This is a genomic window from Bacillus cereus group sp. MYBK5-2, from assembly GCF_051915685.1.
In the GTDB taxonomy this organism is placed as follows: Bacteria; Bacillota; Bacilli; order Bacillales; family Bacillaceae_G; genus Bacillus_A; species Bacillus_A cereus.
Map to the genome: position 1 here is coordinate 1 of NZ_JBQAFE010000007.1, position 115,343 is coordinate 115,343.

Sequence of the window (115,343 nt, forward strand, 5' to 3'; positions counted from 1 at the left end):
TCTAACCCAGTTCCCTTGTATTCCTTGAACTCCTTGTACACAGGACCTGTTATAATTAACAGGTTCTTTAATTTTTGTCATTATACAATAACTATTTTGTTATATTCCTTGTACTTTTAAATGAAACTAGCATATGTTGTAGTGTAGTGTTTCATCACTTATTTACACTTCCTTTTTTCAAGAGTACATATTCGATATGTACTCTTTTTACATCACTATAAAATAACGCTTTTATAAAGTAATTGATAGCCCTGCAAAGCCTTTTCTCATATATAAAGAATTCCCTCCATACCTTATACAAAGATGTGATTTCTAGAATATGATGGGAGGCAACGTATGACTAACTCAAATATCTACGACTTTATTATGAAATACGCCCGAGGACCCCATTTTCATCAAGATTTCCCTATAATATTATTTTGGAGTCAAAAAAGCGGATGTACTTCACTTGCACATTGGTTTTTTTATCAAATCAACTTGTTTAAGGAAGCAATTAAATATAACCCATTCATCCATAATTATGAATTCGACATTTACAAAAATTCAGCATACTACTTTTTGGGGCTTGCTAATGCATTATCTACAAATGAAAAACAGACATATAAACTTGTAAGAAATCCCTATAAAAGAGCAGTAAGTTCATTTCTCTCACTAATCCCTCCACCAAATATCGAGCATCCCGAGTGGCAGCCTATTAGACAATTTTTATATCATGATAAGAACTGTAATAAAAAAATATCTTTTAAACTTTTCTTATATTACTTAAAAGCACATATGAAAAATTTAGATAATGTTAACCCTCACTATGTGCAACAATACATTCAAGGTGAGGAAGAATTTGTTACAAACTATATTTCCCTTGAAAATTTCTCGTCTGAAATTTCAAATTTAGAGAATATATATGGTCTAAAGAAGTCCCCTTTAGATATACTAACTAAGTCATGGCATCATCAAAGTAAGAACACTATTTTTAAAGGTAACTATGCAGATGCTGATATTACCGACCCTCTTTTCCCACGACTCCCAACATATGATAGTTTTTATGACCCCGAAACTATCCAATTAGTTGAAGAAATTTTCAACAAAGATTTCACTATATACAAATACCCTCTAAATCCACTTTAAAATACAGCATATTTCAAATTACAGCTTCATAATTATTACAGAGAAACTTAAGCCACCTACTTAAGTTTCCACATAATACTCCTGCAAATTGAATGTGGGCACTATTTTATAGTGCTCTTTTTCTATTTTATTTCTAACGAAGGCTTTTAAGGATAAGCAGCATACTATATTAGAGCAAGATGTATTTTATCCTTGTCTAAAAGGAGGGTTTTTTATTAATGCAACTTTAATTTCCCATTTCTATAATGAAGAGTATCTTCTCCCTTGGTGGTTAATGCACCACACAAAATTATTTGATCACGGCATTCTTATTAATCGTGGGTCTACTGATCGTTCAGTTGAAATATGCAAATTATTTGCACCTCATTGGGAAATCCGCGATTCAAAAGTATTAGAATTTGATGCCGTATTAGTTGATCAAGAGGTAATGAACATCGAAAAAGAAATTACGGGATGGAAAATAGTGTTAAATACCACTGAATTTCTTTGCTGTGTTGATAAGCATGCCTTTTTCTCATCTCTTGCTACTTTAGGGCAAAACATGTACGCTATTAGGACTATTCTGATGGTAGATGATCCTACTCACGGTTATACCAATCCGAGATACGGAATTCCCCTTGTCAAACAACGTTATCATGGGAGAATAATTCACCCTAAACTACCTGCTCCATACTATGGCGGTAGGTTAATCCACAATTACTTTCATGGTTGTTATTCCGCAGGACGACATTGGTCACCTCATCCATTTATGATTTACATGTATCCCGCTTTCGTTTTAAAATTCTTTTACAGCCCCTGGAATACAGCTATGAAAAATCGAAAATTACAAATTGGTCCCACTCTTTCTAAACATAGTATCCAGCGTGGATTAGGTACTCATCACCTGGCAACACTAGATAAATTAGAAAAAAATTATATACACTTTACAACCTCAACTACTGATCTTCGTTTAAACCCGGAATATCAAGTTTTATTTCCAGATTTATGTCTCCCTAACTATTAATACATCTAAAAAGAACATTTTGGAACTTCCTATGCAACCCTTACTTTCGAGTGAGAATCAACTCTTATTAAAATAGCGTTTTTGTTTAAATCCACTTTTTTAACTGTGGCTTTGCTAACACTTTTGTGCTAGAATCCACTAGGATATCATTTTAAAATTATTTTTGGAGGCTTTATGAATAATCAAAACAACAATGAAACAAACAACATCAATAGAGTATTGGCAATTTTTCTAATAGTATCACCACTATTAATGCCTATCGTGCTCCCTACAGCCATAATTGTAGGAATGAAACAATGGATGCCTGATGACGTTGAATACCCAAGTATAATGTCACTATTGACTTTATGTATTGGATTTTTCATAGTTGGAATCATCTTCTCTTTCTTATTACGCGTATTTAAATTATCTGAAGAAAAGTTAAAAGAATTAGGTTTCTTAGGATTTACAATTTCAATTGTTAGTACCTTCCTGACAATGTATGTCGGATATTTTTGGCTAGCAAAACTTAATTTCACAGCAGTGCAATTATCACCACATGCTGTATTAATCTTTGCGATTTTATCTACAATTCTTTTAGAAGCAATCTTTAAATTGACTGATAAATTTGATACACCTGATACAAAAGAAACAATTGAATAGATATAAAAATGATTAGCATAGAGTACATATCAACATGTGCTCTTTTTTCTTTTTAATCAAATAACGATTTTATTTTAAAACTACACCTATCTAAAAAACATACATATAATATCTTGGTTGTTCTTTTTCAACCTTATTTTTAGTCAGAGAGCACTTTTAAAGGTGCTCTTTTAATTTATTTAGATGTATCACGTTTTACATACAATAAACATAAAATGCAAAGAGCAGACAAGACATAGTTTTTATATAATCGTGTACATTTTTTGTACGCGATTTTTTAAATAAATAAGAATTTTATTTAAATTTTATAAAACCTCTCTTTATCCAGATAGGTTTAAAATTATCTATTTAGCATATATAATACTATTAAACAATTTAAATTCTATACATAAGTAATGGAGGCTTTAAAATGGGTAGTGTCCCAAATTTAACACCACAACAATCACTCTCAAAAAAACAAATTAACCCTAATAAGAATCAACAAACGAACAAAAAGCTAAGACGTCGTCTTTTATTAGCACTTGCTTTTATGCTGCCTATGGTTATTCCCATTCAATTTTGTATTTATAAGCAAGAACAAATGATTCAAGAAAAACAAATTACACTCAATAAAGAAAAGAAAAAATTGTCCGAATTAGAACTTATAGGACGTTATTTTGAAAACGATATTAAAACTTTAAGCGAGAGCGAAGAAGGTATTTTGAAATTCGCTAGGAAATTGTATGGATTTTCTAAGCCTAATGAAACTATATTTCAAATAGCTGAATAACCTTTTATTAAATAACCATTTTGTGCAAACGTACACACGGGATATATTAGTTAAGCATATATTTACATTGACAAGACATAGCTTTTACTATACATGCACAATTTTTGTGCATGTTTTTTATTTAACAAAATAACTATTTTGTTTAATTTATAAAATACAACCGCTTGTCCATTTCACTTTGCTCTATCATTGCATTTACTATTAGTAATACGAATTTTTCAGAGGTGATTTATATTGGACGAGTTTTTATCCTCCGCTGCATTAACTCCGGGTTCAATCGGACCTACACTTCCACCTATGCAACCTTTTCAATTCCCTACAGGGCCCACTGGTTCAACGGGTGCTACTGGGCCCACTGGAGCTACTGGGTCCACTGGGAATACAGGACTGACTGGCAGTACTGGATTCACTGGAGCTACTGGGTCCACTGGGAATACAGGATTGACTGGCAGTACTGGATTCACTGGGCCTACCGGAGCTACTGGGGTTACCGGTATTACTGGGCCCACTGGACCTACCGGAGCTACTGGGGTTACTGGGGTTACTGGGGTTACCGGTATTACTGGGCCCACTGGACCCACTGGACCTACTGGGTCAAGCTTATCTTTCACTCCTCTTGCCCCAAACCCCACCCCTATAGCTCTCCCTCCAAACACAAACAACATAACGATTATGGAGGTCTTTGTCCCTATAGAAAAAACAAGTGACCAAGTTTTATTAAACGCAACGATTGGTACAGATCTTCATGTTCAAACAGGAGCTACTGGAGCTTCATCCTTTAACGCAGATGCCATTAATTATCAGTTATTTCGTGATAATTTATTGCTGACAAATACACTTGTATCCGGAAACTACGAAGTCGGTAATGATATAAATACGCTATATCCATTCAACTCCACATTTACATGGATAGATTTACCAGGAGACCCGATATTACCGCCAAATCCGATTCGTTATCATATCGTTGCAAATATAGGTAACTTGAGCGAAACTATAACATCCGCTCAAGTCGGAAATCGTGGTTTTTCTGCAATAAAATATCCTGGCGATCCAGTTTAATTAAAAATATTAATCGCTTATCCCACTACGAAAATATAAATGTTAAAATTACTATGTTTAATATATCGAGCAGTTAGCTTTTGCTAGCTGCTCTTTTTCTATAAAATTCAAATTTGATTGTTTTTTTAATGTCCTCCTTCTAATATTGCTGTAAAATCTATTATTGGAAGGAGGTGGAATATATGATAATTATCAATATGCTTGATGGTGAAAAAATTGAAATCCATAAAGATACTATCTTAATCGGAATCAATAATGCTCCACGTACTGATAAACCCAATGAACGATTATTTTATGTTCAGCAAATGTACATAGGTAATTTGCAAGGTGATTTCGAAAAAGAAGGCTCTGCGCTTTCTACCTCAGACGAAAGATTAGGAATTGGCGGATTCCTTCTTTCTCATGATATGTTTTCAATTGGTGATGGCATTGATGCAACTTTATACCTTACATCAGCTGTTAAATCTATCAGCGTAGTCTAATATTGTGCCAGCGTGCTAGCTTATGGGCTAGTACGCTATTTTCTTTTTCTAATCCCTTTAATAAATCAATGCATTTATTATTAAATTCATTTCTTGCCTGTACCTCATGTTCTGGTACAAGTACAGATACAACAGATCCTTCAGACTCATTTTTATATTGAACATTGGAATATACGTTTCTATAGTAATCGTTCATTTGTGGAACTTGACCATCTAATGTTTTCGCTCGAAATACTTCAATCATTTTCGGTTTTTCCATTTTTTATCATCCTTTATTGAGTAATTTATATTTGGTCTTACTTTACATCTACAAGTGCTTGACTTGCTTCTCGACTAAAACCATCCGGATATCTTTTAGCTAATTTCTCAATATTCATTTGAGCGATATCTTCTAAGGTATATCCCATTTCGTGAGACATAATCGAAATGTAGTACAAGATGTCTCCCAGCTCTAAAGCGATTTTATGCGTATTCCCTTCTTCTTCTCCTGGACAATGAGCCGGATCAAATCCATGACCATGGAAAATAGCTTTTTTTACAATATCAGCAACCTCACCAGCTTCTCCCGAAAGTCCTAATGCTGCATTTAAAACACGTCCACCAAAATCTTGATTTGTATTCCATGTACGTAATGCCGCTTCTTGATATTGATCTAATTCACAAATTTGATTGTGGTTCATCAAGGCTTGTCCTTCCTTTGATTTACTGATTAATTTAGTTACTTCCATAACACTGTTTTTCATTGCTTTCATTTTGATTTCCCCTTCCTATTTAGCAAATCCCTAATCCTATGGAACGATTTTCAATTAAATACTTATCAGCTTGATCTATTACAAGAAGCGCAACTTCTGCTTGGTGTCTCCTTAACGCTTTGGCCATCTTCCGTAAGCTCATACCTTGACTCCACATTTCACGAAAACGTACTACATCTCTTTCATCCCAAATGAAGTTAGCTTCTTCTAAAGCGATGTATATTTTTAAACGCGATTCCTTCATCGCTTCATGATTTCTTGCTACACTCATAAGCGAACCTACTTTCTAAAAATGATTATTTTATCTTTTCAGTAAACTTAGTATCCACACGATCAACTTTACCGTTTACCCAAACCGCAACTTGCTCACCAAATCCGCTCATTGGTGGATTTACCGCTGTGACATTTCCATCCTTCACTATTAAAAGTTTGTTACTACTAACATCAATTTCTATTTTTTTCATATGTCCCTCTCCCTTTTACTACCGCATGTACTCGACAACATCAGGTTTAAAGCCGCTCCCTAAATAAACCCGTACCGGAATTATTTCTTTTTTATCCCTTGCTGCTTTACACAATTCTTCAGCTGTATCCCAATTGAAAAACTTATCTACAGCCCTTTGAAATCTCCATATTGCCATTACATATTGTTCAAAGATGTCATAGCGATCATCTTGTTTAGTTGTGCGTGGTAATTCATCCGTACACATTGCATTCTTAGGAACTTGGACACGTACATCTGCATATGTAACGCGTCCATTTCCTTTCTTAACATTGGCTTTCATTACATCGAACTCACAAATTGCTGGATCTACATCGAAAATGTTTAGTTGCTTAGGCATGTGCCAGCCCACTCTTCTGAATAAGATTCAGTAATTCAATTACCCCTTCCTTACTCAAAAACATTCGGCCACCTAGCAACTCTATGCTGGTTTCAGAAATTTCACCGGTTACAAAGCATGACTTTTCATGCTTTCTTAAAACAATGTTTTCACCATCGATATGAAAATCTAATGCCGTTCCTTTGGCAATCCCTAAAGTTCTGCGTAACTCTATCGGAATTACTACGCGACCTAGCTCATCGACTTTTCTTGCAACACCTGTGGTTTTCATACCTTACTCTCCTTTAGTATTTTTATATTTATTTAGAATCTCATCCAAACGTTTCTTATTATCTTCAAGATTATCGCTTTGAGTTTGCTGTGGCTGCTGTATTGGCTCTTGTTCTTCTTGTTTGCGTAACCAATCCGGTACAACTTCCGTTCGTTTGGAATAACCTTTACCAGTACGTTTGTTGTTTTTCTTACTCATTTCAAATCGAGTATCTAAAGCAACAACATCATTTAATGTTTTTACTTTTTCCTTTTCCCAACTACTTAAAATACTGCGAATATATCTCCACTTTGGTACATTTTCATCAATTGCTTTATTAACAGCGTGAATAACTAATTCATTTCCGAATCTATCGCAAAACTCACCTAATTCTTGAATTGCAATTTCACTTAACGGAATCCCCTTTTCAAGTAAAAAGTTGTAACTAGTTTTAAATTCTTGATCAATTAATTTCTGAGATGAAGTAGCATCATTATCATTTATATTTGTAGTAATATTTGTAGTAATCTCTGTATTTGTCTTACGTTCTAGTGTAAGAGACTCTTCCGTTTTATCGTAGGAGGGTATTGCTTTAGAATGTAAGACCCTCTTGCTTTCTAAAGTAATAGGGCTATTACTTTTCAGTGTAGGAGGGTTACCATTTCCCCAATATATAATAGATATTTTCTGAATCATTTCAGGTACAGGTTCAACATACATAACGTTATTACACCTAGTTCCGTTAACAAGAATCGTTCTAAATTCAATTTTTATAAGTCCACGTTCTTTCAGAAAGTCACATGCTTCTTTTACTTGTCTTTTTGTAAACCCAAATGAATCGGCTAATTGTTGATAACTCTTTTGAAGCGTGTCTGCCTTAAACTTTTGTTTATATTGAACTTGACTAGATTCTTCACTTCTTACTTCAGTAGGTTTATACCAATAAACAATTTCTCCTAAGATAGTAATTGCAACAATATTAGGTTTACCATTATCTAATGTAAGTGTTTTAAACCATCCATGATCTATAACATTGCCACGAAAATTTATTTGCCCTATTTGTAATACCTTGTTGTTCATAGCTTTCACTCCTTTTCATAAAACCAATGTGCTATTTCCCTACTTTCCGTGGTATACTTATAACAACTTATTTTTTGAAAAGGACCCACTGCCATGGGTCTTTTTATTTTGCTTCACATCACTCCAAGCCCATTGTTTTATCGGCTCATAAGTTATGTAAAACAACCATGAACCACATGCAATTAATACCGCTAATATTGCTAATGATGTTGTATCTTCCACTAAATCACTTCCTTTTGTGCTTCAAGCCAAGCTTCTAAATCCTTTTGCAAGAAAAGTAATTTACGACCTTCCCTAATCACTGGAAAATGTGGGTGATTTGCTAATTCATACATTCTACAAACTGCTATATTGAGGTAAGCAGCTGCTTCTTTCACCCTCATTACCTTGTTTGGTTGTGATTGTTGTTGGAATGAAGCTAAAGCTGCTTGAATTTCTTCGCGAACAACTTCACGGATTGACTCTTTAATGATTTGATCTAATCCCATTTTTTTGCTCCTTTCTAATTTACTTAACCAAACATAACTTAACTTATGGTTAAGTTACGGACAAAAAATTTTAATTGCATCTAACTTCACTTTAAAAAACTCAGCAATTTTCACAATTAAATCATAATAAGGTCGACGCTTCCCGTTTTCTATATACCAATAATAAACTTCAGTAATACCCACGGCTTCAGCTACTTCCCTACATGTATATCCCTGTTCTACACGTAGCTGCTTTAGAGTTTTCATAAACAACTCCTCTCTTCCGTTTTTGTTGTTAATTACATAATAACTTAACCTGAAGTTAAGTTCAAGTGTTTCCCAAAACTTTTTTCAAAAAAATTACCTTTCCACTTAACTGATAGTTAATATATAATGACAGTGTGACACCATAATAGTAATTAAGAAAAAATAATTTCATATAAAATAAACTTGGGGTGTTTTTTATTATGTTTAGTCATGAGAGATTGAAATCATTAATTGAAAAGAAGAGCATCACCCAACAACAGTTAGCTGATGCAATTGGTGTTAGTCATGTTTCTGTTTATAATTATGTTGAGGGGAAAAAAGCACCCGGTACACGTACACTTCAGAAGATAGCAAATTATTTAAAAGTAACAACAGATTATTTGTTAGGTTTATCTGATTCACCAGATTTAACAGCGGGCGAAGACTTACAGTTAACAAAAGAAGCACACGAAATTCTTCAGATCATTAATGACTTACCTGAAGAACAACGAAAAAAAGCGTTAGAGCAATTAGAGATGTTTGTGAACTACGAAAAATCTAAAGGAAATATGTAGTGTAAAAAAAACTATCAAAAAAAGTTAGATAGTCTTTTTTACATAACTTTTTCTTTTTTGGATTCACTCAAACAGATAGAAAATAATTTCTCTTTTGGATTATCCTCTTCTTGCAAAAGTAATAAAGCTTGTTTAATTAGATTAACTTCCCCTTCTTTGCTCTTCATCTTCTTCAATCTCCCTCTTTGTGTTTTTGTATTTTTTTTACAATAATTTCTTTTTTCTTCTTTCAGCAAAAAAAGAAATTTCTCCTAAAACTACAAATGACATCGTCAATTAAGACGATGTCATTTGTAGTATATATAAACCTTTATTATGTATTTTACCAGCCGCCACCAGGGTCGACCATCATGTGTTGAATTGTAGGTTTTAAATCATTTGTACTAGGTTTTTCTTTTATAGAATCAGTGTTAATGAATAATGTAGCAGCTATTAATAGCGCAGGAATGATTGTAATTATTTTTTTCATTATTTCACCTCTTTCCGAAGACAATTATACCAATTATTCAAATTAAACCCAAGTGTATTTTTGGTAAATTCGAATAAAATATATTCCCTGATTTTTGACACATCAAAAGAGAACGTTTCATTAACTCTTCTTTTTTATTACCTTCATATGTTAAACCTAAATATGCAGTCTGTATGTCTGTTAACCTTCCATTCTTCTCTTTTAATTGAATCAATAGTTTTCTCGCTTCAATCCTCTTACCTTGTTTAATCCTTAAATATGCTAGTTCACCTGGATGAACAACATCTATGCTACTAATTTCTTTATCATGATGAATCTTTAAAAATGATAATGTATGTTGCACCATTTTTCTTTTTCTCTCAATTCCATTAATCTTACTATCCCCTAGCACTTCAAGAGTCTTTTCCAAATAATATTTTGCCTTCTCATATTCATTCGCTGAAAAAATATACGATTCTCCTAGCTTTAAATATGCATTTACTTTTGGAAAAGAAAAAAAGTTATCCCATTCAAGATCATCTAATAGTTCCATACTAACATGCCTTGCTTCAATGACTTCACCACCCTGCAACGAAGTAACCGCAATGGCTTCTTTATATCGTAATTTATAACATTCTCGAATGTACCTATTACTTATTTTATTTAGTTTTATTTCAAGAGATTTTAATCGCTCATTTAAAGAAGTAAAATTACCCGATTGATATTGCGCTTGACATAATAAAATTTCAATTAACACTTCCATCTCTGAGGTTCTTATTGATTTACTTTCGAGGCTTAATGCCTTATGGTACTGTATAGCATCAATCTCACCTATATATCGTCTATATATAATTCGATACACATTAGCAAATTCTCTATTTTCTGCTACCTTTGATTGTGATTCACTATTTATAATATTAATTAATAGATTAAACTTTCCCCTTAAAGCTAAATCCTCCATTGCCTCACGTAAGTTTTCTGATTTTGGTTTCGTAATATTTATATAATCTGTTAATAAATTTTCTTGAACCTGTATGCCTTTGTTTAATAGGATGACTGTCTTAGAAAGAAAGCCAAAACTCATGTCTGTGTTACCTTTAAAAACTTTTGTAACAGTACTTGGCTTAACTCCCCAATAATTTGCTAGTTTATTTTTCCTTATTCCAGCTGCACATAACTCTTTTTCAATTTGATTTAGAGCTTTCCACATGTTTTGTCCCCCTTATTGGAACAAGACACACTTCCCTATCATGAAAACGCACCTTAATGATGAATTACATCTAAAAGTTGTGTTATACTAGCCGTATATGTTACGCATAATCGTAACTAAAAGGCTCATGGCAAATGTTTTCCCTACTAGAATTAGGGCAAACGGTGTAAAAGTGTTCCCAGCACAATTACACACGCTATGGGTCTTTTTCGTTCCGTCAAATTATATTATTAAGAATATTCTATCACAAATAAACCAAACATCTATTCTCTCATATTCTGAAAATACTTGAGAAAGTTAAAAATATTAATATATTCCTTGTTTTTTAGACTTTCTAAAAAAAATATGCAATATTACATTTAATAATCGGAGTAGGCATTTCACTATTGTTTAACAACAAATGAATCCCCCTACACTATAACTGAATTTATTTTTATATGGTAAAATATATCCATCGCTGATATGTCCAAACATGTAATTTTCATAGCAGCAAAATTACAACTAGACTTATACAACATGATTCAAAACAAATGAAGGAGTGTTTTAAGTGAAAGGACATATTCGAAAAAGAGGAAATAAATACTGTATCGTTATTGATATCGGTCCTGATCCAGAGACAGGAAAAAGAAGACAAAAGTGGTTTTCTGGATATAAGACAAAAAAAGAAGCACAGGCCGATGTAGCAAAGAAAATTACAGAGTTGAATGAAGGAACTTTTATAGAGCCATCTAAAGTTACGCTAAAAGATTACCTAAATCATTGGCTAGAAATTAAAAGTATGAGCATAGAAAAGAGTACCTTTGCTGGCTATAGGGCATTTATCAACCAACATGTTATACCTAGTATAGGAATGGTTGCGCTCCATAAATTAAATGTTATACACATTCAAAAATGTTATAAGACTGCGATAGATAAAGGGATTGCAAACAATTCTATTCTGCTTATGCATAGAATTTTAAAGAGCGCTTTAAACCTAGCTGTAAAACAAAATATTATTTCTCGAAATCCAGCAGATTTTGCTGAGATACCTAAAAAAGAAAAATCCCCTATCCAGACTTGGACAGAGGAAGAAGTAAAAAAGTTTTTAGCTCATTCACAAGAATCACGATATCACATTGGGTATCTACTTGCAATAACTACAGGTATGCGCCTAGGAGAAGTTCTAGGTTTAAGATGGCAGGACATTGATTTTGAAAAACATACTGTTACAATAAATCAAACATCTGGTCATGACAATAAAATCAAAAAAACTGCAAAAACAAATTCATCAAAACGCACAATTCCTGTACCTAATGAAACAATAGAAGCCTTAAAAAAACATAAAATTTTAATCAATAAAGAGAAATTAAGGTTTGGTTCTGCTTATCTAGATCAAGATTTAATAAATTGTAATGAGTTTGGAAGAATAATAAAAAGAGCACATTTCAGAAAAAGTTTCATTAGGATGACACACAAAGTAGGTATAAAAGAAATTAAATTCCATGATTTAAGACATACACACGCAACTTTACTATTGAAACAAGGAGTTAACCCTAAAATCATCAGTGAGCGATTAGGTCATACAGATATTTCAATGACATTAAGTGTCTATTCTCATGTTCTACCGAATATGCAAGAGGAAGCTGTAAAAAACTTCGGTAAAAGTATCTTTGGATAACTCATGTTTGCAAAATGTTTGCATTTCATCAAAAAAAGTCAAACAAACGTTGTCATATCAAGGTTTGTTTGACCTATCATCTTATATTCTTGATAAAATCTCCGAATCCCTATTGAAATATTTAATAATGGAGCGTTCTCACCACCGCGGGTTATGCACTCGAATCGATATACATAGGAGAAAAAATCTTGTGTTTTTTCATCTTTTATCGGCCCTGACATCGCCTCACAAATATTTTGTGATCTAAGAGGGGAAAAATAGATTTCTTCTTCATTTGTATTTTTTAAATATATAGGACGCTCACAAAAAATATGTGAGATTAAAGCGGGCACCCACTTAGAATACGTTTCATTATCATGTAGTACTGGCAAATTAGAAATCAAATCGGATTGCCATTCATATTTTGGTGGTTCTACTAATCTATTTGGTTTCCAATCATGAATAATCTCATACCAACTTTGAAAAATATAATCGAGCTGCTCTTGTCTAATAGGTTCTTTCGATACAATCCATGGTGTATTTTCATTTAATACGTACGGATTATGCTGAATAAACAATATATCCGAAAACATATCATACAATCTTTCATTCAAACGTTTCAACTTACTCGTTAATAAAAATGTCTTATAATGTATCTCTACGATGTCCAGCCATTCAATAGGAAAGTATATAAATGATACCTTTTCATTTAAAAGGGGGTTTACTATATTTTCAAATGTTAGCAGCCTTAATTTTTTCATAAAATGATTCCTTCCTTTCTTCAGTTGTCTTGATTATCAAAAAGCTAGAACAATAGTTAATTAATCTAATCCATTTAAATCAAGTATTTAAAAGAAAAGTAAAAACTATTTATCTGAATAAAACATTATCAAATCGACTCTTTTAACAATTAAAAGTAATTATCATATACAGCACCTCATATATTTATATTTTAATACATTAAAATTATACAATTTATATAATGTATTGTACTTATCATTTACAAAAAATTTACAAAAAACTAAAAAAGAACACCTTAAATCGGCGCTCTCTTTACAAATATTAAGCGTTATGTAATTGAACATATAGATAACAGTAATCCTCCAAATGAAATTGTTCCTAGTAAACCTACTACAAATCCTGTTAAACAAATACAATCAGCAAGACAAATAGAAGACTGCGATAATGGGACGAATGACCTACTTGTACCCGAACCATATTGTTTTATCTTCTCATAATTCATATCTAACATTAAATGTAGACATGTTACACCATCCTCAATAGTATGTACAGATTCTTTTTCTAATCGCTCCAATAATTTACTATCAAAAGCAACTGCTAGAGGGTACTGCTTATCCGATTTCATATTTTGATAAATTAGTTGCAAACGAGATAATATATTATTTTTCTTCTTTTCAGATGTTACTGTACATTTCATATTATTAAATTCATTTAATAACAGTGATAATTCATCTCTTTTTCCGTATAAATCTTTAGCTATTTTTCTCTTTAGTTTATACGAATGGAAAATAGATTTTAGTTCAACCATATTCATACACTTCCTAATTACATAGTATTTACCCTATTATTTTGTAGATAAACAGTACTTTTTAATCTTATTTAAAATACACTTAAGCAACTTATTTTACTATCGATTAACATTACATTAACCTTACACGGTTGTAATAAAATCATTAGCTAGAAGGAAGCAATGCCCAAACTAGACAGATATTTAATGATAAAACCATAAGAAAAAAACAATGATTAGATTTTAAATCTAGTCATTGCTTTATCCATCACATCTTGATTACATCTATATATCTTATTGTTACTCTTTCACTTGAATGATTGAATATATCCATTAATAATGGCTATATTCTTTTTCGGCACGTACATATAACTAATGTTTTTTAATTGCTAAAGTGAAACTTTAATCAGCTCTCACCAATCGGGCTTTTATGGGCAGTCCGCCACCTAACTTCTCTTTGCTCTCGCTGAATTTTTTTGGGGATGTTACTGCCCGCAACTAGCAAGATAGATGTTATCAATATTCATACGTTACAATAGTACCGGTAGTATCAGTAAAACCATCAAAACAGTTAGAGCAACCACCACAGCCGCCACAACCGCCACAGCCTCCGCAACCAAAACAACCGAAGCAACCAATACAACGGAAGCCACCACAACGGAAGCCGCCACAACGACCTCCACCACAACCGCCACAACGACCACAACCCCCACAGCGACGAGCAGCATCTTCAATATAGTAATATGGATATTGGTTTTGTTGGTCCCAATAGACAATATTTCCAGACCGGTAATCATTAAGGCTTAACGCTTGTAGTTCTTGTTGAAACTGATTCATTTTCATAACCTCCGTTTATAAAATACAACCTCATCGATACTTCCCTATATTCCTGTTCGTTACATCTAAGTAGAAATAGCGCTATAAACTAAGTTCAATACGTACACCAACAAAGTATGACTTATCACTAGATGATGCACCTTGTTCATATACCTATTTTTACTATGGGCTCATTTTTATAAAGTGAAACTTTAATCAGTGGGGTTTTGTTCATCCCCTACCTAACTTCTTTGCTTCCGCTGAATTTTGAGGTGGGGGGCTTACTGCCCGGCAAATAGCGGGATAAATAAAAATTAAAAAATATGAATTCTAGCGTCATATCTTCATACTTACTAAGTTCAATTAATTTCTCAATAATTATGATGCCATATCCTATATATTTCCGTCTGCTGCTTAGATTTTTCTGTACTGTAAATGGCTTTCGCTATAACACCTCCAAGTGACCGGTTTCTATGACGGATAAGAAATTCCAACAAAAAAAGCCCTAATTAGGGCTTTTCATTCTATTTCTCCAGTAAAACTCTCTATGAAATTCCTAATAGAAAAAAGACACACTTAGATTGATGCGTCTTTTTGTGATGCCTCTTTTGTGAAATCATATAAAGCAATTGCGCCTAAAAGAACAAGTATCCCTTGAGGAACATCTAGCAAAATGGTTTTCCAAATTTCTGGAATTACCCATTTAATATCTGCTGCTGTTTCAAGATATGTTTGGAAATAGCTGATTGTAAAATTAATTATCCCTAAAAATACAAATAACGATAAACCAAATCGAATTAATTTCTTATTTGTAAACATATAACACCTCTCAAAATTCATTGGATATTCCTGCTTTTGCTTCTTTATATTTCCATATCTTTATATCTGATTTTAACACATAAAGAGCTCAAAAAAAATACGATATGCATATTTGCATATCGTATTAACAACACTCCATGATAATTTAGAAATTCCTGCAAAGAAAAAACAACTCCATTACAGCTAACAGCTCGGGTTTCTTTTCTTATTTAACTTCATACCACCAACATTTACGTTCTTTGATTGTAAAATAAATGTGACAGAAGTTTATCCAGTTAATGCGTAGACAAGTAAATGAGCTAAATTATCGATATTCTATTTCGCCATATCCGTAGCACTAATGACTTTACGCAAATTTGACAAGAAAAAATATATAGATAGGTATGATCCATACCTATCTATAACATTACTTCTATTCTTTATCCAATTACGTCTTTTACTTCTGTATCCACTGGCCACTTTTCTAATGTATAAGCCATTTCCCAAAATGAATATTCATATTGACTGCTAATAATAAAATGCTGTTTCATACGTTTGCGGTCTGCCTCTGTTACTTTTTCAGCGATAGTATCTAAACGTGTAATTTGTTCTTCAACTAGCGTACGGAACCAATCAGATCCATAAGCAGAAATCCATTCGTTATAAATTGGCTCTTCCGGCTGGCACTCTTTTAAGCGTTCGCCAATTTCATAATACAACCAATAGCAAGGTAAAATTGCTGCAATGATATCTCCTAAATGCCCTTCATACGCAGCACGATACATATGTGAAGTATACGCATATGCAGTTGGCGCAGGAATAAAATTATCTTTTTCTTCTTTCGTTATCCCTAGTTTTTCAGCAAAATTCTCATGTAAAGATAACTCTGCTTCATATGTATTTTGAGCATGATGTGCCATACGAGCTGTCGTCTCTAATTCAAGAGCTTTTGCAGCTCCTAAAGTTTGTACTCTAGCAAAATGACTCAAATAATATGAATCTTGAAGCACATAATAACGAAAACTAGCTAAATCTAACGTTCCTTCACCAAGTTTTTTTACAAAAGGATGGTTAAAACTCGCTTCCCAAATTGAATCTACTTCTTTACGTAATGATTGTGAAAAATTCATTTAAATCCCTCCAATAATATATAAAATATAAGTATTTATCCACAATTATTAAAGCTGTAAAATAAAAAAACTTTCTTTACAGGCGTAAAGAAAGTGAAATTGACAGTATTTATTTACTCATTAAATAGCAACGTCTTTCCCACTTCCCTACGCTGGCATTAACCAGATCAGGTACTAAGAGTCTCAAAATCACATTTGATCTCAGCCTATAAAAGGCCCCCCTAGTGGATAAATATTTTGTTTTTATAATGTATTCATCATAGCATACTTCGTGAAACTGTCAAAAAAATTCGTTATATAATTCCCTTAAAACCCTTCTTCTTTTCTAACTTTTAATGATGTTTCAATAATCATATCTAATAGTTTGCTATAACTAATCCCCGCTGCTTCTGCACTTTTTGGCAATAAACTTGATTGTGTCATCCCTGGTAATGTATTAATTTCCATTACATATGGAATTCCGTCCTTCACCATCATATCAACTCTTGCATAAACACTACATTTTAATGCTTTATAACAAGCAAGTGACGCTTTATTTACACGTTCCTTAATTTCTGCTGGAAGTTCGATAACTTCCTCAACTGTACTAGTATCATCATATTTTGCATTGTAGTCAAAGAACTCGGCTGCATGTCGAATTGAAACTATAGGTAACTGTTTTCCATCCAGAATTGAACATGTAATTTCATCACCTTTTATATACTTTTCAATTACTACTTCAGAATCCCATTCGAATACAGTTTCTAGCATTGAGATCAATTCATTTTTATTATAAACGATTTTCACTCCGACACTCGATCCGCCAGAGTTTGGTTTTACTACTAATGGAAATCCTAACTTATCTAACTCATCAAGATTTAGATCCTCCATTTTTGTAAGTTCAATCCAATCTGGTGTCTCTACACCTTCATAACGTAAAATCTTTTTCGAAATATTTTTATCCATACATATACTGCTAGATAACATATTACTTCCGCTATAAGGAATCCCTAAACTCTCCAGTGTTCCTTGAACTGTCCCATCTTCTCCGTATTTTCCGTGTAATGCGAGCAACGCAAAGTCAATGTCTTTCGCTTTTTCAACTAAATCTATTTTTTCATTTAATGTAATTGGAACTATTTCATACTTATTTTTATCTAAATGAGCAATCATTTCATTCCCCGTCATAATTGAAACTTGTTTTTCAGACGATACCCCGCCCATAATAACACCGATTTTCATTTTCTCAACTCCAAATTTCATTTTTTAATGTATCACCAATTATTTTAATTCCCCGAACTATTTCTTCTTCTTTCAAGCGCGAAAAACCTAATCGGAAAGTGTTCGCTCCTTCTCCATCAGAGTAAAAAACATCTCCAGGTGAAAACGTAACGCCTTTCTCATAACACTTTTGTAAAAGTGTGCGGGCATTCATATGCTCTTCTAGTTCTATAAATAAATGAAGTCCACCATCTCCAGTCATTCTTTTGAAATGAATGTACTGGTCACATGCCCCGACAGCTAACTCATATTTTTTCTTATAAACAGATCTTGCCTTTTTTAAATATTTCTCAAAATATCCCTCATGTAAATATTGAAACAGAACAGCTTGATCTAACGTAGATGTGTGGATCGTTCTTGCTCTTTTTACGCTTTCTAAATAATGAATCAGCTCTTTATCTGCAATAATCCAGCCTACACGTAAACCAGGGAAAAGTACCTTTGAAAAGCTACTAATATAAATCACATTATTGCCAGCTCCAGCAAAAGTTAATAATGGGGCTAAATGTGAACCTGAATAACGTAATTCTTCATTAAATCCGTCCTCTATAATAGGAACCTTGTATTTTGAGAATAACCTCATCAATTCCGTTCTTTTCTCTGAACTCGTAACAATACCGGTTGGATTATGATAAGAAGGAATTAAATAAGCAAAATCAAAATCTTTTTCACGCAAACTTTTTTCAACTTCATTCGTATCAATACCATCCTCATGCATATCAATCCCATGAACTTCAAGTCCATGTAAACGGAAAAGCTTAAGTGCAGCGTGGTGAGTTGGATTCTCACAAATGACACGCCCGGATTTTTTTGATAAAGAAGAGAGTACAATATCCAATCCTTCTGTAAATCCATTTGTAATTAGAATATCTTTATTCGAAATGTCTACACCTTTCATTTCCATGTAATGAAGTAAATAATTCATTAACGGTCTATATCCCTTTGCATATCCGTAGTTCAATACGATGTCTCCTTCAATGGACATACGAGTAAGAAAAGCTCTTTTGAAATTTTCAACATCAAATAGCTTCTCATCCGGGGCTATACTATTAAAAACAATCATTCCCTTTTCCCAACGAACACCATGTTTCATTAAATCTAATTCATCCGCTAATGCGGTCACTGTATTAAGTTTCTTTTTCCAATCTATTTCAACAGACGAAGTGTTAGATATATCCACCTTCGCAACAAAGTTCCCTTTTCCTTTAACTGCATAAATGAGTCCTTCTTGCTCTAAATCTGCATAAGCAGCGAGTACAGTGTTTCTACTCACACTTAGTAATTCACTTAGTTCCCTTGTTGATGGGATTTTTTGATCCCCGAGCAAATGCCCTTTCATAATCATCTTCTTCAAATAATCTTTCAACTGAATATAAACGGGACGATCTTTAACAACTTTAAAATCCTTAAACAATTCCTTACCCCCTGCAATCATTTTTGCATATTTATTTCATTCTCAAAAGGTCCACGACATATGTATTTTTTATAAAGGGCGGTACGGTCTTACAAATCTTTTCGATATAAGTTAATTACATCTTTTAAAGCTGCAGCTGCAGCGCCTCGTGGATTAGAAGCCCCACCAATTGTAGTAACTTGTCCCATCGTATCTGTAAAGAACGTAATTCCTTTTTCGGTCCCATTTACTTTTGCTAACGGATGATCTTTTTCTATTTCGCACGGTTCAACATTTAAATTGACATTGCCACCCTCATCCTTATATGCTGATGCTATTAATTTAATAATTTTATGTTGTTCCTTAGCATTTCTAAATTGCTGTTTTGTAACGTGCTCGATTCCTTTTATATGTATATCAGTAAGTGTTTTCTCTGTTTCCATTAAGCTGTTTGTCAAAAGTAACAATTTACACGCACTATCTGAACCACTTATATCTAATATAGGGTTCGTCTCAGCAATTCCTTTATTTTGTGCTTCTTTCAGTGCTTCTTCAAATGTCATATCTTCCTCATACATTTTCGTAAGAATATAATTAGTTGTTCCATTTAATATTCCTTCTATTTTTTCAATACTGCAACCGGCTAAACTAAATTGTCCGATATCTAGTGTCGGTAGTGCAGCGGCTGTTGCACCGCTATATCGAATTCGTATATTTGCGCCTTTTGCTGCTTCATTTATTTCTCTCCAGTTTGTAACGAGCGCCCCTTTAGAAATTGCTACTATATCCATCTGTTTTTCAATCGCTTGTTTCATATATTGTTTCCCTGGATTTCCATCTTTAAGATTTGTAACTGTTGATTCTACCAATACAGTACCACTTATGCTAGTTGTTGCACGTTCCTTCGGATGATACTCTAAATATTTTTCAATTGCAGCGGTACCGCCACCATACATTAATAAATGATGAAGTGATAAGCCGTCTTCATTATGTATTGCAATATTTCTCCCTAATACGCCGCTTACAACTAATTGAATCCCATATGTTTCATATATATATGAATATTTTTCATTTAATAATTTTATAAACTCTCTGCCTACTGTTCCGTATCCTGATAATACAACTTGAATTTTCATAATATCCCCCCATATTTTTCTACCAAATCACTCTTTCAATATAATATAAAGCGCTCTCGAATTCCATCGAGAGCGCTTTATTATTACCTATTTCGGTAAACGTGATAGCTTTTCAGCAATTGTTCTATAAAACTCTTGAATGCTAGAAAAACCTAACGAGTCTGAAACACTTAACCCTACCATGTCGAGATGGTCCCAATTCGCTTTCGTTTCGATATGATTCCATTTTCCAATCTGTAATGACTCATTATTATTTACAGTAACATTAGAAGATGGTGCAATCATAGAATTTGTATTTACTACACCATCATTTTCCCACCAAGAAGTATCAACTAGTGGACGGTTTTCTTCATATCTCGCATAAGAACCTAAGAAAAATGCATTTCCCATTAACACTTTATTCATCGTTATATGAGGCAAATGTAAACCTGTTATAGGTGCTGCTTGTGATGCATGTCCACTATAGGATAAATAATACACATCTGGTTGCGTCTTTACCCAATTATTTAACTCCTTTGCACCATCTGTACTTAAATCCCATTGACTTATATCTTTTGTATTTTTCCAAAGTGAACTATTTAGAATACGATTACTATATTGGAAAAAGGACTCTCCAGCATTCTTCTTTATACCCCATTGATCCAATTTAAAATCATATAATGATAAATTATTGTTTCCTCCAAAGCTTGCAGCTGTAATGAGTAAATCTTTAACGAACGGCAGTAGAAGACTACCATCCGCAAGTGTTGTACCGTTGTGAGGGGTTGCTAATGTTGTAACACTATGAACGTATGATTTTCCGCCTTCAAATAGTGGTGATATTTTGGTGTCTGGGTGATTTTTTACATAATTCTTTTCTTCAAAACTACCTTCTTTTAATAGCTGTACTAATGTTCTAATCGTTTGTCCACCCATGCTATGTCCAACTAAATGAACTTTATTTGTTTCACTCCAATTCGGCGCAAAACCACTATAAGTTCTGCCAAAACGATTATGTCCATGTTTCTCAGCATGGACTGCACCATAGTCTACTGTCCCACCGCTAATTTGTGCATACAATTCACATGCACGATCCCAGTTACTAGAAACAGGTCCAACAGCTGCGGTATGTACCGTATAACCATTTCGTTTCAAATCTTCCTGTATATCATGAACACCACCCCAATATTTTACGCCAAGCATTTCTTCTCTACCCCATCCAGCAAATCCATTCACCAATATGATAGGATAATTATTCTGTTGCCTCTCTTCAGCGTATGATATTTTCGCTGCGAATGAACATACGGTCACTAATGCAAAAAAACATATTTTTAAAAATAACTTCCCCATACTTTCTCCCCCTAATAAAACGTTTACATTTTTCTTTTTAAAAAATTAACAGAATAATTTAACAACTTAAACATAATGTAAAGTATTTTATATACGTTGTATATATAGAAAACATATAAAAATGTTGATAAATATTAATTCAAGTGAGTATTTACTTTTTACAATATAACTTGTAAATCTATTTATTTAGATTTATAATTAGATATAGTTTCCTCATGTTAAAAAGATTTAAAAACCATAAGAAAACTAATCTCATTGCTTGAAAAGGAGGAAAAATCATGCAAATCGGATCAAATATTCATACATTGTCTCAACCTACTAAAATAACTCCATCTAATCTTGAGCATAATACTATCTCTTCTACTAAACTTGAAAGTAAGAAAATAAGTGATCCTATCAAGTTTGATATTCGTTTATCTGAAAAAGAAATGAAACAGCCTGAGCATAAATTTAATGAATTAGATTTATGGAAGATGTTAAAGGATAAAGGTGTTCCTTTATGGATTATACTTGAAATGCTACAAAAGGCTCATAAAGAAAAAGAAGCACAAAATAATTCAGTTCAAAATTCAAATGCGATTGAAGAAACGAGTGAGACTCGATTAAATGAAGTAATGTAAGTTATTTAAACGGTATTAAAAAGAGCTCGAGGTTGATAAAGTATCCATCAACCTCGAGCTCTTTTTTAAGATTTTTCTCCAATCGTTACAAACTGAATTGATACCTCATCTCTATAACCTTCAATTAACTTTCTTACTTTTACTTTTTCATTAATCAACGTATTATCTGTCGATATTTTAGGGTTTTCATCACCTAATGACTTTTTCAAGTGTAGAAGTTGCATATTCGTTTCATTTGCTTTTATTTCTTTATACACACTATTTTTCGCCACAACGATATACCATAGTGCTCCATAGTCACGTTTATTGCCAAGCCAAACATCACTACCATATGTAACAGGTATCTTGTTTCCTTCTATTTCAATACTTTTTATATTCTTTTCTTCTTCATTTATAAATAATAGGGAACTTTCTTTTGGAAAATTCGGCAACGTATCTAACGTTTTAGAAAGGGATGCTTGATCACGTTTACGAAAAAGCTTTGCATTCATCATCGCTTGTGCAGTAGATTCATTTATTATCAGAACCCTTTTTTGGTCAAATCTACCTGTTTTCACTGCAAAAGCTTCCTGTTCTTTCGTGTTTTCCTTATAACGATTCATAATTGCTCCAGTATGATTCTCATCTCCAATGATTAATACACCGTTAGCTGGAAATCTGTTTTCGTTTTTAGAGCATGTACTTACACTTAATAACAATAATATACTTAATATGAAAATAGATAATTGTTTTTTCATCACAGTTCCTTCCATAACTTCAAATTGTTTTTTTACATGCTTTTCTGCAATCTTACTTGCTGATTTTCTCTATTGTTCCATTGTCTTATGAAGCTTTTGTAAATAACGCCAACGAGTTATAAAGAAATATAAAACTTGTATACATATAAATGAAATTAAAATGACGATAGAGCTATTTAGAATAGAAAAATCGACTAATTGTTGTAATGCCATATAAGCGACTACAGTATGTATTACTGCAACGACAATTGGTAAGAAAAACATTAATAATAACTGTCTCGTTACAACTTTCTTTAGCTCCCGTTTACTTAACCCCATTTTCGAAATCATTTTATACTGCTGTTGATCACGATTCAAATCAGTATATAATCGGAAATAAATAAAACTAGCAGCAAATGTGAAGAAAACGATTCCGACTAAAACACTAGCCATAAGTAATAACCCATTCGTTTGTTTTGCACTTAACAACTCTATTGTTAGTGCTCTAAATTCAAAATGTATATCTCTAGGTTCTTGATCAAATATATTATTTAATTGGTTTGAAACCTCTTTCGTTTTTATCCAATCATCTACAACAAATCCGTAAGTACGATATTGAATAATATCTTCATTATCTGGACCACTATTAAGTGGAATTCCATCATATACATGATCTTGAATAGCAATATATATCCCTTTCGTATCATGTGGCAAAACTAAATTATCGACAGTTTTTTTCACATGAAATGTCTTTGTCCAATCACCTTGAATGACTTCAATATTCTTCTTATAATCACCATTTTTAAATTCTTGTTTTTGTGATACCATTCCAGGAATTAATAACATTTCATCTTCTTTTTCAATCATTTCTTGTTGATATCCAAGTGCTCTCGCAAGTTCGTTATACTCACTTAATTTCATTACATATACATTGCTTTCCGTATATATATATGAAGATGAAGCCATTCGATATGGAATATTAGCATCAGCCAGATGTTTTTTTATAATAGAGAGATGTTTATCCGCTATTTTGTTGTTTTCAGGAGCCATGTATAGTAACGTATACGGATTCGTCATTCTTACTAAATCTTTATTTCCAAGAGCAGCTGTCGTTCCAATTGCTGTAAAAGCGACTGCTGAAATAATAGATACTATAAAAAACATCGTTGCATTATCTTTCATACGGTAAATTAATTCAGAAAATGTTAATATATTTGTTCTCTTTAAAAAGAAAGATTCTCTCCTTTTAGCAAGGTGCAATATATAAACGCTACACTGTGTATATAAAAAGTACGTTCCTATAATTACTAGGAGCACACCTATTCCAAGCGTAATAAAATTGGTACTTGGTATGAAGCGAAATACTGAAAAATATCCATATCCTATACTAATTAAAGAAAGTAGCGATAATAAAACTGAAGATTTCGGTTCAGGTTTTGGCTTTTCCTCTGCTCGAATAAGTTCCACAAGTTCCGTTACTTTTATCATTTTAAATGTAAATAATGAAACAATTAAAAACAAGAAAAGAAATGTGATAATTGTTAATAATACAGCCCACACTGGTATATAAAAAGGTAAACCATTATTAATCATTAATACACTTGCACTTATCAATAAGACTAGTTTAGAAAATATGAGTCCAATGAAAATCCCTATACAAATTGAACCAAGTCCAATCAACATATTTTCAATTAATAATAATTTCTTAAGTTGTCTCATTGACATACCTTGCATCATTAAAACGCCAAATTCTTTCTTACGGGTTTTTAAAAACGAACTAACTGAATATAAAATGAAGAAAAATGAAAATACAAAAATCAATCCTTGCGAAACTGAAAATCCCAATGTACCAAATGCACTTATTGTTGCACTTGTCGATTTCAACTCACCTTGTAAATCAGGATGAAATAATAAAAGAGCATACGTAAAGAAAATCATAATAGAAAATGCACTACTTAAAAAATGGGCAGCATATGTACGCTTATTGCGAAAAATATTATTAAATGCGAACTGACGAAAAGTCATGCCTTTTCCCTCCTAACAAAGAAAGGACATCCATAATCTTTTGATAAAAAGTTTGCCTACTTTCACCACAATAAATTTCGTTATATAGTTGACCATCTTTAATAAAAATTACTCGGCTGCAAAAGCTCGCTGCATACGGATCATGTGTAACTAACATCATCGTTGCTTTTTCTTCTTTATTTAGAGTATCCAGCATCTCCATTACATCATTTGAAGATTTAGAGTCCAAGTTCCCTGTTGGTTCATCTGCAAGTAATAATTGCGGCTTATGAACGATCGCACGAGCGATTGCTGTTCTTTGAGCTTGTCCCCCTGATATTTCAAATGTTCTTTTATTCAAGATATCTGTAATATTTAACTTCTCTGCAATCTCTTCCAATCGCTTGTTCATTTCTTGCACGGAAACACCATCTAAAGTCATCGGCAATACGATGTTTTCTTTTACAGTAAGTGTGCTAAGAAGATTAAATGATTGAAAAACAAATCCTAATTGTTTTCTGCGGAATAACGCTAAATCTTCTGATGATAATTGGAAAGGATTTGTGCCATTTATTAAAATTTCTCCCGATGATGGAGAATCAATAGTAGATACCATATTTAATAACGTTGTTTTTCCACTACCAGATGGCCCCATAATCCCTACAAATTCACCTTCTTGAATTGATAAATCAATATCAACTAATGCTTTATAAGGTACTTTCCCTTTATATACTTTACTAATACTTTTTGCATGTAAAATTTCCATGTATATTCTCCCTTCATTTGCACGTCTCATAACAGAGTGTAAATGAATTGTCTTACAGCTCATATTGATTCGTCTTTCATTTATCTTACACGCTTGTAAGATTTCTAAAAAAACTGATAATAAAACTATTTTCAAACTGAAATTAACGCATAACTATCTTATAATAATTGTATAGTAGCAGGAAATACAAAGTATATGAAACCTTTATTATATAAATGAGAAAAGACCGATTGCTTTATCGGTCTTTTACTACCCAACGTTATATTTTTATCCACTCAGATCTTCTCAATATATAATGATTATATATTTGATTTTCTATCCTCTGTTGGCTCTTATAAATAAACCCACATTTTTCAATAACTTTATTTGATGCTACATTGTTAATTAAAGCAATTGCGTTAAGGTGATCTACATTCGTTTTTCCAAACAAATAGTTAATCATTCCTTTAGTTGCTTTCGTTGCATAACCATTATTATGATATTCACTTGAAACTGCATACATAATTTCTCTATTTGGTAAAGGAAGTTCATCTTTAATACCCGTACAGCACCATCCAATAAATTCATTTGTGTTTTTCTTAAATATTCCTAGTTTTAATATGTGATCATCTATGTTAGTCGTAGTTCTCACTGCATGAAGAAACGCTTTATTTTCTGGTATTTCATAATTTACAACCCAATTAACCCTTTGTTCTTTTGTTGATTTCCAGTCTGGTAAAAACTTTTCTATTTCTGGTTGATTGGATATGTTATAAATACTCTCTGCATCTTTGACCGTAAACTCTTGTAGGTATATATCTCCACAATCTATTTTAAATAACTTAGTGAATCTCTCTTCATCCATGTTAATCCCCCTTACTTACATTAAAGCTCCTTAATCTGCTTCGTAAGTTCCATAAACCGTTCATCCAGTGCTTTATATTCTTTGTCGTTAGAAGTTAAAAAGCTTAATTTCCCTAATACTTCTTGTCTCTCTGTTTCTAACGTTAAACGTAGCTCTTCAATATCATCTCTTGTTTTCGTAGGTTCTTCTAGCTGCTTTTGTATCGTATTGTTTGAAAACACGAGTTTTATGTTAGTTGTTTTCTCCAGAAAATATCGATCGTGAGATACAATTACTAATGTTCCGTTATACTCAGCTAATGTATTTTCAAGTTGTTCACGTGAAGGTAGATCCAAGTGATTCGTCGGTTCGTCTAAAATGAGTACATCTTTTTCATCTAAAATATAAGCCATTAGCTTACATTTTACTCTTTCTCCCATACTCATATGCTCAATCGGCTCTTTCCATTGAGAAGCTTGGAACCCTAAATGTTTCATTAAATTTTGGACTTTTCCTCTTTCTTCAAACGTCTCTTTAAAAAATAAATTTTCTGGTGTTTTATCAAGCGGTAAATCAAAAACTTCTTGTGTTAAATAGCCGATGTTCGCAGATGGTGAAATCCATATTTCTCCTTCAGCATTTTCCGTTCCCATAATCATCTTCAGTAATGTTGTTTTCCCACTACCGTTTGGTCCAACAATCGCAACTTTCTCACCGTGCTGAATTGTAAAATTAACGGTTTCAAATAATACTTTCCCATGAAAGTCTTTTTTTAATTGCTTCACTTCTAAAAAACGTTTTCCTACTTTTTTGTTCGCTTGAATAGAAAACTCAACTGAATACTCTTCTTTCACACGTTCTACTTTCGCTTTCTCCAGCTCTTTTTCAAGTCGTTTTCGTTTTGACTTCACTTGTGCATCCATTCGCTTCGCTTTTACACGATAGAATTCTTTCACACCTTCTTGTTTTGTAGACTGCGCGTGTGCCTTTTGTGACCATGAACTCAATTCTTTTATATGTGTTTCTACTTGTTCTATCTTTTTTTGCTGCTTTTCATATTCACGCTGCTGCGACTTTCTTTTTTGCTCACGTGCTTTCATGTAGCTCGTATAATTACCACTATGCTCAATTAATTTTTTGTCCTCAATTGACCATATTTTTGTTGCGACAACATCTAAAAAATATCGATCATGCGATACAACGATAACTGTACCTTTCATGTTTTTTATTTGTTTAATGAGAAATCCCGTACTGATCTCATCTAAATGATTTGTCGGTTCGTCTAATATTAAGACATTAGGATTTTCAGCAAATCCTTTTGCTAATCGAATTTTCAGCTTTTCACCACCACTTAAAGTATGAAAATCGTTCGTTGGCACGCCCCATTTTGCAAGAAGTTCTGCTTCTTTTGCAATTACATCATTACTAATAAAAGATTCTATTTCTTGCTCAACATATGCTGTTGTCATATTCATTTGCATCCATTCAACAGTACCTTTTGAAGGTTCAATCTTCCCATTTATTAATTGAAGTAACGTTGATTTACCAGCACCATTTTTACCGATTAATCCGATAACATCCCCTTGTTTTACTGTCACATTCATTTTCTCTAACAACATATTTTCTTTTATTTCAACATAAACATCATTTAATTTTAATAGTTCTTTCATAAATACCGATCCCTTTCATTAAGGGAGAATAAAAAATCCTCCCAAATAAATTTGGCAGGATTAGTCATTACATTATTTATACCCAAATAAGCTATTGCGCAATATAAATAGCAATACCGTTGTATGGAAATTGGGCAGACTAATCCTATTTTTTAGAAATTGAAATTTATTGAATTTCAACATTTAAAAATAAGATTAGTTAATCATCGTCCACCCATCATTCCTTTCCGTCGTTAATAACCATATTGTACCATACTAGTACTGTATGAGTAAATGCAATTATATGTGCTGTTAAAAAGATTGCTTTCTTTTAGGTTTATTTATCATTCCTTAACTTCATGTTGAATAAGCACAAGTTACATTGATTGTAATACGTCCTTTAGATTTCCCCAGTAGTAAACTTCTAAGCACTCTCTATTATATAAAGTGAAACTTTAATCAGTGGGGGTTTTCTTCATCCCCACTGATTATTAGTTGAACCAATCGGACTTTAATGGGCAGCCCGACCCCCACCTAATTTCTTTGCTTTCGCTGAATTTTGAGGTGGGGGTCTTACTGCCCATTAAAGCGGGATAAATTTTGTATAAAAACAAAATGTTATTCATTATCCAATAATCACTTATTGTTTTTCGATAAATTTTTATTGATTATTCCCTTGTAATAAGCTATTATATCTTTACAGAAAATATTAATGTAAGGATTGAATTTATGGACAGGACATTAAAAATCACAAAGTTAAATATGTTTTTAAGGATTTTTCTCGTCCCAATTATAGTAGGGATAATTGTTGGTATACTAACTAAATTGGGGCAAGGTATACTTCCTGGACATTGGAATTCATTAGCTAATCTAGGAAGCGTTTGGTTAGTTCCATCCTTTTTTGTGGCTAGCTTTAGTTATTCTAAGCGTACAGCTATACTTTCTGGTATCCTTGCACTACTCGGTATGGTATTAGGCTACTATGGTTATGCAATAGTTATTAAAAATGTAGCTCACTCTATTTATTTTATATCCGTATGGATTGTATGTGCATGTATAGGAGGAACTATCTTTGGAGTTGCAGGTTTTCTATGGAAAGATACTACGGATCCACTTCATAAATTCGGAAGCGCGCTTATTAGTGGCGTTTTTGTAACAGATGGACTTCACATTCTTTTAAATTTTGAAGACTATAGTCACATGTTACCTGTTGGGTATACCGAAGTCATAGTCGGGATTATCTTGATTCTTGTATTAGAACGCTCTAATGCTAATCGAATTTCTTCTTTCTTAATGATGGTTCCTATCACTATTTTAGGATTAATTGGATATAAATTATTAAGTTTGTTTACTTAATTAAAATTCATGAAGCTAGCTCTTTCAAAGGGCGAGCTTTTTTCTTACAAAAAACTATTTAAATATTAATAAATTATTAAAAACCTCTCATTTAACAGCCTTATTTATTATTGTGTCATTACACATACTTACACGACCTTTTATTAGGATCATACCAGTCTTTTATATCATTTTATTTAATCCATATAAAGTAAGGCTAAAGAACTTATTTCAAAAGTTCTTTAGCCTGAGTCATTTTTACACATTTAAAATTTAATACGTACAACGGTACCTTTACCAACTTCTGAATGGATTTCTACACTATGTCCTAATTGCTTCGTAATTTCATGTACGAGATATAGCCCCATTCCAGTTGATTCTTTAAAATCTCTACCATTTTCTCCTGTAAAGAAAGGTTTAAACACTCTTGGTAAATCTTGCTTCGGTATTCCTACACCATTATCAGCAATTTCAAGTATAACATTATTACCTTCCTTACAAGCTTTCACTTTAATCTTCTCTCTACTACCAGATGAATATTTAATCGCATTCGATAGTATTTGTCCAATTAAAAATTGTAACCATTTCGCATCACTTTCTACTGTAATGTCCTTATCAATTTCAAGCTCTGGATATACAAAATTCCGGATAAAGAACCGTTTATGCTCATGTACCGAATCATTCACTATTTTATATAGTTGTACTCTTTCTACATAAAAATCTTGTGTAAATGCTTCTAAACGTGCGACATACAGAGCCATTTCTAATCCCTTTTTTAATCGATCAGTTTCCTCATTTATACTTTCAAAACGTGAATCTACTTCATCCTGTGTAATTAATTCTATTACAGATAAAGGTGTTTTCATTTGATGAATCCACTGATTCATAAAGGTTAAATGGTCATTATTTTTTCTCTCTTGCATTTGCAGCTGATTTTGATAATGTCGATATTGCACCTCAAGTAGTTCTTGAAGAGCAGCCGATACAGCTGCAAAATCAGATTTTTGAACAGATTCATCCAAAGATTGCATCGGGTTTGCTAAGCGCTCATAAAAAGAACGATGTGTAAAATAACGAAACACTAAATAACTTCCCATAAAGAAAACACCTAGAAACATTGCATATAACGCCGTTGTAATATGATTATGCCCATCAAACCAATATACGAGAAATATAGCTAGTAGTTGAATTATAGTAAAGCAAATAAGTGGTATATGATCACGTATAAACAACCTTATCATTTTTCTATACCAGTATCCCAAGTAATATGCAATCTATATCCAACACTACGAATCGTTTCAATCGCACCTTCTATATGTAACGTTTGTAACTTTTTACGCACACGTGTTGTATTTACACTTAATGTATTATCATCAACATAAGATTCGCTATCCCATAATTTATTTAACAACACTTCCCTACTCACAACACGCGGATAATTTTTCATTAATGTCTCTAATAAAATAGCTTCGTTTCTCGTTATATCAATCTCTTCGTTTCTAAGTTTCAATACAAGTCTTTCAGGATATAAACAAAGGCCTTGTTGCTCAATCATTCGCTCTTCTAGTTTCGGTGCATAATCTCCATATGCACGTCTTAAATGACTACGAATTTTCGCCACTACAACTTCATAATGAAAAGGCTTCGGAATAAAATCATCGCCACCGTTTTCTAACGCCATAACTTGATCCATCGTGCCTTCACGAGCCGAAATGAATAGTATCGGACATGTTGAAACTCCGCGAATTTGACGACACCAAAAGTACCCATCAAAACTCGGTAAATTAATATCTAATAAAACTAACTCTGGTTGTTCTTCTAAAAAAATGTTTAATACATTTTGAAAGTCCGATACAATAACTCCTTGATAACCATATTTCGCAACATGTGTCGATAATAGTTCTGCAATTTTCATATCGTCTTCTACAATCATAATTTTGACCATTATTGAACTCCTTTTTAATCCACAATCTCAAATATACTTATATAGAATAAATACTACCTCTTTTCACAAAATCCGTAAATTAAAAAAGGATGCTTTTATACAAAAGTATCCTTTTTCGTCCCTTATCTATTTAATATGAAATTTACTAAAAGTAAATCCTAGTTTCTCCACATAATCCATCCCTAATTCCATACGCGCCGTTTTCAACGGATCCACAACTTGGCAAACTTTTAAATTACCTGCTGCCGATAATAAAAGAGTTGCATCAGCTTTAGACACTGCTAATTCTTCATGTAAAAATGTTACCATATTATGTACAGCACGACTTGCTGCATCATCTAACAATTTCTCTGAAGCAATCGTCATCATTTTTCCTTTTTGAATAGCCATTGGTAACGGCCATTTCTTTTCTTTTATAATTTGAACTGTTACCGTTACCTCACCAGCAACCTCTACACCACTAACACCAATTTCACCATCACCCATCGCTGCGTGTAAATCACCTAACGCTAATAGTGCTCCTGGGACATTAACTGGTAGTAGTAATGTTGTTCCTTCTTTAATCTCTTTACAGTCCATATTCCCGCCGTGATCATGCGGTGTGCCACATGAAATGCTCTCTTCTTTCGGTGCAGTACCAATTACCCCAATCATTGGATTAATCGGGATTTGTAGTTCACTTGAAAACAAAACATGTTCATTATGTATTGGGACAATTTTCACTGTATTTTCATTTAACTCATCCCCTATTACACCAAGGTTTGCACCTGTAGTCAAAACGCCCTGCTCTGCAATTTTAATCTTTTCAATCGTTACGGCTAATATATCGCCAGGTTCTGCTCCTTTAACATATACAGGTCCAGTGGCTGGATTAATTCGGTTCCAATCTAATTCTTGAAACACAACATCTTCAGAATCGATTTGATTTTCAAAGCAATCATATGTTTCAAATACAAGACTGCTCCCAATTTCCACTTCCATACAAGGCTTATTTTCTGGTGACATTGAGTAAATGATATGGTCTTTATGAATTCGATACATAATACCTCTCCCTTTTATATTTATCTACTATTACTAATTAGCTCTTTTTATACAAGCTCCTCTTAAAATTAAATGTTATTTTTAAGTAAAAAAGCACGCAGATTGTTTTATAACATACACTCTTTACTATAACAGAAAGGTGGTATCACTATGCCCCTTATTCCATACAACGAAAGTGATGTTGATTTACTAGCTCGTTTAATTCGTGCTGAAGCTGAAGGCGAAGGTCGCCAAGGTGAGGAGTTAGTTGGATGCGTTGTAGTAAACCGTGTATTTTGTGATTGCTTAGATTTTAAACAACTCCGTACCGTACGCGACGCTGTATATCAAAGCCCCGGCGGATTTGAAGCAGTACAATATGGATATTTTTATCAACGCGCTCGTGAATCAGAAAAAGAAATCGCACGAAAAGTTTTACAAGGTGAATGGCGCTGGCCTGCACGATGGGCTCTTTGGTATTTCCGTCCAGTCGGAGCTTGTCCACCTGAATGGTATAATCAGCCATTTGTAGGACAGTTTAAAAGCCATTGTTTTTATGAGCCAAGTGGTGATGAATGTCCGAAATTGTATTCACGATAGTAAAATTTGCAACGCAAGTACTTAGAAATTTTGGTACTTACGTTGCTTTTAACTGTGTTTTAGAAATCTAATAGTGTGATGAATTTTTCTATGCCTACTACATGTATTAATAATGGTATACGAGGACCATTTGATTGATTCATAATGAGCTTATATATAATAGTGAATAATTGTTTTTGATTTTCTTTCATTATTTTTTTATTTTCATGATGACAAATCGTATATAATTGCTCCATTAAGTTAGAGTAATCTTTAATAGAACGAAGTATTTTACAAACTTCTACTAGCCATTCTTTCTGCCTTTCATCTAATGTGTAGTAAAACTCAGCATTTTTCTCCTGATTTACCGCGATTAATTTTTCAGATTGAAAGTTTCTTATCCAATACTCTGCGCGATTACTTATCACTCTCATTTCATCTAATGCATAACTCCTATCTATTTTCTTTAATATCCCCTGTAAAATAGTTGAATCAAAATTTAATAATGGTAACGTTCCTGCTACTTGATTAAATTTCGGATATTCTTTAAAATCGCTATCAACTTTAGAGATTTTAATTGCATCAAATAAATCTTCATTTTTGAGCGTTTTATTTTCATAGCTATCTTTCAATCGCTCATACTCTGTATAATTGCGAATCACATCTTCATCTAACCCAATATGAAAAGCAGCGCCTGGTTTGTATTTTGCAAACATAAAGAGAATTACTTCTGGTATATACACTCTCAATAAATTACTTGGTGTAATACTATTCCCTGAAGAGCTAGACATTTTTTCATGATTTCCTTTAATACCAATGAAATCGTAAGCAACGTAATGAGGCGCTTCACGATTGAATATTTTCCTTGCAATTTCTTTTGATACATTATAACTACCCGTTTCTGATGAATGATCTCTTCCACCCGGTTCAAAAATAACATCCTCTATCATCCATCTCATCGGCCAATCGATTTTCCAGTTTAGTTTCATTTTATTTGTATTTAATACGGATAATTCTTTTTCATTTCCGCATTCACATTCATACCGGACTGTTTTTAATACTTCATCAAAATATGTAATAGTTGTTGTATCTTTTCCACACCTCTCACAATATAATGCAGCTGGATAAAAATTGTTTCGCTCTTCTTCACTACACTCTCCAGTTTTAAAGTCCATTAAAATATCATATATTTCTTTTCGTTTATACAAAGCCTCTAAAATATTTTTGTTATACCTTCCGCTTCTATATTCATCATGTTGATAAATAAATTCTACTTCAATTCCAAATGCTTGAAGCGATTTTTCAAACTCTTTTTCAAAATGCTCCGCATACGAGTTATAACATCCATACGGATCTGGAATATCACAGTATGGCATACCAATATACTTCGCAAAAGAAGGATCAATATTTTTGGGAACTTTTCTAAACCTATCATAATCATCCCACGAAAATATAAAACGAGTCTTTTTCCCTAAATCTTGAAGTGCTCTTACTACGAAATAAGCCGTTACGATTTCACGAAAATTCCCAATATGAACAGAACCTGACGGACTAATTCCTGATGCACAAACAAACGTTTCTTTATTTGGATGTTTCCTAATTAATTCATGTGCTACTTCATACGCCCAATGCATATATTACTCACCTCGATTATTTTTTTGTTTTCGCATTTTCAGTTTTATGCAATAAAAAAACTCCCACCCCCAAGATTATTCATCTTGAGGACGAGAGTTGTTAGCTTCGCGGTACCACCTCAGTTTGTTAATATGTCACCATATTAACCTCTTCAGGTACGGCAAAATATGCTTATACCCTATCTCTATAACGGGAGAATCCGTCGCACCATCCCTAAATAAATTAGTTCCTTGCGCAGCTCCAAGTCTTTTTTCGTTAAGATGTATACCGCTCTTTCTCAGCTACCAGAGCTCTCTGTACGTATTCTTTCTTAACTACTCTTCTCTTCCATGCCATTTTAAATATTAGTTTTTTAATATGATAATTTATAATGCTTTTATTGTCAAACTTTTCCGAATTCAAAACATATAATTACCTAAAAAAATTCTTTATCGCTTCTAATTGAATTTTATGACTACACTCATCACAACAATATGCCCCGTTTGGTTTCTCTTTAAATCGCTTATATTTTTCACTGCCTTCGTAAACACGAAATATATTCTTACAAGAAAAGCAAACAATCTCATAAAACATCATATGCATTTTCCTCTCCTTGTTTATACACTTTTTTAATCACTTGAGAAGGTCATTTTTCTACAGTATAAATTTTAATATCCTTTGACTAAAAGGTTTACCTCTATTCTTATCGAATTATATTAATATCTTATAACGCGAGGTGAACATCTTGTTCAGTAATATAGAATTAGTTTTAGATGCTAAAGCAAGTTTAGCTGAAGGACCATGTTGGAATGGAAAAAAGCAACTTTTATATTGGGTTGATATTATGGAGAGAAAATTATGCATATACAATCCTACCGCTAATACGAACCGAGTAATTGTTCTCAATCAACAAATTGGCTGTGTTGTTCCATATTTAGAGGATGTACTACTCTTAGCTATGGAAAACGGCTTTTATTCTATTAATGTAAATACAGAAAAACTGACACATATTTTTGACCCTGAACCACATTTAATAGAAAATCGTTTCAATGATGGAAAATGTGATCCAGCTGGTCGTTTCTGGGCAGGTTCTACAGATACATACGGTATGAATGCTGCAGGTTCCTTGTATTGTTTACATCATAATTTAAGTGTAGAGAAAAAAGTTTCACATGTAAATACATCAAATGGAATTGCTTGGTCACCTGATCATACATACTTTTACTTTATAGATACACCTACTAAAAAAGTGGTTCGCTATCAATATAATATACGTACTGGAGACATTCATAATCCAAGTGATGTAATCAATTTCTCTGAAAATGATGGTCTACCTGATGGTATGACAATTGACGAAGAAGGTTGTTTATGGATTGCACATTGGGGAGGTTCAAAAATAACTAGATGGAATCCCTCTACTGGAGAACAAATATTAAATATTCCAATTCCAGCTTTATATGTAACATCATGTACATTTGGTGGGCCTAATTTAACAGATTTATATGTTACAACAGCCAGAACAAGAATGACGGATGACGAATTAAAAGAGTATCCACATGCTGGTGGTATTTTTCGAATTCAAACAAATGTTAAAGGCTGTCCCACCTATTCATTTTGCAATAAAAATATTGGAGCTGAAACAATGTGAACCGTATCGATTACATAAGACAAGAAGAAAAGAAATATCACGACCTTTACTATGAACAATATAAACTATTTGAAATTGGCTCTTGGCTTTTCAAACCAGTTAAAACGGTTATGGACTTGATGAACCACTTTGACGGACAAAACAACTTGCAAGTACTTGACCTTGGCTCTGGCGTTGGGAGAAATAGCATTCCAATTGCAAAAAAAATAAAAAATACTAGCGGCACCGTTACATGTGTTGATTTACTTAATTCCGCTTTAACAAAGCTACAAATTTATAGCAAAGAACATGATGTATTCGAGGTTATAAAAACAGAAGAAGCAGCAATTGAAAACTATCATATTGACTCTAACGCTTATGATTATATCGTTGCAGTATCAAGTTTAGAACATATCAGATCAGAAGAAGATTTTAAAAATGTACTCCACTCTATGAAAAGAGGTACAAAAAACGGCGGTATTAATTGTTTAATTATTAACTCTAACATACAAGAAATTGATTCAATAACGAATGAAGAATTAGAAGCTTTAATTGAAATTAATCTTTCAACCGAAGAAATGATAAGTACTTTAAAAAGCATTTATAAAGAATGGAAAGAACTAAAAGTTGAAATAAAAGAATTAGCTTATGATATTGTTCGAAATGAAAGACACATTCAATTAAAAACAAATGCTATAACGTTTGTAGTTCAAAAATAATCGTATAATAAAGATATGATTATTTCTCTCAGATTTATTTTTATTGCACGAAATTTGCAACTATAAATATTTATGAAACAAAAAATAAAAGAGCACTTGTTTCCGCAAGTGCTCTTTTTGGGGATTTTGAGATATCCTATTAAAGAAAGTTAAGGTTACTTAAAGTTAATAGGTACTTCTATTATATGCTTGTCCTTTTTATTTGTGCATAATCAATATATAAACATCTTTAATCATTCTTAATAACTTTTAATTATAGTTCTCTCTTACATTTTATCGTAAAAAAATTGATTGAAGGTTTATTTACCACGTTCTTATTTGGTTCATCAATTTCCGAAACTTGTACTAATCCATATTGATTAAAATCTCGTTTTATAGATTCAGAATCATAGAAGAACATTTTTACGCCTTCCATTATTTCATAATAGTCTTGCTCCAGCTGTTTTCCTTTTCCGTACATTGGGGCTTTTTGAGAAACAGTTGTAAAAACCATATATCCGCCTGGTTTTAACTGATTATAACAATCTTCAATAAATTTCTCTCTTTCCTGTTCATTCAACAAATGAAGAAGTGCATGACTAAATATCCCATCATACAGTTTGTTATTAAAAGGCATCTCATTTACCGAACCGTGATAGATACTAATATCTTCTAGTCCATTTTGCTTTGCTAAATCAATGGCTGTTTTTGAAATTTCAATACCAGTTACATTTATACCATTATCGATAAAAACCTTTGCATTTCTTCCATATCCAATACCCGGAATTAATATGTCTTTAACGTTCTTTTCAAGAAAAAAATCTTTTGTCAAAATTGCAGATTCTGTAGATTCAAATCCCCACATCGTTTGTTTTTCGATAAAACTTGATTCCCAAAATTCCATTATGTATCTATCTCCTTATTTTCAATCCATTTTTAGTATCACATTAAAAACTTATAAATTTTAACGCTGCGTCTACCTATGCCAAATTAATTTTTTACCACATTCACTATAAGTCCATTGAATATAGCACAATTATAAGCCTATATCTATTATAATGATTGGTTTAAAATCCACCCTATTTTATTAATCCTTACGCTTGTAGAAAAATAAAAAAGCCAATACTTCCGTTATAGTATTGGCTTTTTCTCACGAGAAATTATCTTTTTATATTGTACCGATCTAATACTTTTTCTAACATTTCTAAAGTTATTGGTTGTGCTTCTTTTATTAATTGATAACCAATACGACCATTCGGTTCCGCTGTAACTCGCTGTAAACTCTTTACATCATGGATTCCTTTTTCTCTTAATTGCATATATAGTTGTTGCTCCGACATTTTTGCCTGCATCAAATTCTCTTTTACAATCTCTCCGTTTTCAACAATTATAATGCTACTTCCATTTAGAAATTGTTCCACCTTCCTTGATTTCAATTCAAAGAAATGAATGATAAGTAGTATGCTTGCAAATATGATAGCCGCAAATATAGATGGGACTACTTTTCTACTTAATACAGGTTCCACAATAATACGGCCGATTGATACAACTATAATGATTTCAGCTCTTGTCATTTGGCTGACAGATGCACTACCTGTCATTTTCAAAACAATTATTCCAGTAAAAGTTAATATAATACTTTCCAAAATTATATTCATAATAACCCAATCCTTTAATGGTGTATTTTACTATCATTCCCATTAAAGTTGTGTTTTACTTACCTATTAAGTTGTTAAACCCTTCAGACCATGATGGAAATAAAGGTATCCAACCATACTCTTTACGCGCCTTATTATTGGAAGCTCCTCTTTCCCAACTATCTTTCCCATCTTGAACTTTAGGCTTAGGTGCCCCTATCGCTGCTGCATATATTGGTAACCATTCTTTACTAGTTGCTGGATAATTATCTACAATATTTACGATTCCTGAAGGCCAATTAAGGGCTAGCATAGTAGCTCTTGCAGCATCTTCGACATGTATAAACGAGATTATCCCATCTGATGCAATAATCTCATTATTACGAACTTGATTTGCTATTAATCCGTTTTCCGCATACCATGTTCCTGGTCCATATAATGTGCCATAACGAAGTATTACCGATTCAGGTAACTCAGTAACAGCTTCTTCTAATTTCAATATGCCATTAACAGTGACTTGTCGAGGCATGGAAGCAGTAATATGTAGTGAATCTTTTTCAGTCGCAAATGTATCCCCTGGTTCATACGCCCATGAAATACTTTGAGCGATTATTTTCTGTACCCCTACATTTTTAGCTGCATCGACAAGGTTACGAGTGCCTTTTGTTCTAATTTTTGCATTATCCTCAAAATCCCATGAAGATAATGACGTTAATTGATGAATAACTACATCGGGATTTGTTTCTTCTAATACAGAAAATACAGCCTTTCTATTAAATACATCAGCTATTACTGGTATGGCACCAACCTTTTTCATTGCTTCTACTTGCGAAGTATTACGGATCATCGCAAAAACTGTATGCCCATTTTTTATTAACATTGGCAATAAAGAACGTCCTATTACACCCGTTGCACCTGCTACAAATATTTTCATATATGTTCCTCCTCATTTAGTAATCATAAATGTGACGAAACATTTGTAAGGTATGTGACAAATATTTTCTCATTTTTTTCGTTATTCATATGAAACATATACTTTTAATGGTTTAATTATCCCTAAACTCAATTCATCAAAGCATTGTATGAGTGAAGTATAATGTATTTCATGTTGAAAGATCTCTTCTATAAATGGTGTTTTTCCTATTTCTTCAAAAAACCAATCTGCATGCTTTTGATAATCGTATCCATCACTTGATCCAATGATTTGCAATTCTTTCTGATAAAAGTTAGCAGTTAATGTTAGTTCTTCTATATTACCATCAGATAGTATACATATTTTACCATTAGTTTTAAGAGCTTTTTGCAAAGTATGGAACCCACTATTTGTAGCAGAACATTCGAAACCATAATTATATGTTTCTATTATTTTCTCTTCTGAATCATATATGTTTTTCGGACCAAACTTCTTTGCAAAATCTCTTCTATTTTTATTAGGCTCAACAACATCCACGTGCTCAATGCCTACATAGTATTTTAAGAAATAACAAGCGAACAAACCAATAACTCCCATTCCAGTTATAAGTATTTTTTCATCATGTCGCGGGTTTAGTTTCAATACTCCTTTAGCAGCATCACATGAAAGAATGGATAATAAAGCAACTTTAGGTTGTATAGAACTAGGCACTCGAATTACTTTATGTACCTTAACTATCCCTATCGTTTCATGTCCATAAAAAGAAACTACTTTATCACCTACGTTTACATGTGTTACTTGATTACCAACTTGAATTACTTCACCATAACTTTCATATCCAGTTTTTCTTGGATAAGAAGGATTCGTTTCCGTAATATCGGATCCATTATACTGTGGTAACTCGGCCCCAATGCTTATCGCTCCTGCGATTGTTTTAACGATAATTTCATCGTCCTGTATGTCCTTAATTTCATTTGTTTCCCACTCAAGTTGTTTAGGCCCTTTTACAATTAACTTATATTGTTCCATTTATATCCTCTCTTTTTATAAAGATGTTATAAGTAATATTGTTATCCATCTAGATTTCGACTAAATTTATTTACCTAATAGATGATAAATTACCCTTGCCCACGTTTATACCGTTAATGCTCCTGCACCTTTCTGTTCAGCGTCTAATACTTTAAGATTACATTTTAAGAAAAGTCGTTGCCGCCCAAATGAAATACGCAAGTTGCGTCACGATATACATCGTAATTTCAAAACCTGTAAGCTTTCTTTCCCTTTTTATTTTCTTTAAATATCTATAAAAACAAAATGAACATAAGATCAGTAAAACAATAGACATTTGATATAGATTATCCACTAAAAGAACTGCCATTTATTTCATCACCTTTCCAATAGAAAGCGGGCTATAGTTCAAGCATACCATAAAAAGGAATTAATTTCCATGTAGTCTAGAGCAAATATTACCCAATTAAAACCAGTCACCTTTTTGAATTTATTCAATACAATGTTATGTAATCGACTACACACGATATAATAGGAGATTACTTTCTTTCACTGCAAATGCTTAGGAGGAAGTTGTACATGCAATTGATTCATAACATAAGAAAGGCATTAAATAACCTATGTAACTACGATACGTTCAATTTAATACACACTATTCAATCATTAGATATTTCACTTCATAAAATAGCTCCTTTTATTACTTCACCAGTTAATCTTGAATACGGAAGGAACGTTATCTATCAATCTGAATTTGTAGAGATTTTAGTATTAAATTTCCCCAACAAAGCAAAGACCCTTGTGCACGATCATGGAATATCTGTAGGATGTATACTAATAGTCAATGGTACGCTACAAAATATAACGTACGAAAATAATAGCGAGCGGATTGAAGAGTTTACAGAGGGAAATATTTTCACAGTAAAAAAAGATACTGTGCATAAAATGTATAATGCTACAGATTCAGCAGTAATAACTTTCCACGTATATTCCCCACCATTAAAAGATGTCCAAATATATGAATAGTCTTTAGAAGGAGGAAATATGCAAAATTTGAAAGATTACTATATAAAGAGCTTACAAGATGGTCGTAACGTTTGGCTCTATGGTCAAAAAGTAGATGTAACTACAGACAAACATTTTGCAGGAACATTAAGTACCATTTCTAATTTATTTACATTGTTTGATGATCCAATACGAAGAGATTCTGTTGGATATGTTAGTCAAAAAACGAAAGAATTTGTTCATACAGCCTTTTTAGTTCCGAATTCCTATAACGAATTATTAATGAGGAGAACCGCTTTTGAAACGTGGAGTTATGCTACAGACGGTGTAATGAGTAGACTATCTGATTACGCAAGATCGAGACTTACTGGCTGGTACGTATCAAAATATTTTTATAAAAAATTCGATGCACAGTTTCCAGATAAAATTACATCTTATTATGAAGAAGCGAGAGATAATCACTTATTCTTAAGCGTAGTTCAACGTGATCCACAAATAAATCGATCTACAGAATCAATGTTGAATACAAACGACTTAGGATTACTAAGAGTTACGAAAAAAACTTCTGATGGAATTTATTTAAGTGGTGCTAAAATGATTGGTACTGCTTCTCCGTATTCAAATGATTTATTAATCTATCCATTAGCAAAACTGACTGATACTCAAAAAGATTTAGCTCACTTTCTCATTGTGGCAGCCAATTCCCCTGGATTACATATGGTTTGTAGAGAACCATTTGCGAATACACATTCAATTACAGTTGATTCCCCTCTTAGCTCACAGTACGATGAAATGGATGCACTATTAATCTTTGATAATGTATTTGTACCATGGGAACGAGTCTTACTATATAACAACCCTGAAGCGTTATGGGCAATAAAGTCAGATGTAGCTTCTAGTAGTTTAGCTTATCACCAAGCAATTGTACGATTAGTAGTAAAGCTAGAATTTATAACTGCAATTGCTTGTGAAATTGCTGAAGCGATCGGTGCTACTACTTATTTGCATGTTCAAGAGAAGCTTGGGGAATTAATTATGCAAATCGAAACAATTCGCGCACTTTTAATTGCTGCAGAAGTTGAAGGTACTACAAATGAAACGAAAACTTATTTGCCGAATTTTAAATATATCGAAACTGCAAGGAATCTTGGTTCCAAATATTATCCCCGTGCAATAGAAATTTTACAATTAATTGGAGCAGGTGGGTTCATTCAACTTCCTTCGAGCTCGAATGACTTCCAAAGTCCGATAGCTGATTTATTGAAAAAGTACTTTAAAGGAACGAATATAGATGCCGAACAACGCACAAAATTATTTAAGTTGGCCTGGGATATCATTGGAAGCCCATTAGGATCTAGACACGAATTGTATGAAAGATTTTATGCCGGAGATCCAATACGAAATACAGCTACGCAATATGTAAATTATGATAAAAATCATTTTAAAAAGATGCTAAGTAAATATTTACATTAATGAAAAAGAGCACTCTTTTCTAAGAGCGCTCTTAAAAAACATATAGTTATTCAGTTACATATATAGTTGCTCCGTCCACAACTGCTACTTTTCTCTGTAATGGTTTCATTTTATTCACCTTTAGTTTTCTTCTTATACATGATTCTTATCATATTTTCTCGTATAGACTTCCCCATTCTGAGTAACTAATTTTAATGCAATTTCACCACAAACTCCATGTGGTATTTCAAATTCACCTTGTGCATTTGAAATACTACGCATCTTACTTTCAATTGAATCTTCATAAATTTTCACATTAGTTATAGGTTCGTTATTTTGATCTACGATAATACCTCTTGAATACTTTGCAACTGCTATGCATTGATTCTCTTTTTTTATATTTAGCCACAACCATTACACCAACTACTATAGCGCTACATACAAACAAGAGAATGATTTTTCGCCTCAAAACCAAACAAACCTCCTAATTCAAATTATTCTTTTCTAAACTGAAAATTAAACTGTCTTAATTGCTTGATTTCCCCAATTACTTTACGAACACCTTCTTCAATCTTATCTTCTTTTACATTCGAAACATTTAATTTTAATAGTTTTTCTTTAGGGAAATTCCTCATATAATTCTTATCAATAGTATCGACACTTATTTGCATGTCACCTAATTTTTGTATAAGTGTTTCTGTAACTGTGTTTTTCTGCATTTCTAAACAGGTGTGTATTCCAAATGTGTTTTGTCTATTATATGTAAATAATGATGGATCTTCATTTTGCACTTTTTCTAATGTTTCTGCTAGTTTTATTGATCTATTATAGTAGGAAGAATTAATTTTACTTTTATGACGTTCAAACATACCGCTCTTTATATAAATTTCTAAAGCCGCTTGAGAAATCATCGGACTATCAATATCTAGTATCTTTTTGTATGTATAGAACGCATTTGCAATGGATGGTGGAATGACCGCAACTCCAACCCGTAAACCTGGAAAAATAATCTTCGAATAACTTTTCAAATATATGACATGACTACAATTATCCAAGCTATATAATGGATCTGCTTTTGAATCAGTTTCTAAATCTGCTAAATAATCATCTTCCACTATAAATACATTGTATTTCTTAGCCAATAGTGTGATTTTTTCTTTCTCATCTTTAGAATAAGACGTTCCAAGTGGATGATGATATCTCGGTATCGTATAGAAGAATTTTATTTTTCCGGTTTGAAATATTTGCTCCAATTCATTCAAATCGATACCTTCATTCGTACGTTTAATACCGATTACAGGAACTTTATTTATTTCTAGATAATCAATATATAGATGATATGTTGGTTGTTCAATTAATACAGTTTCATTTCCATTCGGAAATGGTATAGAAGTTAATATAGCAAGTGCCTGCTGAACACCGGATGTTATAAAAATATTTTCTTCTTTTGTAAAGACTTGATAATTTGCTAGTTGTTTTTGAATAACTGGTATTAAAGATGGTAAGCCTTTCGGCGTTCCATATACAAACAAATCATTTTTATACGTATCAATAGCCTTATTAATACAATGTTGAAAATCTAAATACGGAAAAACATCTGGATCTGGTGCTGAGGAGGCAAAATCAATTATCTCGTTATTTTCTATAGTACTCTCTGATTTTTTAACAACGTAGTATCCACTTTGAGGGACAGAATATATAATGTGACGCTTTTCTAATTCATGAAGAGCACGTATAACTGTTGCCTTATTACATTCATATTGCGTAACGAGTGACCGTATAGACGGTAATTTCTTTCCTTCTCTTATTTCTCCATTTTGAATCATATTTTCTATGTCGTTTAAAATATGTAAATACTTATACATCTTACACCTCCTTCAGTAATTCTATATTTAATTATATCGATTTTTCATTTATAGAGCATTCATTCCTCAATTAGTTAATTTTCCGATCATCTATATCGTAAATCCCAATAGCATATGAATCATTTTCAATCCATTTCTTTACTGCTTCTGTTTTAAGTACCCCTTCAACTTCTTTTTCTATTTTCTGTCCAAGTTCTCTCGCCCCTACTTCATCATCGCTAATCTTAGTTTTTATATCAATGGTAACAGGTTGATTCTTTTTATAATTTATTTGCTGAATACCAAACCATTCATATCCATTCTTTCTCAATACGTCATCAAATATCTGTCCAAAAACTAACTGCCATCTTTGTTCTGCATTTACAATCTCTTTGTTTCTTTGAGATATATTTACTTTATAGGACATAATGCCTTGAATTTGCAATCTTTTATTAATTTCTTTTTTTATTTCGTTAGCATTTTCGCTATCAGCAATCTCTAAATCTACTATTCTTGCTTTTTCATCCCATATAGCAGCACTAAAAAAAGATTCCTGCTTGACTGTCGCTGTAGCAATACCCATAACTATAGAATCTTCACTTTTAGATTCTTCCATTTCAGGCTCACAAGCACACAATAAAGCAATTGAAAATAAAAATACAATCAACTTCTTTCCTCTTTTCATTGCACTTCCCTCCGTAAATTTTCATTTACGATAAACTTTTACTTTCACATATAAATACCTTCTATAATTTAACATTATTTCACATTTTCTCCTCTTAAAAAGGGAATTACAATTAATAAATAGAATATCTCCATGAATACATAAAAAGTGAGGGATATATAATGCAACGTGTAAATACGATTGATATTAGTAATGTACTACAATTAGAAAAAACTCTTTCGTCTTTATTAAACAAAATGATTTCTTCAAAACTAGACCTTGAAAATTGGTTAAAAGAGCAGTCAAAAATGATTTGGGAAATCGAAGAACAATTAAGATCACATTATATCGCCTTTCAATGTAATACGGATGATGAAGAAATAAAAGATACTTTTGAACATGATCAACAATTTGTAAAGCCACTTTTAAAGCGGTACCAAAATTTATTGGATAATAAATATTTAGAGTCACCTTTTCGAATGGAATTAGATTCTAATCTATATGGTTTATTAGATGCAAAAATAAAAAATGCTCAAAAGTTATTTTGTGAGGACAATATCGAATTAGAAATAAAGGAAGACAAATTAGTCACAGAGTACTTTGAAATCACTGGAGGATTAAGTGCTATTTGGGACGGAGAAGAAAAAACGATAACAGAATTACAATCGTATTTACAAGATTCGAATCGTGACATCCGTAAAAAGGCAAAAACCATTATTTCTGAACAGTTTTTATCTGTTGAAAAAGAACTCCAAAACATATTAAATCAATTAATTGAAATTCGCCATCAAAAAGCAAAAAATATTCAACTAGAGAATTATCGCGATTATATGTTCAAAAAATACGAGCGTTTTGATTATTCAGCGATAGATTGCTATGAACTAGCTGAATCGATACGTAAGTATGTTGTGCCGCTTAAAGATAAAATATTGCTAGAGCAAAAAGATAAACTGCAAGTTGATACACTTCGCCCGTGGGATGTATCAGCTGTAACTCCAGATCAAAAAGTACTTAAACCTATTACAAATGAAAATGATTTAATTGAAAAGAGCACTCATATCTTTAATAAACTAGATGTTGAATTTTCAGCACTTTTAAACCGAATGTATAAACACAATTGTCTCGATTTAACAAGCCGCAAAGGAAAAGCAGCTGGTGGCTTTTGTGAGTACTTACCAGCTTCACAATTATCTTATATTTTTATGAACTTAAATTATACACAAGATGATATTGTCACTTTTATACATGAAATGGGGCATAGCATTCATAACGAACTCATAAAACCATTAAAATTACGACAGTATATAGAAATTCCAGCTGAAACAGCTGAGCTAGCCAGTATGACAATGGAGTTATTCTCGCTTAATTATTGGGATACCTTCTATACAGACAAAAAAGATTTAAAACAAGCAAAAATTAACTTCTTTAAAGATGTTATTTCATATTTACCTATTATGCTTATTGTCGATCAATTTCAACACTGGCTGTATGAAAATCCAAGTCATACTTCTGAAGAAAGAAATGAAAAATACTTACAACTTCAAAAACATTATCAGTCTAGCGTCATACATATTGATGGCTACGAAAACTGGATAGCAACGAGTTGGCTACCTGTACTCCATATTTTTGAAGTACCATTTTATTATATTGAATATGCGATCGCCCAACTTGGCGCTTTACAAATGTATAAACAATATAAAGAGGATCCTAAGCAAGCGCTAGAAAATTATAAAAAGGCATTATCACTAGGAAGCTCGCAATCTATAAAAGAAGTGTATGATGCAGCCGGTATTCGTTTTGATTTTTCTGGTGAAACAATTAAAGAACTAATGCTATTTGTAGAAAAAGAATTAGAATTACTTGAGCAATTATAAGAAGAAAGCTGCACCTATATTTTTGGTGTAGCTTTCTTCTTTATTTTATTAATCAGTTCTATGTACTGAGTATCTCCATATCCGATTGTTGGAAAAAGATAAAACAACTTTATTAATAATTCACGAGTTGATAAATCTTTATTTTTAGAGATGAATTTCATTACTGCATTATCTTCTGTTAACATTTCTAAAAATAAGTCTATAGCCTGATACATTACAGGTGGTACCTTATGAGAGGTCTTTTTATGGTTTACTAATACTTCATTGTATATAGAAGAATAATTCCCCAATTCAAGTTCAATTTGATTTACTTTAAATTCATCCTCTCTAAAGCTATTTAAGTATACCTTCCCTTCATAAGCAGACTGTTCAAGGTGAGAAAGTATGGTAAGTAGGTTCATTTGGCAAAACATATCTTCACCAAACCATAGAACAATACATTTATACTTTTTCGTAAAAAGGTTTTCTAACGGATCTATAACCTTTTTTATATAACTTTCTACTGAACTGTTATGTCCTTTCGCTCTTGTTTTAATAAAATCCTCATCAAAAACTTGTGTAGTAGCAGGGTTCACACACATCGCCTCATTAAATGGGGCATAATCAGAATCACCCATTAGCTTTTTATTTTTAAATTCTTCATACATAACTTGACCATTTAATATGTTAAGTACCTCTTTATCAAATAGCTCACTCTTCCTATCTCGTAACTGTTCAACCTCTATTTTTCTAGAAATATTCATTTTAAACGCCCCTTCTTTATTTAAATTTAGTTTAACAAATGATTGAATAGGCATTTTGTTAAGTTGGTATTCTCTTGGATTCATTCCAAAAACATTTTTACATATTCGATTTAGCCGTTCCTATTTATAGTGCGATAGAATATTCATTCGCTGGAAATGGGAATATCGTTGACTATGAGTATTCTATTACAAAAGCACTATTTGAAGGCTACCAAGAGGAAAATGAGCTACCAAAAGAGATGATAGACAAGTTTCCATTATTTATTAAATTAAAGGAGATTTTTGAGTATAGCTTAATGCATATGTATTGGGATAAAGAAGACTTAACGGAGGAACACGTACGGATTATGAACCTTTATAGGATGAAGATCGAAAATGAGAATACCTATATCAATATTTAAGAATGCTGTTGTTTAACTGCAAGGAAACTTTGGTTAAACAACAGCATTTATTAATTAGCTGACAGCCTTTTTTATGACTTATAAATACTGATTCAACAATCTTTTCAAATACACTTCATTTTGCGGTGATACTTTTTCAGAAAATCTAGCTGCAATAATTATAGGAGCCCATTGAAAAACTTCATCTCTTGATAAGCCGGTACGACTGCAATATATATGTAAATACATCTCAGCTAATTCTACCGAAGATTGTGAGTACAACAAATATGTTCGAAATACATCTGCGCGAATATCACCTGAACTAGCATCTACCCAATCTATAACTTTCACTTTCTCTTCCTTATTCAAAATCAAATTAAATGGATGAAAATCTCCATGACATAGCCTAAAATCAAATGTAATAGAATCTAATTTTAGTAATATGTTTTTCTTTTTGTTTTCATCCAATTTATGTACAGATTTAATTTGACGCTCTAACCTTTCCCTCATTAACTCCATTTCATCTGTATTCACATGTATAGCATGGATCTTTTTTTGCTCATTAACACAAAGGTCGATATAACGCTCTGCCTCATTCAAATTATTAAGCAGGAGATCACCAATGTTGTCCCCTTTTACATGTTCCATAATAATTGCCTGTCTATTTTGTATCTTTTTCACTTCAAATACGTTTGGAACTGGCAACCCGCATGAATACGCATATTTTTGTTTTTTTGCTTCATTCATAGACTCTGTATCTGGGAGGTAATCTTTAAATAATTTTACAACCTTATCATCAGTTAAATAAATTTCTGCTGTATTCCCTTTTGCAATTGGATTACCTAAAACCACTTCATTTCTCCCCTTAACATAAATTAAAATAACACCTTGTACTTCTCTTTAAATTCACTGTAACCCTAGCTAAAACCTTCTTCACGAATATACAAAAAACTTACCGCTTTTCATCCTTAAATAGAAAGCGGTAAGTTTAATTGTTTAGGAATATCAGAATGAAACTCTGATGTATGCACAATTGAAAATGTATATCCTTGCTCAATAAATGATACTTCATTACGTTTACATTCAAATGATACACTATTTTTCTTAAAGTTATTTTGGATTCGCTGTAAAAATGCGACGTCTGGTGTTCCGAAAGAAACGTGTACTTTCGGTGATAGAGCTTTCATCGCGATTGGAATCCAAGGTCGCTGCCACCAAGTCGCGACGATATATGCAGTGCCACCTATAACAAAGTTAAAAATATCCCCATCTTCCATCGTTTTCATATTTAGATTTGATTTTAACCATTCCGTAAAAACAGGTACACTTTTAACAGGAAGACCAATTTCCCTTACGTATAAAATGTTTAAAGGTGAGTGTGGTACTAATACATCCTCTTTAACATAACTATGTGCGATAATTTCGAGTAGATTTCCATCTCCGTCTTTAAAGTATAAATTGAATAGACCATTCTCTTCACCAATTACATTTCCATTTTGCCATTTTACAATGAGTAATCCAGAGTCCTTTAACCATTTTGCTGTTTCATGGAATTTTGAATATGGGATTTCAAAAGCAAAATGTGCAGGTGCGATTGGTTCATACACTTCTTGAAAACTAATTGTTGTATAAGGTGTTACTTCAAATTGAATGAAGGATGCTGTTTCTTTTTTTATTGGAAAAGATAATATGTCCTTATAAACTTGTTTTACCCCTTCTATAGAAACCGTTTGTAGTTTTATATCTGATATATGTGTAATCACTTTACATTCCCCCTCATTTCTTATTATCTATTCGTATTGTATTACACTTATAAATAGATAAAATCAAACGGAAGGATGGATTTTTCATATAGAAACTACAACTTTAGTATGAATATATTAGCTCCAATTATTTTTTATTTCCGCTATAACAATTTCTGGTTTATCCCAGTGCAACATGTGTGTAGTATCAGGAATTACTTTTACTATACTGTCCGTTTTCTCTTTAAAAACATTTGCTGTCTTATCTCTATAATCCGCCCAAACTTGTGGGACTGTAGCTCGAAGTAATACAATATTAGCCGGTAGCTTCTCATATATATCTATTGTTTCATCTTTATGCATACCTCTTATTATATTACTAGCTGTATTTCCCCTGGCATGCCACCATACTTTATTATCCATTTCGATCCCTAGATCCTTTACAGCAACTTCTAACAATGAAGACCACCTAGTATAAGCTGCTTTTTCACTTTTGAAAAATTCGTCCCAATTATTAAAAACGTATTCATCAAATTCCTTTTCATAATAAGCAATTTCTTCTTCCAACGTTTCTTCTTTAAGCCTTTTTGTTTGATATCCACCATCAATAAGAATACTTCCTTGTACTTTTTCTGGATGATTTAACAAATAAAATAACGCTACAAAACTTCCCCATGAATGTGATAGAAAATAGAAGTATTCGATTCTCAATTCATTTATTATTTCATTTAACCAATTTGCTAAATTGTGCATCTCATAATCTTCTGTTCTTTCAAATGGGGGTGTTTTACCATGTCCAGGTGCATCAACGGAGATAAATCTATACTCTTCTTTTAATTCCTCAGCAATTTCTATAAAACTTAAACTCGTACTACCTAATCCATGTAAACAAAAGATAACGGGCTTCTCATTATTCCCCCATTCAGTAATATGTACATTTATTTTTTCATTGCTAATATAGTAACGTTTCAAAACATTTATCCTCCATATTTTGATTTTTTAATTTACACTTTATTTATTTCTATTATTTTCAAGTATTTCCTGTATTCTTTTCCACACAAAAAGCTGCTTTTCTTTAAATGAAAAGCAGCTTTTACACTAAAATACATTATAATTTAACAGCAATAATCATAAATCTTTTTGAATTCGTACGAATCCCTTTTTCAGAACTATACGTATCAATGAACTTTTGTAAAATAGTAAAATCCTCTTCCTGTTCTCCGAATCTAGGAATAATAGGCGTATGTTTTAATAAGAAAATGAGATCTTCAGACCTACTGTAATAATCAGTAACATCATATTCACGTACTTGCACGAGATCAAATCCTGCACTAATAAGTTCATTCATATAATTTTCTTTTAAAGTACCATCCCGTTCACCTAAGCATTGTCCTCTACCAAATACTTCTTTCAGGTTTAATTTATCATGCTCACTTACTTGTTGTGTTAAGAAAAAGGCACCCTTTTTCATTACTTTCGCTAACTCAGATGCCAGAAACGGTGCGTGACAACTTGAAGCAATATCAAAATGTGCATGTGGAAATGTTAAAGCTTCAGAACCCATTTGAAGAAACTCAACATTTTGTACACCTGATTTTTTCAAGTTAGAATGTGCCGTTGCAATCATACCGTTAGAATTATCAATTCCAATCAACAATTTAGCTGATGATGCTATGTTAAGTACATTTTCTCCTCCGCCTGTACCAACATCAAGTAAAATATGTGATGGTTTACACCTTTCTTTTACCTCACTATAAAAGTCCCATGTATCTCCTACAGTTTCACATTTTATTTTACTAAAATCCCATCCATTTAATCTTCCTACTTTATCATAGAAGCTTTTATACTCTAATTCGTTCATCTTATTATTTCCCCTTTGTAAAAATAAATTAAATATGTATAATAACCTACGACACTCCTTAATTATATATTATAAAATGCAAATTATTAAAACAACATTTCCCTTCAAACCACAATAAGTTTACATAATATTTTTATTGTTTATCTTTATCTATATATTCTAAATGCCCTCTTCCCCAACTACACATACTATCCAAAACAATACTAACTGTTTTTCCATGCTCAGTTAAGCTATATTCTACTTTAGGTGGTATTTCTTGATAAATTTCGCGTTTTATTAGTTGATCTTGCTCTAATTCACGTAATTGCTTTGCTAACGTCCCTTGAGATATATCTGGTATTAATGTCTTTAATTCACCAAAACGTTTCGTTCCATCTGTTAGCAAAATAAACAAAATGAGCGGCTTCCATTTCCCACCGATTATTTGTAATGTTGCTATTACCCCTTTTAACTTCGGTTCTTGTAAATCCATTTTTCTCACCTCTCCTCAGATATCATAAAGTGAAACTTTAATCAGTGGGGGTTTTGTTCATCCCACACTGATTATTAGTTGAACCAATCAGGCTTTTACGGGCAATTGATCTCTTACCTAACGTCCTTGCATTTTCCTAACTTTGAGGTGAGAGTTTTACTGCCCGTTAATGCGGGATAAACCATATTTAGAAACTTTCCCTATTACTTATCCGCCTGTATAGCGATTAGTACGAAATTTGCGACTATGTACATATAAAGTGCGTACTTTTCACTTGCTCCCTTTTAGCGAATAATAAAAGCATAGCACAGTTATATTCTAAAGTTTTTTATTAAAGGAGTGGCTAAAATATGTCTATTACTACATTAGAAAATAGCCGTATTGTTATCATTGGCGGGAGTTCTGGTATTGGATTAGCAACAGCAACTCAAGCAATTAAACAAGGCGCACATGTTATTATTGCCGGACGCTCGGAAGAAAAATTAAAAGTTGCTCGAGAAGTAATAAATAACAATCATCTTCAAACTTATATATTGGATAATCAAAATAAAGAGCAATTACAAAATTTTTTCAAGACAGTTGGGAACTTTGATTATTTATTCACACCGGGAGCCTCTTATACACTTGGACCAATTACCTCTACAGAGGAAATTGCTGAAAGTAGCTTCATCGGAAAGTTTTGGCCTCAATATTATGCCGTAAAATATGCAATTCCTTTTCTTTCAAACTCTGGATCGATCGTGTTAATGTCCGGTGCCTTTAGTCAAAGACCACTTAAAGGTGCGCCTGCTTATGGAGCTTGCAATGGTGCTATTGAAAGTTTAGGGAAGGCCTTAGCTGTGGAATTAGCTCCTATTAGAGTTAATGTGGTTTCTCCTGGAACAATACAAAGAGAAAATGAACAAAATGAAAATAGACTAGTTGCTTACGAAGCTTATAAATCTCTTTCACTTGTACAACGAGCTGGATATAATGATGAAATTGCACATACTGTCCTATATTTAATGCAAAATAGTTTTACTACGGGTAATGTATTGTTTCCTGATGGAGGGTACACATATCATTAAATTATTTAAGACAAAACCCCCTTATTACGGTGGCTTTTGTTGCTCATTTAAACATTGCTGAAATTTCCAAATAGATGATTACATTACTTTAGTACCAACTGGTTGGTTTTTAGATGATTCATTACAGTCCGCTCATTTTGTACATTTGCAAATAAAATTGTGCTAGTAGTTGACGAATCGAATCTCGAAGTAATTTGTCTTGATATTTATGGATAAGTTTACAAAGAAAAAAGGCATATAATTAATGCCTTTTTTCTTTATCATCATTTAACTGGATAACAAACTTCTGTAACCCACTTATTAGGATCGGATTCCATCGCTGGGCTCACATGATAAATATTAAACATCGGGCCTGCTAATTTGTAACCCTCTGTCTCAATCCATTTTGCCGCAGCCTCATTTACAGCTGTCATCTGTTCATAACTTCCATTAACTGTTATAGAAGCTACATTAGTCGATTCCATATTTTTAAATGTAACGTCTTTTGTATTTTCGTGCTTACCTAGAATACTTAGCTGTATTTCTATATCTACATCATTTTCTTTGTATTCACGATCATGGAAAACCGCAATACTATAACTCGGTTGGGCAATACTAATATTTTTCATTTGAATTTCTTGCATTAATACACTCCATAAATCACCTTCGCAATTATACGATGGAATAATCTTTCTAACACTAGCTACAGTTCTTTCTGGAATTTCTTTTATTGAAACATGATAATTCATCTCAACAACATCCTCTCTCATCGTTTTCATTGAGTCTTCAAGGAGACGTAATTGTTTTTGGAGGTTATTCATGTCTTCTTTAATTTGAGCACTACGATTTAAAAATTGCTCTTTTATGGTATCTATATTATCGCATTCTATTATTTCTTTGATGGTAGCAATATTAAACCCCATAGCTTTTAACGTTTGAATTTGATTTACTTTTTTTAATTGGTCTGCTGAATAAAATCGATATCCACTCTGCTCATCGACTTTTACTGGTTGTAGTAATTCCACTTTATCGTAGTGTCTCAACATTCGTATACTAATGGAAGATAGTTTTGAAAAATCCCCTATTTTAAACATGATTTCCTCCTATAAGTTACATCTACTTTGAAGCTCAACTTTATCTTAAACAATGACATTGTGTGAGGGTCAATCGTTTTTTTGACGATTTAAACGATAATTTAACATGTTATATTTACATAATTAAAAATCTATATTCCTATTTTATGACTACTACAATTGACAAATCCACCATTAGTTATTTTTCTCTAAACATTCATAAACCGCCATCATATCTCGTTTATCCAACTCACGTATGCGATTGAAAATGGGTATTTGTCCAACAGCTTCTGTTAATAAGCTTTCATTCACAACATCACTTACTTTTCCAGTTAACCACGTTTGTACATCCACGCCCTCGACAACTTCTTTTAACCCTTCGTCATTAATACCACTTGCATTACAAGTTACACATGGAATTGTTAGTTTAAAGACACCATCATGTAAATTATCTTCGGTTATCACTTTCTTACCTTTACAAAATGGACATGGATTACTTTTTTTAATTTTATTAATTTGGGTAACTAATTTTTTGTATCCAAATGCTTCGTATACATACGTAAGTTTTTTATATTTACCATTTGTGAAATACTTATCTATAATGGTTTCTCTCGTTTCATAAACATTAGGGAAATCACAAACAGTTACTTGATTATTAACACTAATGGATTCGATATTTCCTTTTATTTCGCCCCAGAATGGTAAGACATTTTGTAACACCATTTCATAGTTTGAAAAGCTTGCTTGTTCTAATTCAAACATTTTCAATGCAACTTGTGCTTTTCTTGGCAATAAAGAAACATCTTCCGTCAATACCATATCGCCACCAACAATAGACTTCAATTTAACAAGTGCCGGTAAATCACCAAATGTTTTCAATACTTTATTAATAGGCTGATTGATTATTTCACGAATATCTACGTTACCAAATTTAAGTGGTTTACGATGATTTAAAACCGTCCCCTCACAAATTGGACATTTCATCATTTTTTTTGAACTCTTAATTTCTTCTTTAATAGGTGCTTTTGAAATAACAATATATCCACCAATAATTGTATTAAACCCTACCCATGTTCTGCGTGTCTTTCCTTTTTTATCATAAAATGATTTTTCAAAATATCCGTACCAAAACGTATGCTTTTCTTCTTCTGACATATCATTATAGCTCTTTGACAAATCGTGACCAATCTCATTTTTTATTTCTTCGAATAGAAATTCTATTTTTTCATGCTGATAAAATTTTAATACCTTCATGATTTCTGGATCGAATAGCCCATCCCAAAATGGAACACTTTTATCTTGAATGGCAATATCTTTATCAAAAACTTCAATCTGAAGACGTCCAGAACAAGATGGACAATGATTGTCCTGTGAATAGAAATCAAAACTTCTCGTATCTTTATTAATTGGATGAGCAGCTACAATATGATTAATTAATCCACCAATCTCATATAAGAAACTATATTGACTATATAAATGTCTTTCAAGATCAATAGCAATAACAGGTGCGATTGTATCAGATTCATATTCACCATAAATTAACCTAGCCATTGATGATAAACTTTTTAAAATACCGCCCTTATAAACATTTTCAGCATTTTTAAAATAGTTAATATGATTTTCTTCTAAATAGTGAACTCCTTTTTTCTGCTTAAGCATTGAAGAGATATTTATTTTCTCTGTGCTATTCACATTACTTTTTTGACGATAGTAATCCTCATGATTAACAACATCCAAATGCTCTACAGATTCATTCTGCCTTTTTCCAAAATCAACTATATAATCAGAGCTTTCTAACATGTAACGATTATGCTCAATCATAATGATAGAAACTGATTCATCTTGCAGAATACCTCTAATACTATCGATAAATTGATTTAAAATATTTTGTGATAAACCTTTTGAAGGCTCATCAAAAATGAATAATGTATGTGGATTTCTAGTGTTTGCAAATAATTCCGAAACTAAATGAACACATTGAAACTCACCTGTCGATAATGTTTGTGTTTTTCTCTCTAATGTTAAATAGCCAAGTCCTAATTTAATTAGTAGGCTCAAACGTTTATAAGCGATATCTTCATTTGGAAGTTCATCAATAATATCCTCAATCGAGCGCTCAAAAATATCATCAATGTCTTCACTATACTTTGTTAGTTTCTTTTTAATATCTAGGAAAGTTGCTACAGTTGATCGACTTGTAATTGATTGATTTCGGTCTTGTCCCACCATAACTAATTTATCTTTTGGATATCTTTTCAAGAAATCTGTAGCTAGACATTCATTGACAAGTGTAGATTTCCCACATCCTGATTCTCCTGTAACCGTTACAAGCCTGTTTTTAGGAATTCGAAACTCCTCCATTTGGATATTACGGCAATATAAATCATAGAATGTATAATATTCTGTTGGTATTTCTTTATTTCGATCCCACAGTATTGACTTTGGTCTTGGTGATTCTTTCACAATTTTCCCGCCATATTTTCCGCTACCAGGTCCAAAGAACAATTGCTCATCAGTTGTATCTAGTACCGTATCTGAATGATCAATAAGCCAAATTTGATTTTTACGCCCTAATCGTTTAATCTCTTCCAAAATTTTCAATAATGTTTCATGATCAAGTCCAACTGAAATCTCATCAATAATAATTACAGCATTTTCACTTACTGCCATGAATTCAGCCAAATAAAGTCGTGTTAACTCTCCACCTGACAACGTACCCATAATTCGATTTAATGTTAAATAACCAATGTTCATATTAATAATATTTTGCAGTATATGCTGTTTTTCTTCACTAATATTTAATTCTTTTGCTAGTGAAAGAATAGATTCAACACTTAAATCATTAATATTTGAAATTGAATGTGGCTTGGCCAACAAATCAATTTCATGTTTTTCAATTTCTTCACTATAACGTTTTCCCTTACATTTTTTACACTCAACATTTTTTGTAGTACCACGTCCTTTACAACCAGTACACCAGCCTAATTGATTATTAAATGAAAAGACCTCTGGAGAAAGATTAAATACTTCAGCAAGTTTTTCCCGAACCTCTGTAAAAACACCAGTATGAGTACCAATCGTTGAACGCGGATTAGACGAAATCGATGATTTTCCTAGAAAAAGTACTAATGGCATTTCTTCCATCTTAATAGCACTAAAATTTGTTTCCATAATGTTAGGAAATAAATATTGATATTCAGCCTTTGGTAATAAAGAAACTAATCGTTTTTTTGACTCTTCACCAATTGTTTGGCAAAAAGTTGTTTTACCCGATCCAGATAACCCAGCAATTCCAAACGATTTATTAAACGGTATAGTTGCATCTAATTTATTTATGTTATTAGCAATTAATTGATTTACTTTCATATTAACCTCTATTCTTATTTATCCATAAAAGCATTTTTATAATATAATAATTACATAATGAATATTACCTATTATGTAATTACCCTCTCACTTCATGAATCTTACCCTTATATATTTCAAACCATTGTTGCCATTCATCTTTAGAAAATTCTTTCTCTTCTCCTTCTAAAACGCAAGAAAAAAGATTTAAACAAATATGCCAACCAGCTACATCTCTCGGTGTATGATCTGTTAATTCATGAATGTACTCTTTAAGAAGTAAAAGAGTACCATTTTCCTCTTTATGTATTTCAAATCGGACACGGTCTTTATCCCAAGTAAATTCAAGTACTGAGTTTAGTTGACACTCTAAAATATCAATATTTATGAATGAACCGTCCATCATGTCGAACTTTATTATTCCACCAGTTTTAAGGCTTTCAATCTGTAAATTGGACATCCATTTTTTCAGCTTACTGTTTTCTGTTAATACAGACCAAACTTCCTCTACCGTATATGGAAATTCACGTTCAAATTTTACAATATATCCATTAGTTAGTTTCCCAATTTCAGCTATCATTTTGATTGCCTCCTTATATAGAATATATGTTCTTATTTCATTTTACACGAATATAAATATAAAATAAATATTTATGTCAACGAAGTGTTAATTTAAAGCGAATGACGCTGAGAAAAACTTAAATATTTTCTAAATCGAGTTATATAGTATTGAAAATTAAATATAGATTTACGTACAAATAAAAAAGCCGCATTTGCGACTTATGAAATCATAGGATTAACTCCTTTTTTTGTTGAATGATTAGCGCTTAATCGTATCGACAATTAGCGATGGAAAACCAAGTTTATCGCCTTTATTTCTAGAATCATACCTTTTCGAACGGAAAATAACACCGTCGTTTGCATCCCATTCGTTGTAATAAAACCGACCATTTTCATCACAATATTCAAGTAAAACTACCTCGAATCCAGCAGTTTCAAACATTTTCGTTAATGTTTTATAATTATGAACGATTTTATGACTTGCTGCTGGATGATCTTTCGGACCGGGGCCCCCTATTTGAACTATATTTTGATATGCCTCATCCTGAAAGAATGCATCAGGGACTCCGCACCGAATATGACCAGATGGTTTTAAAAATTCATAACAAATTTCAGCTGCTCTTACACCTTCTTCAAAAGTAAGGTGTTCCCATACATGCTCAGCTAAAATAGCTGAAATAGAGTTGTATTCAAATCTTTCTTCCCACGTAGCTTTATCTAGTAAGTTAAGTTCATCTTCTTGCGTTTGAATCCAGCCTGGATTATTATTAAACACTCCAGCTCCGACAACTACTTTAATTTCGTCTTGTTTTATTACCACCATTTTCACCTCTTAAATATTTTAATTCATTAATATATTCTATGTTTACTATTATGCTTCCTCCTTCAACAAATTTAGTAACATGAGTCCAGTACAATACCGAACTCATGCCCTAAAAACTCTCTAACGCAACAATCTGTCTAACTCTATAAAATTAGTTCATAATATACGATTTTTCTTACAGAAATATAGCACACCAAACATTAGCATAATACCAATCACGTAAAAAATTGTTGTTCCGCTCCCACCAGTATTAGGAATTACCCAATTATTCTTCGCATTTTTCACTGTTATTTTTTGTGTCTTTACTGCTTCTGTAATTTCTATTTCTATTGGATCTCTAAGTAACATGTATCCGTTCGGTGCTTTTATTTCTTTAATCGTATACTTTCCAATTGCTAATTGGTTGGAAATTACCTTTCCTTTTTCATCCGTTATTAATCTACTAACTTCTTTCCCTTCTTTATCTAACACTTGAAATACAGCGCCTTTTAGCTTTAATTCACTATCCGTATCATCAACTTTTTCAATTTCAAATTGCCCATTCGGATCTGGCAATTTCTTATTTCCTATTTTAATTTCTACTACTGTATCTTTTTCTATTTTTACAGCTATTTTATCTTTTAATAATTCATAACCTTTAGGCGCCTCTATTTCCACTACGGTATAGTTTCCTATTGGTAAGTCTTTTGATATTACTTCTCCTTCTTCATTTGTTACTAGTTCTCCAACTACTTTTTTATTTAAATCTTCTATATGAAACTTTGCCCCTGCTAGTTTTTTATTTTTATCACTTATGTCTACTTTCACAAGCTTCATTTTCCCCATTGGATCTGGCAATTTCTTATTTCCTATTTTAATTTCTACTTCTGCATCTTTTTCTATTTTTACAGTTATGTTATCTTTTAATAATTCGTAACCTTTAGGTGCTTCTACTTCCACTACGGTATAGTTTCCTATTGGTAAGTCTTTTGATATCGCTTCTCCTTCTTCATTTGTTACTAGTTCTCCAACTATTTTTCCTTTTGAATCTTCAATTTTAAACTTTGCTCCTGCTAGCTTTTTATTTTTATCACTTATGTCTACTTTCACAAGCTTCATTTTCCCCATTGGATCTGGCAATTTCTTATTTCCTATTTTAATTTCTACTTCTGCATCTTTCTCTACTTTTACAGCTATGTTATCTTTTAATAATTCGTAACCTTTAGGTGCTTCTTTTTCCACTAAAGTATAGTTTCCTATTGGTAAGTCTTTTGATATCGCTTCTCCTTCTTCATTTGTTACTAGTTCTCCAACTATTTTCCCATTTAAATCTTCAATTTTAAACTTTGCTCCCACCAATTTTTTATTATCATTATTACTATCAACCTTTTTTATTTTTACTTTTCCTGTACTAGGCTTGTTCCAATGTTTCCAGTTAAATTTGAAATTGTGAAACTCAAATCCACCAGTTTGTTGTACCGCACCGACAAATGCTTGTCCATTAATCGAACCGCCTTTTGTTTCTAATACAGCATTGGGAGCAAACACACTTCCAACAACACCATATCCTTCTGTTGTGATCTTTTTCGCATTAGGAAAAACCCAAATCATTTTACTGTATAGCTCAGTAAATGGTGAATTAGGAGAATAGGGTTGTGATGTGGGAATTATATCCGTAGCCCTTCCAATATTGTTCTTGTCATATAGAATAGCCCCATTTTTAAATGTAACCTCTATCGCATCCGAATACATAACAATAAAATCTTTGTCCTTAGCACTCGGTAAAAATACATCTCTTATATCTAAATTGATTTTCCCTGTCAATTCTGATGAAACATAAATATTAGGATTGTTTATATCTTTTCCGATTCCATGACTCATATTTGGAATTGGGGTATTCGTTTTATATTGACCTGCATTTTTACTGACTTGGTTCACTATATTGCGAAATTCATTAAATTTCGCGTCAATTTCTAGTTTTTCTTTATAAACGATACGATCATAAGAAGATTGTATGATGCGATCTGGATCACTCTCTTTTGTCATTACAACTATTCCGTTTTGAATGATAAAAGATTCTTCTCTTGATTTCTTAAATTTTCCAGACAATAACAAAGACGGATATCCCTCATCAACCCATTTTTCACCTACTATATTAGATGTTCCCGCTGCAGCACCTACAATCGTATACCCCGATGCATCCATGTCACCTTGAACTGCAATTGCCCCTTCAATGTCGCCACCTACTGCTTTATGGTTACCAAAAACAACAGCATTATAACGCGATATATCACCTAGACTTTCTAGGTTTATCGTGGATCCATATGCTTCTTTTGGTACATATACGACAAAACTTACACTTAACATTAACAAAACAATAAAATGAATACTTACCAGCTTTAATCGTAGCCTCAATTCCTTTGTTCCCACCTTTACCGTATTTTTTCTATAGTCGAATAAAATGAAATTTTTATTAATGATGATTTACTTCAATCCCCTATATACCTTCTTTACTTATCTCTGAATTTCCGGTCCCACTTCCCATTAATGCAGGATAAATAAATACATTCTATCTAGTTAACCTTTTCTTATAAATTACGACTAGAAACACACATAACAATAGGATTGGAACTATTACAGTCCACTTATTAAATATAAATATCTCTGTACTCACTTTTTGTTTTTCTTTCTCGTTTAACTCCACACGCACACCTCGAACTAGCAATCTATTGGTGTTTACTCCATAAGGCGTACACGTAATTAAAGTTGTATAATCTTTTTTTTGTACAATTTGTAGATCGTCCGTTTCGTGTGGTAACACTACTTTAATTTGATCTACTTTATAAGCAAGAACTTTGTCTAAAGAATGAATATAAAAAAGATCTCCTTTGCTCAACTTATCTAAATCTGTAAATAATTTTGCTGATGGTAAACCACGATGCCCTGTTAAAATAGTATGCGTACTTTCTCCACCTACCGGGAGCGAAGAAAAATCTAAATGACCTATCCCGCGACCCAATACTTCCTCAGAGGTCCCTTGATAGATTGGCAGTTTTATATTAATTTTCGATATTTCAATATACCCCATTACATCTCCTAAATTTAACACATCAGCATACGCTTGATAATTACTTTTTTTTTCAGAAAATGGATCTGTAAATGTTTTCGCAGAAGTTTGAACTTGTTTATTATATTCGGCTGCTTCTTTTTCCCTACGTTCGACTTCTTTCTTTTGTAGCGCTTTGATCTTCTTATCGTAAGAGCTAATCTCAGAATAATGTGCACGAGTCGCCAACCAATTACTAATAGTAGGATATAAAAAAATACCTAATCCAAATAAAAAAATACCCCCCAAAACAAGATTTCGTTTCATATTTCCACCTCTGTATATGCTTAAATATCGAAAAGAGGGAAGCATTTTGCTTCTCTCCTTTTCCCATAGTTACATGTTCCTAAAATCTTAATTTCTAGCAAACTTTTTTCTAAAGAAAACAAATGCCGCTGTAAGTATTAACGTAAGGCCTATTACAGTAAAAAGAGTCGTTCCTATGCCACCCGTTACCGGAAGAATCCATCCACTTTTATTATTTTCAATCGTCAATTTAACCGTTTGATTATTTTCAATAATCTTTACATCAATGGGGTCTTTTAATAATTGATAAGATGCTTTTGTACCATCTTCTTTTGTATATGTTGGTGCTTTCGTTTCAAAAATTTGATAGTCTCCATATGGAATGTTAGACCATTTAATAACACCATTTTCATCTGATACACCTGTTACTTCTTTTCCTGCTACGACAACTATTTTTCCATTATTATCTTTAAGTACAAACTCTGCACATTTTAATTTATTCTTATTAGCACTATCAATTTTTGTTAACTCAATTATTCCAGTTGTCGGAATAACAACTACAGGTTTAGATTCCTTTTCTCCAATTACATCATTTTTATTTGTAAAATGTATTTTTGCTGTATTTAAAATTTCCGAACCAGATGGTACTCCTTCTTTTACTTGGGATTTAATTTGCAAATGAAATTCTTTTTTACCATCTAATTTTGTGAAATCTTTTACTGTAGCTGTTACTTTTTGACCTTCTATAGCTACCTCAACAACGTTTGCATTTACTTCTGCTCCATCAATTTTCACGATTGGCTTTCCTTGAATCACTAAACGATTATCCAAAGTATCTGTTACCACATATTTTTTGTATTCCTTAATGTCTTCTGGAATTAATGTTTTAATATCATAATTATAATTAGTTAACGGATTTATTGGTAACGCTTCCAATTTTCCGTTAATTTTTTTATCAATTGTTGGTTCTTCATAGTTTTTCACTTCTATTTTAACTACTGTACCAGAAGTAATAGTTCCATCTTCATTAATTGTTCCGGAGTTCTTAACAAAAAACTCACGTTTAGTTGGATCTATTACATAGCCTTTCGGAGCTTTTGTTTCTTGGAAATAGTATTCTCCATACTCCAATCCTTGCACTCGGATATGGCCATTAGCATCTGTTGCTAACTCTTTTTTCACTTCTGTACCGTCTTTTTTAAATAAAGAGAATACTGCACCTGCTAATGCTTTTTCATTTACACCAGTTTTTATTAAATCCACTGCACCACGTTTAATCTCATTTTTGGGATACATGTGAACATCATAGTTTAGCACCTTACCCTCTTTATTCGTTAATGGGATATCCACTGTATACGTATTGGGATTTAGATTAACATGTGGAGGTCCTGCCACTTCTTTCACCTCATAACGTCCTAGCGGAAGATCTTTTAATACAGCTTGTCCGTTATCATCTGTTACTACTTGATTTGGAGTGGCTCCCATTACAGGTTTCACGTCTTCTTTTACGATTTTCCCATCGTTTGAAATTTTTTCAAAAGAAGCAACCCTTTTCACTTCAAACGTTACACCTTTTAATGGTTTCACATCTTTTGGCACCTCTTGATTTGCAGAACCGTCACCTTCTAGTCCCTGCGCTCCATCTTTTTCTTGTTCATACTTATGAATCGTTAAAGTACCTTTAGATGGTGAATCTGCCTTTACTAATACACTAGACCATGTAGAAAATGTTAAGAATAACACTAAAAGCACACTAAATATTTTTTTCATTTCTCTTATCCCCTTTACTACTTCTATCATTTTAAAAATTTCTTTATTACTATTACCTTCTTAAAAGCAATAGTGTGCCAAGTATCAGATTTAAACGAATAACATAAAACATAGTCGTCCAACAATCCATTGTTTACAATCACTTATTCACTTTTCTTATCTTCTATTATTACGTTGTCTCTCCACATGATATATGTAATTTTCTCCCCTAAATTACACGTATATCCCTATTTCAAGAATCATTACATTTGTTACATAATAGCTTTCACTGCTAATTTCGACTAGTCACTTACTGTCAATCTATTCATTTCTCACTTCCTATCCCTATTTAAAATCCAATCTTAATCATTTTTTAATACATATAAGTAATAACCAACAAATAAGTGTGACGATTCATATTTTACGTTACTGTCCAAAACTATTACCTGTATATTCAAATAATATGTGCTATTCATGTTAAATTATGGTATTATTCTTAGAAGTTTATAACTTTTATTTATATTTTTTATTGATAAAGGTTTTCCGTATCTACTTATGAAAAAGGAATATATGTTTATTTAACTATTACGCATAACTGTAAGGAGGAAGAATATGACTAAAAAACTCAGTCTAGTTGAGATAGAGTACATTTGCAATATGTTTTTTCAATCTTTCGAAATTCCAGTTTGTTTTTTAGATTGTAACAAAAATATTCTTTTAGAATTTAAATCAAAAAATGATTCACATTCGTTATATACATCAAAAATAGAACAGTTACATATGCTTTTTCAGAGAAATGATACATATAATTCCCCCATCTTCAGAACTCACGAATATCTAGGGCACTTTATTTTAATTCACATAAAGAGCGATTATATGGTGAACGGTACTGTTATTATTGGGCCCTTGACACATGTAAATTTTTCTACAAGTAAAGCGGATAGTAACCTTAATTTTATTTCAAATTATAAAAGAACAAGAGACCATTATTTTTCATTGTCAGTCAAAGATCAAAATTTCTTTGTAAATATAGCGATATTGTTCTATAACATTCTCTATAAAAAAAATTCAGATGTAAGCACCTTTTCAAATAACAGTGACTCACTTCATATAAGTCATAGCAGCATCTTAAACGAAGATGTATATATTTCAATGCAAAAAGACGAATCTATTTATCATAATTTATATATAGAGCAGCAACTACTTAGTTCTATAGAAGAAGGGGATAAAGAAACCGTACTCAAATATTATTACGAATTCCAACAAGAGACTCTTTCATCTTTATCTTCATTCCATCAATTAAGACGTCATAAAAACATTTGTATTTCATCCATCACGCTCGCTACTAGATATGCGATAAAAGGGGGACTTCCATCTGGGATTGCTTACAAAATTTATGATTTACATATTCAAAGAACAGAAGATTCAAAAGACAAAGAATCTGTTTGGGATTTATTAAAAAATGCTTTTTGTACCTTTGCAGACCGTGTAAAGGCACAAAAAACACAGCAATATTCACAGACTATTGCTATTTGTAAAAACTACATTTTTAAAAATATTTACAATCCAATATCTGTTAAACAACTTGCTAAATTTGCAAATGTGAATTCAGATTATTTATCTATATTATTTAAAAAAGAAGTCGGTATTTCATTAATTGAGTACATTCAACGTGAACGAATCGAAGAAGCAAAGAAATTATTAACTTTCACCACCTATCCTTTATCAGACATATGCGCTTCGCTTAATTTTAGCGATCAAAGTTATTTCACTAAAATTTTTAAAAAATTCACCAATGAAACACCTGGTAAATATCGGAAATCTCATGTTGTCATTTAGAGTGAAACTTCCATTAAAACAAAATGTTTTCAGTAACTTATCAATGGCAGATTAGAAGCACTCCCAGATTCATGAACTATAGGATTTATGCTTTTTCCAAACCAAAAAACACGTTACTATTCTTTTATTTTAATGAGAATAGTAACGTGTTTTTTATGTAATGTAGTTTTGTAGACAGAACATGATTCAACTACAAATTTTTATAGAAGCCAAATGCACCGCTTAACTACTAAAATCTTATTAAGTAAAAAATCCATATTTTGTTTTACTTACTTTCTACTTTATTTCTTTTGAATAATGAACTCTTTTCTTCAAACGAATGATCCCTACTATTATTTTTGTATCTTTCTAAATTTGCGAACAAAAGTGAGTACTGTGCCTGTAATAATCATCAATATGCCGATTGCTGCACTGTTAGTTGTACTTACACCCGTCTTTGGAAGCTCCTTATATGTATATTCTTTTTTATCGCTATTACTGTTGTTTGAGATATTACTCTTATTTTCCTTATTAGCAAGGCCATTAGCTTTGCTAGTTTCTTTATCTTTCACTAATACTTTTTGTATTGCATTTACCTCATTACCCACGGAATCTCTAACACTATATATTATTTCATAAGTACCAGCTTTAGTTGTATCTATAGTTCCTTCATAAGCTACTTTAGAAATAAGGTCACCGTCCTCTTTATCAGTAGCTGATACCCCTACCAATGGATCAAATTGATCACCCTCAGTAATTGAAGTTGTAGCAGGTACTTTTAGTATTGGTTTATCATTTTTAACTTCTTCTCTAACTTTGACCGTTACAGTTTGCTTCGCCGTTACTTCATGACCTTTAGAATCTGTAACCGTGTACGTTAATACGTAAGTACCGGCTTTAGTTGTATCTACTTCACCATCAACTTTGATTTTAGAAGTGAGATCACCGTCTTCTTTATCGATAGCTAATACTTCTGCCATTGGAACAAATGAATCTCCTACATGAATTGTCGCTCCAACAGGCACTGTTAATTTAGGTTCTAAATCTGATGTTTCTCCATTTCCCTCTACAATTACAGTCTGTCTAGCCGTTGTATTTCTCCCTTGGGAATCAACGACCAAGTATTCCACAATGTATGTACCTGGTTTTGAAGTATCTACATCGCCTTTATGCTTTACTTTATTTGTTAAATCACCATCTTCTTTATCAACAGCTTTTACATTTCTCATTGGATCAAACGTATCACCTACACGTAGTGTAATCGTAAACGGTACAGTTAACTCTGGAGCTTGGTTTTCTGCTGTTTTTTCGTTTTCTTTCACCGTTCCTGTAATTTTTGCCGCATCAAAAGCATTTTGGACTGCTTGAACTTCAATTGAGTTCGCTCCATATTTATTAGTTGCCACTTTAAGGCATGCCAATTTCAATTCAGAGAAATTAGAAGTCATATTTAATTCATCAGTATTTGCATAATAGAAAATATCAAACATTCTATCTTCACCAATACCATTTACATTTACACCGTTATGAGTACCACCTTGTGCCATTAAATACGCAACTTTATTAATAATACTTGAGTTAAAATGAACGCCTCCATAATCCTCTCCATTTAAATCATTATATTTACTATAATCATCCGGATACGGTAGTCCTTCTGAAAAATTAATTGCAGTTGGATTTTTCATATTACGAAAAGTCGATCCAGTTTGTTCTCCTATTGTCCAGTTAAATTCCCCATTATTTATGTATTTCTCTATAGCCGTTCCCATAATATCAGATAATGCCTCGTTAATTGCCCCAGATTCTCCTGAAAATTCAAGGTTAGATTCACTTGATGTAACTGCGTGTGTAAATTCATGACCGGCTATATCGAACGCTTTTACCATGGGATCTCCATATAAAAGCATACTAATGTTATTAATATTAGTACTAAATGCATTCTCCCAATTTTCAGGATCATTTGTTCCTTCAGAATCCCATGCATGTACAACTGAAACTACTTTTTTTCCTTTATTATCAAAACTATTACGCTTATATTTTTCTTTATAAAAATCGTATACCTTTGTTGCTAAGAAATGAGCGCTTACCGCCTTTGGATCATTAAATGTTGTTGAAACACTAGTTGCTAGTATACCAGGATAATAACTTTCTTCATTTGTAATATCTCTATAATTTACATCATATGTCTCAATTCCTTGTCCTCTTGTGTAATCAGCAAGCGCATAATTCCCACTGGTCTGTTTAGAAATACCAAATGTACGAGTTACGCCTAAATCATCTTTTCCTGTTCCAGTTAATGATGTAAAATTGCTAGTTTTATTTTCCTTAACGGATTCAACATACTCTTCACTTATTTTCAAACTTGATTCTTGTACCATATCTTTTAACATTTCACCATTATGAGCATTCACTAAATAAGTTCCAGATACATAATTTGGTGTTGTAGCAGCAAATGTAACTTGATATGCATTGCTAACCTGCCCATGATTTTCATCAACAAAAATAACTGCCTTAACTTCTGGCTCAGAAATAAATTTAGTATCGTTTCCGTACTTTTTATAAATATATTGTTTTGCTTCTTCTTTTGATAAATTAATAGGTTTCTTTAAATCTTCTTGTGTTAAATTTTGTGCGCTAGCTCCTGAAATGCTTTTAATAATACCTTTTTTATCTACGTGAGCAGTCAACTGGTGGCCATATACTTCTTTTCCTTCATATATTTGTTGCATGCGCACAAGTGTAGTTCCATCATAAGAACCACGTTTTTGAAGAACCTTGTAATCTACTCCTGTTTCTGCACTAACTTGTTTTGGAGACAAAGCATGCTCCGTATTTTCCTTAAGTGCATCTTTCACTACATTCTCTGGTGCCTTTTTTGATGGTTGTGTCAGATTACCTGTACGGAACGAATCCTCTTGAATTTCAACTTGCATTTGACCAGGTTCCTCTGCATGACCTACTCCATATAGTGTTACACTTGTTAAAACGAATCCTGTAGTTAATGCAACTATAGCTATTTCTTTTTTATTTCCCATGATATTTACCTCGTATAAATTTCTATTATTTATATAAAACTGCTAAAATGTATACAATCTATTCCTAACATAAAAAGATGACTTTTGTAATCAACAAAAGCCACCTCTTTAATATGTAATATCCCTAAAATGTTTTTAATACATAATTTCTATACAAAAAAGAAAAAAGCATTCATTAACGAGTATTTTGCAATACTTTTATTAGGTCATTTATATTTTCAACTTTCTGCTGAAACTGATCAAGTCTGCTATGTAGCAATGAAGGATTTTTATCTTCAGTTGAAATAACTTGTTTTAATTCGTTTTCTAATTTATCATACATATCAAAGAAATTATCAAATTCTACACTTACAAGCTCTTCATTTTCGCGATAGAATCTTTTTGCTTCTATATAAGTCATATATGATTTATTTAAAAATCCTAATGAAATTAAATATTTAGAAGTGTTTTCTTGATAAATAGCAATATCACACGCTATTTTAATATCAGAATAAGTCTTTTGAACGAGACAATGCAATTCAAAAATCTTAAACTTTAATCCATTATTCATTTCATCCCCTCCCATCGTATCTATTCTACATAAAATTAGAATATTATACAAAGAAAATTATTAGCATGAAATTGACAATTTAAAAAATAACTTAAGGATAAACAAAATCCCTCTCATTATAAATTATAGTTGCGGAGCATTTACCAACATAACAGCAAAATAAAAAGCGAAAAGAATAAATCTTTCCGCTCTTAGAGTAATAAATACATTTCATATTGCGCTAAAGAATTCTTTTCAAATCCACATTTCTTAAGAAAACCTTCCAGTAAATTATTGTTAGGAAACCCAATTGATAAACTTGATAAATGTAATTCTTCTCTTGCTACTTGTAATAATTTCATCCCAACACCAATATTTCTATAATCTTTGTCTACGAAAATAAAACTAATTTTACCTTGTTTATTTACACATAGAGAGCCTTTTAAGTCATTATCGACATATGCACCATAAAATACATTATTTGTTTTTTTGATATAATCAATATCATTTTGCCAATTTATATGGAAGTTTAACCATTTCTGAATTTCATCTTTAAAAGTTGGAAATTCTAATTGTTTTACTTCACTATCCTTACAATCTTTATTCATTATTTTAGTCAAATCATTTAAATTATAATAAGAAAGATCGTACACTTTTTCATAGCCCAACTTATTATAAAAATGAATCGCTCGGTCATTTCCTACAATGACTTCGAGAAAAAGTTGCTTACATCCATGTTGAATCGCCTCTTCTTTATGCAGTTCAAATAATTTTTGACTTACACCAATACCGCGGTAATTAGGATGAACCGCTAATGTTCCACAGCGCATAGTCTTTATACTTTCATAATCCTTTATACCACCTAGTATTACGCCAACAGGTTTGCCTTCTTCTAAAGCGAGAAAAGAATGTTCTAGCAAATTACCTTCTGGTCCCAAAAAACGTTGTATAAAATCCTCTTTTGAAACCTCCATCTTAATAATGTAATCTGAAAATCCATCTTTAAAAGCTTCATATACTAAATCAATATTTACTTCACTACACCTTTTATATTGAATCATATAAAATTGCCCTCCAACTGCTTATATTAAACTCAACGTGTACCCATATAATATATTCCATCTATTATAAATTTCAGCTCTTAATTTGAAATGAGCGGACATTTCCCTACATATAACTCACTATTGATTTGTTTTATAACAAACTATCTATTATTTACTACATTAACCTCATAAACACGTAAAAAAGCAATTAAATGCTCACATGCTCTTTCACATGCTAGCATTTTAAAGATTTTTTGTTCTTCTTTCGTTTTATCATTTGCTTGATCTGAAGCAGCTTTTAAACAGAGAAATGGTTTTTTATTTATTTGGCATACATAGGCGAAAGCTGCTACTTCTTGATCAACTGCCAATGCTCCATATACAGTATGGAGTAAATATCTCATTTCCGAACTACGAATACGTTGATCTCCTGATAAAAATGTACCGAAATGTATCGGATCATACGATCGTATTTTTTTTATTCTTCTTACAAGTGATTTTGTTGTTTCAATAGGTGCTGTTCTACCGTTATATAAATTAAAAACATCTTCCCCTGAACCAGCAGCAGTAACATCATGTTGTATTGCGTTTAGTGCGACTACAATATGACCGTTTTTCACCTTGTTTGATAAACTTCCGCATATTCCTGTCATAAACAACTCATCTGGCTGAAACTCACTAATTAACAATTGTACACAACTAGCGCAGCTTACTTTACCGACACCAGTAACAACTGATATAATTTCCAGCTCATTAATAGTATGAAAATGAAATTCCCAAGCTGCTCTTTTTTCAACACGTTCACTCGGATAATGTTGATGCAAATACGTCAGTTCTGGTTCCCATGCAGATACTATTGCAATACGTTTCATTACACGCTTCACTTCCCCTATTGTCATTTAAATATGTTATCTATACTTTCTCGTTCATAATCTGGAATCCATTCTTTGTATTTCTTATATAAATCTCGTATTATTTCTTTATTCTTCGCAATTACTTCACATCCTCTATCATCATACATAAACATGACAATATCTTTCGTTGCATTAATGAGAAATACATCTGGATAAAAAATTTCTTTTTTTCGTCCAAATCGAGGATACAAATCAGAAAAATCCTCATGATTAGCAGCTTGTATAAGCGATTCATACTTAATATCTTCTACGAGACATTTTAAAGAAAATTGATATGTACAATATAAATCTGCTTCTTCATCTTCAAATAGAAACGGTAATGTTTCTTGTCTTATATGAAATCTTAAATCTCTTTTCTTAATATATTTATTGTATACATTTATTTTCTGTGGAGTTTTTATGTTTTCCTTTTTAAATCTATAAACATTTGTCACTACAAACACTACATCTTCTTTGGAAAATATGTCTTCAAATAAGAATTTATTATATGTATATAGTTGAGAAAAGTATTCCATATTTAAATCGTTGGTTCCTTCTACAATTTGATATTTATCTTTTCCGAAATCAAAATGCAAATGATTTTCCCACTGAGATAATAAATAGGGTCCTAATGTAACTTCTGGAAATGTTTGATTCATATATTCTTTTAATTGCATTTCCTTGTCCTTTCTACTGTACAATTCTTTTTAAATCCCAATATGCTTCTTCTAGCCACGGGTGTATAACTTTCAATGTATCTTTCCTTTCCCACAAATATGAAATATATACAAAAGCTGCTTTTTCCAAAGATTTTCCCAATCCTTTTTTTATTTCTATTAAATATGGTGGTGTCCCTTTTTGATCCCATTCTATTTTATCTGCAACAAATAATACTAAATCCATCTTCGTTGCATGTTTACGCAACGTTGTATGGCAACAAATTGCATTTAAAATCTCTTCATCTTCGACTTTAAATATTTCTTTTGCGATTACCCTCGATAATTTTTGATGAATAATCATAGGAAACTTTCTTTCCGCTTCCACTATTTCTACACCAAATTCTTCAGCAACTGCAATCCGCTCCTCGTTTGGAAAAATGCCACTAATATCATGTAAATATCCTGCAATTGCTGCTTTTTCTTTATCTACGTGAAACTTTTCTGCAATCTTTTTTGCCTCATTTGCCACACGAATTGAATGTTTATATGTAAACTCTTTATTATATTTTAGTAGAAAAGCTTTAATATCATTTTCTATTTTTCCAGTTGGAGTAAATGAATATTTATCATTACATAACATAGAAAATCCCCCTTATAACTACCTTTCATTATAATGTAGAATCTAAATATCTTTGTTATTTTATATTCGATATTAATCTTTTTACTCCTTTTTAATACGTTACATGAAATTTTATACAGAATCATCGCTACAAGTACATAAATGTTTGATATTATAGTAATGTTGATGATTTGTAAGGAAAGGAACTACACAATGAATAAAAACATATTAATTATTGATGATGATAAAGAAATTGTTGAATTACTTGCTGTTTATTTGCGAAATGAAGGCTATAACATTTATAAAGCTTATGATGGCGATGAAGCATTGCAAAAGGTTTCTACATATGAAGTTGACCTTATGATTTTGGATATTATGATGCCAAAACGAAACGGATTAGAAGTTTGTCAGGAAGTGCGTGAAAATAATACTGTACCAATTCTAATGCTTAGTGCAAAAGCAGAAGATATGGATAAAATATTAGGCCTTATGACAGGTGCCGATGATTATATGATCAAACCATTCAATCCATTAGAATTAGTAGCTAGAGTGAAAGCTTTATTACGAAGATCCTCTTTCCAAAATGCTACTTCGCAAAAGAATGAAGATGGTATTATTCGTATTCGCTCTGTTGAAATACACAAACATAATCATACAGTTAAAATAAATGGAGAGTACATTAAACTAACCTCTATTGAATTCGATATTTTATATTTACTTGCGAGTAATACAGGAAGAGTATTTAGTTCAGAAGAAATTTTCGAACGCGTTTGGAATGAAGATGGTTATGGTTCAAATAAAACGGTAATGGTCCATATTAGCAACTTACGAGATAAACTTGAAACAGTAATAAATGGAGAAAAATTTATTCATACTGTTTGGGGAGTTGGCTATAAAATTGAGAAATGAAGCATTTGATATATTAAAAGATATTCCTAAATGGAAACTTATTTTTTGGCTTTTATTAGCTATCACACTCACTCCTATTACTGAATTAATTATTTATCGCCTCGTTACGAGTGTAATTGAAAGTTCACTTACTCTAACCGAACTCGGTAAAGAATTCATTCGAATTTTTGGTTATGAAAAGTATAAAGGGATTAAAGAGTCTTTATGGATGATGATTGTATCTTATTTGTTTTTATTTTCTATTTTTTCATCCTATCTTTACATTTTTTATCGTCACGAGAAAAAACTTTATTATGAAACTTGTATAAAAAAAATGATAGAAGAAATTCGTTATATTGCAAATGGAAACTTCAATCATAAAGTTTCTATTGTAAATCATAATTATCTAGAAGAATTAGCAATCGGGGTCAATGAAATTGTTGAACAATTAAAAGTCTCCATTGATGAAGAAAGACAAGCTGAACAAGCAAAAAGTGAACTTATTACAAATGTATCACATGACTTACGCACTCCCCTTACTTCTATAGTTGGATACGTAAATTTAATCCATCATGATAATTATAGAGATGAAGTGGAATTGCGATACTATATTCAAGTCATTTACGATAAGGTAACTCGTCTTAATGCATTAATGAATGACTTGTTCGAATATACACGTGTTCAAAATAAAGAATTAAGCTTGTATTCTGTTCCTATTGATATTGTAGAGTTACTTGGACAATTAACTGTTCAATTCCGTATACAATTTCAAGAAGCTAATATAGAATGTCGGCCTTCTTTCCCGTCTCAAAAGCTCATGGTATTAGCTGATGGTGACAAATTAGTGCGTGTGTTTGAAAATCTTATTATAAACGCTATCGCTTATGGAAGCGAAGGTCGCTATATTGACCTTACTGCTTATGAAAGCAATAATATGATTACAATTGATATAACAAATTACGGACAACCTATTCCTAGTACGGATTTACCTCATATTTTTGAACGTTTTTATCGCGTTGAGAAATCTCGCTCTACAAACACTGGTGGATCTGGACTTGGATTAGCAATTGCAAAAAGTATAGTCGAATTGCATAAAGGAACAATTGAAGTATATAGTGATGACGAAAAAACAACATTCACTGTAAAACTACTCCCATACAAATGTTAATATTACAAATAAAAAGTTCAATTTCTTACCATATAAGAAATTGAACTTTTTCCATAATTACCCTAAATTTAATAATCCTTTATAATTCTTTAGAAATTCTTTACCTTTTCTTTCTTCCTAATTAAGCATTCCTTTTTACAATACTATTATTGATGTCATAATAGGAGGATCGCTTATGCAATTCTTAAAGAAATTCGCTATTTTATTATTATCTTTTTTTATTACTGCACTTATCGTTTTATATTTTTATCTTTATGTAAATGGTCCGATTATTCAAGCTAAATCAGCTATTTTAATAAATGCTAATTCAGGTGAAATTGTTTATAAAAAAAATGAAGAAACTCCAGTACAATCAGCTGCTTTATCTAAATTAATGACAGAATATATCGTATTGGAGCAACTAAATGATAGAAAAATACAGTTAGATGACTTAGTACAAATAAGTAACGAAGTTTTCCGAGTAGAAACAAGCCCTATACAAGTAACATCGAATGATAAAACAACGGTTCGTGATTTACTTCATGCATTGCTACTGGCAGGGAATAATCGTTCTGCACTCGCCCTAGCAGAACACATTGCTGGAAATGAAGATAACTTTACAGTATTAATGAATAAAAAAGCAAAAGAACTAAAGTTATTACAACCATCTCCATTTCTAAACTCTACTGGAATTAATAATAATACAAATAAACAATCAACTACAACAGCGATAGACTCAGCTAAACTAGCAGCACGATTAGTAAAAGATTTTCCAGATGTATTGAATATTACGAAACTAACCTCTTACCAATTTACCTTCAAAGATTCCCAGGTTTTCAATACGAATAAAATGATATATTCCCTTAATGAAAACATTAAACTTCAAGGTGTTGATGGCTTACAAACTAGTTTTTCAACTAACGGTAATTATAGTTTTGTCAGTACAGCAAAACTTGGAGATACTAGACTAATTTCAGTAATATTAGATGCAGATGAAGAAAACATTTCATTTATTGAAACAAAAAAGTTGCTCCAGTATGGTTTTGATCCTTCCTCGTACTCTGCACTCCAAGCTTTTAAAGACGCCCTTACATCTTGGACAATATTGCTTCAGTTTAAAAATTTAATTATACAAACTATAATGATTTTTTTAATCATTACCACCTTAATGTTTTTACATATACGTCAGAAAAAATCCGAGGATTTCAATTAAGAAATCTTCTTATATATATAAAACCGACTTGCGCTTGAGATGCAAGTCGGTTTTTAATTCTATCATCCTCTTCCAAGCAAATTTGCTGAAACTGGTTGCAAGTTTAACTCTCTCGCCCATATAGATAGCTGACCAATATGATAAATTTAATATCCCATTACATGTCTTAAAACCTATGTTTTTTGAGGCATACATCCATCTCTGTTTCCTTTCGTTGTGTTCGTTTGTTTAGTTTAAATGGGTTAATCTATTAATTCTATTAAATCCAACAATTGAACTATTACACTTTAAAGTTCTACTCATATACTATAGTAGATTACTAGAAAGGAGGCTTAACTATGGATAGTTGCGTTGTATTTGTAAACGGACAACCTTTTTTAGTTCTTTCAGTAGCTGGTATTGAAATTGCTAGATTAGAGATTTCCCTTCAAGTAGCATTAGCTCTAAGAGTGCTTGGGATACCAATCTGTGATTAATTACCAAATTAAAAGAAAAAGAGGGCATTAGCCCTCTTTTTTTATTTTCCTCATATATTTTCTTAACAACAAATAAAATTTAAATTTTTATATTGTAAGGAAATTCCGAAAAATAAACTCATTTTATTCAATAAAAAGAGCACCACCCATACCTCATTATCCGTTTCTAAAAAATTAGAATTCGATTAATTACAAAAAAATTTAAATATACGAACGTTACATAAAATACTTGTTAGAATAGCTGTCCTTCACACTATTTATTTCGCAGACGTTATATAATCAAAGCACCAATGATTAACTTTTTATACGGCTTATTTTAAGTGTGCTAGCATTCTAGGCTAGATGATCATGACTGCAAAAAAAACTTCAAGTTCTCGTTTATATAAATCAGATAACGCTTTCACTTTTTGAATCGATTGATAATCTTTAAATTGCGGTTCGCTATCTTCTTCTCCTTGAAGAGCACTAATCCAACTATACTCTACATCTACAATATGAAATCATGTTTCTAACATACCCCCAGTTTGCAAAGTAAATCTTCCTCTCAAAGTTGTTCACACCACTTAAACCAATCATCTCTTACTTGCCAATTATATTGAAATAAAGTGTACACATTTATCTCTCCCTTACTTCAATTATCCACCTAACAGCATCTGTTATATAATGTGGTTCATCTTTTTGAATATAATGACCACTTTGTTCTGCAATTATTAGTTTATTTTTGTTTGATAATCTTAATAATTCTTCTTGCAATTGTAACCATTTTATTTGTGCATCTTGCGAATAAAAAGCTTTTTTACCAGCAGCTAACACGACGAGTGGAATATCTCTCGTCGACTGACAATATTTATCTGCTTCACCCAGACTAAACATAAACTCTTCATAAGAACTTTCATGTACAAATTGTTTATAGTAAGCTTCTTGAAATTCTGTAGACATGATTGGCAAAAATGCTTCTTTATAATTTTCTGGTGTCGAATCAACCAAAACTATTCCCAACATATCTTCAGGATAAAAATCAGTAAATAAACGTGCATTTATACCACCAAAAGAATGTCCTACAAAAATATAAGGTGGCTTCAGTTGTAAAAGATTTAAGCATGTTCTCAAATCTTTTACCATTTCAGAACTAATACGTTTCTTGGAACTCTTCCCGCTTTTGCCTAATCCAGCCCGATCGTATGTAAGTACCGTACCATATTCCGTCAGTTCTTCAGCAGTTTGATTCCATGCCTTCGAATAATCACCATAGCCTGATTCCAATATAATAACAGGCTGCTGCTTCTTTCCTTGGAATATTTTCGTATACATTTTAAAATCAGCAACTTGTATATATTCCTCTATACATTTAACCATTCACAATCACTTCTCTTCGGCCAAGTTCCTCTACAGCGTGATTAATTATTTCACTTACAGATAAAGAACCATCCAATATGATATCTGAATTCGGCTTAACAGTATGAATTGCCTCTAAATAAGCTTTTCTCGCATATGTCATGTAATGTTCCAAATCATTATGTATTTCATCTATTGTACCTTCCTTAAAATCTCGCAAAATCCTTCTAGCCATCGCAATATCTAAAGGCGTATCAATAAATATAGTTACATCAATGAATTTTCGCATCTCACTATTTAAGTATGCAAAAGGATAATCTACAATAATATAGTCTAAGGTATTATTTTGTATAAGTTGCTCAATATCATGAATTAATGGTGTTAATACCCACTCGTCGTAATTCGCCCCATCATCAATCCATTTACAAATATCAGCAGGAGAGTTATCAAATGTATAACTATCAAAATATAGAGCTTTTGAGTTTTTAAACTTATGCTTTAATCTTTCTGTAATTGTAGTTTTACCTCCTCCCGAAACAGCTGCAATTGAAATTATTTTTGTTTTATTATCCACTATACCCACCAAACCCCTTTGTTAACATAATATAATTATAAATTACTATCGTTGCTACTTCTTCCATTCATATTCTAACATACTCATTTCCCATAAATTCCAATACGTTTCTCCTACTCTTTTTGACTCTCTTAATAAGCCTTCTTTTACAAACCCTATTTTTTCGTAACATGAAATGGCCGATGTATTAAAATCATACACACCAAGAGTTACTCTATGTAGTTTTAATTCGTCAAAAGCAATATGAAGTACTGCTTTCATCATATGTTTTCCTATAGAACGTCCTCTCATCTTCGTATTACCAACTAATACTTTTCCAATTCTAGCGGACTTATTAATATTATCTATTTGCCCAAGCGAAATATGTCCAATAACGTCTAAAGTCTCTTCATCTACCACTTTGAAAGCGAGTGTATTTGCACTTTCTATATACTTCTCTAATTGCTGTTCGTCTAAAGGAAATGTGAACGCATTTCCTGACCACTGTATTAGAAATTCTTCGGAATTAATCCAATTTATTAATTGTTTAAAATCAGATTTCTTAAAGCTTTCTAGTTTAATCACTTCCTTGCTCCTTTCGTACATCATGCTTTATAACCTCAAACTTATTTCTATATAAAGAATATATTCTCCTTTTATATAAAATTAAAATAAAGCCATTCATGTGAATGGCTTTACAAAAAAGCAGCATAATTATGCTTTGTTTGCTACATCAATACCATTAAAATCAAAGTCAGCAGTAACCGTTGTAACCGGTGGGAAAATTGCTTCAATTTTGCAAATGGAAATAATTACTCCAACCGATCCAGGAATAGCCGCAAGCCTAACTACATCACAACTTACAGACGAAACAGTACCTACATAAGTACGTCCCTCTGTATTAATTTGAACTGTTCGATTAATTAATTTCTTAAGTTCATCTCTAATTCCTTGTACACAAGAATTATCACATTTCTCATGCTGTTCTTTTTTACACTCTTCGAATACTTCCCAACAATCATCTTGTTTACATGTACACTTCTTTTTACAATTATTAAATCGAGAACCCAATACCTCACCCCCTAATCCTTTCTATTAGTAAAGTATGTCCACTAGCTTAAAAGGGTACGAGGCAAACACATAAAAAGAAAAAAACAAACAATTGTACCAAACTTTCTTTTCATTATTCATTATAAAAACAGACTTCTCCTAATTAAAAGCTTTTTAATGAGCAGCCGTGAATTTAGTCCTACTCCATTTAATGTTTAGACACCACTTTCTAAAACAAACCTTTTTTCTTTTAAATAAGACGCCTCTTAAAAACACACTAGATTTTCCCATTAACTCACATATACATAGACTTTATTTGTGGATTTCCCATTTTTCATTGTGAAATATACATTTAAAAAGCGTACTTGAAAATAAGATATTATTTGTAATCAGAACATTTTCTTCAACAAGTGTTTATTGAAAAATACCATAACTAGTAGTAGTTCTCTCCACTTTCTCTTAAAAATTAGCATAGTTTGTATGAATTCTATATCGAGTAGAAGACACTCTATCATATAAAGATAAAATAGTAGGTTAATAAACAAGCCATTTTTTTATTAAAACATAGAATAATATGAACACTATTGAAAGGAGGTAGAAATAAATGTCCTGGAAAAATGATTGTTGGAGTTCTCAGAAAAAGCATTGTTGTGATGATTGGTGGAAATCTAAAGAAAAGCATCATTGTGATGATAATTGGAGTTCTCAGAAAAAGCATTGTAATGATGATTGGTGGAAATCTAAAGAAAAGTGTCATTGTGATGACGATTGGAGTTCTCAGGAAAAACATTGTAATGATGATTGGTGGAAATCTAAAGAAAAGTGTCATCGTGATGATGATTGGAGTTCTAAACGAAATAAGTGTCGTTGTAAATGTTTCTTTATTTGTTGCCATTGTAAAAGAAAAAATTGGTAATATTTTTAATGTCAACGTAAAGGAAAGAATATGTCTTTTGGAACCAATCGGGCTTTTCCGGAAAGTTGATCCCTCACCTACTTCCTTGCTTTCGCTGAATTTTTAGGTGGGGGCATTACTGCCCGGCAAATAGCGAGATAAATACTAGAATGTAATATATAAAAAGCTGACTGCTTATAGTCAGCTTTTTATATATTAACACGTAAAGGTTTAAACAGACATATAAGCAGTCACGCTTTGTCATCACCTTGTTGTTGTAAATTAGTATTTCTCCATTGAATAGACATTCCATAATATCGTATTTTGATAAAAACTAAAAAACATACTTAACACTAATAGTAGAATTTTTCTTCTTCATCAACTTCACTTCTTCTCTTTTTATAAACATAAAAAAGGAGCTCTATTTATATAGAGATCCTTTCTAATTTTATAATTTACTAGACTGTAACCCCTGAATAAACGGAACTACTTCAGGATTTACAAGCGATGATAAATCACCTAATTCTTTTCCTAAGTAAGCTGCTTTAATAACACGGCGCATTACTTTAGAATTACGTGTTTTCGGTAAATCTTCTACAACGTGGATGTCTTTAGGACACAACGCTTTTCCAATATGAGAGTTTACTAAACTCATTAATTCTTTCTTTAATTCCCCTGTGAATGTTACATGGTCTCTTAACACTACAAAACAATGACAAACTTCACCTTTTACTTCGTCAGGTACACCAATTGCAGCAGCTTCGATTACATCGTTATGTTTCACAAGAATAGATTCATATTCAGCAGGTCCAATACGTTTACCTGCAATATTTAACGTATCGTCTGAACGCCCTGTGATGATATATTGTTCACCATCGTAAATGACCCAGTCACCGTGGACCCATTTATTTTCAAAACGCGACCAATATGTGTTTACGTAACGTTCATCATCTTCCCAGAAGCTTTTCGTCATACCTACCCAAGGTTTCTCTAAGCATAATTCTCCGACTTCATCTCGAATTGGTTTACCTTGATCATCCAGTACGACAGCTGCCATTCCTGGTAAAGATGCGTTAAAACTAATCGGTGCTATTGGCTTAATAAGAACATTACCGAAAATCCCACCAGAGATTTCAGTTCCACCTGAGTAGTTACAGATTGGGACATTTCCTTTTCCAACTGTTTCAAACAGCCACATCCATGGATCAGGATTCCAAGGTTCTCCTGTTGATGCGAATACTTCCAAACTCTTTAAAGAATGTTTATTGACATACTCATCACCTTTTGCCATCAATGCTCGGATTAACGTTGGCGAAATACCTAGATGAGTAATCTCATATTTATCAACTGTCTCCCATAACCGGTCTGCTTCTGGGAAGTCTGGAACACCTTCGTACATAACCATCGTTGCTCCATTAATGAGTGAACCGAATAATAGAAACGGCCCCATCATCCAGCCCATATCAGTTACCCATAATACACGATCACCTTGTTTAATATTCATTCCAAATCCTGCATCAAAAGCTGCTTTCAAAGGAAATCCTGCATGCGTGTGTACTGTTCCTTTCGGCTTACCAGTCGTTCCTGATGTATAAATGAGCATTAATGGATCATCACTTTGCATTTCCTCGGCATGTATGAATGGTTTTTCTTTTTCTAGCGTACTCCACGAAAAATCATAGTTATGTGGTGTAAAATCATTTCCTGCATGACGAACGATAACAACTTTTTCAACAGTTGGGCAATGTTCACAAGCTTTATCTACTTCATCTTTTAAAGAAACAATTTTACCGCGGCGTGAAAATCCATCTGCGGTAATAATCATTTTTGAACCTGCCGCTTGCACACGTGTCATGACTGCATCAGACGCAAAGCCTGAGAATATTGGTGAAATAATTGCTCCGATTTTCATTACAGCTAGCATCGCAACAACTGTTTCTGGAATCATCGGCATATAAATTGTTACACGATCACCTTTTTCAATACCCGCGTGTTTCAAACCATTTGCAACACGGCTTACCCAGTTGTCAAGCTCTTCATATGTAAATGATTTTGAAGTTCCATTTTCCCCTTCGTACTGAAGTGCTGGCTGTATTCTCGTCTCTTCATCCGCAAGCCAGCGAGATAAAGCTGATTCTACAACGTTACATGTTCCGCCATTATACCACTGTGCAAACGGTGTACCATTTTCTAAGTCTAACACTTCTGTATAAGGTTTCATCCATTGATAGCCTACTGCTTTTTCTGCCTCTCCCCAAAACCAAGCTGTTTCCTCAATAGATTTATTATAAAAAGTTTCATAGTCTTCATATCCCAATGATTTCATCCAACCATATAAACGTGTTTTTTCCTTGTACTCTTCTGTTGGAAACCAAACTGCTTGTTTCAATGTTTTCCCCTCCTTAACTTTTTGAGCAAGAAAGCCCTAAATAGGGCTTTTAAACTGGATATACAGGATGTTTACGATCTGTGAATACTTGATATTTACTCATATACATTTCGAAACGTCCTTTTAACTCTTCACGTAAATTGTTTGGATGAACAATACCATCAATCACCATCTCTGATGCTAAATGATAAATATCAATATCTTTCTTATACTCTTCACGTTTTTCAGCAATGAAGCTAGCACGCTCTTCTTCTGGTAAAGCTGCAATTTTATTTGCATATACAGCATTAACCGCAGCTTCTGGACCCATTACCGCAATAGAGGCTGTCGGTAATGCCAGACAGCAATCTGGTTCAAATGCTGGACCTGCCATCGCATATAAACCAGCGCCATATGCTTTACGAACAACGATAGAAATCTTCGGTACAGTTGCTTCACTCATTGCAGAAATCATTTTTGCACCGTGGCGAATAATACCGGCACGCTCTACTTTTGTACCAATCATAAATCCTGGTACATCCGCAAGGAATAATAATGGAATATGATATGCATCGCATAAATTAATAAACTTAGCAGCTTTATCAGCTGAATCGTGGAATAATACGCCGCCCTTCATACGCGGCTGATTTGCAATAATACCAACAGGCTTACCATCAATACGTGCTAAGCCTGTAATTAGCTCTTGAGCAAATAATTTTTTCACTTCATAGAATGAACCTTCATCAATAACTCTATTAATGAGATCTTTCATATTGAAAGGAGCATTTTGATTTTCTGGAATGATTTGTTCTAACGTTTTATCGAATTGTTTCGGTTCTTGAGGTGTAACCAATGGAGTCTTTTCTAAGTAGTTGTTTGGAAAATATGAAATGTATTGTCTTGCTTGTGTAATCGCATCTTCTTCTGTCTTACATAAAACATCTCCGCATCCTGATACAGAGCAATGCATACGAGCTCCGCCCATCTCTTCTAAAGTTACCTTCTCACCGATAACCATCTCAGCCATACGAGGAGATCCTAAATACATAGATGCATTTCCTTCTACCATCATTACAACGTCGCAAAAGGCTGGAATATAGGCACCACCAGCTGCAGAAGGTCCAAATAATAAGCATACTTGAGGAACTTTACCTGATAATTTCACTTGATTATAGAAGATTCTTCCTGCACCACGGCGCCCTGGGAACATTTCTACTTGATCTGTAATACGCGCTCCAGCAGAGTCGACTAAATAAAATAACGGAACACGTAGTTTTTCAGCTGTTTCTTGAATACGTAAAATCTTTTCAACTGTGCGTGATCCCCATGATCCAGCTTTTACAGTAGAATCATTGGCCATTACACATGCAGTACGACCATGTATTTTACCCGTTGCCGTTACAACGCCGTCCGCAGGTAAGCCTGTTTGTTCACAGTTAGCAAATAATGCATCTTCTACATATTCGCCATTATCAAATAGAAGCGCTAAACGATCTCGAACAAATAATTTTCCTTTTGCTTTATTTTGTTCATGATACTTTGGTGCGCCGCCTTGTTTAATCGTTTCAACTCGTTCTTCAAATGAATTAGATTGTTGTTTTTGATCTAACATATTTACTCCCCCTTATACGTTGGTGTGCGTTTTTCCTTGAATGCTTGTAATCCTTCTAATCTATCTTTCGTATGGATTACACCTTCATACGCTTGTTTTTCCATTTGTAATCCGGTATGTAAATCAACTTGAATACCATTTGAAATTGCCTCTTTTGCTAATCGAACAGCAATAGGTCCATTACTAGCAATTTTCTCTGCTATTTCAATCGCTTTCTCTTCAAGTAAATTAGCTGGTACAACAAATTCTACTAAACCATATTCTTTTGCTTCTTGCGCTGAAATACGTCTACCTGTATAAATTAATTCTTTTGCTCTACCAACACCAATTAATCTCGGTAAGCGCTGTGTACCACCCGCTCCTGGTATAATTGCAAGTGTCGTTTCAGTAAGACCAAGACTTGCAGATTCAGCAGCAATTCTAAAATCACAAGCTAAACTTAATTCCGTACCACCACCAAGTGCGATTCCATTTATAGCAGCAATAACTGGCTGTGGTAATTGTTCAACCATCTCCATAGTCGTGCGAATCATACTAACAGCATGGCGAACTTGTTCCTCATTCATACCAGCACGTTCTTTTAAATCAGCACCAGCACAAAATGCTTTTTCACCAGCACCTGTTAGAATAACTACACGCGTATTGGACTCTTCACTTATTTGAGTTAATATGTTTTGTAACTCTTCTAATAACGCTAAAGATAATGAGTTTGCTTGTCTTTCACGATATAACGAAATCTTTACAACGTGAGGTGTTACATAATCAACTGAAATGTTTTGTAATTGTAGCATCTTCTCACCTACTTATCGTTTTATGTTGAAGCGCTCTATACACATGACTCGGTAATTGGATATTTAGCTTACTTTGAATAAATTGACTAGCTCGCAATAACTTTTCTTCGTCTATATTCGTTTGAACTCCTAATTTATGGAGCATATGTACTAGGTCATCAGTAGCAACATTACCTGATGCTCCTGGTGCATAAGGGCAGCCCCCGAGTCCACCACAAGAACTATCAAATGTTGTAATACCGTATTCTAATGATTTAACTACATTTGCTAGAGCCATTCCATACGTATTATGAAAATGCATGGCAAACTGCGAAGCATCATACTTCTTTAATAGATGTTCTAATACTTGTTCTACTTGTAATGGATTCGCTACACCGATTGTATCCCCAAGAGAAACTTCATAAATGCCGTATGAAAATAGTTGATTACATAATTCGTCAACTGCTGTGACACTTATATCCCCTTCATAAGGACATCCAAATACAGTAGAAACATAGCCTCTTACCTTTTTCCCTTCGAATAATGCCTGTTTTGTTATATCTGCGATTACAACTAACGCTTCTTTAATCGATTTATTAATATTACTTTTATTATGAGATTCACTTGCTGATAAAAAAACATTCACCTCATCTACATTTTGCAAAAAAGCTCGTTCCAAACCATTTTGATTCGGAACAAGCGCAGCATATGTAACATTTGGATCCCTTTTCAGCTCAGAAAATACATCATTTGCATCTGCTAATGCAGGGACCCATTTTGGGTGAACGAATGAGGAAACTTCAACATACGACAATCCTGCTTCTGTAAGTAGTTGAATCCATTTTACTTTATCTTTTGTGCCAACAATCTTTTTTTCATTTTGTAAGCCATCACGTGGCCCGACTTCTTTAATGACAGCAAAATTAGGTAGTTTCAATTCGCTTCCCCCTATATCTCCCTATTCAATTTCTAATAATACATCTCCTTCATTTACAAAATCGCCTTCTTGCACATTAATTTTCATAACTGTGCCAGCTTCTTCTGAAATGATTGGAATTTCCATTTTCATAGATTCTAAAATGACGACATCCTGCTCTTCCTCTACTGTATCTCCTACTCCTACAACAATCTTCCAAACGTTTCCTGCCATCGATGCGTATACTTTCGTCATCATTTTTCCCCCTTAATATTGTTAAATCTTATTTTTTAACGAGTTGTTTCGTTACAAAACCCGTTGTATAAATACCCTCTTTGAACACTTCGTCTTCCAAAACTTGCAGTAGCATTGGCGTGTTCGTTTTAATACCTTCTACTTTTAATTCTTCTAGAGCATCATGTAATTTCGAAATTGCTTCTTCACGAGTCTCGCCATGTGCAATGACTTTCGCAATCATTGGATCATAGAAAGGTGTAATCGTTACATGATTTTCTAAGAAGTGATCAACCCGTACATTTGACGGTAATGTTAAATCTGTAATTTTCCCAGGTGATGGGAAGAATGTTTTCGGATCCTCTGCATAAATACGAGCTTCAATGGCATGACCACTACGTTTTACATCATCCTGAGTAAATGATAGTTTCTCTCCACTTGCGATAAGGAGTTGCTGTTCTACAAGGTCTAATCCCGTAATTTCTTCTGTCACTGGATGCTCTACTTGTAATCTCGTATTCATTTCTAAGAAATAGAAATTTTTCTGATCATCTACAAGAAACTCAACTGTACCTGCATTTGTATAGCCAAGTGCTTTTGCAGCTTGTACAGCAACTTCTCCCATCGCCTTTCGTGTACCTTCATCTAAAAATGGTGAAGGTGCTTCTTCGATTACTTTTTGATTTCGGCGCTGTACCGAACATTCACGCTCCCATAAATACACTGTGTTACCATGTGTATCTGCTAAAAGCTGAATTTCAATATGATGCGCATCTGCTATATATCGCTCTAAATACATTTCTCCGTTACCGAAGAAGTTTTGCGCTCTTGTTTTATTACTTTCAAACGCTTTGGTGAGCGTTTGCTCAGTTTCCATCAACTGCATTCCAATGCCTCCGCCGCCTGCGGATGCCTTAAGCATTAATGGATAACCAATTTGTTTTGCAATTTCAATTGCTTCTTCAGCAGTTTCAATATTTGTAGTAATACCTGGGACTACTGGGACATCTGCTGCTTGCATTGCGATACGTGATTCAATTTTACTTCCCATCTTCGTAATGATTTCTTCTGAAGGACCGATAAATACGATTCCTTCTTCTTTGCAGCGAACCGGAAAAGACGGATTCTCTGATAATAAACCATAACCCGGATGAATTGCTTCTGCATTTGTCTTCTTAGCTATTTCAATAATTTTTTCAAGGTTTAAATAGCTTTCTTGAACACGCGGTCCACCTACTAAGTAAGCTTCATTTGCCATTTTCACATGAAGGGCATTTTCATCTGCTTCAGAATAAATAGCAACAGTGCGAATACCAAGTTTTTGACAAGTTTTCATAATACGAACAGCGATTTCCCCGCGATTCGCAATTAATATTTTTTGAAACATAGTGATTCCTCCCTTTTATCTACATCCTAAATGTCTAGCAATTACGAGACGTTGAATTTCAGAAGTTCCTTCACCAATTTCTAATAGTTTCGCATCACGAATATGTCGTTCAACTTCATATTCACGCATATAGCCATATCCACCATGAATCTGTACTGCATGATTAGCAATACGGCTTGCCGCTTCCGATGCAAATAGTTTTGCCATTGCCGCTTCTTTGCCGAAAGGTTTATCGTTATCTTTTAACCAAGCTGCTTTATGTACTAAATTACGAGCTAACTCTACTTCAGTCGCCATATCAGCTAATTTAAATTGAATCGCTTGGAAATTAGAGATTGACTTTCCAAATTGTTGACGTTCTTTCGCATATTGCAATGCACGTTCAAAGGCTGATTGCGCAATACCAACTGCCAATGCTGCGATTGAAATACGCCCTCCATCAAGTGTATATAAAAATTGTTTAAAACCTTTATTTACATCACCAAGAATATTTTCTTTCGGTACACGAACACCATCAAGTACGATTTCACAAGTATTAGAAGCACGAACACCCATCTTATCGTAAGGACTTGAAATCGTTAATCCTTCACTCGTAGTAGGCACGATAAATGCAGAAATACGTTTTCTACCATTCTCTTCAATACCGTTGACAGCGGTTACAATAATTGTATTTGCATACTCTGCGTTTGTAATCCAACACTTCTCACCACTGATTACATACTCATCACCATCTAATACCGCTTTCGTTTGAGTACCACCTGCATCTGATCCAGCATTCGGCTCCGTTAATCCGAAGGCACCTAATGTTTTACCTGACGCCATTGGAACTAAATACTTTTGTTTTTGTTCTTCTGTACCGAAATAATAAATTGGAGAAGCACCTAATGAAATTGTTGCAGCATAGCTTAAACCGGTGCCACCACAAGCGCGACCAATTTCTTCAACTGCTAACGCATACGATACCGTATCGCCACCTGAACCTCCATACTCTTCTGGGAATGGGATGCCTAATAATCCTAGTTCGCCCATTTTTTGAAATGTTTCATATGGAAACTCTGCAGTTTTGTCATAATATACAGCTTTCGGTGCGATTTCCTTTTCAGCAAAGTCACGTACCATTTCTTTAATCATTTGTTTTTCGCGAGTTAGAGTAAATTCCATTCCGCTACACACCCCTTATCGAATATTGAGTTTCGACAGCGTGCGAGTTTCTACTACAAACATAACAACTTAAAAGACAGGAATATTAGTTAGACAATTGCTACAATTCTGTCATAACTTAATTTTAAAACAGATTCTGTACTAATGCACAAAAAAATTCCTACATTGTTCTACAACAACATAGGAGATTTTGTGTCGAATTATGTAATTTATTGTTTAATAATCTCTACCTTTTCCCGAATCCGAAATTTCTACTAATGCTTCAGGGTATGGTTCGAAATACGTTTGTCTTAATAAATACTTTTCATCAAATCGAATGGCCCATGATTTTAAAATTGTAAGTAAACTACTAAGTGGTATTTTCTTTTCTGCATACTTTTGTAACAGTTCTATAAAATGATCTTTTTCTTGTTTTTTTAGCTTTGTTTTAAAATATCCAAAAATGTGCTCGCATACATTTACATTCGATGTATAACGGGGCGCACGCATAAATAATTCATATAAAGTCTTCTCATAGTTTTCAAATACCACTTCAATCTTTTCATTTTTTTGATTTGCAATTATACGCCCTAATTCCTTTTGTTTCACCTGATTATATGCCATAAATAAATATTTATTGTCCGACTGAAACGATACAAGGTCTTTTATATTTTTACTATGTTTAATCATTTTGTAATATGCGATTGTAAATAGCCTTGTAAAGAAATGCTCTCTAATAATAAAATTCGACAATCTGCCTTCCTCTTCAATAGGAAGATGCGAAAATTTTTTTACTACTGCTCCGCCAAATAAGCCCGATCCTTTTCCCTTTGCTGGCGCTTTTTCAAAACCAGAATAAATTTTCACATCACGCGTACCACAACTTGGTGAACGATTCTTTAAAATAAAACCATCCACATCCGGTATCGTTTGTAAAAAGTCATTTGAAAACTGCTCCATTTTTTCAGTTACATCTTCTCGTGTCGACGGTTGCACAAGTCTATTCTCACCATTTTCTTCTACAATTCGTATCGTTTCACGAGGAGTCCCCAATCCAATCTCGACTTCTGGACAAACAGGTATAAATGTAACAAATGGCTGCAAATTTCGTATTGTTACATCTGGAATCATCTCTCCATTATAACGACAAGCATCAAATTCTAAACATTTACTTACGACGATTGTTGGTTTTGCAAATTGTCGCATCTTATTACCTCCTTAGTGCTAGCCCGTATAATATAAATTGTACTAAGATTAACATTTTAAGCAAAGTTTGATTCATTTATTTTTATGAGAAATATATATCCAATGATATATTAACAATCATTCAACTCTATTTTCTATAAATGTGCGCCTTATTAATGAGGGTTTAGATATTGTGAAATGAATAATACACACTTGCTTCGGAGAAATTAATGATTAAGAAAGGAGGGATTGTTATGAAAAAGAAATTATCATCTATTTTAAGTGTTTTAGCACTATCTATTATGTTTTTAGGTACATCTACGCAAGCTGAATACGATGGAAATAATATGAATAGAGTTAATAACACTGATATTTCAACTCGAGTAAATGACAATAACTTAGACAGAGTTAATAATGATGTAAGAACTCGAAATGTAAATACAACAAATGATTTAAATGATAATCGTGATAAAAATAATAATTGGGCTTGGCTTGGTTTATTAGGACTAGCAGGATTATTAGGTCTTAGAAAAAGAGACAAAGAAACACGCTGATTTAGAATGTTTTTAGTAAACAAGTACTTATTTATCAAAAATATATAATGAAAATAAATCGCCTTTTTAAAGGCGATTTATTTTTACTTAAAAGTAATGTATGTAATTCACACTTCAACGATTAAAATCGTGGAGTTAATCCATACAATATAAATTGAATCGTATTTTCAATTTCCGCTTCATCATTCCATTTTTCTTCAGGCAATAATAAAAATCGTGTTAATAATAAACCTAATACAGCTGATAAAGTAAGACGTAGTACGGAAGATGGTGGTATCTCAATAATTTCCCCTACTTCTTGAAATTTCACAATCAACTTTTTGAAATGTGAAAACAGTTCTGTTTCTACTAATTGCTGTATTTCATTTTTCAGTTCTGGTTGGAATGGCACCTCTTGAATTAATATTTTTATCATAGGAAAGTGTTTTTGAGCAAATTTAAACCTATTATGAATTACAACCCTTAAAAGTCTTTCATATGATTCATACTCCGATTTAAATATTTCTTTTGCAAAGGTTTGTACGAAAAATGGTGCAGCGAACTTAGTTAAAGTTGGCATTACGACCGCTAGTAATAAATCTTTTTTCGTCTTATAGTAGCGGAAGATTGTTCCTTCCGCTACACCAGCCCGTTTTGCAATTTCACTTGTTGAAGTTGAAGCGTATCCTTTTTCTCCAAACATATCAACAGCCGCCTCTAATATTCGCATTTGACGTTCATTTTTTTTATCCGTATTAGTTGCAGCTATTAATTCCTCCAGCCAATCCTTCTGCATTTATAAAGCTCCTTTTTGTCATTATTATATTTTGCGATGTTTCTTTAAAGCAAATACATTTCCTACTGCAAATAATATTGAAAAAAGTAATAATACAGTAAGATCTAATGCAATCTCTGTAAACCCTTGATTCCGAATCATCACTTGTCTCATTGCGTCAGCGCCGTATGTGAGTGGAAATACTTTCCCTAACATTTGTAGCCACTTGTTCATAGATTCCATTGGAAACAATCCAGAAAAGAAGATTTGTGGCACAATAACAAGCGGTATAAATTGAATCATTTGAAACTCATTATTTGCGTATGCCGATAAAAACGTACCTAATGTTAGTGCTGTTAAAGAGAGCATACATGTAATAAGTAGCGTTAGCCATATAGAGCCAGCTACGTATAAATCTAAAATATAAACGGAAAAACTTACGATAATTATGGATTGTATAAAGGCAAAGATTCCAAAACCAATAATATAACCTGCGACTATTTCCCATCTTCTTACTGGGGTGGATAATAACCTTTCTAGCGTACCACTTAAACGTTCTCTTACGAAAGATACACCTGATAATATAAATACAAAGAAAAATGTAAAGAAACCAATTAATACAGGACCAAGCCCATCAAACATCGTAAAGTCTTTAGAGCCATGTAAAAAATTTACTTCAGGTTTCATAATCGATACATCATTCTTCTCTGTGCTTTTTTGCAATACTTGAAGTACAGCACGATTTTTTGACGAATCACTACCTTCCAACAGAAGTTTCATTTTTCCATTCTCTATTCGAAGTATTGCATCTACCTTTTGTTTTTCTAACTCAGAAATCGCGTTTTCTTTACTGTATTCATAAATTGACGCTTCTTGATTTTTCATCACTTTTATTATTTGAGCGGGCATATCAACAACAGCAATTTGCGGTATATAGTCTTTTTGTGTAAACACTAGCGATAATAGCCAAAGTAATAACATTGGTGCCCCAAACATCATCGCTAACGAACGCTTATCTCGAAAAAATTGGCGAATAATACGAATGATTACACCAGTAACTCTCATGATGACACCACCTCTTCCAACAAAAAGACATCTTCAATCCGTCCAGATGACACGCGTTTTTTCAATTCTTCAGTTGTTCCAACCGCAACTAGTTTCCCTTCTCTAATTAATCCTAGACGCTCACAAAATTCAGCTTCATCCATAATGTGCGTCGTTACAATAATCGTTGTGCCTTTCTTTTTAAGATCATAAAATTTTTCCCAAATCGTTTTCCTAAGAAGTGGATCTATCCCCACTGTAGGCTCATCTAAAATTAATATTTCTGGTTCATGGAGGAGTGCTATTGCTAATGATAAGCGTTTTTTCATTCCACCTGAAAATTGTTGTACTTGCTTTTTCATATACTGTGACAATTGTACAAGTTCAAAAACCTCTGCAATTCTTGTCTTTTTACTTTTTCCCTTTAATCCATACATCGTTGCTATAAAATCTGCATTTTCATATGCTGACAATTCTTCATATAATGCATCCGCCTGGGCCATATAACCAATTCGTTTCATTTCATTTAAATTAGGCATATTAGTATTATTAACAAGCACTTCACCTTTCGTTGCCTCATTAATACCTGCAATCATTTTAATGAGCGTTGTTTTCCCCGATCCAGAAGGTCCAACAAAACCAAAAATCTCTGCTTTTTCAACTTGCAATGAAAGATTGTGTAACACTTCTTTTTTTCCAAAACTTTTTGATACAGTCCGTAAAATAATTGAAGGTTGTTGCACGTTTCATCCTCCTTTTCCAATAAAAATGAGTGAGTACTCACTTTTATTTTACTCTTGCTTAATTATATGTCAAACTTCGTTGATTAGTATGTATGTTCAATCACCGATATTAAACAATGAAACAGAGTCGACATTAGCATTTCATTTCCTAAAGTCGACTCTGTTTCATTTAAACTATAAATTTCACTTTACGTTTTTAAATTCATATACTTCCGAATTCTAGCAACGTCTAAAGAATATTCGATAACTAATTGCTGTAACGGTAAAATAACTGTTTCAGGATATAAATGTGCATATTGTAATGTTTCTGCATATTTTTCTAACCTTTTTTCTAAATACTTTATTATTTGATCAGGATGACTTACTAATAAACATTTACAATAATAATGGATTTGTTCCTCAATCGCCGTGTATTCTTCAATTTCATATTCTTTATGCATGTGTACACCCCTTTAAGTTTTTTATATGAATTACTTATCACAATTTTCACTCGACAAATTTTAAATTTTTTGATTATTTACACTATAACAAACACTGAGGGTCAAATTTTGTTACTTTATGTAACGTAGAAAATTTTTAACAAAATTGTAATGTTTACTCCTGCAAAATACAGAAAGCCCCTTTACTCATTTTTGTATAAAAAAAATCGTACAGCTTAATTTAGCTGCACGACTACAATTTCTGGCCTATTCAAAATCCTTTGCGGAATGATACTATTTCCTAATCCTCTACTCACTACCATTGATGTATTTTGTTCTACATATAAACCCGCTGTATATTTAGGTAAAACACCTTGATTTGGCGCAACTAATCCTCCGATAAATGGCAATCTAACTTGCCCTCCATGAGCATGTCCTGATAAAACCAAATCCAACCGCTCATTCGTATATTCCTTTATAAATTCAGGCCTGTGGGATAATAATACATTATATCTATCTGACTGCATTTCAATTTTTGCTTTTTTAATTTCATCTATTATAATATTTCCTTCATCACGGTTTCCAGTACCAAACTCTGGATCATCAATACCTAGCAAGTTTATCTCTTGCTCACCCTTTCGAATGCCTACATGTTCATTCCTTAAAACATTGACACCATATTTCTTCAACTCTTTTTCTAAACTGTTATACTTTCCAGACCATTGTTCATGGTTTCCTGTCACAAAATATACAGGATACTTCTTTACCATTTCTCGTATTAATTGCATACTAACTTCTGCATCGTATGATTTACTGTCAATTAAATCACCCGTAATTGCAATAATATCTGGGTCTATACTTTTCATTTTTTGAATTAACACATCTTGATTATCACCAAATTTTTTATTGTGTAAGTCTGAAATTTGTAGAATTTTATACCCTTTAAAAGAGGATGGTATTTTACTAGAGGTTATTTTAATCTCAGTTATACTTATTAAATTATTCTGTAAATATAAAAAGATTGTAAAACCTACTAATATACAAATAATCATTACAATTCTATTAATCTTCTTTTTCATATTTTCTCCTTTACATTCTCATCAAACACTTCTATATGCTAACTGAATTATATTATACTTTCTTGAAATTTATTTAAATTAATAAAATAATACAGTACATGAAATTTCATATGAGATATGTCATATATATTCGTTATATTTTTACTTTTACCTTTTTAATAATAAGAATACAAAAACGACTCTTATCACACGAAAAGAGTCGTTTTCTAACTTTATACTTTTAATACTTTCATGTTAAAAATGCGAAAACTAAAATACTATTACCTAAGAGCCTTAACTATAACTTTAGTTGCCTCTGCAATGAGTTGATTATCATAAGTTGCCTCTTTCTCATCTTTACTAGATAAAATTGCGATGATAATTGGTGCTCTATTTGGAGGCCAAACGATAGCAATATCATTTCTTGTCCCGTAACTGCCAGCACCTGATTTATCTCCAACTACCCAGTCAGTTGGTACGCCTGCACGAATAAGTTTGTCTCCTGTAGCATTTCCTTTCATCCACTCTGTAAGAATTTTACGTTTTTCAGCTGGAAGTGCATTTCCGACCGTAAAAGCTTTAAGATTCGTAGCAATTGCTTTCGCTGTACTAGTGTCACGAATGTCTCCTGGAATAGCTTCGTTTAATTCTGTTTCAAAGCGATCAGACATAGTAACCCGATCCCCCATCTTTCTAAGCGCTTTTTCATATCCTTTAGGTCCGCCTATTTTATTAAATAAAATGTTCCCTGCAGTATTATCACTTGAACGAACAGCAGCCTCAGCAATTTCTCCTAGTTTCATTCCAGTATCTACATGTTTCTCTGTAACAGGTGAATAATCCACTAAGTCTTCTTTCGTAAATGTGATTACTTCATTTAATGTATCAATTGAGTTTTGCTGTAGTAATACTCCTGCGGCTAAAGCCTTGTAGGTTGATGCGAAGGCAAATCTTTCGTTAGATCGATAAGAGATTGTTTGATTTGTACCAGTATCAATCGCATATACACCTAATCGAGCATCAAATTTTTTCTCAAGTTGAGAGAACTCTTTATGCGTCGCCTGATTTTTATGTTTCACTTGTCCAGTCTTTTCTTTCGCTTCAACTTGCAGTGCCCCTCCTGTAAAAGCTTCTAGACTTGTAATACTTAAACCTAATATACCAACGCATATTCCTATTTTTAGCATCCTCTTATTTTTCAAAATCATCATTCCTTCCAAATTTTTAGCACCTTTTTATACGTACACATAATAGACAATCACCGAACCAAATTTGTTCCATAAACTGAAAAAAATTTTATAGCTAGTATGAGAGTTATTAACAAAATAAGAGATAGTAGCTATGATCGCCGCTATCTCTTATTTCACATTTCATTTTTTTACTTATAAATGGCTTTATATGAACAGGTTCTTTCCCTGAGAAAATTACTCTAATTTTGCTTAGAACTACCTGTACTAGTAGATTCACCATGTATACGTTGCTGTTTTAAATCAAAGTATACATCTAATACTTCCTTTCCAATTATAGAATTAATTCCATTTTTATCATCATGAAGCCATGGAACTACTACGGAAAATGCTACTTCTGGATTATCATATGGAGCATATCCAACTAACGTTAAGTTGTAACATTCCATACGTTCTCCTTTTGCATTTCTACCAATCGGGTCATCTCCACCATATACAGTTTGGGCTGTTCCTGTCTTTCCTGCTGGTTTATATGGCGCGTTTTTGAAATATTTCACGCCAGTTCCATCACCTTCTTGGAATACCCATCTAAACCCTTCTTTTATCCGATCAATATGTTCTTTCTTCATATCAATTCGATTTAATACCACAGGCTCTATGGAACGTATAACTTTGCCAACCTCTTCTTTTATTGATTGTTCTCGTATTTCTTGTACAATTTGAGGTTGCATTCTATAACCACCATTCGCAATCGTTGAAATATATTGCGCTAATTGCAACGGCGTATACGTATCATACTGACCGATAGAAAAATCTAGTAAAAACCCAGGTTGACTATCTACTTTTCTCGTTTGTCCAATTATTTCATTCGGTAAATCAATACCTGTTGGGACACCTAAACCAAATTGCTTGAAATAATAGCGCATCGTATCAAATGCTCCTTGTTTAATATCCAATGAGCCATTTGGTACGTAATTAACTCCCGCAATTTTTAAAGCTGTCTGGAACATGTATACATTCGAAGATACTTGTAAAGCCCGTAAATCATTAATATTACCAAATCCGGATACATTCCACGATTTCTTAGCTTGTGTACCTTTAAATTTCATCGGCGCGTCATAAAATTGATCTCCTGGATGTATTGCCCCTGTCTCATATCCAGTTAATAAAGTAGCACCTTTTACAGCTGACCCTAGCTCATACGAAGTTGTCATGTTTCCTAATGCCAAATCCTCAACCTCTATTTTCCCTTCTTTTTCTACAATCTTTTTGCCTGCCATTGATAAAATTTGTCCGTTATTTGGATTCGTCATGACAACAAAAGCTCGATCGAGCAGTGGCTCTGAACTCTTAAAAGCTCTCAAGTTTTTCTCTATACTTTCTTCCACTTTCTTTTGTAATTCCATATCAATCGTTAATGTTAAACTATTACCACTTTTTCCTTTAGAGATTATTTCTGTGCTAACAATGTTTCCTGATTTATCAGTAATATTTTTTACTTCTTCTTTTGTGCCGTGTAATACATCTTCATATCGTTGTTCAATATAACTTTTTCCAACACGATCATTACGGTTATATCCACGTACTAAATAAGAATCTAAATTTTCTTTCGGTAATCCTTCTTCACTACTCGTAATATTTCCTAATACAGAACGAAATAAATTACCGTTTACATAATTACGTTCCCAATCAACAGTTGCATCTACTCCTGGAAAATTCGCAAGATTTTCGCTTATGCGCGCATACTCTTCATCTGTTACATCTTTTTTAATGATTTGTGGTGTTAGTTGATAACCTGAACTCATTTTACTTTTAATAGCTAACACCTTTAAATCTTGTGCTGTTAATTCTGCTAATTCTACCTCTGTAACACGACCTCGTCTTAAGTCTTCTATTTTTTTATCTAACTCTTTTCCCTCTATACCCTTTTCTTTAAACTTTTCTATATCTTTCTTAGTAATCTTTGTCTCCGCACGTTTCGAATTCAACTGCATCCAAAAATCTTTTTTATCGATATCTGTTAATTTATTTATATCTTGTTCAGGCATTTCAAGTACTTTCGCCAAGTCTTTTGCTGTTTTTAAAATATCTTCACTCGTAATTCCCTTCATCCTTGTATACGTAATTGTGCGAAGAGATTTATTATTAACAACTGTTTTCCCTTCTCGATCTAAAATTTGTCCACGTGGAACTGGAATACTAGTTATTGCATTTTGACTACTTTCCACTTGGTTCTTATAAGCCTCTCCCTCAACGATTTGTACCTTTCCTAGCTGCATAATAATAGCTGAGAATAGTACAAATATGCAAAGGAACATTATATTTAATCGAATAGATATATATGTCTTCTGCTTCTTGCCTTTTTGTTCTTTCATAAATCCTCCATTTAATCCTTTCAGGAATTGCTACAAATACTAAAAGCATTCCTTATATATTAGATACCGATAATCGGTTATAAATATCGCCTCAATTTTTTGCTTAATCCTTGTAAGCAACCATTCCTTTTCGTTTAGCTACGGAATTAATAACTCTCCCTTCTTGTTTTCTCTCTATTTTTTGCCACTTGCATTAGAAGTGCTAAACTGTATAATGACTCTTATTAAACTTACATATAAACTTGCTAGTAAATTTTCATGCTAATTATTCCTTTCTCATGCTGTAATACTTAATAGACAACCTAAACAATACAGTTGTTCCACATTTACAAAAAAAATAATTAAATATAAGATGAAGTAGGCTACATAAGGGAGGGTTATATGTTACATACAAAAAGATGGAGATTATTTGCGGTTCTTTCTATTGTAGGTTTGATTTTACTAATTTTATTAAAAATCAACTTCATTTCAATTACTATCGCAACTTCTTCAGCTGAAAGAGGAAAGATTTTTGATCAAAATGGTGCAATACTAGCTACAAATAAGAAAGTTAAGTCTCTATATTGCACTTCTAATGATGAAAAGCTATCGAAACAAGATACATCAAGCACATTAGCTTTTTTCAATCAATTTTCAAGCGAGTTTCAACATGATATTTCTACAGAGAACATAAAATCTCAATTACAACAATCTTGTAAAAAGCAGACTATGAATGGTATACCGTTATACTCTGATATAACTGAGAATGAACTTGCATTCATAAACAAAAACAAACCCAATAATGTAATAATTAAAGATGAATGGATTCGATATTATCCTAAACACGAAATTGGTTCACAGGTAATTGGGTATGTAGAAAATGCCCTTAATTCAAAGCATATGGCTGTTGGAAAAAGCGGGATTGAGCTGCAATATGAAAATGATTTAAAAGGAAAACCAGGTAAAACTCTTATTTTTAAATTGAAAAATAAAAAGTTCTTATGGAACATTCAAAAAGTACAAAAAGGAAAAGATGTACGGCTAGCTTTAGACTCTGAGTTGCAGCAAAAGGCAGAAGAAGCATTAAGATCGCAAATTAAGAAAACACCTGATGCTAAAGCTGGTTATGCTGTAGTGAGCGATGCAAAAACTGGCGCAATTTTAACTATGGTCAACTCGGCAGTTTTTGATCCAAATATATTAAATACACATGTATCTTCTCGAAAAGAAAATATTAAATCTCTTTCGCAAAATAAAGCGATTCAAAAATTAAAGTATGGTGAATCTTATGTAAATATGGCTTCTACTATAAAACCACTTACTATTTTAATTGGATTAAACGAAAAACTTTTTCAACCCGAAGATACTTATTTAGATAAAGGTACTTTTCAGTATGATAATCAAAATAACATTACGAATGCACCTGGAACACCAACAGGTGAGATTACCCCGAGGCAGGCTATCATTAATTCATCTAACACATTTATGACAGCAAAAGTAGCTCTGCCCTTATTCAACCAGAATAATGGAAATATAGAAAAAGTGGCACATATATGGACAGATTATTTAATGCAATTCGGCCTACGTTCTAAAACCGGGATTGATTTGCCCTTTGAAGAAGACGGACAATATGAATTCCATCCATCTAATAAATTTGAAAATGGGATTTCTGCTTTATTAAATGCCTCTTGGGGAGGAAATGAAGTGCATACTCCTCTTCAACTCGCTCAATATGCAGCAACATTGGCAAGTAAAGGTGATAAATATAAACCTCAAATCGTAAGTGCGATTATTGGTCAAGATGGTAAGGAAACAAAAAAGTTTAAACCCATTTTAGAAAGTTCAAATCGTTACCCGATGAACTTTTGGAGTGTCGTGCAAGGTGGAATGAGTCAAAATATAGAGGAAATTAAAAAGTTGCCCTTTGACGTCGCAGGTAAAACAGGTATTACAGGTTTTCCAAATGAGCAAGAAAGAATGATAAATCATTCTCTTTTCATTGCATATGCTCCTACTGAAGATCCACAAATTGCTATTTCTGTCGTTATTCCTGGCAGTAATTCCGAAAAAAACATTGCCGCTCTCGTTACATCAGAAATTTTAGAGTACTGGAATACTCTTCAAAAAGAGAATAAAAACAAAGAGGAAGGTTCATTAAAGTGAACCTTCCTCTTTTACCATATAGAATCTATATTTATTATTTTCCATATACCTTCATTATTCTTTTCGAACATAAATGAATATTTAATATCAGTTAAAACGTACTCTTTCTGTACATATCCAGTATTACCGTTAATTGTCGATATTTTTATATATCCATCATTCTGCACTTTTTCTGGAATCCAAGCTTTTACCATTTCATTAGATACTTCATATAAAACTTGTGATTCTCGCTTTGGTTCTGCTAAAATTTTTGTTTTATTTCCAGTAACAGTTGCATATATAAAATGTGCTTGCTTTGGTTGGTTACTTTCCGTCAATCCACTTGGTACTTTATATACTTGCTTTGTATCATTTGCAAACTCTCCCCCCATTGTAAGGGCGACTTGCAACTCATGAAAAATATCTTCATCAAACTTCAGTTCATCCTTCTTATAACTCTTCCCTTTAAATAGAACTTCATCATTTAACGCTTTGTACAGGTCATTTTCATTTTTTGAGTTCGTACTTTGATATAGTTCATTCATAAATTGTTTTAATGATGGATCTTGAGCAGACTCATCTTTTGTTTTAGGCTTAATTTGTGTACTACTTTGTACTGGTGATTTATTATCATCAAGCCAAGGTTGTTGAACAATGAAAAATAACATTGTACAAACTAAAACAACTACAATAGGTAATGCTTTTTTACGAAATGGTCTTTTATGTTTTACAAAATCCACTTCATTATTTTCGTATATAGACTGCTTTATTTTAGAAATAAATTCTTCTTCATCTTTACGATTCTCCATTGGGCCTTTTTTTATTTTTCTATACCAGTCAGGATTTTGTTTATTGTTCATCACTACTACCCTCCCCTATTAATTTTGAAACCTTACTTCTCGCTCTACTTAATCTCGATTTTACAGTTCCAATGGATACTCCTAACGTTTCAGCCATTTCTTCATAAGATAATTCATATTTTGCATCCAATATGATTATTTCACGGTGCTTTTTAGGTAGCTTTAATACAACTTTCCACACATCATTCATTTCTTCTTGCTTAAAAAATTCTTGTTCTGCCGACTGGGATTGCTTATCGTCACTAAAAAAACCTATTAAAGATATTCTTTTAAAATAAGATGATTTCAAATAGTTTATTGCCGTATTTCTTGTGATTTTTAATATCCACGTTTTAATAGATGACTCCTTTCGAAATGAATTCCAATTTTTAAATACCTTTATAAATACATCTTGCGTAATATCATCTGATAAGTGTGGATCTTTCGTAATAATAAATGAATAATTCCATACATCTTGCCAATAGTCTTTTATAACATCGTCCAGCTCATCATGATTATACTTTTCAATAAACGTCTGTTCCATTTCCACACCTCAAACTTATTTGAATAAACGTAAAACTACCCTCACTTTTATTATGGTTTCAATATATAGACAAGATACAAGTTTCATTTGTTCCATTGTTTATCTTTTTTCAAGCAGAATAATACTACTAAAAAACAAGTAAAGCATACAATGATAAAATTCTACTCATGAAAATCTGTTTTTTGAATTTAACGTAACACTCCACTTGTCCATTTCAACTTGCTATACTCTTTCTATTTACCATTAGCAATGCCAACTTTTCAGAAATGAAAATTAAGATAAGGTATTAACTTTCTAGAGTCGCAGCAAAAAAGCATTCTCGATTAGAAAGAATGCTTTTTTGAAATTTAATTGCTCTATATTCCCCCCAATTTATACCTTTGAGTTAAGCAAACATGTAATAAATGTAGTCAAAAAATTCACCTTATAATTAAGTATTAATTCTGAAATACATGTTTTACTTTTTCACCTGGAACGTTACTTCCTCCTCTTCCTTTTACATCTTCAATCATCATGGTAACAATCATGTCTGGCGCATTTGCATCGAAAGCTGCGAACCATCCCAGTTCTTTTCCTTCTGCTTCTTTCGACTCTTTCAGTTCTGCTGTACCAGTTTTACCAGCAAGCGTAACACCATCAACCTTTGCAATTCTCCCTGCGCCATCAGGGTCATTAATGACTTTGATTAATGCACTCTTTAATATGTCTTGATTCTTTTTAGAAACCACATTTTCTTTCCAATTCCCCGCTACTTTTGCTTCTTTTAAAAGATGTGGCGACGGAATATTCCCTTCATTCACAATCGGTGCATATGTTAATGCTAAATGAAGTGGTGTCATTAATACTTGTCCTTGTCCATAGCCTGTGTCTGCTAGTTGGATATCGTTTCTTATCCCATCTCTTGCAATGATTGAAATAGGAAATTCGTATTCGATTGGTAATTTTTCATGAAAACCGTATTTCTTCAGTTCATTTACATACTGATCTTTTCCTATTTTCAAAGCTTGTTGAGCAAAATAAATATTATCAGAGTACTTCATTGCCTTATCAAAATCAATTGGACTTGCATCCTTCACACGCGTTACATAGTAATTTCCCCAAGATGAATCTTTTGTCCACTTCAATCCTTGAATTTTAAATTCTTCCTTCGGATTTATTGTGTTTGTTTCCAAACCAATTGCACCTGTGATCGTTTTAAATACGGAACCTGGTACAATTGCTTGTGTAAAGCGATTCGTCATTGGTAGTTTCGAGTCGTTACTCCATGCTTCTCGTTGGGCTTTCGATGCTCCTCTAACTATTATATTTGGATTATAAGCAGGGCTACTTACAAGTGCGATTGTTTCACCTGTTTTAGGATTAATCGCTGCACTAGACCCTGCTTCAGTTTTCATCTCATTAAAGATTTTTTCTTGAATTGCAGCATCAATTGTTAACGTAATATTTTCTCCTTCTTTTGCTTCTTTTTTTGCTACGTTTTTAATCTCTTTCCCATTCTCATCTTCTATAAATACGCGTCCACCCTTTTCACCACGCAATTTATTTTCTAACACTTTCTCTAAACCGGTCTTACCTACTAAATCATCTGCTTGATAACCTTGTTTTTGAAGTGATTTTAACTCCTCCGCATTCACCTTTCCTATATATCCAGTTAAGTGTGCCGCTGCTTCACCTAATGGATACGTACGAATATTTACTGTGCGAGATGAAACTCCTTCTAATTCAATATAATCATTCTGTCTGGTTCCCTCTTTTAAAATACCAATTGGTACAAAGGAGTCTCGTTTTATCCATTTTGCTGTGAGTTTTTGTTCGACCTCTTCTATAGACATATCAAGTAATTGTGCTACTATTTCTTTCGTTTGCACTGCTGTTTCGCCTAGTTTCTCTGGAATAATTCCAACCTCAGTTGCTTTACCATTCGTTGCAAGCCCTTTTCCATTTCGATCATATATTTCTCCGCGTTTTCCTTGCTCTATTTGCATACGTACTTTGTAATCTTTTTTCATACCTGGGAAGATGAAGTCTGGTGTCCAATCTATTTTCCAAGACTCTTTATCTTTCACAAGTTTTGTTTCATGGATGAATGAAACTGGTCCTACATCCGTATCCATCTTAACTTCAAAAAGAAAAAGCTCTTTATCTTTCGTATTCTCTCCTTTCATTTTAACTTTTAAATTATTAGCTCCAATCCCCTCATAGATTTTTTGATATTTTTCTGTGAATTCTTTTTTAGAAATCGATTTTTTGGCATGATCTGATAAATGATCATACATATTTGCAAACTTTTTATCATTCCATAAATTAATATATTCTTCAAATGCTTGTTTTGGCGGTTCGTTTTTATTACATCCTACCAACATAACTGCGAAACAAATGAAAAACAGCATCCATAATTTTTTCAATTCAATCTTCTCCCTTAATTAAAAATCATTATTCCTTTCTTAATTTATTAAATAAAAAATGTTTCAACGCTTAATAGACATTGTAAGTAATGACATTGTTCCATATTTACAAAAAAATTAATATCTATGTTCATTTTAATACAAAAAAGCAGGCATAAATATATGCCTGCCTTCCGTTCCCAAAATCAATTACACCTAAAACAACTTGTGGTTAACCAAATCCAGATACTCTTCTACACCCTATTTTTTACTTTTCTAAAATAATTCCCGCTATTTCATTAGCATATTTTTTAGAGTCAAATCCATCATAGTTACTTAGTACTACAACAGTCAAATATTCTTTTGGAAACCGCATGAAGTATGAACGATAACCTGCCCAGCTACCTGAATGTTCCAAGTATCGACAGTTAAAACCTTCTGCAAGCCTTAGCCCAAAAGCATAATCTTCATTGTCAATAATTGTTTCCCCAGTTGGAGAAATTTCCGGACCTATTTCGCTCATTCTTTTAACAAGTTCTTTTCCGCCAACGGTACCCGTAGTTAAATTTTCTCCCCACTTTACCAGGTCTTCGACTGTTGCATGAACTGCCCCATCACCTGTATGTTCCCAAGGGCTTTCATAGACCATATATGCTCCTTGTTCATTCTTTGAATACCCCCTAGCAATTGATATAGTAGTTGGGTAGCAATCTACAATTGTTGTGTCTTTCATATTTAAAGAATCAAAAATACGTTCTTTTGCAAACTGACGTAAAGACTTCCCGCTTACCTTCTCTACCACTAGTGACAATAAAAAATATCCTGTATTGCTATACTCAAATTTTGTGCCAACAGGGAACCTTGCAATTTGATGACCATTAAGGTGTTTTAGCGATTGTTCCACAGTTAATATATCAGTAAATTTAATATTTTCTGCTTGAGCCAATTCCATATAATCAACTAGTCCGCCAGTATGATGAATTAGATGCCTCAATGTTACTGGTTCAGCATATGTTCCTATAGAAGGGACAAACTTTACAATTGAATCATCTAAACTCAATCTTCCCTCTTGTTCTAAGAGTAATATAGAAAACGCTGTAAATTGTTTAGAAACTGAGGCGATATTAAAAACGCTCTTTGTGGTTATCGGTAGATTTTCCTCTATAGAAGCTAAGCCAACTGCACCTTTATACGTTACTCCGCTATCAAAACTGGCCATATATACAAAGCCAGGAACTTTTGGTGAAAACTTTTTTAATAATTGTTTAATCAATGTATGCGTCTTTTCATTATATGTATTATTCACCTCAATCACATCCCTTTCCCTTTAAATAATTAGAAATATATTATCCTGTTATCTTTTTCAATTACACATCTTACTTCAACTCAAAACAACATATTTTATATTTGACTACAATCAAGCACCTTCACACTGATTTCTTTAGTTTCTAAATTCTTCTCTTTATAGAGAGCTTTAATTTAGTGAGTACTATTATCCCCGAATTTACGAAATTCCCTCTTTCAATTCTAAAATTACTCATGGCAACTTAATAGATATTTTCTAAATTGGGTCAATAACATTTAAATCAAAGATGTTATTGACCCAAATACCTATTTTATTTTTAGATTTAGAACCGATGTACTAACAAATATGAAAACTATTTACCAGTCCTTTGTAAAGATAGGTTTCAATAAGACATTCATCTACCTTAAACCTTGTTTCAAATTTAGTTATAGTCTACAAATTTTATAGTCTTCGTCTATAGTGTTTTACTTTTTCGATATGAGAATTCAAATAACCTTTTTAAACAACTTTTTTCACAAAAAAGCAGAGGCGTTCCAAATCTTTATTTTTCATTGTAGTTTCAAATGTGGGATTGGGTAGTGATGTCCTGCATCATCTGTAAGTTCCCCATTAACTTCAGCTAACTAGTTCAAGTGGGAGAGTCATGAAAGTAATCCTATATCTTTTGCCTTTTGTACTGCTTCTTCTCGATTTTTAACTCCTAGCTTCTCATAGAGATTGGAGGCGTAATTTCTTACTGTTCCGTTTGACAAGTAAAGTGTCGAAGCTATTGTTTTATAACGGCTTCCTTGTGATAATAGTTTCAAAATCTCTAATTCTCGTTTCGTCAATCCATACTCTATTCCAGCTGATCGTGATTCAAATAATCCTGTTTCTTCATTTTCTTCCCACATCCTATGGAACAAGTCATGAGTAATCATCGTGCCTCCTCGATAGACTAGACGAATTGATTCAGCTAGTTCACGCGAATCTATGGATTTCAATACATATCCATCCGCACCATTTCGTATGATTTCTTTGGCCCTTTCTGTATTCTGGAAGGTTGACAGAATGAGTACACGAATGTCCGGCCATTTTTTCTTAATCATTTTAGTTGCATGAATCCCATCCAGATTTGGCATCTCTAAATCCATTAATACTACATCTGGTTTTAATCTCTCGCACAATTCCAAAGCCCGTTCTCCATCTTCAGCCATTCCCACTACTTGTAAATCCTCCAGTCCACCCAAAATTGTATGAAGACTTTCTCGGATAAAAGAATGATCATCGACAATACACAGACGAATTTGTTCGTTAGCCAATTGTACTTGTTTCGGTAAAACACATGAAATTAATGTCCCTTCCCCTTTTTTGGAATAAACAATGACTCTTCCTTGTGACTGACTTACACGCTCTTTCATTGCAGTTAATCCAAAGCCATCCGTCCACTCTTCTACCCCACAGCCATTATCCTGTACATCCAACCTTATCTGTTGTGGTTCAAAATGAAGTGACACAATGATTTCTGTGGAATGCCCATGTCGAACAGCATTTGTTAGTGATTCCTGCAAGCTCCGATATAGTGTCATTTTTGATTGTTTGGAGACTATATACTCTTCCCCTATTATTCGAGTACGTACATTTACTTTTGCATGTTTCTTAAATTCCTCTGTCAATTGTTGTAGTGTGGTAGCTAAGGGAAGCGACTCTTGTGATAAATCTAATTGGTGTAAATACAGTCTTACTTCTTCCATACTGTTACGGGCCAATTGTAATAATGAATCTAGCTGCTGCTCTCCTTCTTTAGACTTTAATTCCATACGCAATGTTTCCATCCCCATAATAATTGAAGTATAGGAATGTCCCATCGTATCGTGTAAGTCTTTTGAGAGCCTATCACGTTCCTCCAGTAATGTAATCCGCTCAACTTGGGATACGTACTGTTCCAATACATGTTTCTGGTTCCGAATAATTTCACTTTGACGGTAATTAATAGCCAGTAAACGAAAGAAAGAGCCCATAGCAAAAGCTAAACTGAGTTGTAGGATGATTACCCATAAATCTGTTACTTTGGAAAATATCGCAATGAGCAACGGGAACAAAATAATTGTAATAGGACCCGACCAGCGGTAAGATTTATGAACGCTATTTGCCGCAATCATAAAAGTTGGCATTAAAAAAGCAAGATACGCTAACGGAAATAATAAAGTTAAATAGAAACAAACTCCGCCAAATAATATTATTTCAGTAAATAAATAATAGCGATAGCTGAACATTAAACAAATCCAAGGTACTGAAAATGAAACGACTTCCCAAAGGATTATGATCCAAAGTGGTACTGTCAAATGACCTTGTTGTTGGATAGTCGTTGATATCAATGATAGCCAAACAATAAAGCGCATACAAAGTAAGGCCCAATCATACCAAAACCATAGTTTTAAAGTCTTAAACAAATTATCACTCCTTTATAGCTTTAAACATGAAACGCGTGTACATTCCAATAGTTCGAACTAAGCTGTTTCCAATAAGATTATGTATCCAGATGAGAATGAAACCAGCAATCATGACAAAAATTGCTGTCTCCCATGAATTCACTGCAATGCCCAATAAGTATATATTAAAATATTGAAAAAGTAAGGGGGTAACGATACATCCTAGTGGTATTACATACAGTAAAACAGCACATATAAGACTCATTATTCCAACAAAAATTTTCTGCATGAGCCAAAAAATAGCCCTCCAGTTGCTATTATTGAGGATTGTATCTATCGCTTTAATCCATTTATCTCCTTCCTCTTTTTTTCTTGGTTCGAATAAATCTATCGATATATCTGTATAAACCTTCGTTTGAATGCGTTCATACTGAACAAACGTGTGAGTTGTTTGTAGTACCCACGCTAATAAGGGAATACCCCAAAAAATAATCGTCATTACTAATGCAAATGTAATGCTGACCAGATAGAAACAAAAGTAAAAAAAACCGGATACAAAGGTAAATAACAAGAAATAAAAATCTTGCAAAGTTTTTTGAGCTGATGCTTTTATCATTAAAATCTCTCCTCCTCATTCATTGCTAATGTGTTAAAAACTACTTTTTTAATCCTAAGTATTTTTCTGTCACATACGTTAGTGTCAAAATGTCACGGTTTGTATGACATAACCATCAATACAGCCTTATTTACTCAATTTTTGTTGTTCTTTATAAACATGACAGAAGTTTACTATCGACTATGACTCGCCGCTTGTTATACTCTGTTCATACGCTAATTCTTTATGTTAAAGATAAGATTGTGTTCCCAATCTTATCTTTTTTCTTTGCAAATTTTTTGGTACAAAAAAGGAATCCTTATAATAAGGATTCCTAAAAGAAACGACGTACCCTAATCAATTTCTTAATTTAGTTCATCACACGTATAAAGTAAACTTTAATCAGCCCTCACCAATCAGTTTTTTACGGGCAACCCACCTAGCCTAACTTCTTTGTTTTCGCTGCATTTTGAGGTTGAGCTCTTATTGTCCGTTAATGTGGGATAAATTCCTTAGTTCCTCATTTTATCTAATTAGGGAGAATTTTATTTTGTTAACTTAATGTTAATGTGCTTCTATCCCACATCGTCTCTAATTTGAAAACATTTATTTCATCTAATAATCCTTTAATAAAATAACCTAACTGACATTTCTAAACTACACTATTGACACTTAACACTATCATCAATACTACACTTCGTTGAGCCACATTATTACAAATTTATTGATGTAGTTGAGATGGACTCACTTTTTGAATTTGAACAAGTATATCAAACGCTTTACCTAATGATATATCAACAGTTTTTGGTATATCAGGCCCTTCGGTAGTTATTCCAGCGAAAATTGGATGTTGTTCGTTTAACCAAGTTTTTGTCACGCCGTTTGCCTTACGTAAATCAATAAAAAATTGATCTTTTTTAACTTGTCCAAAGATGTAGTTATAACTGCTTGAATCATCCGATTTTAATGTTCCATAGGGGCCAAATTCACCATCGCTATTCTTGACATTATATTGCCCTTCATAAACTGACGTTCCAATAGATACGTACCGTTTTCCATAATATTCTGCTAAATGCTGCCCAGCTACTTTAGGATATATAAAAGGCAGCATATTTGTTTTCGAAACGTGTCCATTATGTCCCCATACAATCGTTTTTCCTAAATGTTCTTCAGTCCACTTCGCATTTTCATACATTGCAATATCATGTTTCAAATAAAAATCCGATGGTTTATCAGGAGGTGTCGCTAACATTGTAGTAAACTGTTCAATAATACGAGCATTTTGCTTTATCCATGCAAACTCTTTAGATTTTCCATTTAAATAGCTTTTATTTTCCTCTAATAAAGCACTAATTTGTTTAGCATCTAAAACATACTTTTCTTTTTCTTCTTTCGTAAGGCTTTCAAAAGTATTCATATCCTTTGTTACAGGAATAAGACCTTTTATCTTCTCTTCTACTCTAGGCAACAGTTTTGAATTGTTCGCTTTAATATATTCTATTATATTATTATAAACATTCTCGTTTACTGATTGAATGTCCATCCCGATGATACGTACTTTCGATTTATGTTTTGGATTAGCATTATATTGCCGAATCCAATCAAGTAAAGCTAGCATTTCTTTCGTCTTAAATGTAGGTGATAGATGTTGGCTTGGGTTTCCCTTACCAGTAAGAACATATCGATCAAGTTCCAAGGCCCTATCCCATCCCTCTTCTAAAACTAGATTGGTAAAGCCCTTTTCAGATACTAAATAATTAACAATACGGTGTTTCATCGTAAAAACTTCATGAGCCCCATGCGTAGCTTCACCTAAACCTACAATTGAAGCTGAACCTACCATATCCTTGAGTGGTTTCAAATCATTAAGAGATGCAGTTGGATTAGTTGTTTTTAAAGGCTTTGCATGTGCTTCTAACCATTTCGCTATTTGATTTGTATTGTAGGGAGCTGTAACAGAAACCTCTGTTTTCGAATCTGCATAAGTATTTCCTACAAAATGAGTCATTGTTATAGCAGAAGCAACAATTGCAATAATCATTTTCTTTTTCATAAAACCCTCCTGAAATACTTACTTATTAGTTTTTTGACATGCTCTAAGGATCCCAGTTTAAACTATTCCCCCCCCTATTACTGTTAAGATACATTTATTCTAATTCCTAAAACTCACTTTTTATCTGGTTTTCCTTTTTACCTACTTGCTAAATTCAGCAAGTAAAATCCTTTTAAATGGATCAGGACTATCAGCTTTAAAACTGTTCAAATTGACGGCCAATGTATGCTTACCTCCAAGTGTGCCACCAGCAAAAGTGGTAAACCCTGGAACGACCCCCCTGTGTCCCCATACCGAGTCACCGTTCGGAAGCTTAGTTTCATAGATTCCAAGACCATATCCGGTTCCCTCTCTATTTGTAGGAACTGTAGTAAGCATTTGTTTTAATTGCTGTTCCTTCAGTAATTTGCCACCTAGTAAGTAAGAGAAGAATTTGTTTAAGTCATCAGCAGTAGAAATGATATCTCCATCCGAGCTACCTGGGTTAATATAAGTAACGTCTTTTAGCTCACTTGCTCCGTCTAGTTGGAAATAGCCACGGGCATGCTTGGTGCCTGGAATCACGCTTGAATTGCCAGGTAGGAATGTATTTGACAAATCAAGCGGTTCAATAATCCGATTTTCAACCTCTTCGGCATAACTGTTGCCAGTTACTTTTTCAATAAGAATCCCCAGTAATACGTATCCTGTATTTGAATAAGACCAACCCTTTCCTGGGGCAAAGTCTGGGGGAAGTGAAATCCCCATTTTGACGAATTCTTCAGCCGTATACGATTTTTTTGTATCCGTAATATCAAAGTCTTTTGAATTTGTATAGTCAGCAATACCACTTGTATGATTCAATATTTGCCGGATCGTAATCTGGTTACCATCATATCCGTTTCCTTGAATAACACCAGGCAACCATTTTTCAATGGAGTCGTCTAGATTCAAACGGTTCTCTCCAGATAATTGAAGTAGAACTGTTGCAATGAACGTCTTCGTTACACTACCAATGCGAAAGCGAAAATCTGTTTTCATTGGTTTCTTGGTGCTCAGGTCCGCTAACCCAGCGGCATAACTCCATGTTTTTCCACCCTCAGAAGTTTTAGCAAGTATTCCAGGATATCCAAGTTGCAATGTATCCCGCATTGCCTCTTTGACGGAATTACGTTCTCTTTGAGTGCTTGTTTGTAGCGAACTAGATACACTTTGCGTAGGTTCTGCTTTTACAATTGATGTTGGTGTTATGTATAACAGGGAACTTCCAGCTATTAAAAGTGCTAGACTTGCACATGTAATTTTACTGCTTGTTTTCATAAAGCATTCCTCTCCTCTATTTAAATTGTATTGATGGTTGATAGCTATGTCATATGCTAACCACACAGCTATCAACTCTCCCAATGATAAAAGTCAACACTGAATTTGCAATCATCTATGCACCAATTATTTCTACAAACAACTTTCTGACCTAATAAATGATTAATTCCTCTTTTTCAGATGTATGTTAACCTCTGTAATTTCTTCTTTTCTTCCATAGAGTTTTGTTAATGAATTTGTTTTTATATAAATATATAGTATCTATTCCCCCTCTCGTTCTTCTCTACATTTTGATCATACACAATGAAAATCTCTTTTCTCTTACTCCTTTCTTACAAATTCCTTACGCTCAAAACCACTTCTATAATTCGGTGGTTTTTATTTTAAGAAAAACTCAGTTCTATTAATTTGATAGGCTAGGGTACTGCCACATGTCCATCAAATTAGGAACCTGCTTTACCCCAAATGTAAAAAAACGTTATCCTTTCCTATGATTCTAGAGAAAGAATAACGTTTTTCATGTTACGGAGGATTTTGTTTTATTAGCTTAACAGCATTTACTACCTTAATTTTAAAAAAACTTTAAAATTAAGGTATTTTTTGAACCAGAAAAGGATATTTTCAACTATAAAAACTATGACAAAATTTATCTATTTTTCCTTTTTGCCTACTTGCTAAATTCAGCAAGTAAAATATTTTTAAAAGGATTAGAATGACTAGTTTTATGGCCATTCAAATTGATGGCCAATGTATGCTTGCCTCCAAGTGTGCCTCCAGCAAAAGTAGAAAACCCTGGAGAGGCACCTGCGTGTCCCCATATCGAGACACCGTTTGGAAGTTTAGTTTCATAGATTCCAAGACCATATCCATCGATTACTTCTGTTCCTGTAGGAACTGTAGTAAGCATTTGTTTTAGTTGCTGTTCCTTCAGTAATTTGCCACTGAGTAAGTAAGAGAAGAATTTGTTTAAATCGTCAGCAGTAGAAATTATATCTCCATCCGAGCTACCTGGGTATGAATAAGTAACGTCTTTTAGCTCACTTTCTCCGTCATATCTTTCATATCCACGGGCATGATTGGTACCTGGAATAACAGTTGAATTACCAGGTAGGAATGTATTCGACAATTCGAGCGGTTCAACAATCCGATTTTCAACCTCTTCCGCATAGCTGTTTCCAGTTACTTTTTCAATAAGCATACCTAGTATTACGTATCCTGTGTTTGAATAAGACCAGCCCTTACCTGGAGCAAAGTCTGGTGGAAGAGAAATTCCCATCTTTACTAATTCTTCAGCCGTATACAATTTTTTTGTATCCATAATATCATAGTCTTTTGACTTTAAGTATTCAGCAATCCCACTTGTATGATTCAATATCTGCCGAATCGTGATCTGGTTACCATCATATCCGTTTCCTTGAACGACGCCAGGTAACCATTTTTCGATGGAGTCATCTAGATTCAAGCGGTTCTCTCCAGCCAATTGAAGTAGCACTGTCGCAATGAATGTCTTCGTAACACTGCCAATACGAAAGCGATAATCTGCTTTCATTGGTTTTTTGGTTCTCAAATCCGCTACCCCAGCAGCATAACTCCACGTTTTTCTATCCTTTGAAATTTTGGCGAGTATCCCTGGGTATCCAAGTTGTAGCGTATCCCGCATTGCTTTCTTGACGGAAGTACGATCTCTTTGAGTATTTGTTTGTAACGAATTAGATACATTTTGATTGGGCTCTGCTTTTACAATTGAGCTTGGTGTTGTATATAACAAAGAACTTCCAGCCATTAAAAGGGTCAGACTTGCACTCGTAATTTGTCTACTTGTTTTCATAAGATTCTCCCTCTCCTCTATTCATATTGTGTAGATGGTTATTAGCTGTTTCATACTAAGCACACAGCTATCACCTCTATTAAAAGTTCAATATTACATTTGTAATTATCTTGCTAATTATTTTTTCACAAATGCAATTGTATTCTAACAAACGATAAATCCCTCTTTTTCCGCATGTATGTTAACCCTAGAAGAACCACTCTTATTACTGGTTTGTTTTTCATAAATAAATCATGCCTATTTCCCCTTTCACGCCTCATTATATTTTTTAACATACACAATGTAGGTCTCCCCTCCCCATTTATTGTTAATGCGTTAAAAACTGCTCCTTGATTCTAAATGTTTTTCTGTCACACACGGTAGTGTCAAAATGTCATGACTTTTATGACATAACTATTAATACAGCCTTATCCACTCAATTTTGTTCTCCTTTATAAATATGACAAAAACTCACTACCTACTATGACTGGCCTCTTGCTACACTCTGTTCATACGCTAACGGGTGCTAACTCGTTTCGCTAACAAAAAAACAAATCAATTAAAGGAGCTTACAAAAATGAAACAAGCAATTAACAAACTGGGGATCGTTGCAGTTCTTCTTTCTTCTTCAACCATGATTTCTGCGTGTTCCCAACAATTATTAGAAGCTGAAAAATCAAAACCATTAACATCCTCAACTAATATTCAAATGATGGAAGGACCTACTAATAAAAAAGAAATAGAATCTTTTGCAGACCCGTTATTTGAAGAAAAAATGAAGAAGTATAATGTGAACGGTTCTAGTTTTGTCGTCGTTCATGATGGAAAGGTCGTTGTCAATAAAGGATATGGATATGCCAATAAAGAAAAGAAAATCCCTGTCACTAAGGACACGGTCTTTCAAATCGCTTCAGTCTCAAAAACCTTTACTGCTTTGGCTGTGATGCAGCAAGTCGATAAAGGAAAGCTTAAACTAGATCAAGATGTACAAAAATACCTTGGTGGATTACAAATTCCTAATCAAACAGGGAAACCTCTCACCCTGTTTGATATGCTTACTTATACTAGCGGGGTAGATTTTCCGGATCTCACAAATATAACTGGACCCGAATACGTTCATAATAGTATACCAATGAAAGAATTTTTCTCTAAGCATATGCCAACGGTGATACGGCCACCAGGGGAAGCTTATA

113 protein-coding genes, 4 pseudogenes, 1 riboswitch and 1 other annotated feature (1 of these 119 running past the window's edge) are annotated in these 115,343 nt (G+C 32.9%); of the genes and pseudogenes, 27 read left to right on the forward strand and 90 right to left on the reverse strand.

Features of this window, described 5'->3' with window-relative positions; translation table 11 throughout:
* Window positions 1-336 precede the first annotated feature (336 nt).
* The 6 genes from ACTFP3_RS21480 to ACTFP3_RS21505 all read left to right on the forward strand — a co-directional run bounded on the left by ACTFP3_RS21480 (window position 337) and on the right by ACTFP3_RS21505 (window position 5,080).
* Window positions 337-1,125, forward strand: a complete 789-nt coding sequence (locus tag ACTFP3_RS21480; RefSeq protein ID WP_440011191.1) for a sulfotransferase family 2 domain-containing protein — start codon at window positions 337-339, stop codon at window positions 1,123-1,125.
* A 274-nt stretch (window positions 1,126-1,399) separates the two neighbouring features.
* The gene (locus ACTFP3_RS21485) at window positions 1,400-2,128 is read left to right on the forward strand and encodes a glycosyltransferase family 2 protein (RefSeq protein ID WP_440011193.1); all 729 of its coding nucleotides are present in this window, start codon (window positions 1,400-1,402) and stop codon (window positions 2,126-2,128) included.
* Between the two features lie 174 nt (window positions 2,129-2,302).
* Window positions 2,303-2,770 carry an epimerase gene (locus tag ACTFP3_RS21490; protein WP_440011194.1) on the forward strand — a complete coding sequence of 156 codons (468 nt, stop codon included), beginning with the start codon at window positions 2,303-2,305 and terminating at the stop codon, window positions 2,768-2,770.
* Between the two features lie 409 nt (window positions 2,771-3,179).
* Window positions 3,180-3,539 carry an FtsB family cell division protein gene (locus ACTFP3_RS21495; protein ID WP_124749640.1) on the forward strand — a complete coding sequence of 120 codons (360 nt, stop codon included), beginning with the start codon at window positions 3,180-3,182 and terminating at the stop codon, window positions 3,537-3,539.
* 234 nt (window positions 3,540-3,773) lie between these two features.
* Window positions 3,774-4,598: a collagen-like triple helix repeat-containing protein gene (locus tag ACTFP3_RS21500; protein ID WP_440011196.1), complete on the forward strand. Its 825-nt coding sequence runs from the start codon at window positions 3,774-3,776 to the stop codon at window positions 4,596-4,598.
* 182 nt (window positions 4,599-4,780) lie between these two features.
* The gene (locus ACTFP3_RS21505) at window positions 4,781-5,080 is read left to right on the forward strand and encodes a hypothetical protein (protein WP_085310015.1); all 300 of its coding nucleotides are present in this window, start codon (window positions 4,781-4,783) and stop codon (window positions 5,078-5,080) included.
* On the opposite strand, the gene ACTFP3_RS21510 is transcribed toward ACTFP3_RS21505, so the two are convergent.
* The 10 genes from ACTFP3_RS21510 to ACTFP3_RS21555 are packed head-to-tail and all read right to left on the reverse strand — an operon-like array spanning window position 5,067 to window position 8,738.
* Complete coding sequence (locus ACTFP3_RS21510) at window positions 5,067-5,339, reverse strand: hypothetical protein (protein WP_440011198.1); 273 nt, start codon at window positions 5,337-5,339, stop codon at window positions 5,067-5,069. The two genes, ACTFP3_RS21505 and ACTFP3_RS21510, sit on opposite strands and share 14 nt — an antisense overlap.
* A gap of 37 nt (window positions 5,340-5,376) precedes the next feature.
* Window positions 5,377-5,832, reverse strand: coding sequence for a nucleoside triphosphate pyrophosphohydrolase family protein (locus ACTFP3_RS21515; protein ID WP_440011200.1), 456 nt, complete (start codon window positions 5,830-5,832; stop codon window positions 5,377-5,379).
* A gap of 19 nt (window positions 5,833-5,851) precedes the next feature.
* A complete protein-coding gene (locus tag ACTFP3_RS21520; protein WP_440011202.1) occupies window positions 5,852-6,103 on the reverse strand; it encodes a helix-turn-helix domain containing protein in 252 nt (83 codons plus the stop codon).
* Between the two features lie 25 nt (window positions 6,104-6,128).
* Window positions 6,129-6,296 (reverse strand): DUF3954 domain-containing protein, encoded by a 168-nt coding sequence (locus ACTFP3_RS21525; RefSeq protein ID WP_000717826.1) that lies wholly within the window; start codon window positions 6,294-6,296, stop codon window positions 6,129-6,131.
* 18 nt (window positions 6,297-6,314) lie between these two features.
* Window positions 6,315-6,674, reverse strand: a complete 360-nt coding sequence (locus ACTFP3_RS21530; RefSeq protein WP_440011204.1) for a cell division protein SepF — start codon at window positions 6,672-6,674, stop codon at window positions 6,315-6,317.
* Window positions 6,667-6,945 (reverse strand): AbrB/MazE/SpoVT family DNA-binding domain-containing protein, encoded by a 279-nt coding sequence (locus tag ACTFP3_RS21535; RefSeq protein WP_440011206.1) that lies wholly within the window; start codon window positions 6,943-6,945, stop codon window positions 6,667-6,669. Before ACTFP3_RS21535 ends, ACTFP3_RS21530 begins: the two co-directional genes overlap by 8 nt.
* Window positions 6,946-6,948: 3 nt before the next feature.
* Window positions 6,949-8,004: a DnaD domain-containing protein gene (locus ACTFP3_RS21540; protein ID WP_440011208.1), complete on the reverse strand. Its 1,056-nt coding sequence runs from the start codon at window positions 8,002-8,004 to the stop codon at window positions 6,949-6,951.
* A gap of 57 nt (window positions 8,005-8,061) precedes the next feature.
* Window positions 8,062-8,226: a hypothetical protein gene (locus ACTFP3_RS21545; RefSeq protein WP_440011210.1), complete on the reverse strand. Its 165-nt coding sequence runs from the start codon at window positions 8,224-8,226 to the stop codon at window positions 8,062-8,064.
* Entirely contained in the window at window positions 8,226-8,492 is a 267-nt protein-coding gene (locus ACTFP3_RS21550; RefSeq protein ID WP_000522030.1) for a helix-turn-helix domain-containing protein, read from the reverse strand. The genes ACTFP3_RS21545 and ACTFP3_RS21550 overlap by 1 nt, the downstream gene beginning before the upstream one ends.
* A 54-nt stretch (window positions 8,493-8,546) precedes the next feature.
* Window positions 8,547-8,738, reverse strand: coding sequence for a helix-turn-helix domain-containing protein (locus tag ACTFP3_RS21555; protein WP_000854271.1), 192 nt, complete (start codon window positions 8,736-8,738; stop codon window positions 8,547-8,549).
* A gap of 200 nt (window positions 8,739-8,938) precedes the next feature.
* On the opposite strand from ACTFP3_RS21555, the gene ACTFP3_RS21560 reads away from it, so the two are divergent.
* Window positions 8,939-9,292 carry a helix-turn-helix domain-containing protein gene (locus tag ACTFP3_RS21560; RefSeq protein WP_000491236.1) on the forward strand — a complete coding sequence of 118 codons (354 nt, stop codon included), beginning with the start codon at window positions 8,939-8,941 and terminating at the stop codon, window positions 9,290-9,292.
* 38 nt (window positions 9,293-9,330) lie between these two features.
* On the opposite strand, the gene ACTFP3_RS21565 is transcribed toward ACTFP3_RS21560, so the two are convergent.
* The 3 genes from ACTFP3_RS21565 to ACTFP3_RS21575 form a co-directional block, all read right to left on the reverse strand.
* On the reverse strand, window positions 9,331-9,528 hold the full coding sequence (locus tag ACTFP3_RS21565) for a hypothetical protein (RefSeq protein ID WP_033695148.1): 198 nt from the start codon (window positions 9,526-9,528) through the stop codon (window positions 9,331-9,333).
* Between the two features lie 86 nt (window positions 9,529-9,614).
* Window positions 9,615-9,761, reverse strand: coding sequence for a hypothetical protein (locus ACTFP3_RS21570; RefSeq protein WP_000720921.1), 147 nt, complete (start codon window positions 9,759-9,761; stop codon window positions 9,615-9,617).
* 37 nt (window positions 9,762-9,798) lie between these two features.
* Window positions 9,799-10,950, reverse strand: coding sequence for an AimR family lysis-lysogeny pheromone receptor (locus ACTFP3_RS21575; protein ID WP_440011213.1), 1,152 nt, complete (start codon window positions 10,948-10,950; stop codon window positions 9,799-9,801).
* Between the two features lie 547 nt (window positions 10,951-11,497).
* Here ACTFP3_RS21575 and ACTFP3_RS21580 point away from each other — a divergent pair.
* The gene (locus ACTFP3_RS21580; RefSeq protein WP_440011214.1) at window positions 11,498-12,607 is read left to right on the forward strand and encodes a tyrosine-type recombinase/integrase; all 1,110 of its coding nucleotides are present in this window, start codon (window positions 11,498-11,500) and stop codon (window positions 12,605-12,607) included.
* Window positions 12,608-12,645: 38 nt separating this feature from the next.
* Here the strand turns inward: ACTFP3_RS21580 and ACTFP3_RS21585 are convergent, their stop codons facing one another.
* The 10 genes and pseudogenes from ACTFP3_RS21585 to ACTFP3_RS21630 form a co-directional block, all read right to left on the reverse strand.
* Window positions 12,646-13,347: a pPIWI_RE module domain-containing protein gene (locus ACTFP3_RS21585; RefSeq protein ID WP_440011216.1), complete on the reverse strand. Its 702-nt coding sequence runs from the start codon at window positions 13,345-13,347 to the stop codon at window positions 12,646-12,648.
* Window positions 13,348-13,655: 308 nt separating this feature from the next.
* On the reverse strand, window positions 13,656-14,141 hold the full coding sequence (locus tag ACTFP3_RS21590; protein WP_002063155.1) for a hypothetical protein: 486 nt from the start codon (window positions 14,139-14,141) through the stop codon (window positions 13,656-13,658).
* Between the two features lie 209 nt (window positions 14,142-14,350).
* Window positions 14,351-14,485: pseudogene (locus ACTFP3_RS21595) on the reverse strand (site-specific integrase); the annotation flags it as partial.
* Between the two features lie 145 nt (window positions 14,486-14,630).
* Entirely contained in the window at window positions 14,631-14,951 is a 321-nt protein-coding gene (locus ACTFP3_RS21600) for a heterocycloanthracin/sonorensin family bacteriocin (RefSeq protein WP_001071364.1), read from the reverse strand.
* A 555-nt stretch (window positions 14,952-15,506) separates the two neighbouring features.
* Window positions 15,507-15,770 carry a DUF3937 domain-containing protein gene (locus ACTFP3_RS21605; protein WP_002082716.1) on the reverse strand — a complete coding sequence of 88 codons (264 nt, stop codon included), beginning with the start codon at window positions 15,768-15,770 and terminating at the stop codon, window positions 15,507-15,509.
* Between the two features lie 398 nt (window positions 15,771-16,168).
* On the reverse strand, window positions 16,169-16,858 hold the full coding sequence (tenA, locus tag ACTFP3_RS21610) for a thiaminase II (protein WP_440011217.1): 690 nt from the start codon (window positions 16,856-16,858) through the stop codon (window positions 16,169-16,171).
* Between the two features lie 127 nt (window positions 16,859-16,985).
* Window positions 16,986-17,091: riboswitch (TPP riboswitch) on the reverse strand.
* Window positions 17,092-17,164: 73 nt separating this feature from the next.
* Window positions 17,165-18,079 carry a D-alanine--D-alanine ligase gene (locus tag ACTFP3_RS21615; protein ID WP_002025855.1) on the reverse strand — a complete coding sequence of 305 codons (915 nt, stop codon included), beginning with the start codon at window positions 18,077-18,079 and terminating at the stop codon, window positions 17,165-17,167.
* A gap of 4 nt (window positions 18,080-18,083) precedes the next feature.
* A complete protein-coding gene (pdxR, locus tag ACTFP3_RS21620) occupies window positions 18,084-19,532 on the reverse strand; it encodes a MocR-like pyridoxine biosynthesis transcription factor PdxR (RefSeq protein ID WP_086385295.1) in 1,449 nt (482 codons plus the stop codon).
* An 89-nt stretch (window positions 19,533-19,621) separates the two neighbouring features.
* The gene (locus tag ACTFP3_RS21625) at window positions 19,622-20,647 is read right to left on the reverse strand and encodes a homoserine dehydrogenase (RefSeq protein WP_046392717.1); all 1,026 of its coding nucleotides are present in this window, start codon (window positions 20,645-20,647) and stop codon (window positions 19,622-19,624) included.
* Between the two features lie 87 nt (window positions 20,648-20,734).
* Window positions 20,735-21,976, reverse strand: a complete 1,242-nt coding sequence (locus tag ACTFP3_RS21630; protein ID WP_440011220.1) for an esterase/lipase family protein — start codon at window positions 21,974-21,976, stop codon at window positions 20,735-20,737.
* 278 nt (window positions 21,977-22,254) lie between these two features.
* On the opposite strand from ACTFP3_RS21630, the gene ACTFP3_RS21635 reads away from it, so the two are divergent.
* Window positions 22,255-22,596 (forward strand): DUF3914 domain-containing protein, encoded by a 342-nt coding sequence (locus tag ACTFP3_RS21635; RefSeq protein WP_440011221.1) that lies wholly within the window; start codon window positions 22,255-22,257, stop codon window positions 22,594-22,596.
* Window positions 22,597-22,661: 65 nt separating this feature from the next.
* Here the strand turns inward: ACTFP3_RS21635 and ACTFP3_RS21640 are convergent, their stop codons facing one another.
* From ACTFP3_RS21640 to abc-f, 5 genes are all read right to left on the reverse strand, one after another.
* Window positions 22,662-23,333, reverse strand: a complete 672-nt coding sequence (locus tag ACTFP3_RS21640) for a lipoprotein BA_5634 family protein (RefSeq protein WP_440011223.1) — start codon at window positions 23,331-23,333, stop codon at window positions 22,662-22,664.
* A 69-nt stretch (window positions 23,334-23,402) separates the two neighbouring features.
* Window positions 23,403-25,337 (reverse strand): ABC transporter permease, encoded by a 1,935-nt coding sequence (locus ACTFP3_RS21645; protein WP_212125767.1) that lies wholly within the window; start codon window positions 25,335-25,337, stop codon window positions 23,403-23,405.
* A complete protein-coding gene (locus tag ACTFP3_RS21650) occupies window positions 25,312-26,082 on the reverse strand; it encodes an ABC transporter ATP-binding protein (RefSeq protein ID WP_000404283.1) in 771 nt (256 codons plus the stop codon). The genes ACTFP3_RS21645 and ACTFP3_RS21650 overlap by 26 nt, the downstream gene beginning before the upstream one ends.
* A gap of 259 nt (window positions 26,083-26,341) precedes the next feature.
* The gene (locus ACTFP3_RS21655; protein WP_440011225.1) at window positions 26,342-26,926 is read right to left on the reverse strand and encodes a GNAT family N-acetyltransferase; all 585 of its coding nucleotides are present in this window, start codon (window positions 26,924-26,926) and stop codon (window positions 26,342-26,344) included.
* Window positions 26,927-26,946: 20 nt separating this feature from the next.
* Window positions 26,947-28,575 carry a ribosomal protection-like ABC-F family protein gene (gene abc-f / locus ACTFP3_RS21660; protein WP_440011226.1) on the reverse strand — a complete coding sequence of 543 codons (1,629 nt, stop codon included), beginning with the start codon at window positions 28,573-28,575 and terminating at the stop codon, window positions 26,947-26,949.
* 708 nt (window positions 28,576-29,283) lie between these two features.
* On the opposite strand from abc-f, the gene ACTFP3_RS21665 reads away from it, so the two are divergent.
* Window positions 29,284-29,910 carry a DUF6518 family protein gene (locus tag ACTFP3_RS21665; protein WP_000376271.1) on the forward strand — a complete coding sequence of 209 codons (627 nt, stop codon included), beginning with the start codon at window positions 29,284-29,286 and terminating at the stop codon, window positions 29,908-29,910.
* A gap of 245 nt (window positions 29,911-30,155) precedes the next feature.
* On the opposite strand, the gene ACTFP3_RS21670 is transcribed toward ACTFP3_RS21665, so the two are convergent.
* From ACTFP3_RS21670 to ACTFP3_RS21680, 3 genes are all read right to left on the reverse strand, one after another.
* Window positions 30,156-31,130, reverse strand: coding sequence for a sensor histidine kinase (locus tag ACTFP3_RS21670; RefSeq protein ID WP_002164532.1), 975 nt, complete (start codon window positions 31,128-31,130; stop codon window positions 30,156-30,158).
* Window positions 31,127-31,834, reverse strand: coding sequence for a response regulator transcription factor (locus ACTFP3_RS21675; protein WP_118414692.1), 708 nt, complete (start codon window positions 31,832-31,834; stop codon window positions 31,127-31,129). Before ACTFP3_RS21675 ends, ACTFP3_RS21670 begins: the two co-directional genes overlap by 4 nt.
* A 126-nt stretch (window positions 31,835-31,960) precedes the next feature.
* Window positions 31,961-32,875: an acetamidase/formamidase family protein gene (locus tag ACTFP3_RS21680; RefSeq protein ID WP_000285661.1), complete on the reverse strand. Its 915-nt coding sequence runs from the start codon at window positions 32,873-32,875 to the stop codon at window positions 31,961-31,963.
* 150 nt (window positions 32,876-33,025) lie between these two features.
* On the opposite strand from ACTFP3_RS21680, the gene ACTFP3_RS21685 reads away from it, so the two are divergent.
* Window positions 33,026-33,454, forward strand: coding sequence for a cell wall hydrolase (locus ACTFP3_RS21685; protein WP_001128397.1), 429 nt, complete (start codon window positions 33,026-33,028; stop codon window positions 33,452-33,454).
* Between the two features lie 59 nt (window positions 33,455-33,513).
* Here the strand turns inward: ACTFP3_RS21685 and lysS are convergent, their stop codons facing one another.
* On the reverse strand, window positions 33,514-35,067 hold the full coding sequence (lysS, locus tag ACTFP3_RS21690; RefSeq protein WP_440011229.1) for a lysine--tRNA ligase: 1,554 nt from the start codon (window positions 35,065-35,067) through the stop codon (window positions 33,514-33,516).
* 83 nt (window positions 35,068-35,150) lie between these two features.
* Window positions 35,151-35,407: a binding site (T-box leader), on the reverse strand.
* Window positions 35,408-35,479: 72 nt separating this feature from the next.
* A complete protein-coding gene (locus ACTFP3_RS21695) occupies window positions 35,480-35,650 on the reverse strand; it encodes a DUF2197 domain-containing protein (RefSeq protein WP_000551047.1) in 171 nt (56 codons plus the stop codon).
* A 142-nt stretch (window positions 35,651-35,792) separates the two neighbouring features.
* Here ACTFP3_RS21695 and ACTFP3_RS21700 point away from each other — a divergent pair, with 142 nt between their 5' ends.
* A complete protein-coding gene (locus ACTFP3_RS21700; RefSeq protein ID WP_440011231.1) occupies window positions 35,793-36,695 on the forward strand; it encodes an SMP-30/gluconolactonase/LRE family protein in 903 nt (300 codons plus the stop codon).
* Window positions 36,692-37,393, forward strand: a complete 702-nt coding sequence (locus ACTFP3_RS21705; RefSeq protein ID WP_440011233.1) for a class I SAM-dependent methyltransferase — start codon at window positions 36,692-36,694, stop codon at window positions 37,391-37,393. Before ACTFP3_RS21700 ends, ACTFP3_RS21705 begins: the two co-directional genes overlap by 4 nt.
* Window positions 37,394-37,646: 253 nt before the next feature.
* On the opposite strand, the gene ACTFP3_RS21710 is transcribed toward ACTFP3_RS21705, so the two are convergent.
* From ACTFP3_RS21710 to ACTFP3_RS21730, 5 genes are all read right to left on the reverse strand, one after another.
* Window positions 37,647-38,276 carry a class I SAM-dependent methyltransferase gene (locus ACTFP3_RS21710; protein ID WP_000397627.1) on the reverse strand — a complete coding sequence of 210 codons (630 nt, stop codon included), beginning with the start codon at window positions 38,274-38,276 and terminating at the stop codon, window positions 37,647-37,649.
* 256 nt (window positions 38,277-38,532) lie between these two features.
* The gene (locus ACTFP3_RS21715; RefSeq protein ID WP_326036740.1) at window positions 38,533-39,030 is read right to left on the reverse strand and encodes a YetF domain-containing protein; all 498 of its coding nucleotides are present in this window, start codon (window positions 39,028-39,030) and stop codon (window positions 38,533-38,535) included.
* Window positions 39,031-39,085: 55 nt separating this feature from the next.
* Window positions 39,086-39,943, reverse strand: coding sequence for an NAD-dependent epimerase/dehydratase family protein (locus ACTFP3_RS21720; protein WP_006929510.1), 858 nt, complete (start codon window positions 39,941-39,943; stop codon window positions 39,086-39,088).
* Between the two features lie 81 nt (window positions 39,944-40,024).
* Window positions 40,025-40,951, reverse strand: a complete 927-nt coding sequence (locus tag ACTFP3_RS21725; RefSeq protein WP_440011236.1) for a zinc-binding dehydrogenase — start codon at window positions 40,949-40,951, stop codon at window positions 40,025-40,027.
* A gap of 157 nt (window positions 40,952-41,108) precedes the next feature.
* Complete coding sequence (locus ACTFP3_RS21730; protein WP_440011237.1) at window positions 41,109-41,300, reverse strand: hypothetical protein; 192 nt, start codon at window positions 41,298-41,300, stop codon at window positions 41,109-41,111.
* Window positions 41,301-41,509: 209 nt separating this feature from the next.
* Between ACTFP3_RS21730 and ACTFP3_RS21735 the strand changes: the two genes are divergently transcribed.
* Window positions 41,510-41,953: a cysteine dioxygenase gene (locus ACTFP3_RS21735; protein ID WP_440011239.1), complete on the forward strand. Its 444-nt coding sequence runs from the start codon at window positions 41,510-41,512 to the stop codon at window positions 41,951-41,953.
* A gap of 18 nt (window positions 41,954-41,971) precedes the next feature.
* Window positions 41,972-43,405 (forward strand): 4-hydroxyphenylacetate 3-hydroxylase family protein, encoded by a 1,434-nt coding sequence (locus tag ACTFP3_RS21740; RefSeq protein WP_440011241.1) that lies wholly within the window; start codon window positions 41,972-41,974, stop codon window positions 43,403-43,405.
* A 132-nt stretch (window positions 43,406-43,537) separates the two neighbouring features.
* On the opposite strand, the pseudogene ACTFP3_RS21745 reads toward ACTFP3_RS21740, so the two are convergent.
* From ACTFP3_RS21745 to ACTFP3_RS21755, 3 genes and pseudogenes are all read right to left on the reverse strand, one after another.
* Window positions 43,538-43,853, reverse strand: a pseudogene (locus ACTFP3_RS21745) (hypothetical protein).
* Window positions 43,854-43,878: 25 nt separating this feature from the next.
* The gene (locus ACTFP3_RS21750; protein WP_440011242.1) at window positions 43,879-45,249 is read right to left on the reverse strand and encodes a PLP-dependent aminotransferase family protein; all 1,371 of its coding nucleotides are present in this window, start codon (window positions 45,247-45,249) and stop codon (window positions 43,879-43,881) included.
* Between the two features lie 70 nt (window positions 45,250-45,319).
* Window positions 45,320-45,913: a DUF4030 domain-containing protein gene (locus tag ACTFP3_RS21755; protein ID WP_149149627.1), complete on the reverse strand. Its 594-nt coding sequence runs from the start codon at window positions 45,911-45,913 to the stop codon at window positions 45,320-45,322.
* A gap of 161 nt (window positions 45,914-46,074) precedes the next feature.
* Here ACTFP3_RS21755 and ACTFP3_RS21760 point away from each other — a divergent pair, with 161 nt between their 5' ends.
* Window positions 46,075-47,766 (forward strand): M3 family oligoendopeptidase, encoded by a 1,692-nt coding sequence (locus ACTFP3_RS21760; protein ID WP_440011245.1) that lies wholly within the window; start codon window positions 46,075-46,077, stop codon window positions 47,764-47,766.
* 14 nt (window positions 47,767-47,780) lie between these two features.
* On the opposite strand, the gene ACTFP3_RS21765 is transcribed toward ACTFP3_RS21760, so the two are convergent.
* Window positions 47,781-48,593: an AraC family transcriptional regulator gene (locus ACTFP3_RS21765; protein WP_326036735.1), complete on the reverse strand. Its 813-nt coding sequence runs from the start codon at window positions 48,591-48,593 to the stop codon at window positions 47,781-47,783.
* Between ACTFP3_RS21765 and ACTFP3_RS21770 the strand changes: the two genes are divergently transcribed.
* The gene (locus ACTFP3_RS21770; protein ID WP_012593235.1) at window positions 48,584-48,910 is read left to right on the forward strand and encodes an aminoglycoside phosphotransferase; all 327 of its coding nucleotides are present in this window, start codon (window positions 48,584-48,586) and stop codon (window positions 48,908-48,910) included. The two genes, ACTFP3_RS21765 and ACTFP3_RS21770, sit on opposite strands and share 10 nt — an antisense overlap.
* A gap of 78 nt (window positions 48,911-48,988) precedes the next feature.
* Here ACTFP3_RS21770 and ACTFP3_RS21775 read toward each other — a convergent pair whose 3' ends face one another.
* The 5 genes from ACTFP3_RS21775 to ACTFP3_RS21795 all read right to left on the reverse strand — a co-directional run bounded on the left by ACTFP3_RS21775 (window position 48,989) and on the right by ACTFP3_RS21795 (window position 52,964).
* A complete protein-coding gene (locus ACTFP3_RS21775; RefSeq protein ID WP_440011246.1) occupies window positions 48,989-49,741 on the reverse strand; it encodes an aminoglycoside phosphotransferase family protein in 753 nt (250 codons plus the stop codon).
* Window positions 49,742-49,857: 116 nt separating this feature from the next.
* Window positions 49,858-50,652, reverse strand: coding sequence for a VOC family protein (locus ACTFP3_RS21780; protein ID WP_071740591.1), 795 nt, complete (start codon window positions 50,650-50,652; stop codon window positions 49,858-49,860).
* A gap of 117 nt (window positions 50,653-50,769) precedes the next feature.
* Window positions 50,770-51,603 carry an alpha/beta fold hydrolase gene (locus tag ACTFP3_RS21785; RefSeq protein WP_440011247.1) on the reverse strand — a complete coding sequence of 278 codons (834 nt, stop codon included), beginning with the start codon at window positions 51,601-51,603 and terminating at the stop codon, window positions 50,770-50,772.
* 136 nt (window positions 51,604-51,739) lie between these two features.
* Window positions 51,740-52,492 (reverse strand): class I SAM-dependent methyltransferase, encoded by a 753-nt coding sequence (locus ACTFP3_RS21790; RefSeq protein ID WP_440011248.1) that lies wholly within the window; start codon window positions 52,490-52,492, stop codon window positions 51,740-51,742.
* Window positions 52,493-52,625: 133 nt separating this feature from the next.
* Window positions 52,626-52,964, reverse strand: a complete 339-nt coding sequence (locus tag ACTFP3_RS21795) for a winged helix-turn-helix transcriptional regulator (RefSeq protein ID WP_086411833.1) — start codon at window positions 52,962-52,964, stop codon at window positions 52,626-52,628.
* A gap of 350 nt (window positions 52,965-53,314) precedes the next feature.
* Here ACTFP3_RS21795 and ACTFP3_RS21800 point away from each other — a divergent pair, with 350 nt between their 5' ends.
* Entirely contained in the window at window positions 53,315-54,031 is a 717-nt protein-coding gene (locus tag ACTFP3_RS21800) for an SDR family oxidoreductase (RefSeq protein ID WP_440011250.1), read from the forward strand.
* A 263-nt stretch (window positions 54,032-54,294) separates the two neighbouring features.
* On the opposite strand, the gene ACTFP3_RS21805 is transcribed toward ACTFP3_RS21800, so the two are convergent.
* The 7 genes from ACTFP3_RS21805 to ACTFP3_RS21835 form a co-directional block, all read right to left on the reverse strand.
* Entirely contained in the window at window positions 54,295-55,104 is an 810-nt protein-coding gene (locus ACTFP3_RS21805; protein ID WP_023522019.1) for a MerR family transcriptional regulator, read from the reverse strand.
* Between the two features lie 174 nt (window positions 55,105-55,278).
* Window positions 55,279-58,449 (reverse strand): ATP-binding cassette domain-containing protein, encoded by a 3,171-nt coding sequence (locus ACTFP3_RS21810; protein ID WP_440011251.1) that lies wholly within the window; start codon window positions 58,447-58,449, stop codon window positions 55,279-55,281.
* Window positions 58,450-58,528: 79 nt separating this feature from the next.
* Window positions 58,529-59,008: an SRPBCC family protein gene (locus ACTFP3_RS21815; RefSeq protein WP_326036729.1), complete on the reverse strand. Its 480-nt coding sequence runs from the start codon at window positions 59,006-59,008 to the stop codon at window positions 58,529-58,531.
* A gap of 240 nt (window positions 59,009-59,248) precedes the next feature.
* Complete coding sequence (locus tag ACTFP3_RS21820; protein ID WP_326036728.1) at window positions 59,249-59,809, reverse strand: SAM-dependent methyltransferase; 561 nt, start codon at window positions 59,807-59,809, stop codon at window positions 59,249-59,251.
* Between the two features lie 159 nt (window positions 59,810-59,968).
* Entirely contained in the window at window positions 59,969-62,206 is a 2,238-nt protein-coding gene (locus tag ACTFP3_RS21825) for a SpaA isopeptide-forming pilin-related protein (RefSeq protein WP_440011253.1), read from the reverse strand.
* A 154-nt stretch (window positions 62,207-62,360) separates the two neighbouring features.
* The gene (locus ACTFP3_RS21830; RefSeq protein ID WP_098376414.1) at window positions 62,361-63,164 is read right to left on the reverse strand and encodes a class C sortase; all 804 of its coding nucleotides are present in this window, start codon (window positions 63,162-63,164) and stop codon (window positions 62,361-62,363) included.
* Between the two features lie 87 nt (window positions 63,165-63,251).
* Complete coding sequence (locus tag ACTFP3_RS21835; RefSeq protein ID WP_440011254.1) at window positions 63,252-64,913, reverse strand: SpaA isopeptide-forming pilin-related protein; 1,662 nt, start codon at window positions 64,911-64,913, stop codon at window positions 63,252-63,254.
* A 591-nt stretch (window positions 64,914-65,504) separates the two neighbouring features.
* Between ACTFP3_RS21835 and ACTFP3_RS21840 the strand changes: the two genes are divergently transcribed.
* The gene (locus tag ACTFP3_RS21840) at window positions 65,505-66,731 is read left to right on the forward strand and encodes a helix-turn-helix domain-containing protein (protein ID WP_440011255.1); all 1,227 of its coding nucleotides are present in this window, start codon (window positions 65,505-65,507) and stop codon (window positions 66,729-66,731) included.
* A gap of 332 nt (window positions 66,732-67,063) precedes the next feature.
* On the opposite strand, the gene ACTFP3_RS21845 is transcribed toward ACTFP3_RS21840, so the two are convergent.
* The 6 genes from ACTFP3_RS21845 to yqeK form a co-directional block, all read right to left on the reverse strand.
* Entirely contained in the window at window positions 67,064-69,745 is a 2,682-nt protein-coding gene (locus tag ACTFP3_RS21845) for a M4 family metallopeptidase (protein ID WP_440011257.1), read from the reverse strand.
* A gap of 175 nt (window positions 69,746-69,920) precedes the next feature.
* On the reverse strand, window positions 69,921-70,295 hold the full coding sequence (locus ACTFP3_RS21850) for a hypothetical protein (RefSeq protein ID WP_326036723.1): 375 nt from the start codon (window positions 70,293-70,295) through the stop codon (window positions 69,921-69,923).
* A gap of 191 nt (window positions 70,296-70,486) precedes the next feature.
* Entirely contained in the window at window positions 70,487-71,335 is an 849-nt protein-coding gene (locus ACTFP3_RS21855; protein ID WP_322371338.1) for a GNAT family N-acetyltransferase, read from the reverse strand.
* A gap of 143 nt (window positions 71,336-71,478) precedes the next feature.
* Complete coding sequence (gene mtnN / locus ACTFP3_RS21860; RefSeq protein ID WP_001987381.1) at window positions 71,479-72,216, reverse strand: 5'-methylthioadenosine/S-adenosylhomocysteine nucleosidase; 738 nt, start codon at window positions 72,214-72,216, stop codon at window positions 71,479-71,481.
* The gene (locus ACTFP3_RS21865; RefSeq protein ID WP_001176116.1) at window positions 72,213-72,887 is read right to left on the reverse strand and encodes a DUF3885 domain-containing protein; all 675 of its coding nucleotides are present in this window, start codon (window positions 72,885-72,887) and stop codon (window positions 72,213-72,215) included. Before ACTFP3_RS21865 ends, mtnN begins: the two co-directional genes overlap by 4 nt.
* A gap of 13 nt (window positions 72,888-72,900) precedes the next feature.
* Window positions 72,901-73,509, reverse strand: a complete 609-nt coding sequence (gene yqeK / locus ACTFP3_RS21870) for a bis(5'-nucleosyl)-tetraphosphatase (symmetrical) YqeK (protein WP_000882449.1) — start codon at window positions 73,507-73,509, stop codon at window positions 72,901-72,903.
* A gap of 192 nt (window positions 73,510-73,701) precedes the next feature.
* On the opposite strand from yqeK, the gene ACTFP3_RS21875 reads away from it, so the two are divergent.
* The 3 genes from ACTFP3_RS21875 to ACTFP3_RS21885 all read left to right on the forward strand — a co-directional run bounded on the left by ACTFP3_RS21875 (window position 73,702) and on the right by ACTFP3_RS21885 (window position 76,736).
* Window positions 73,702-74,397: a response regulator transcription factor gene (locus tag ACTFP3_RS21875; protein ID WP_440011260.1), complete on the forward strand. Its 696-nt coding sequence runs from the start codon at window positions 73,702-73,704 to the stop codon at window positions 74,395-74,397.
* Window positions 74,387-75,544: a sensor histidine kinase gene (locus ACTFP3_RS21880; RefSeq protein WP_001243307.1), complete on the forward strand. Its 1,158-nt coding sequence runs from the start codon at window positions 74,387-74,389 to the stop codon at window positions 75,542-75,544. The genes ACTFP3_RS21875 and ACTFP3_RS21880 overlap by 11 nt, the downstream gene beginning before the upstream one ends.
* Before the next feature lie 175 nt (window positions 75,545-75,719).
* Window positions 75,720-76,736 (forward strand): D-alanyl-D-alanine carboxypeptidase family protein, encoded by a 1,017-nt coding sequence (locus tag ACTFP3_RS21885; protein WP_440011261.1) that lies wholly within the window; start codon window positions 75,720-75,722, stop codon window positions 76,734-76,736.
* Window positions 76,737-76,798: 62 nt separating this feature from the next.
* On the opposite strand, the pseudogene ACTFP3_RS21890 reads toward ACTFP3_RS21885, so the two are convergent.
* Window positions 76,799-76,909, reverse strand: a pseudogene (locus ACTFP3_RS21890) (DinB family protein); the annotation flags it as partial.
* A 165-nt stretch (window positions 76,910-77,074) separates the two neighbouring features.
* Here ACTFP3_RS21890 and ACTFP3_RS21895 point away from each other — a divergent pair.
* Window positions 77,075-77,212, forward strand: a complete 138-nt coding sequence (locus tag ACTFP3_RS21895) for a DUF3956 domain-containing protein (protein WP_000376554.1) — start codon at window positions 77,075-77,077, stop codon at window positions 77,210-77,212.
* 350 nt (window positions 77,213-77,562) lie between these two features.
* Here the strand turns inward: ACTFP3_RS21895 and ACTFP3_RS21900 are convergent.
* From ACTFP3_RS21900 to ACTFP3_RS21920, 5 genes and pseudogenes are all read right to left on the reverse strand, one after another.
* Window positions 77,563-77,825: pseudogene (locus ACTFP3_RS21900) on the reverse strand (DinB family protein); the annotation flags it as partial.
* A gap of 2 nt (window positions 77,826-77,827) precedes the next feature.
* Window positions 77,828-78,568 (reverse strand): alpha/beta fold hydrolase, encoded by a 741-nt coding sequence (locus ACTFP3_RS21905; protein ID WP_440011262.1) that lies wholly within the window; start codon window positions 78,566-78,568, stop codon window positions 77,828-77,830.
* Window positions 78,561-79,130, reverse strand: coding sequence for an AAA family ATPase (locus tag ACTFP3_RS21910; RefSeq protein WP_000513268.1), 570 nt, complete (start codon window positions 79,128-79,130; stop codon window positions 78,561-78,563). Before ACTFP3_RS21910 ends, ACTFP3_RS21905 begins: the two co-directional genes overlap by 8 nt.
* 45 nt (window positions 79,131-79,175) lie before the next feature.
* Complete coding sequence (locus ACTFP3_RS21915) at window positions 79,176-79,709, reverse strand: GNAT family N-acetyltransferase (protein WP_142237975.1); 534 nt, start codon at window positions 79,707-79,709, stop codon at window positions 79,176-79,178.
* A gap of 105 nt (window positions 79,710-79,814) precedes the next feature.
* Window positions 79,815-80,171, reverse strand: coding sequence for a hypothetical protein (locus tag ACTFP3_RS21920; RefSeq protein ID WP_000535577.1), 357 nt, complete (start codon window positions 80,169-80,171; stop codon window positions 79,815-79,817).
* Window positions 80,172-80,734: 563 nt separating this feature from the next.
* On the opposite strand from ACTFP3_RS21920, the gene ACTFP3_RS21925 reads away from it, so the two are divergent.
* Window positions 80,735-81,172, forward strand: coding sequence for a hypothetical protein (locus ACTFP3_RS21925; protein WP_440011263.1), 438 nt, complete (start codon window positions 80,735-80,737; stop codon window positions 81,170-81,172).
* Between the two features lie 321 nt (window positions 81,173-81,493).
* Here ACTFP3_RS21925 and ACTFP3_RS21930 read toward each other — a convergent pair whose 3' ends face one another.
* The 8 genes from ACTFP3_RS21930 to ACTFP3_RS21965 form a co-directional block, all read right to left on the reverse strand.
* Window positions 81,494-83,434 (reverse strand): AMP-binding protein, encoded by a 1,941-nt coding sequence (locus tag ACTFP3_RS21930; RefSeq protein ID WP_000806481.1) that lies wholly within the window; start codon window positions 83,432-83,434, stop codon window positions 81,494-81,496.
* Between the two features lie 49 nt (window positions 83,435-83,483).
* A complete protein-coding gene (locus tag ACTFP3_RS21935) occupies window positions 83,484-85,025 on the reverse strand; it encodes an acyl-CoA carboxylase subunit beta (protein ID WP_000886744.1) in 1,542 nt (513 codons plus the stop codon).
* Window positions 85,026-85,027: 2 nt separating this feature from the next.
* A complete protein-coding gene (locus ACTFP3_RS21940; protein ID WP_000939818.1) occupies window positions 85,028-85,816 on the reverse strand; it encodes an enoyl-CoA hydratase in 789 nt (262 codons plus the stop codon).
* Between the two features lie 4 nt (window positions 85,817-85,820).
* Entirely contained in the window at window positions 85,821-86,732 is a 912-nt protein-coding gene (gene mvaB / locus ACTFP3_RS21945) for a hydroxymethylglutaryl-CoA lyase (protein WP_006928511.1), read from the reverse strand.
* Window positions 86,733-86,753: 21 nt separating this feature from the next.
* Window positions 86,754-86,969, reverse strand: a complete 216-nt coding sequence (locus tag ACTFP3_RS21950; RefSeq protein ID WP_001987345.1) for an acetyl-CoA carboxylase biotin carboxyl carrier protein subunit — start codon at window positions 86,967-86,969, stop codon at window positions 86,754-86,756.
* Between the two features lie 25 nt (window positions 86,970-86,994).
* Entirely contained in the window at window positions 86,995-88,332 is a 1,338-nt protein-coding gene (locus tag ACTFP3_RS21955) for an acetyl-CoA carboxylase biotin carboxylase subunit (RefSeq protein WP_440011266.1), read from the reverse strand.
* A gap of 15 nt (window positions 88,333-88,347) precedes the next feature.
* Window positions 88,348-89,493, reverse strand: coding sequence for an acyl-CoA dehydrogenase (locus tag ACTFP3_RS21960; protein ID WP_149215697.1), 1,146 nt, complete (start codon window positions 89,491-89,493; stop codon window positions 88,348-88,350).
* A gap of 216 nt (window positions 89,494-89,709) precedes the next feature.
* Window positions 89,710-90,678, reverse strand: a complete 969-nt coding sequence (locus tag ACTFP3_RS21965; protein WP_044306560.1) for a YbgA family protein — start codon at window positions 90,676-90,678, stop codon at window positions 89,710-89,712.
* Between the two features lie 233 nt (window positions 90,679-90,911).
* Between ACTFP3_RS21965 and ACTFP3_RS21970 the strand changes: the two genes are divergently transcribed.
* A complete protein-coding gene (locus ACTFP3_RS21970; protein ID WP_000728156.1) occupies window positions 90,912-91,211 on the forward strand; it encodes a WGxxGxxG family protein in 300 nt (99 codons plus the stop codon).
* 121 nt (window positions 91,212-91,332) lie between these two features.
* Here ACTFP3_RS21970 and ACTFP3_RS21975 read toward each other — a convergent pair whose 3' ends face one another.
* The 7 genes from ACTFP3_RS21975 to ACTFP3_RS22005 all read right to left on the reverse strand — a co-directional run bounded on the left by ACTFP3_RS21975 (window position 91,333) and on the right by ACTFP3_RS22005 (window position 98,791).
* Window positions 91,333-91,986 carry a TetR/AcrR family transcriptional regulator gene (locus tag ACTFP3_RS21975; protein WP_044306561.1) on the reverse strand — a complete coding sequence of 218 codons (654 nt, stop codon included), beginning with the start codon at window positions 91,984-91,986 and terminating at the stop codon, window positions 91,333-91,335.
* Between the two features lie 24 nt (window positions 91,987-92,010).
* On the reverse strand, window positions 92,011-93,030 hold the full coding sequence (locus ACTFP3_RS21980; RefSeq protein WP_440011269.1) for an ABC transporter permease: 1,020 nt from the start codon (window positions 93,028-93,030) through the stop codon (window positions 92,011-92,013).
* A complete protein-coding gene (locus ACTFP3_RS21985) occupies window positions 93,027-93,752 on the reverse strand; it encodes an ABC transporter ATP-binding protein (RefSeq protein ID WP_001187075.1) in 726 nt (241 codons plus the stop codon). The genes ACTFP3_RS21980 and ACTFP3_RS21985 overlap by 4 nt, the downstream gene beginning before the upstream one ends.
* Before the next feature lie 188 nt (window positions 93,753-93,940).
* Entirely contained in the window at window positions 93,941-94,192 is a 252-nt protein-coding gene (locus ACTFP3_RS21990; protein WP_340942817.1) for a hypothetical protein, read from the reverse strand.
* 215 nt (window positions 94,193-94,407) lie between these two features.
* Window positions 94,408-95,250, reverse strand: coding sequence for a metallophosphoesterase (locus ACTFP3_RS21995; RefSeq protein ID WP_069604103.1), 843 nt, complete (start codon window positions 95,248-95,250; stop codon window positions 94,408-94,410).
* 260 nt (window positions 95,251-95,510) lie between these two features.
* Complete coding sequence (bla, locus tag ACTFP3_RS22000; protein ID WP_440011335.1) at window positions 95,511-96,437, reverse strand: class A beta-lactamase Bla1; 927 nt, start codon at window positions 96,435-96,437, stop codon at window positions 95,511-95,513.
* Between the two features lie 221 nt (window positions 96,438-96,658).
* On the reverse strand, window positions 96,659-98,791 hold the full coding sequence (locus ACTFP3_RS22005) for a peptidoglycan D,D-transpeptidase FtsI family protein (protein ID WP_440011271.1): 2,133 nt from the start codon (window positions 98,789-98,791) through the stop codon (window positions 96,659-96,661).
* A 381-nt stretch (window positions 98,792-99,172) separates the two neighbouring features.
* Between ACTFP3_RS22005 and ACTFP3_RS22010 the strand changes: the two genes are divergently transcribed.
* A complete protein-coding gene (locus ACTFP3_RS22010) occupies window positions 99,173-100,933 on the forward strand; it encodes a peptidoglycan D,D-transpeptidase FtsI family protein (RefSeq protein ID WP_025709596.1) in 1,761 nt (586 codons plus the stop codon).
* Between the two features lie 11 nt (window positions 100,934-100,944).
* Here the strand turns inward: ACTFP3_RS22010 and ACTFP3_RS22015 are convergent, their stop codons facing one another.
* From ACTFP3_RS22015 to ACTFP3_RS22055, 9 genes are all read right to left on the reverse strand, one after another.
* Entirely contained in the window at window positions 100,945-101,772 is an 828-nt protein-coding gene (locus ACTFP3_RS22015) for an SH3 domain-containing protein (protein ID WP_033696287.1), read from the reverse strand.
* A complete protein-coding gene (locus tag ACTFP3_RS22020; protein WP_000438340.1) occupies window positions 101,762-102,295 on the reverse strand; it encodes an RNA polymerase sigma factor in 534 nt (177 codons plus the stop codon). Before ACTFP3_RS22020 ends, ACTFP3_RS22015 begins: the two co-directional genes overlap by 11 nt.
* A gap of 437 nt (window positions 102,296-102,732) precedes the next feature.
* Entirely contained in the window at window positions 102,733-104,700 is a 1,968-nt protein-coding gene (locus ACTFP3_RS22025) for a penicillin-binding transpeptidase domain-containing protein (protein WP_440011273.1), read from the reverse strand.
* 247 nt (window positions 104,701-104,947) lie between these two features.
* Window positions 104,948-105,985: a serine hydrolase domain-containing protein gene (locus tag ACTFP3_RS22030; RefSeq protein WP_059303783.1), complete on the reverse strand. Its 1,038-nt coding sequence runs from the start codon at window positions 105,983-105,985 to the stop codon at window positions 104,948-104,950.
* A 641-nt stretch (window positions 105,986-106,626) separates the two neighbouring features.
* Window positions 106,627-108,417: a response regulator gene (locus ACTFP3_RS22035; RefSeq protein ID WP_440011274.1), complete on the reverse strand. Its 1,791-nt coding sequence runs from the start codon at window positions 108,415-108,417 to the stop codon at window positions 106,627-106,629.
* 4 nt (window positions 108,418-108,421) lie between these two features.
* Window positions 108,422-109,012: a sensor domain-containing protein gene (locus ACTFP3_RS22040; RefSeq protein ID WP_086389143.1), complete on the reverse strand. Its 591-nt coding sequence runs from the start codon at window positions 109,010-109,012 to the stop codon at window positions 108,422-108,424.
* A gap of 700 nt (window positions 109,013-109,712) precedes the next feature.
* Window positions 109,713-111,044, reverse strand: coding sequence for an erythromycin esterase family protein (locus tag ACTFP3_RS22045; protein ID WP_059303786.1), 1,332 nt, complete (start codon window positions 111,042-111,044; stop codon window positions 109,713-109,715).
* A 141-nt stretch (window positions 111,045-111,185) separates the two neighbouring features.
* Window positions 111,186-112,343 carry a serine hydrolase domain-containing protein gene (locus ACTFP3_RS22050; protein WP_440011275.1) on the reverse strand — a complete coding sequence of 386 codons (1,158 nt, stop codon included), beginning with the start codon at window positions 112,341-112,343 and terminating at the stop codon, window positions 111,186-111,188.
* A gap of 667 nt (window positions 112,344-113,010) precedes the next feature.
* On the reverse strand, window positions 113,011-114,171 hold the full coding sequence (locus ACTFP3_RS22055) for a serine hydrolase domain-containing protein (RefSeq protein WP_124749812.1): 1,161 nt from the start codon (window positions 114,169-114,171) through the stop codon (window positions 113,011-113,013).
* Window positions 114,172-114,727: 556 nt separating this feature from the next.
* On the opposite strand from ACTFP3_RS22055, the gene ACTFP3_RS22060 reads away from it, so the two are divergent.
* Window positions 114,728-115,343 carry the start of a serine hydrolase gene (locus ACTFP3_RS22060; protein WP_113303079.1) on the forward strand. The gene runs 1,415 nt beyond the window's last position, so 616 of the gene's 2,031 nt are visible here — the first part of the coding sequence; its start codon is at window positions 114,728-114,730; its stop codon lies beyond the right edge, outside the window.

Excerpts from the sequence above, each read along its gene's own strand:
- ACTFP3_RS21905 (WP_440011262.1), bottom strand. The coding sequence starts at position 78,568 with ATGGTTAAATGTATAGAGGAATATATACAAGTTGCTGATTTTAAAATG.
- ACTFP3_RS21695 (WP_000551047.1), bottom strand. The coding sequence starts at position 35,650 with ATGCATATGATGTTTTATGAGATTGTTTGCTTTTCTTGTAAGAATATA.
- ACTFP3_RS21865 (WP_001176116.1), bottom strand. The coding sequence starts at position 72,887 with ATGCAATTAAAAGAATATATGAATCAAACATTTCCAGAAGTTACATTA.
- ACTFP3_RS22050 (WP_440011275.1), bottom strand. The coding sequence starts at position 112,343 with ATGAAAACAAGCAGTAAAATTACATGTGCAAGTCTAGCACTTTTAATA.
- ACTFP3_RS21710 (WP_000397627.1), bottom strand. The coding sequence starts at position 38,276 with ATGGAATTTTGGGAATCAAGTTTTATCGAAAAACAAACGATGTGGGGA.
- ACTFP3_RS21720 (WP_006929510.1), bottom strand. The coding sequence starts at position 39,943 with ATGAAAATATTTGTAGCAGGTGCAACGGGTGTAATAGGACGTTCTTTA.
- ACTFP3_RS21845 (WP_440011257.1), bottom strand. The coding sequence starts at position 69,745 with ATGGGAAATAAAAAAGAAATAGCTATAGTTGCATTAACTACAGGATTC.
- ACTFP3_RS21665 (WP_000376271.1), top strand. The coding sequence starts at position 29,284 with ATGGACAGGACATTAAAAATCACAAAGTTAAATATGTTTTTAAGGATT.
- ACTFP3_RS21955 (WP_440011266.1), bottom strand. The coding sequence starts at position 88,332 with ATGTTTCAAAAAATATTAATTGCGAATCGCGGGGAAATCGCTGTTCGT.
- ACTFP3_RS21980 (WP_440011269.1), bottom strand. The coding sequence starts at position 93,030 with ATGAGAGTTACTGGTGTAATCATTCGTATTATTCGCCAATTTTTTCGA.
- ACTFP3_RS22055 (WP_124749812.1), bottom strand. The coding sequence starts at position 114,171 with ATGAAAACAAGTAGACAAATTACGAGTGCAAGTCTGACCCTTTTAATG.
- ACTFP3_RS21535 (WP_440011206.1), bottom strand. The coding sequence starts at position 6,945 with ATGAAAACCACAGGTGTTGCAAGAAAAGTCGATGAGCTAGGTCGCGTA.
- ACTFP3_RS21850 (WP_326036723.1), bottom strand. The coding sequence starts at position 70,295 with ATGAATAATGGATTAAAGTTTAAGATTTTTGAATTGCATTGTCTCGTT.
- abc-f (WP_440011226.1), bottom strand. The coding sequence starts at position 28,575 with ATGAAAGAACTATTAAAATTAAATGATGTTTATGTTGAAATAAAAGAA.
- ACTFP3_RS22010 (WP_025709596.1), top strand. The coding sequence starts at position 99,173 with ATGTTACATACAAAAAGATGGAGATTATTTGCGGTTCTTTCTATTGTA.
- ACTFP3_RS21895 (WP_000376554.1), top strand. The coding sequence starts at position 77,075 with ATGGATAGTTGCGTTGTATTTGTAAACGGACAACCTTTTTTAGTTCTT.
- ACTFP3_RS21885 (WP_440011261.1), top strand. The coding sequence starts at position 75,720 with ATGCAATTCTTAAAGAAATTCGCTATTTTATTATTATCTTTTTTTATT.
- mtnN (WP_001987381.1), bottom strand. The coding sequence starts at position 72,216 with ATGACAATAGGGGAAGTGAAGCGTGTAATGAAACGTATTGCAATAGTA.
- ACTFP3_RS21970 (WP_000728156.1), top strand. The coding sequence starts at position 90,912 with ATGAAAAAGAAATTATCATCTATTTTAAGTGTTTTAGCACTATCTATT.
- ACTFP3_RS21755 (WP_149149627.1), bottom strand. The coding sequence starts at position 45,913 with ATGAAAAGAGGAAAGAAGTTGATTGTATTTTTATTTTCAATTGCTTTA.
- ACTFP3_RS21765 (WP_326036735.1), bottom strand. The coding sequence starts at position 48,593 with ATGAATCCAAGAGAATACCAACTTAACAAAATGCCTATTCAATCATTT.
- ACTFP3_RS21520 (WP_440011202.1), bottom strand. The coding sequence starts at position 6,103 with ATGAGTGTAGCAAGAAATCATGAAGCGATGAAGGAATCGCGTTTAAAA.
- ACTFP3_RS21760 (WP_440011245.1), top strand. The coding sequence starts at position 46,075 with ATGCAACGTGTAAATACGATTGATATTAGTAATGTACTACAATTAGAA.
- ACTFP3_RS21480 (WP_440011191.1), top strand. The coding sequence starts at position 337 with ATGACTAACTCAAATATCTACGACTTTATTATGAAATACGCCCGAGGA.
- ACTFP3_RS21685 (WP_001128397.1), top strand. The coding sequence starts at position 33,026 with ATGCCCCTTATTCCATACAACGAAAGTGATGTTGATTTACTAGCTCGT.
- ACTFP3_RS21795 (WP_086411833.1), bottom strand. The coding sequence starts at position 52,964 with ATGGATTTACAAGAACCGAAGTTAAAAGGGGTAATAGCAACATTACAA.
- ACTFP3_RS21585 (WP_440011216.1), bottom strand. The coding sequence starts at position 13,347 with ATGAAAAAATTAAGGCTGCTAACATTTGAAAATATAGTAAACCCCCTT.
- ACTFP3_RS21495 (WP_124749640.1), top strand. The coding sequence starts at position 3,180 with ATGGGTAGTGTCCCAAATTTAACACCACAACAATCACTCTCAAAAAAA.
- ACTFP3_RS21835 (WP_440011254.1), bottom strand. The coding sequence starts at position 64,913 with ATGAAAAAAATATTTAGTGTGCTTTTAGTGTTATTCTTAACATTTTCT.
- ACTFP3_RS21750 (WP_440011242.1), bottom strand. The coding sequence starts at position 45,249 with ATGTATAAGTATTTACATATTTTAAACGACATAGAAAATATGATTCAA.
- ACTFP3_RS21965 (WP_044306560.1), bottom strand. The coding sequence starts at position 90,678 with ATGCGACAATTTGCAAAACCAACAATCGTCGTAAGTAAATGTTTAGAA.
- ACTFP3_RS21655 (WP_440011225.1), bottom strand. The coding sequence starts at position 26,926 with ATGGATGAAGAGAGATTCACTAAGTTATTTAAAATAGATTGTGGAGAT.
- ACTFP3_RS21625 (WP_046392717.1), bottom strand. The coding sequence starts at position 20,647 with ATGAAAATTCAAGTTGTATTATCAGGATACGGAACAGTAGGCAGAGAG.
- tenA (WP_440011217.1), bottom strand. The coding sequence starts at position 16,858 with ATGAATTTTTCACAATCATTACGTAAAGAAGTAGATTCAATTTGGGAA.
- ACTFP3_RS21995 (WP_069604103.1), bottom strand. The coding sequence starts at position 95,250 with ATGAAAAAGAAGATTAATAGAATTGTAATGATTATTTGTATATTAGTA.
- ACTFP3_RS21740 (WP_440011241.1), top strand. The coding sequence starts at position 41,972 with ATGCAAAATTTGAAAGATTACTATATAAAGAGCTTACAAGATGGTCGT.
- ACTFP3_RS21715 (WP_326036740.1), bottom strand. The coding sequence starts at position 39,030 with ATGAATATAATTTTGGAAAGTATTATATTAACTTTTACTGGAATAATT.
- lysS (WP_440011229.1), bottom strand. The coding sequence starts at position 35,067 with ATGCATTGGGCGTATGAAGTAGCACATGAATTAATTAGGAAACATCCA.
- ACTFP3_RS21875 (WP_440011260.1), top strand. The coding sequence starts at position 73,702 with ATGAATAAAAACATATTAATTATTGATGATGATAAAGAAATTGTTGAA.
- ACTFP3_RS21830 (WP_098376414.1), bottom strand. The coding sequence starts at position 63,164 with ATGAAACGAAATCTTGTTTTGGGGGGTATTTTTTTATTTGGATTAGGT.
- yqeK (WP_000882449.1), bottom strand. The coding sequence starts at position 73,509 with ATGTTATGTAATGATAAATATTCATTTACTCCAACTGGAAAAATAGAA.
- ACTFP3_RS21515 (WP_440011200.1), bottom strand. The coding sequence starts at position 5,832 with ATGAAAGCAATGAAAAACAGTGTTATGGAAGTAACTAAATTAATCAGT.
- ACTFP3_RS21960 (WP_149215697.1), bottom strand. The coding sequence starts at position 89,493 with ATGGAATTTACTCTAACTCGCGAAAAACAAATGATTAAAGAAATGGTA.
- ACTFP3_RS21630 (WP_440011220.1), bottom strand. The coding sequence starts at position 21,976 with ATGGGGAAGTTATTTTTAAAAATATGTTTTTTTGCATTAGTGACCGTA.
- ACTFP3_RS22020 (WP_000438340.1), bottom strand. The coding sequence starts at position 102,295 with ATGGAACAGACGTTTATTGAAAAGTATAATCATGATGAGCTGGACGAT.
- ACTFP3_RS21605 (WP_002082716.1), bottom strand. The coding sequence starts at position 15,770 with ATGAATTTTGAGAGGTGTTATATGTTTACAAATAAGAAATTAATTCGA.
- ACTFP3_RS21575 (WP_440011213.1), bottom strand. The coding sequence starts at position 10,950 with ATGTGGAAAGCTCTAAATCAAATTGAAAAAGAGTTATGTGCAGCTGGA.
- ACTFP3_RS22015 (WP_033696287.1), bottom strand. The coding sequence starts at position 101,772 with ATGAACAATAAACAAAATCCTGACTGGTATAGAAAAATAAAAAAAGGC.
- ACTFP3_RS21590 (WP_002063155.1), bottom strand. The coding sequence starts at position 14,141 with ATGAATATGGTTGAACTAAAATCTATTTTCCATTCGTATAAACTAAAG.
- ACTFP3_RS21670 (WP_002164532.1), bottom strand. The coding sequence starts at position 31,130 with ATGATAAGGTTGTTTATACGTGATCATATACCACTTATTTGCTTTACT.
- ACTFP3_RS22045 (WP_059303786.1), bottom strand. The coding sequence starts at position 111,044 with ATGAAAAAGAAAATGATTATTGCAATTGTTGCTTCTGCTATAACAATG.
- ACTFP3_RS21490 (WP_440011194.1), top strand. The coding sequence starts at position 2,303 with ATGAATAATCAAAACAACAATGAAACAAACAACATCAATAGAGTATTG.
- ACTFP3_RS21550 (WP_000522030.1), bottom strand. The coding sequence starts at position 8,492 with ATGGGATTAGATCAAATCATTAAAGAGTCAATCCGTGAAGTTGTTCGC.
- ACTFP3_RS21640 (WP_440011223.1), bottom strand. The coding sequence starts at position 23,333 with ATGAAAAAACAATTATCTATTTTCATATTAAGTATATTATTGTTATTA.
- ACTFP3_RS21815 (WP_326036729.1), bottom strand. The coding sequence starts at position 59,008 with ATGATAGCTGAAATTGGGAAACTAACTAATGGATATATTGTAAAATTT.
- ACTFP3_RS21650 (WP_000404283.1), bottom strand. The coding sequence starts at position 26,082 with ATGGAAATTTTACATGCAAAAAGTATTAGTAAAGTATATAAAGGGAAA.
- ACTFP3_RS21735 (WP_440011239.1), top strand. The coding sequence starts at position 41,510 with ATGCAATTGATTCATAACATAAGAAAGGCATTAAATAACCTATGTAAC.
- ACTFP3_RS21600 (WP_001071364.1), bottom strand. The coding sequence starts at position 14,951 with ATGAATCAGTTTCAACAAGAACTACAAGCGTTAAGCCTTAATGATTAC.
- ACTFP3_RS22040 (WP_086389143.1), bottom strand. The coding sequence starts at position 109,012 with ATGATAAAAGCATCAGCTCAAAAAACTTTGCAAGATTTTTATTTCTTG.
- ACTFP3_RS21810 (WP_440011251.1), bottom strand. The coding sequence starts at position 58,449 with ATGAAAGTAAATCAATTAATTGCTAATAACATAAATAAATTAGATGCA.
- ACTFP3_RS21560 (WP_000491236.1), top strand. The coding sequence starts at position 8,939 with ATGTTTAGTCATGAGAGATTGAAATCATTAATTGAAAAGAAGAGCATC.
- ACTFP3_RS21790 (WP_440011248.1), bottom strand. The coding sequence starts at position 52,492 with ATGAACGAATTAGAGTATAAAAGCTTCTATGATAAAGTAGGAAGATTA.
- ACTFP3_RS21840 (WP_440011255.1), top strand. The coding sequence starts at position 65,505 with ATGACTAAAAAACTCAGTCTAGTTGAGATAGAGTACATTTGCAATATG.
- ACTFP3_RS21800 (WP_440011250.1), top strand. The coding sequence starts at position 53,315 with ATGTCTATTACTACATTAGAAAATAGCCGTATTGTTATCATTGGCGGG.
- ACTFP3_RS21525 (WP_000717826.1), bottom strand. The coding sequence starts at position 6,296 with ATGAAAAAAATAGAAATTGATGTTAGTAGTAACAAACTTTTAATAGTG.
- ACTFP3_RS21505 (WP_085310015.1), top strand. The coding sequence starts at position 4,781 with ATGATAATTATCAATATGCTTGATGGTGAAAAAATTGAAATCCATAAA.
- ACTFP3_RS21645 (WP_212125767.1), bottom strand. The coding sequence starts at position 25,337 with ATGACTTTTCGTCAGTTCGCATTTAATAATATTTTTCGCAATAAGCGT.
- ACTFP3_RS21530 (WP_440011204.1), bottom strand. The coding sequence starts at position 6,674 with ATGCCTAAGCAACTAAACATTTTCGATGTAGATCCAGCAATTTGTGAG.
- ACTFP3_RS21540 (WP_440011208.1), bottom strand. The coding sequence starts at position 8,004 with ATGAACAACAAGGTATTACAAATAGGGCAAATAAATTTTCGTGGCAAT.
- ACTFP3_RS21855 (WP_322371338.1), bottom strand. The coding sequence starts at position 71,335 with ATGATTCAATATAAAAGGTGTAGTGAAGTAAATATTGATTTAGTATAT.
- ACTFP3_RS22005 (WP_440011271.1), bottom strand. The coding sequence starts at position 98,791 with ATGAAAGAACAAAAAGGCAAGAAGCAGAAGACATATATATCTATTCGA.
- ACTFP3_RS21635 (WP_440011221.1), top strand. The coding sequence starts at position 22,255 with ATGCAAATCGGATCAAATATTCATACATTGTCTCAACCTACTAAAATA.
- ACTFP3_RS21570 (WP_000720921.1), bottom strand. The coding sequence starts at position 9,761 with ATGAAAAAAATAATTACAATCATTCCTGCGCTATTAATAGCTGCTACA.
- ACTFP3_RS21615 (WP_002025855.1), bottom strand. The coding sequence starts at position 18,079 with ATGAAAATCGGTGTTATTATGGGCGGGGTATCGTCTGAAAAACAAGTT.
- ACTFP3_RS21485 (WP_440011193.1), top strand. The coding sequence starts at position 1,400 with ATGCACCACACAAAATTATTTGATCACGGCATTCTTATTAATCGTGGG.
- ACTFP3_RS21805 (WP_023522019.1), bottom strand. The coding sequence starts at position 55,104 with ATGTTTAAAATAGGGGATTTTTCAAAACTATCTTCCATTAGTATACGA.
- ACTFP3_RS21975 (WP_044306561.1), bottom strand. The coding sequence starts at position 91,986 with ATGCAGAAGGATTGGCTGGAGGAATTAATAGCTGCAACTAATACGGAT.
- ACTFP3_RS21935 (WP_000886744.1), bottom strand. The coding sequence starts at position 85,025 with ATGTTAGATCAAAAACAACAATCTAATTCATTTGAAGAACGAGTTGAA.
- ACTFP3_RS21915 (WP_142237975.1), bottom strand. The coding sequence starts at position 79,709 with ATGATGTACGAAAGGAGCAAGGAAGTGATTAAACTAGAAAGCTTTAAG.
- ACTFP3_RS21950 (WP_001987345.1), bottom strand. The coding sequence starts at position 86,969 with ATGATGACGAAAGTATACGCATCGATGGCAGGAAACGTTTGGAAGATT.
- ACTFP3_RS21725 (WP_440011236.1), bottom strand. The coding sequence starts at position 40,951 with ATGGAACAATATAAGTTAATTGTAAAAGGGCCTAAACAACTTGAGTGG.
- ACTFP3_RS21510 (WP_440011198.1), bottom strand. The coding sequence starts at position 5,339 with ATGGAAAAACCGAAAATGATTGAAGTATTTCGAGCGAAAACATTAGAT.
- ACTFP3_RS21680 (WP_000285661.1), bottom strand. The coding sequence starts at position 32,875 with ATGTATCGAATTCATAAAGACCATATCATTTACTCAATGTCACCAGAA.
- ACTFP3_RS21730 (WP_440011237.1), bottom strand. The coding sequence starts at position 41,300 with ATGGCAGTTCTTTTAGTGGATAATCTATATCAAATGTCTATTGTTTTA.
- ACTFP3_RS21990 (WP_340942817.1), bottom strand. The coding sequence starts at position 94,192 with ATGCATAAAGAATATGAAATTGAAGAATACACGGCGATTGAGGAACAA.
- ACTFP3_RS21555 (WP_000854271.1), bottom strand. The coding sequence starts at position 8,738 with ATGAAAACTCTAAAGCAGCTACGTGTAGAACAGGGATATACATGTAGG.
- ACTFP3_RS21675 (WP_118414692.1), bottom strand. The coding sequence starts at position 31,834 with ATGGTCAAAATTATGATTGTAGAAGACGATATGAAAATTGCAGAACTA.
- ACTFP3_RS21940 (WP_000939818.1), bottom strand. The coding sequence starts at position 85,816 with ATGCTACAATTACAAAACATTTCAGTTGATTATGTAACACCTCACGTT.
- bla (WP_440011335.1), bottom strand. The coding sequence starts at position 96,437 with ATGATTTTGAAAAATAAGAGGATGCTAAAAATAGGAATATGCGTTGGT.